Raw genomic sequence first — 110,955 nt, forward strand, 5'->3', positions numbered from 1 at the left:
GGCCGACCAAGGACGCATGCAGGGCTCTGAAACGCCGGTTTGCGCCTCTGCATAGCAACCTCGCGAGAGTTCGTCGGTGCGGACAATTCGCCATTTCCGGGCTTAGGACTGTCCATCATGAACTTTAAGCTAGGTCACAGCGCACCACGGTCAACCATCAGCTCCTAATGATCCTGCAGGCAGCCTTCGGCCAGACGAAAGGGCCATTGTAGTGCCCGCTCTTCGTAGCGAAGCTGATCGTTCCTTGTTCGGTGATGCATTCCCGCCGAGATTAGAATTCGTCGTACTGTTTCGCGAAAAGTACGACGTCAATTTGCTAAGCTGATGCAAAGCATGGTGATCCCGACAGGAATGTAGAGCGGCTGTTGGCTGACTGGCTTGACGAACCTCTGTCCAAGTTTGGCAATGATCCTACCTTGGTAACGGCACGGCACGAGAAACTGACCAAGGAAAACGGTGCCTACATCGCCAATGGGTGCATGCGAACGCTGCGGGCTGTTTACAACCATGCTCGCAAAGCCGCTCGCTCGTTGCCTGCGGACAACCCGGTATCAGCCATAGACTGGAATGCCGAACACCGGCGCAACTCCGCGCTTGGCCTGTCGGATCTGGAAGGGTGGTTCAGCCAGCTCGCTGCTTTGAAGAACCCCGTCCGGCGGGAGTTCCATCTGTTCATGCTGCTATCAGGTCATCGTCCTGAAGCAATCAGGAAGGCACGGGTAGAGCATGTCGATTTTCGCGCGCGTGTCCTGCACATACCCAGACCCAAGGGCGGTGAAATCAAGGCGTTCGACATACCGCTGTCGAACGCCATGATCCGCTGTCTGGTTCGAGTGATGCGCATCGGCGCGCCCTCTATGCAGATCAATCGCGTGACTGGCTCTTCCCGGCCGACAGCGGAAGCGGCCACATGGTCGAGCACAAAGAGAAGCGCGACGATCTGTCGAAATGGGGCAATGACCTGCGGCAGACTTTCCGCACAATCGCGCAGGCCGTAGGCGTTGCGGAGTTGGATGTTCACCTTTTGATGAACCACTCGATCCCGGGCGTCAACGCAGGCTACATCACGCGCAATAAGCTGCTGAGCGACCACCTGCGCCAGCAGCAGGAGGCCGTCTCACGACGGATACTCGAGGCCGGGCGTTCACGGCAAAACGAACCGCAGCGCCGCACTTCTGCCTGGCCCGAGCTCCCGGCCAGGCGCATCCTTGATGGGCTGATGAGCGGTATGGACTAGTGGCTGCACAGTCGCCACATTCCACCGGACATAGCGCGGGATAATGGCTGCTTCGCGCCCCTAAAGCGGACGTTAGCCGTCCGAAACGAGTAGTCCGATAGCGGGCACTCGGATAGATGTAAGCTTCCTTCTTCCCCGTCAAAAGAAGCAGGGGCCTGGTTATCGACCCGCTTCGTCAGGCTCCAAGATTGAAGCGGTCTATCCCAAAATCATCGAGTGGCGTTTCGCAACGGCCGGTCGTCATGAGTTCGGCCATGGCGTCGCCCACGCCCGGGCCGAGCTGGAAGCCGTGCCCGCAGAAGCCGAAGGCGTGGAACAGGCCTGGCGTCGTCGCCGAGCGTCCCATGACCGGCAGCATGTCCCGCACATAACCCTCGCAGCCGGACCAGGTGCGGATGACCGCGACCCGCGCGATCGCCGGCAGCAGCCGCGCGACCGCACGCAGTTGCTGCGGAAGGCGCATGGGATCGGCCGTCGCATGGCCCGGCTCCAGGTCCACCTCCACCCTTTCGGCCGCGCCGCCGAACACGATGTTGCCCCGCTCGACCTGACGCAGATAGGCGCCATGGTCCTTGTCGCGGGTCCAGATGCCAACCACCGGCAGGATCCGATGCGGCAGCGGCTCGGTCACCCCCATCTGCGGGCCGCGGGCGTCGAGCGGAACCTCTTCGCCGAACTGCGCGGCGATGCGCGCGCCCCAGGCTCCGGCGGTATTGAGCAAGCACTCGGCGGCGAACCTGCCCTTTGAAGTGGCGACAAGGAAACCGGCGTCCGTCCGCTCGATCCGTTCGACCCTGGCGTCCTCGACGATCGCCGCGCCAAGCTTGCGGGCAGCTTCGGCGAAGGCCGGCGCGATCAGCCGCGGATTGCCGCTGCCATCTTGCGGCGAGAACGACGCCGCGATCGCCTCGGGACCGAGCCCGGGAAAGCGTGCACGGATTTCACGCGGCCCGAGTTCCTGGAGTTCAAGTCCGCAAGGTCGCGCCGCCTCGGCGTAGGCCCGCATGTCGGTGAGACCGCCTTCATCGAAGATCAGCCGGATATGACCGGTGGCGCGGAATTCCACGTCGCGCCCAAGCATTTTTTCGATCTCGCCCCACAGCCTGAGCGAGCGGTGAGCCAGCGGGAGCTGGGACAGATGACGTCCGGTGCGCCGGATGTTGCCGAAGGAGGCGACGGTTGCCCCGGTGCCGATCCGATTGCGCTCGATCAGCGTCACGCGTACGCCACGCCCGGCGAGGAAATAGGCCGAAGCCGTCCCCATCAGTCCGCCGCCCAGCACGATCACGTCCATCGTCATTCCTTGTGCAGGGTGGGTGATCCTTGAACGCCGATCTTGTCCGCGTCGCTGCATTGCGTCAAAGATGGGTTTGGATAGCAGCCATAAGCTTGACCTATGGAGTGGCAATGCGGGCGCGTCAGCTCGAGGTATTCATCGCCGTCATGCGCGCGGGCACCGTGACCGCCGCGGCGCGGATGCTGAACATTTCCCAGCCTGCGCTCAGCCAGATTCTGCTTCACACAGAGGACGAACTCGGTTTCGCCTTGTTCGAGCGGGTGAAGGGTCGGCTACGCCCGACTCCGGAGGCCCTGGAGATTTTCCCCGATGCCGAGAGGCTGTCGGCAGGGCTCGACGGGCTGCGCCGCAAGACCACGGATCTGCGATTGGGGCGCGCCGGGCTGGTGAGGGTTGCTGCGTCTCCGCCGCCCGCCATGGCGATATTGCCGCGCGCGTTCACGAAATTCCGGGCGCAGCATCCCAATATATTGTTGCGTTCCCACAGCGCGCCGATCGCGGCGATCATCGACATGCTGCGCACGGGTGATGCCAGCGTCGGCGTGGCCATGGACGACCGCCTGCCTCCCGATATCGAGGCGGAAGTGATCGGCAGCGTCGGCTTCTCATGCTTGCTGCCCGCCGGGCATGCATTGGGTGGGAAAACCGAGGTGACGCTCGCCGATCTCGTCGGCGAAGAATTGATATCCTATCGCGGGAACACGCGTCCCGCCGACGAACTGGCCCATGCAGCCCGCGCGCAGGGCGTCACGCTTTCGCCGTCGCTCGAGATCGACATATCCATCTCCGCGGTCGGCTTTGTCCAGGCCGGTCTGGGTATCGGGCTCGTCGACGCCCTGCTGCCGTGGCACCAGTTTGCCGGGCTTGCCGTCAGGCCGCTCTCGGCAGGACCGGAATTCCCAATCGCGCTGCTTACTTCGCGCGCACGAGCCCTTTCGTTGGCCGACGAGCTGATGCGCGATGAAATCCGCGCGGCCTGTTCCGTTGTCTTGAGCCAGCGAGACCCAAGGGCATAAGCAAAACTTATATCCGTGCTCGTCATACGTCTTGGACCCTGGCCATCCTGTCGTGTCAGCTTTGGTTGGCAGACAGGAAGGGACGCATCATGGATGATGCCATCGCGATGGACGAGGCGCGCAACGAAGCCGGCTGGAAGGTCGGCGTCGATATCGGCGGGACATTCATCGATTTCTGCGCGCTTGAATCCCGTTCCGGTCGTGTCGCCTCGCTGAAAGTGCTGACGACGCCGCAAGACCCGGGCGCCGAGCTGATGACGGGCCTCACCCTTCTGGCTGAGCGCGAAGGCTTTGATCCCAGGCACATGACGCGCTTCGTGCACGGCACGACCGTCGGCATCAACACGGTCATCCAACGCAAGGGCGCGCCGCTCGCGCTGTTCACCAATGCCGGCTTCGAGGATGTGATCGAGCTCGCGCGGCTGCGAATGCCGGACATGTATTCGCTGTTCTGCTCGCGGCCGGACCCGCTGATCTCGCGCGACATGGTCTTCGGCATTCCGGCTCGCATGCGCGCCGACGGGAGCGAATCCCAGGCACCGGATCTGGCGGCGGTGGAGAGGGCGGTGGCCGTGGCGAAAGCGAACGGAGCGCAGGGGATCATCGTGGCCTTCCTCCATTCCTGGCGCAACGCCGCGCAGGAGGCTTCCGTGAAAGCGGCGATCACCCGCCTTGCGCCCGACCTCTTCGTCTTTTGCTCGGCCGAGGTCTGGCCGGTCATCCGCGAATACGAGCGCAGCTCGACCGCCATTCTCAACGGCTATGTCCATCCGCGCGTCGCGGGCTATCTGACGGCGCTGGAGGAGCGGCTGAAGGGTCTCGGCGCGCCAGCCCGCCCCATGCTGACCAAGTCGAACGGCGGGCTGATGAACGCTGCCGAAGGCAAGCACGCCTGCGTGAACATGCTGCTGTCGGGAACGGCCTCCGGCGTCATCGGCGCCTCGTGGCTGGCGCGTCAGGCAGGCGAAGACAAGGTTCTTACCCTCGACATCGGCGGCACCTCGGCGGACTTCGCGCTCATCATCGGTGGCGAGCCGCAGTTCGGCACAGGCGAACTGATCGGCGAATTCCCGCTCCATATCCCTTCCGTATCGGTGAGCTCGATCGGTGTCGGCGGCGGCTCGATCGCCAGTGTCGATGCGCAGGGGGTGCTGCGGGTCGGACCGGAATCGGCCGGTTCGACGCCAGGACCGGCATGCTACGGCCGTGGCGGCGAGAGGCCGACGGTGACGGACGCCATGGTGGTGTGCGGATGGCTCGGCCACAGCGAGATGGCCTATGGCCAGTTGCGGATCGATACCGGCCTGGCGCATCGTGCCGTCGGCGAGCTTGCCGCCCGGCTCGGCCGCCCCATTGAGCAGGCTGCGCAGGCGATCCTCGACATCGCTGTGTCGGAAATGTTCGTAGAGGTCGAGAAGCTCGCCTCGCGCGCCGGCGTGGACTTGCGCGATTTCACGCTGATGCCGTTCGGCGGCGGAGGGCCGATGCTCGGCACCTTCCTTGCCCGCGAACTCGGGATGAAGCGCGTCATGGCGCCGCGCCGGCCAGGCGTGGTGTCGGCGCTGGGCGGGCTGGTGGCGGACCTGCGCGGCGACTTCATCCGCACCATCTTCAGCCCACTGTCGGCCGTGTCGCTTGCCGGAATTCGCGAGGCTTTCGAGGCGCTGGCGCGTGAGGGGCGCGACTGGCTTGCGGCGCAGGGGCACGATGCGGCGGCGGAGCTCAGTCTCACCTGCGACATGCGCTATGTCGGGCAGAGCTATGAGATCGAGGTCATCCTTCTGCCGGAATGGCTGGCGGACGGCAATGTCGCCGCCATCGCGCAGGCCTTCCACCTCACCCATGAGCGGCTCTACGATTTCCACGACCCGGAGGGCGAGATCGAGCTTGTGAATGCCCGGCTGTCGGCCATAGGCGCCGGGCCGAAACTTTCCCTCCCGGAGATCGACGAGATCGATGCTCCGGCCATTCCGGCGCGCCGGCTCCCGGTCTACACGGGCGTGAGCGTCGAGACCGTCGACCTCCATGACCGGCAAGCCCTGGTGCCGGGCAGCACGTTCCACGGGCCTGCCGTGGTCGTTCAGGAAGACACCACCTTCGCCATTCCCGCGGGAGCGCAGGCACGGGTCGATCGCCATCTCAACCTTTTGCTGACCTTCGCGGAGTGACGCCATGTTTGACCGGACAAACCTTCAGGTTTTGGCGAACCATGCCCGCGCGGCCGCCGAGAACATGGCCCACACGTTGCACCGCACCGCGCACTCCGCCTTCGTCAAGGAGACGCAGGACTTTACCGTGATGCTGATGGACCGTTCCGGCGCGACCTTCGCCGTGCCGATGGAACTCGGCGCCACCTGGTATCCGGGGTTGTCCTATCACCGCGCGATCGCGATGGTCGGCGACTACCGGCCGGGAGATGTTGCCTTCACCAACGATCCCTATTCCGGCCACGTCGCCACGCACGCACCCGACACGCATCTGTGGAAGCCGGTCTTCGTCGACGACGAGATCGTCGCCTGGACCGGCGGGCATATCCACAACACCGACATGGGTGGCGCAGTGCCGGCTTCGCTCAGCCGGGCGCTGACCGAAATCCACCAGGAAGGCATCCGCTTTCCGCCCATGAAGCTGGTGAGAGGGGGCGTCTTCGACGAGACGATCCTGCGGATCATGAGCACCAACGTGCGCAAGCCCGACCTCAACATCGGCGACATCAAGGCGCTGGTCGGGGCGCTCAACACCGGCGAGCGCAAGATCCAGGCAATGGTGAGAAAGTTCGGCAAGGCCGGCTTCATCGAAGGTGTTTCAGCGCTTCTCGACCAAGCGGAAGCGCAGGCGCGCGACGTGCTGCGCTCCATGCCCGACGGCACATGGGAATTCTGCGACTATGCCGACGAGGATTCGGTCGAGGCCAATCCGTGCCGGCTGAAGCTGACGCTGACGATCAGGGGCGACGAGGCGGTACTCGACTTCACCGGCTCCGATCCGCAGCTCGGCTCCTCGCTCAACGTGCCTTCGGGCGGCGACCCGCGACACACCATGCTGCTGGTTGGCGTCTACTACGTGCTCTACACGCTCAACCCGAAGCTCCTGCTCAACACTGGCCTGACCCGGCCGTTTACCTGCATCGCGCCTTGGGGCTCGGTGCTGAACCCGGTCCACCCCGCCGCCGTGGGCATGCGCTCACTCACCTGCGCCCGGCTGCGGTCGGTCATCTTCGGCGCCTTCTCGCAAGCAGTGCCCGAGCGCCTGCCTGCGGCCCCGGCCGGCAACAACTGCATCGTCAACGTCATGACCACGGACGAGCGCACCTACCGGACCGTCATCACGGCGGTGAACCCGGTGGTCGGCGGCGGCGGGGCGATGCCGCATCGCGACGGCACCAACGGATCGGGCGCCGATGCCGCCTATCTCAAGAACACGCCGATCGAGATCACCGAGACCGAGACCCCGGTCGAATTCGTGAAATACGGGCTCGCCAGGGACAGTGGCGGGGCAGGGCGTTGGCGCGGCGGGCTGGCAACCGAGATGGCCTTCCGCGTCTTCGCCCCCGATTCCAGGATCACGGCGCGTAACCGGGACCGCAGCTTCTTCCGTCCCTGGGGCGTGCTGGGGGGCAAGGCGGCCGGCTTGTCGGATATGATCGTCAATCCGGGGACCGAGCACGAGCGGCGGCTGGGCAACATCGACACGGCGGTGCTGCAGCCCGGCGACGTGCTCGAGATCCGCTCCGCCGGAGGCGGCGGGCGCGGCGATCCGCATCAACGCGAGCCCTGGCGGGTCGCGCAGGATGTGCGGCGCGGCTATCTCTCGCCGACAGCTGCCGAACGCGACTACGGCGTCGTCATCCGCGACGGTGCGGCCGACGAGCAGGCGACGGAGCAGCTACGCGCAACCAATGAGCCATCGGCCGGCCATTTCGATTTCGGCCCGGAGCGCGAAGGCTACGAAGCACAATGGACGCTGGCGGCCTACGACCGGCTCCACGCTGTCCTGGATGCCTTGCCCATCCACTGGCGGTTCTTCACCAAGACGGAAATCTTCCGCCGCATGAAGGGGCGCTCCGGGCCGGAAGGTGTCCAGGCGGCGTTCGATGCCGTTTGCGAACGCTTCCCCGAACTGCCGCTTCCTCGCCCCGTGCGAGAGGCCGCGGAATGATCATCGCTGGCCGCTTCGTCCGGCTGGCCGAGTTCGACCGCGCAGAGGTGCATTTCTATCTCGACGGGCAGATGTGCAGAGCTTTGGCGGGCGACACTGTGCTGACCGCCATGCTGGCGTCAGGGCACGCATTGCGAATGTCCGAGTTCGGACCAGAACCGCGCGCCGGTTTCTGCTTGATGGGAGCCTGCCAGGATTGCTGGGTCTGGCAAGAGAAAGGACCGCGCCTGCGGGCATGCTCGACCTCTATCACTGACGCCGTGCGGCTGCGCACGACGCCGCCTGAGAGCTGGCCGTGAGCGAGACCTTATCGCCACGGGTCGTGATCGTCGGTGCCGGTCCCGCCGGCATAAGGGCGGCCGCGGCGCTCGTCGAGGTCGGACTCCATCCAGTGGTGATCGACGAAGGCAATCGCGCCGGCGGCCAGATCTATCGTCGCCCGCCGGTCGGGTTCGTCCGCACGCCGGAGCAGATCTATGGGTCGGAGGCGGCGAAGGCACGCGCGCTGCATGCGCTCTTCGACCGGCTGGCGGCGGGCGGGCGACTCACCCATTGCGCCAGCAGCTCGGTCATGGCCGTGCAAGAGGGGCGGCTGCACGTGTTGGGGGAGGGCGGCGTGCAGCTAGTCAGCTATGACCGTCTGATCCTTGCAACCGGCGCATCCGACCGTGTCGCGCCGGTTCCGGGCTGGCAGAGCGCCGGCGTCTACAGCCTTGGCGCGGCGCAGATCGCGCTCAAGGCGCAGGGCGTGGCGCTGGGACGGCGGATCGTGCTGATCGGATCGGGGCCTTTGCTGACACTGGTCGGTGCCCAACTCGTCAAAGCCGGAGCAGATCTGGCAGCGATGCTCGACACCTCACCTTGGCATCAGCAAATGCGAGGGCTTTGGGAACTTGCCGCCCGGCCGCTCGTCACGCTGCGCGGTCTGGCAATGCGGGCAAGGCTCGGCGGTCGCTATCATGCGGGCGTTGCGCTCGAACGTATCGAGGCCGACGGCCAAGGTGTCACGGCGATGTGTTGGCGCGACGCCGGCGGAAGGCAGCACCTCACTCCATGCGACATGATAGGCGTGGGCTGGCACCTGCGGGCGGAGACGCATCTGGCCGACCTTGTCGGATGCGCTTTCACCTACGACGAGCAGTGGCGGCAATGGCTGCCGAAGATCGACCGGATGGGGCGGGCCGGCAACGGCGTCTATCTTGCGGGCGATGGAGTTCGCCTCCTCGGGGCTGACGGGGCGGAGATCGCCGGGCGCCTTGCGGCGGCGGCGTGCCTTTCCGACCTCGGCCGCCCAGCGCCGTCCGTCAGTGTCGACCTGCGTAGGCTCGCGCGGCTCGAGCGCTTTGCCCGCGGTCTGGCGCGTGCCTTTCCCTGGCCGTCCGAGATGGTGAGCACACTTCCCGACGACGCGATCGTCTGCCGCTGCGAGAACGTGACTGCCGGAGCCGTACGCCAGAGTGCGGGTTTCGGCGGCGGCGAGGCCAACCGGGTGAAGTCGCTGTCGCGCGTCGGCATGGGCCGCTGCCAGGGGCGCTATTGCCAGTTGGCCGCAGTTGAACTTGTGGCGGGGCAGGCCGGTTGCACGCCCGACGCGGTCGGCCGGTTTCGTGGGCAGGCTCCTGTGCGGCCTGCGCCTATCGGCGCCTTTCTCCGGGAAGGCTGATGCGGTCCCGGAGGCTGGATGTCGGCACGGATCAGGTCTTAGAAATCGGCGACCTTCCCCCAGGCCGAAGCGTCGAAGCGCTGGGGATCGTAGGACTTCGGATCGACGATCGGTTTGGAGCCAGTCACCAGATCGGCGACAAGGTGTCCGGCGCCGGGTCCGATGCCGAAGCCGTGTCCCGAAAACCCGGCAGCCAGGAAGAAACCCGGAACGGTATCGATCCCGCCGATGGCAGGCACGCCGTCCGGCGTGCTGTCGATGTAGCCGGCCCAGGCCGCGCTGATCCTGGTCTGGCGCAGTGCCGGCAGAAGTTCGAGCGCCCGGGCATGGGTCAGGTGGATGGTCGCCTCGTCCGGGGCCGGATCAAGGATGCGCATCCGCTCCATCGGCGTCGGCTGGTCGAGCCGCCAGTGCCGGAGCGTTTCGTGGCCCGAGCGCATGCCCTGCAGGCCGCCCGGCGCGAGACTTCGCCAGCGCTTGAGGAACATGGGCAGGAACCGCGAGGAGAAGCGCATCTGTTGCGGCGTCACATCCACGCGGCCGCGTCCGCTTATGGCGAGCGTGTAGCCGCCGTCGCCACGGCGCGTGGCCGAAATCCTTGCCGTGTGCAACGCATCCGGAAGGCCCTCCGCGCCCGGCGAGACGGACAGGATGGAGGAGCGGATCGAAGCCTGCGGAAAGCGGAACCCGAACTGATGGCAAAACGAGGAGGCCCAGGCGCCGCCGGCCAGCACCGCCATCTTCGTCAGGATCGTTCCGCTTTCCGTAACAACAGCGCTCAGACGCCCGCCCTCGGTCTCGATGCCGCGCGCCGCGCAATTCTGGTGCACGCTGCCGCCGAGCCTGAGGATGGCCCGGGCGACCGCGGGCGCGGCCCGCGACGGATCGGCGGTGCCGTCGGTCGGCGAGAAGACGCCGCCTTTCCAGGTCCGGCCCGTGGCACGGCCACGCTCGCTGGCTTCGGCGCCTTCAAGCATGTGCGTGGTGACGCCGGCCGTTCTGGCGAAGTCACGCCAGCGCGCCCAGCCGGCCAGTTCCGCCTCGTCATTGCTGAGATAGAGCAGGCCGCAGCGGCGAAAGCCGGTTTCCTCGCCGGTTTCCGCCGCAAAGCGCTCCCACAGATCGAGGCTTCGAGTCGCCATCGGCAGCTCGCGGGCGTCGCGGTTCTGCTGCCGGCACCATCCCCAGTTCCTGGAGGATTGTTCGGCGCCGATGCGTCCCTTTTCGACAAGCGCGACGTTCATACCGCGCCTGGCCAGATAGTAGGCGGCGAAGACACCGACGATGCCGCCGCCGATCACCACCGCGTCCGCGGATTGTGGCAGTTCGTCCGACGTCTCGATGTGCTGCAGCGGCGCGCGCATGGTCCTCTCTCTGCCTAAGGCTCCAATCTAGCGGGTTGCGCAGGCAGCCGCTGCCGCAGTTGAGGCCGACGCAGAATTTTATTCCGGAACCTCGGTCGAAATCGGGAGCCGCTGCGTTTCAAGTGGATCGGCTCGGATGGACAGACCGGCAGGTCGTGGTACTGTCGATGCTCATTGGCAAGACGGCATTTTGTGCTGTGGCGTGCTTTCTCTGGAGATGGTCGTGAAACTGGATCGGATCGACATCAAGATTCTCTACGAACTGCAGAAGAACGGCCGCGTCACCAACGTCGAATTGGCCCAACTGGTGCATCTGTCGCCCAGCCCCTGCCTAATGCGGGTCAAGAAGCTCCAATCGGAGGGTTACATCGAAGGCTATTCCGCCCAAGTCAACATCGGCAAGCTCGGCCCGACGCTGACCGTGTTCACCGAAATCACCTTGAAAAACCACCGCCAGGTGGACTTCGCCCGATTTCTCGCCGTCGTGGAGAAGATCGACCAGGTCATCGAGTGCCACCTTGTGTCGGGCGGCTACGATTATTTGATGAAATTCGTGACCGCCGGCATAGCCGAGTACCAAACCATCATGGAGCGGTTGACCGACATGGATATCGGCATCGACAAGTATTTCAGCTTCGTGGTGCTGAAGTCTCCCATCGTCAAGGCGCACATGCCGCTGCCCAGCCTGTTTCCGAGGTAGTCAGCGATTGCCGCGCCGCGCTTGGCGCCTGCAGTCCGCTACCAGGTGTCCAGCCGCAAGATCGGGTGCAGTGCTTTCAATTCGGCTTGCATCTCGGCGATCATCCACGCGCGAATATCGGAGACGACAGGTCGTACCGGCCTTGAGCGCGGTGCAATCAGCTGATGGACCCGGCCCGTCTTGATCTGTCTGTCCGAGGCCGGAACAAGGGTTCCCTGAAGCAACGCCCTTGAAACGTTGCTGAGCCAGCCGAGCGCCACGCCTTCCCCGTTCATCGCGGCTTGAAGCACGACCGCGTAGTCCGAGAATTCGAGCCACTTTGCCTTGCTGGTCTTGCGGTCCGCCACACTGCCCCAGGCGTCCAGCCACTGCTCCTTGGCGTCGGTCAGGTGAAGCAAGGCATGACCTTCCCCGGTTCCGGCATGGATCAGCCGGCCGTGGGCCGACAAATAGGATGGGCTGCATACCGGAACGATGATTTCCGGCGAGAATGCCCAGTGGTGATGGTGGGTGTCGTCGTCGGCCAGGATTCTCGTGGCAAGGTCGACGTTCTCGGCTGGTCCTCGCAGAACGCCCGCGATCAGTTCGAACCTCAGGTCGACGTCGGGAAACCTCGTGTTGAAAGCCCCTAACCTGGGAACGAACCAATAGGTTGCCAGAGAACTCGAAAGAGAAAGGGTGACGACGGGCTTTGCAGCGCTGTTCTGCTTGATCCTCCGGATCACCTCCGCGATGCCGTCAAATCCCTCCCGGACCGCCGAATAGAGTGCACGTCCGTCCGGGGTCGTGATCAACCCCGCTGGACCCCGCGTGAAAAGAGGAACACCAAAATCGGCCTCGAGTTGCGCAATGCTGCGGCTGATCGATGGTTGGGTGACGTTGAACTCGCGCGCCGCGGCCGTGAAGCTACCCGACCGGACAGCGGCTTCGAAGACAAGCAGTCCGCGCGCGGAGGGAACGAGTTTTGCGAAACCAGCCATACGCCCAGCGTATAGCTACCCCAACAATTTACAAGCTTTCTAGGACCCCGGAAATGGCAAACTATAACCCTCATGAATGGGGCGGAGCAGGACGTGAAGGCAGCGGCATCTCAAACAGGCAGCACATCCAGCGATCCTCTGCTTCAGCCGTTTCGGCTCAAGGGTCTGACGCTGCGCAACCGTGTCGTCAGCACCAGCCATGCCTCGATGCTGGACGATGGCGGCCTGCCGCTCGAGCGCTACCAGCGCTATCATGAGGAGAAAGCGCGCGGCGGGCTGGCGATGACCATGGTGGGCGGCTCGGCCATGACGTCGCCCGATTCGAGCTGGGGCGGCGGTCAACTGGACCTTTCGACCGACCGCATCGTGCCTCATCTCCAGTCGCTGTCGCAGCGGGTGCATCGCCATGGCGCTGCCGTCATGTGCCAGGTCTCACACCTTGGCCGGCGCGCCACCGCCTATGCCGGGAACTGGCTGCCGCCGGTGGCGCCGTCACGCGTTCGCGAGACGCGAAACCGGAATTTTCCAAAGGAGATGGACGCAGCCGACATCGATAGGATCATCAAGGATTACGCCAGTGCCGCAAGGCGCTGCGTGGACGGCGGTCTGGATGGCGTCGAAACCGTCACCGGCGGTCATCTGATCGGTCAATTCCTATCGTTCAGAACGAACAGACGCACGGATGGTTTTGGCGGCTCGCTGGAAAACCGCGCGCGCTTCGGCCTGATGGTTCACGAGGCGATCCGCCGCGCGGTGGGCAACGATTTCGCCATCGGCATCCGGTTCGTGATCGACGAGGCGGTCGAGGATGGGTCGGATTTCGAGGAATGCCTTGCCTTCGCCAGGCTGTTCGAACGGGAAGGCCACATCGACTTCTTCAATTGCATCTTTGGCCGCATGGACACCGACCTGTCGCTGGCTGAGCAGAACATGCCCGGCATGTTCAGCCAGAGCGCGCCGTTTTTGCCGCTGGTCGGGCAGTTCAAACGGGAAACCAGGCTGCCCGTGATGCACGCCGCGGGCATTCGGGACATAGCCACGGCGCGGCATGCCATCCGCGAAAACCTTGTCGATCTGGTCGGCATGACCCGGGCGCATATTGCCGACCCCCATATCGTCAACAAGGTGATGCGCGGAGAAGAAGAACGCATTCGCCCGTGTGTCGGCGCGTCCTACTGCCTGTACAAGAAGGTGCAGTGCATTCACAATCCGGCCAGCGGCCATGAAACGATCATCAGCCATATCATCGTGCGGGCTGAAACGCCGAAACGGGTGGTCGTGGTCGGCGGAGGTCCGGGTGGGATGGAAGCGGCAAGGGTTGCCGCCGAGCGTGGCCACAGAGTGAGGCTGCTCGAAGCCGGAGCGAGGCTTGGTGGGCAAGTGCTCGTCGCGGCCTCGGCGTCCGATCGCAAGGATCTCATCGGCATAGTCGACTGGCGCGTCGACGAACTCGCGCGGCTTGGCGTGGAAGTCTGTCTCAACATCTATGCGGACGCAGAGATCGTCCTCGCCGACCAACCGGATGCGGTCATCGTTGCCACCGGCGGCGTTCCCGATATGGAACGGCTGGAGGGCACTGAGCATTGCGACAACGTCTGGGACGTCCTGACCGGGGCCGTGCCGGCGAAGGACGATGTGCTGATCTACGATGAGACTGGGCGCCAGGCCGCGGTTTCCTGCGCCTTGCATCTTGCCCGTCCGGGGCGCGTGGTCAGCTTGGCCATAGCGGATGACACGCTGGCGATCGAGACGCCCTATCCGGACCGGGTGAGTTTTCGCAAACGCGCCGCGCAACGCGGCATCCGGATCGTCAGCGATGTACGCCTGGTCAAGGCGGCGCGCCAGGGCAACGGCATCGCCGCCACGTTCCGGCATGAGCTCACCGGTGTCGAAACGGAAATGATGGCAGCCCAACTCATTGTAGAGCGCGGCACGGCACCCATGGAGGATATCTACCAGGAATTGCGGGCGCGCTCAGCCAATAACGGCGTCACCGACATAGCACTGATGACAGGAACGGAAACGAAGCGGGACAATGGTCCCCAGGCTGCCGGATCGTTCGTCCTGCACCGCATTGGAGACGCAGTTGCCAGCCGGGACATCTACTCGTCGATCTATGAGGCCTATCGGCTCGGCTCGCAATTGTAGACAGGGTGAAAGCCGACCGGGGCAGGCTGATTCCCCTGACAGGAAGCACGTTAGCCGATGAAACTCGATCGGGTCGACATCAAGATTCTGTATGAGCTGCAGAAGAACGGCCGCATCACAAATGTGGAACTGGCGGAGCGGGTCAATCTCTCCCCCAGTCCATGCCTGATGCGGGTAAAGAAGCTGCATGCCGAAGGCTATATCGTGCGTTATTCGGCGCAGATCGACATCGCAAAGCTGGGGCGGACGCTCACCGTCTTCACGGAAATCACGCTCAAGAACCATCGTCAGATCGACTTCGCGCGTTTCCTTGCCGCCGTCGACAAGATCGATGCGGCCGTCGAATGCCACCGCGTTTCCGCCCGTTACGACTATCTGATGAAATTCGTGGCGGCCGGCATCGGCGAGTATCAGGAGATCATGGAGCGGCTGAGCGACATGGATATCGGCATCGACAAGTATTTCAGCTTCGTGGTGCTGAAGTCTCCCATCGTCAAGGCGCACATGCCGCTGCCCAGCCTGTTTCCCTTGTAGTCAGCGATGGCCATACTGGCTGACGAGCTCGGGATCTCGGACGAGGCCGTCGAGCCACGTCGGATCGAGCTTCGGCACGGAGGAGAACAGCAGCTTGGAATAAGGGTGGGTGGGTGCCTGCAACCTGTCGGGCGTGATGTGCTCCACGCGCTGCCCATTATACATGACCACGATCTCGTCGCAGATCGCTTCGACGACCGAGAGGTCGTGGCTGATGAAAATGTAGGAAAGGCCCAACTCGCGCTGCAGCTCCTTGAGCAGTTCGATCACGGCCGCTGCCACCACCGTGTCGAGCGCCGAGGTGATTTCGTCGCAGATGATGAGCTTGGGGTCGGCCGCCAAGGCGCGCGCGAAGTTCACGCGCTGCTTCTGGCCGCCCGAGAGCTCCGACGGGCGGCGGTAGCGCAGTGTCCTGGGCAGGCGAACCATGTCGAGCAGTTCGTCGACGCGCTTCGAGCGCGCCTGTCTGTCGAGCCGGTGATAGAAGGCAAGCGGGCGGGCTATGATGTCCTCCACCGGCTTGGCTGGATTGAGCGCGGTATCGGCATATTGGAACACGATCTGCATCTCGCGCAGCTGGTCCTGGCTGCGTTTCTTGGCGGTGCGCTCCAGCTCCTTGCCGTCGAAGACGATGTCGCCGGCCGCCGCCGGATGGATGCCGGCGATGACGCGCGCCAGCGTCGATTTTCCGCAGCCGGATTCACCGATGACGCCGAGATTGCGTCCCTTCTCGACGACCAGACTGACGGAATTGACGGCGCGGATAAGCGGCAGTCCGTCGGCCCGCACCGCGCCATAGCCGGCGGTCACATTGTCGATGCGCAGCAGCGGCTTCGTCCCGGCATCCGCGTCCGCATGCGCTTGCCGGGGTTTCGGCTCGAAGGCAGCCAGCAGTTCGCGCGTATAGGGGTGCTGGGCAGCCGAAAGTATCTGAGCCGTGGTGCCGGTCTCCTGCACTTCACCGCTCTTCAGCACAACAATGCGGTCGGCGATCTGGGCGACCACGGCGAGGTCGTGGGAAACGTAGACACCTGCTATCCCGCCCGCCCGCATGACCGACTTGAATGCCTTCAGCACGTCGATCTGTGTCGTCACGTCGAGTGCAGTCGTCGGCTCGTCGAAGATCATCAGCTTGGGATCGCCGATGAGCGCCATGGCCGCCGACAGCCGCTGCAATTGCCCGCCCGAAACCTGGTGTGGATAACGCGCGCCGATCTCTTCCGGATCCGGCAGCGACAAAGCCCGGAACAGCTCGACCGCTCGCTTTCGCGCCTGCTCGGGCGGCATCAGCCCGTGGATGCGCGTAACCTCGATCACCTGCTCCATGATGGTGGACGAGGGGTTGAAGGAGGCGGCGGCACTTTGCGGCACATAGGCAATGTCGGTGCCGCGCAACCTTGCGCGTTGCTTTTCAGAAAGCGCCGCCATGTTCTTGCCGTTGACATTGATCTCGCCGCCGGTAATCCGGCAGCCAGGCCGCGCATAGCCCATCAGCGAGAGCGCGATGGTCGTCTTGCCGGAACCGCTCTCGCCGATCAGGGCGACGATCTCGCCATCGGCGATGTCGAGGCTGACGCCCTTGATGATTTCGACGATACGTCCGGCGTCGGTCCTCGCCTCGATCTTCAGGTTCCTGACTTCGACGAGATTGCTCATGCGTCCCTGTCCCTGATTTTCTGCGGCAGGTTGTCGATCAGCAGGTTGACGCTGATGGTGAGGCTGGCGATCGCCAGCGAGGGAACGATGACGGCGGGAGCTGCGAAGGGCAGGCCGCCGATGTTCTCGCGCACCAGCGCGCCCCAGTCGGCGAGCGGCGGCTGCAGGCCGAGCCCGAGGAAGGACAGGCCGGAGAGCAGGAGCACGATGAAGACGAAGCGCAGGCCGAAGTCGGCCAGCACCGGGCGGATGATGTTGGGCAGGATCTCGGAGCCGATGAGATAGGCGGTGCTTTCGCCGCGGACGCGGGCGACGGTCATGAAGTCCATGCTGTTGATGTTGACAGCGAGCGCTCGCGCGAAACGGTAGGCGCCGGGTATATAAATGACGGCGAGCGTCAGGATCAGCGCCGGGATCGACGAGCCGACGGCGGCAACGACGACAAGGCCGAACAGCTTGCTGGGGATGGAGTTCATGGCGTCGAGGAAGCGGCTGAGGCAACTGTCGAGCCAGCCGCCGGTGACGGCCGCGATCATCCCCAGCACCACGCCGGAAAAGCAGGCGATGGCGACGGCGGCGAGCGATATGCCGACGGTATAGCGCGCGCCCATCAGCACCCGCGAGAGCATGTCGCGCCCCAGATAGTCCGAGCCGAGCCACAAGCCCTGACGCATCGGACCGAAATAATCGTCGTCGACGATGTCGCCGATCGAATGGGGAATGATATAGGGCGCGAAGATGGCGATCAGCGTCCACGTCAGAATGACCAGCGCGGCCATGACGCCCACGAGATTGTAGCTGTGGCCCACGAAGGACCGTGGGAAAGCTGCTACGCGCGCCATCGTCACCTGAGCCTCGGGTTGGACATGATGGCGATGATGTCGGCGACGGTGATGAGCAAGAGATAGCCAAGGCAGAAGATCATCGCACAGCTCTGGATCAGCGGCAGGTCGCGGGTCGCGACAGCATCGACCATCAGCTTGGCGATGCCTGGATAGTTGAAGATCGTCTCCACGATGATGACGCCGCCGACCAGATAGGACAAAGACAGCGCAACCGCGTTGACGATCGGCCCGAGCGCATTGGGAAGTGCGTGCTTGAGCACCATGCGGCCGCGTGAGGCGCCTTTGAGAAGCGCCATCTCGACATAAGGCGTGGAGAGCGTTTCGATCACCGCGGCGCGGGTCATGCGGATCATCTGGGCGGAGATGACGAAGGTGAGCGTGATCACGGGCATCGCATAGATGCGCACGAGGTCGGTCAGCGTATGCGCCTCATTGACCGAGGACAGCGCCGGCAGCCATTTGAGATAGACAGCGAAGAGCAGGACCGCGAGCGTCGCGACCATGAATTCCGGCACGGAGATGACGCCGATCGAAAGAACGGTGACGGTGCGATCGTAGAGGGAGCCGCGCAACATCGCGGCGGTGATGCCGAGCGTCAGCGCCAGCGGCACCGAGAGCAGCGTGGTGATGCCGGCGAGCTCCAGGGTGTTGACGAAGCGCCCGCCGATCAGCGCCGCGACCGGCATCTCATTGGCATAGGAGGTGCCGAGGTCACCATGGAGCAGGCCGAGAAGCCAGCGCAGGAAGCGCAGGATTGCCGGATCGTTGAGATGCATGGCCTCGCGCAGGCCGGCGACGGCTTCCGGGGTCGCCGCCTGGCCAAGCAGGATCGACGCGGTGTCGCCGGGCAGCATGCTGGTGGCGAAAAAAACGGCGAACAGGACGATCAGAAGCGTGACGACCGCGATCGCCAGCCGCTTCAACACGAGGTTTAGAACCCCAGACGTCATGGAAGCGCTCCTGCGGTTGCGTTCGGCCAAGCCATGTTGGCGCAATAAGGTGCCAGGGACCAGCGGTCCCTGGCAGGCGCCTCTCAGGCTTCGAGCCAGAGATATTCCGCCATTGCGTAGCCCATCATGCCACCGAGCGGGTTCGCTTCCAAACCCTTCACCTTGCTGGAGAGGGCATCCACGTTGGAAATGTAGGCCGGGATGATGGTGCCGGCCTCCTCGGAGATCATGGCCTGCATCTGGCCGTAGATTTCCTTGCGCTTGGCCTGGTCGAGCGAGCCGCGCGCCTCGATCATCAGCTTGTCGAACTTCTCCGACTTGTACTGGCTTTCGTTCCAAGGCGCGTTGGAGGCGTAGAGGAGCGAGAACAGGATGTCCGGCGTCGGGCGTGGATTGATGTTGCCGAAATGGACAGGCGCCTTGAGCCAGTAATTGTCCCAGTAGCCGTCGGACGGGACACGCTGCACGTCGAGCTTCATGCCGATATCGGCGCCGGCGGCCTGGATGATCACCGCCATGTCGATCGACGAGGTCGCGGCATCGGAGGCGACGACGGGGATGGATTGACCGAGCAGGCCCGACTTCTGGAAGTGGAACTTGGCCTTGTCCGGGTCGAAGGCCTTCGGCTTGAGGTCGGCATTGTGGAAGATGTTCGCCGGCGAGACGGGCTGGTCGTTGCCGACTTCGCCAAGGCCGCGCAACGCCGATTTGACGATCTGCTCGCGATTGACGAGGTATTTCATGCCGGCCACGAAGTCGGCCTTGTTGCCGGGATCCATGTCGAGCCGGATGTTGAGGTCGGTGTAGTTGCCCGAGGTCGTCTTCGACAGTTCGAAGCCCTGCTGGCCGCCGATAAGCTTCATCGCGCGCGGATTGATCGAGGCGGCGAAGTTGATGTCGCCGGAAAGCAGGGCGTTGACGCGGGCGCTGTCGTCGCTGATGGCGATGAATTCGAACGAGTCGAGATAGGGCTGGCCTGATTTCCAGTAGTTCTTGTTCTTGGTGACGACCGACCGCACGCCCGGCTCGAACGTTTGCAGCACGAAGGCGCCGGTGCCGTTGCCTTTGGAGAAGTCGGTGGTGCCATCGGCGACGATCATGAAGTGATGCAACGCCAGGATGGTCGGGAGGTCGGCATTCGGATCGGCGAGCGTGATTTCCACGGTCGACTTGTCGACCGCCTTGAAGCCGGTCATCTGCGCGGCGATCTTCGCGACCTTGGAACCGACCGCCGGATCGAGATGGCGCTTCATCGAGAAGACGACGTCGTCGGCGGTGAGGGCCTTGCCGTCATGGAAGGTGACGCCCTTGCGCAGCTTCACCGTCCAGGTCTTGGCGTCCTTGCTGTCGAAGCTTTCGGCCAGCTCCATCTGCGTGACACCATCCTTGTCGAGGAACGTCAGGCGGTTGTAGAGCGAACAGCAGCGGACATAGTCGGTCGACAGCGACGCCTTTGCCGGATCGAGCGTGTCGGCGGTCGAGGACGACCAGCCGGCAGCCTTGAAGCTGCCGCCGGAAACCGGCGTGGCGGCGACGGCATTGGTGGCGCGGCCAAGCACCATGCTGCCCGCGGCAACCGCGGCGCCGCCGGCCAGCAGCATCTTGAGGAGTTCGCGGCGGCTCGCGCCCCGCCGAATGGCATTTTCGACCATGGCATCGTCTGCACTGGTCCAGTTCGTGATCTTGTCGGTCATATCATTCCCCTTTCTGTTTGTTTTCCGGCTTGCTCGTCTTGACGCGGCTTTCCGGGCTTGGGCTCAGGTTCGTTCCTTCAGACTTTCCCGCACAGCGGCGGCAAGGGCCGCCATTGAATTGAAGTGGTAGTCCGGCGTGGTGAAGCGCTCGGGCTCGATCGTGCCGCCATAGCCCTTCTGGGCATGCCGGCGCTCGATCCAGCAATTGGTCATGCCAAGCGCCCGGGATATGCCGATATCGTGGTACTGGCTTTGCGCGACGTGCAGGATGTCGTCCTTGCTGTCGCCCCTTGAGGCGACGAAATCGAAGACCTTCTGGAAGAAGGCCGGGTCCGGTTTCTCTGTGCCTGTATCGTCGGCTGTAAATGTGGCGAAGAACGGCGAACCAAGCTGCTTCTCGAAATGATCGAGCGCCCAGCGCCGGGCATTGGTCATGGCAATCAGCCGGTGCGATTTCGCAAGCTCGGCCAATGCCTCCGCGCTGTCGGGGAAGCCTTGCCAGGCGCTGGCGGAGTCGCGCAGGCGGATGCCGTATTTCTCCTCGGCCGGCAGGCCGAGCCGTGGCGCGATGACCATGTAGACACGTAGGAGATCGTCGGGAAACAGGCCTGCATCGGGCATGTAGCGGGCTTGCCGGTAAAGGCTCAGCGCCTCCTCGCCATCGAGCGAAACGCCGGCCTCGGCGGCAATCCCGGCCAGGCAAGTCGTGATGCCGCCTTCGAAGTCGATCAGCGTGCCGACCACATCGAAGGTCATGTATTTGAATTCGCTAAAGCCCCTGGCCAAGACTGGGTCTCCTCTGCGCGCGGCCGAATTGCATGTGTTGAACAGAACAAAATTCCGTGCTGTCCGGGGCGTAGGCCCTTTTCGAAGGCCCCGAAATCCGGGCTTTCTGGCCTTGTCTTATGAGCAGTCTGGCACTTCCCCCGCGCTGGATTCGCCGAAAAGGCGCGAGGGGGCGGCACAAAATTGCGAAATCGTCTCCCCGGCGCTATTTCGAAACACATGGTATTCGTCCGCCGTCATGCCAGGGCCTGCCGGACGTCGGGATCGTCCAGTGTCTGGTCGAGCGTCCGGCGCGTGCGCTCGATGATCGCGTCGATGTCGCTGTCGGTGCAGCAGAGCGGCGGTGCATAGCCGACAACCCCATGCGCAAAGGCACGGATGATCAGGCCGTTGTCCCACGCCCTGTCGAAGACACGCCGCGCCGGCATGGCCGACGCCGGAAGCGGTGTCTTCTTCTGTTTGTCGACCACCAGTTCGACGGCGGCAAGCATACCGCGACCGCGTACATCGCCGACCAGCGGATGATCCCTCAGGCCCTCCAGGCCCGCCATCAGGCGAGCGCCGGCCTTGATGCCATTCTCCAACAGGCCGTCTTCGTAGAGCTTCAACACTTCGAGCGCGACGGCGGCGCTGACGGGGTGGGCGGAATAGGTGTAGCCGTGGCCGACCGCCGAGGCGCCCGCGCCATCGGCGATGACGTCGTAGACATGATCGGCCATGAACACGGCGCCCATGGGAACATAGCCCGAGGTCAGCCCCTTCGCGGCCGTCATGAAATCGGGAACGATGTCCTCATCGGTGCAGGCGAACAAGGGTCCCGTGCGGCCGAAACCGGTGATCACCTCGTCGGCGATGAACAGGATGCCGTACTCCCGGCAGAGCTCGCGCATCGCCTTGATCCAACCTTTCGGTGGCACGATGACGCCGCCCGAACCCTGGATCGGCTCGGCATAGAAGGCAGCGACCCGCTCCGGTCCGATCGCCTCGATCTTGGCCTTCAGCGCGGCGCGCGATGCGGCGATGATCGCGTTGCCGTCCTCGCCGACCGGGTTGCGATAGGGATAGGGGGACGGGATCTTGTGTTGCCATTCGAAGGGAATGCCAAAACCGGCGTGAAAGGCGGGCAGGGCGGTCAGGCCGGCGCCGACCACCGATGATCCGTGATAGCCCTGCTCGATGGAAATGAACTGGTCGCGCTTCGGCTCGCCCCTGGCATTCCAGTAGTAGCGGACGAAACGGATCGTGCTGTCGACCGCGTCCGACCCGCCAAGCGTGAAAAAGACGTGGTTGAGATCGCCTGGCGTGCGCTCGGCCAGCTCCGAGGCGAGCCGGATGGCCGGCTCCGAGCCGAGGTCGAAATAGGCGGTGGCGTAGGGAAGCTCGCGCATCTGCCGGGCCGCCGCCTCGACGATGCTGTCATGGCCGTAGCCGGCATTGACGCACCACAGCCCCGCGAAGCCGTCGAGAAGTTGCCGGCCGGACGCATCGGTCACGGTCGCCCCCTTCGCCGATTTCAAGACGTGCACGCCTTGCGCCTCATGACCACGGTATGAAGAGACCGGGTGGATGAGATGGGCGCGGTCGAGTTCGATCAGGGAATTGGCGAGCATTCTATCCTCCGGACTAGCCCAGCGCCTGGTTGGCGAGGGCGTAAACTTTCGCTCTGGCCTGTTCCATGTTCGTCTTGGGTGGACGGTCCATGGCCACGCCGCCGCCGACATGGGCGAGGCCGATTTCCTCGAGCCAGCCGGCGATGCCGGTCCCGCTGCCGGTATCGACGCGCAGGAAGGCGCCGTGATGCGGCGCGGCGAAGAAGCCGATCAGAGCCTTGGCCTCGTCGGTACTTCCCGCGATGACCGGACCAATCACCTCGCCGCGTCCGAACGGGCGGATCGCGGCATACGCCTCGATGGCGCCGTTGCGGCGGATGACCGCGAATTGGCCGCGCTCCGCCAGCGCATCGATCAGTGTTTCACGGTCGGCGCCATAGGCGTCGCGGTCCAGCGCCTTGATTTCCGGGAGATCGGCGATGCCCGCAGCTTCCACGCCGCCGGGCGCACTAAGTCTGGCAACGCTGCCCTGATGTTGCCGGATCGTACCGGACGGCACGAAGCCGAGCTTTTCATAGAGAGGCATGCCGTCCGCTGTCGCGACGAGCCGCAACGGACGGTCGCCGGCAAGTGCGAAGGCCTGATCCATCAGCCGGCGCCCAAGCCCCTTGCCCCGCACATTCCTGTCGACGATCACCATGTTAATCATGGCGCAATCCGCGCCGTAGGGCGTTACCAGGATGGTTCCGGTGACGCGGCCCTGCTCGTCGAGCGCGACCGCGCCGTTCGAGAGCTGCAGCGCCATCTGCCAGTCCTGCGCACGATGCGGCCAATTCTCCTGGCGAGAAAGCATTACGGCGCCCTCGATATGGTCCGGCCCGAAGGTCTGGAGTTCGATCTCGCCCTGCTGCATGAGGCATCCTTCCGTCTAGTGCCCAAGTCTCGGCCATCGGCGCGCCGCAGATCATCTGAAGGCATTGGCTTCGGCGGTATCTTTCGCCGTAGCACAAGCGGTGCGCCGCATCTTGTGCTGGCATCGTCCGCGGCGGATGCGTTTCACGCCGATCGCGGCGCCGCAATCGGTAATCCAGATGCTACAGCGTGCCAAACCGGATGGCGGATACGGAACTTTCTGCTTTCGGAAGGGCGATTTCGGTCAGGTGGGTCGTCACCGGCCGTCCTATGATGAAATACATCCCAGCGCGGATGTGCTTCCACCGGAGATCGACGGACATGGCTACCTTCAGGCCCAAATACATCACCTTCGACTGCTACGGCACGTTGACCTTTTTCCAGATGGCGGAAGCGGCGCGCGATCTCTATGGCAGCCGGCTCGATGAGCCGCGCATGCAGGAGTTCATCAAGAACTTCGCGGCGTATCGGCTCGACGAGATCATGGGCGACTGGAAGCCCTATGCCGACGTCGTCCACAATGCGCTCGAGCGCACCTGCAAGCGCAACGGCGTCGCCTTCAGCGCCGACGATGCCAGAGTGGTCTATGAGCGTGTCCCGACCTGGGGGCCGCACGCCGACGTTCCGGCCGGCCTGGCGAAGGTCGCCAAGGAAATTCCGCTGGTCATCCTGTCCAATGCGATGGATGCGCAGATCATGTCCAATGTCGAAAAGCTCGGTGCGCCGTTCCATGCCGTCTACACGGCCGAGCAGGCGCAGGCTTACAAGCCCCGCTTCCAAGCCTTCGAATACATGTTCGACAGGCTGGGTTGCGGCCCCGAGGATATCCTCCACTGCTCGTCGTCTTTCCGCTACGATCTGATGTCGGCACACGATCTCGGCATCAAGAACAAGGTATGGGTCAATCGTGGCCACGAACCCGCCAACCCGTACTATGGCTATGTCGAAATATCGGACATTTCGGGTCTTGCAGGCGTGGTCGGTCTTTAGAAACAGGCGGATTGCCAATGAAGTTCGTCTCCTACTGGCACGACACGGCCCCGGTCTTTTCCGGCGGGGCGCAAGGCCCGGTCGAGGGGCATTACGATGCCGCCATCATAGGCGGCGGCTTCACCGGTCTCGCCGCCGCGCGCCAACTGGCGAAGGCCGGCGCCAAGGTCGTCGTCCTGGAGGCGGAACGTGTGGGCTGGGGCGCATCCGGCCGCAATGGCGGGCACCTCAACAATGGCCTCGCCCACGGCTATCTCTCCGCCAAGGCGGAGCTCGGCAAGGAGCGAGCAATCGCGCTTTATCGCGCTCTGGACGCCTCCGTCGACACCATAGAGGCTCTGGTTGCGGAGGAAGGCATCGACTGCAACTTCCGACGCGCCGGCAAGCTGAAGCTCGCCTCCAAGCCGCAGCATTTTGCGTCAATCGCCCGCAATTTCGAAGGCCTTCATGCCGAGGTGGATCCCGATACCGCGCTGCTGTCGGCGGCGGATCTCAAGTCCGAGATCGGTTCACCTTTCCACGGCGCGATGCTGTCGAAGAAGAGCGCCATGATGCATATGGGCCGCTATGTGGCGGGTCTCGCCACTTCAGCCGCCCGCCACGGCGCCGTAATCCACGAGAACGCGGCGGTCACCGACCGCAAGCAGGTCGGCGGCAGGCATGAGCTGACCACCTCGCGTGGCCGGATCAGCGCCGACAATGTGCTGGTGGCGACCGGCGCCTACACGACGCCTGATTTCGGCTATTTCCGCCGCCGGATCATCTCCGTCGGCAGCTTCATCATCGCCACGCGGCCGTTGAACGACGCCGAGATCGCCGCCATCATGCCGGGCAACCGGACATGCGTGACCTCGATGAACATCGGCAATTATTTCCGGCTGTCGCCGGATAACCGGCTGATCTTCGGCGGCCGCGCACGCTTTTCGGCGACATCGGACCAGCGCTCCGATGCCAAGAGCGGAGAGATATTGCGGGCAGGCCTCGCGGCGATCTTTCCGCAGCTCGCCAAGGTCGAGATCGACTATTGCTGGGGCGGGCTAGTCGACATGACCAAGGACCGCTTTCCGCGGGCCGGTTACCATGACGGTGTCTGGTTCGCGATGGGCTATTCCGGCCACGGCGCACAGCTTTCCACCCATCTCGGCATGATCCTGGCCGATGCCATGCTCGGCCGCGAGGACCGCAATCCGATGAAGGGGCTCGAATGGCCTGCTATTCCCGGCTATTCCGGCAAGCCCTGGTTCCTGCCGATGGTCGGCCTCTACTACAAGGCGCTCGACCGGATGAGATAGGCAGTAGGGCGGTGTCTCCCAATTCCCTACTGCCTATTACCTACTGCCTATTCCCATGTGGAACGTTTTCATCTCGAGATATTCCTCGATGCCGGCCTGCGCACCCTCGCGGCCGAGGCCGGACAGCTTGACACCGCCGAAGGGGGCGACCTCGATCGAGACCGAGCCGGTGTTGAGACCCACCATGCCAAACTCCAGCGCCTCGCCGACACGCCAGGCGCGTTTCAAATTCTCGGTGTAGAAGTAGGAGGCAAGCCCATAGGGCGTGCCGTTGGCCAGCGTGATCGCTTCCTCTTCCGTCTCGAACCGGAAAAGCGGTGCGACCGGACCGAACGTTTCCTCACCGGCAAGCTGCATGTCTTTCGTGGCGCCGGTCAGCACCAGCGGCGCGACATATTGAGGACCGTCCGGCAGCGCCGGCTTCTCGGTGATGATCGCAGCACCCTTAGCGAGCGCGTCCTCGACATGGCGGTTGATCTTTTCGACCGCCGCCATGTTGATCATCGGCCCGATGGCGACGCCGGGCTGCGTGCCCGGCCCCACCGTCATGGCGTTGACGCGAGCAGAAAGCTTCGTGGCGAAGGTCTCATAGACACCGGCCTGGACGAGGATGCGGTTGGCGCAGACGCAGGTCTGGCCGCCATTGCGGAACTTGGAGACCAGCGCACCCTCGATGGCGAGATCGAGATCGGCGTCGTCGAAGACGATGAAGGGTGCGTTGCCGCCGAGTTCGAGGCTGAGCCGTTTCACGCTGTCGGCCGCCCCGCGCATCAGCAGCGAACCGACACGTGTCGAGCCGGTGAAGGAGATCTTGCGGACGGCCTCGTTCGCCATGATCTCGTTGCCGATTTCTGTCGGCATGCCGGTGACGATGTTGATAACACCGGCGGGGATGCCGGCGCGCTCCGCCAGCACACCGAGCGCCAGCGCCGAATAGGGGGTGAACTCGGACGGCTTGATCACCACCGTGCAGCCGGCGGCCAGTGCCGGCGCGACCTTGCGGGTGATCATCGCATTGGGAAAATTCCACGGCGTGATGATGCCGCACACGCCTACCGGTTCCTTCAGCACGATGATGCGCCGGTCGGACGTGGGCGAGGGGATGGTGTGGCCATTGATGCGGCGCGCTTCCTCGGCGAACCATTTGACGAAGGAAGCGCCGTAGCGGATCTCGCCCTTGGCCTCGTCCAGCGGCTTGCCCTGTTCGGTGGTCAGTATCAGCGCAAGATCGTCCAGATGAGCCAGCATCAGGCCGTGCCAGGCTTCCAGCAGGGCGCCGCGCTCGGCGTTGGTCTTCTTCTTCCAATTCGCATAGGCGGACGCGGCGGCCTCTATAGCCGCACGCGTTTCCGAACCGGCCATATCAGGGACCGTGCCGATCGCTGCCTGGGTTGCGGGATCGATGACATCGACCGTCCCACCGGAGCCTGCAGCGACCCACTTGCCGCCAATCAGGCCGGCTTCGCGAAGGAGATTTTTATCTTTCAGGTTTTTCATCGAAAACGACCTTGCAATCAGGTGAGTGCCGCCACGACAGCGGCGGTGATGGCTTCCGTCCGGTCCTTGCCGGGAATGGTGCCTATGCCTCTGGCGGTTGCGGCTTCGACCGCCTTCATGACGCGTCCGGATGCATCTTTCTCGCCGAGATGATCGAGCATCATGGCGCCTGACCAGATGGTGGCGATCGGGTTGGCGATGCCCAGATGCGCGATGTCGGGCGCCGAGCCGTGCACCGGCTCGAACATGGATGGCGCCGACCGGTCGGGATTGATGTTGGCCGAGGCGGCGTAACCGAGCCCGCCCTGGATCGCCGCGCCGATGTCGGTGAGGATATCGCCGAATAGGTTGGAGGCGACGACCACGTCGAGGCTCTCCGGCGCCATGATCATGCGCGCGGCGAGCGCATCGACATGATAGCTGGTCACGGCGACGTCAGAGTACTCCGCAGCCAGCTTTCGCGTGATCTCGTCCCAGAACACCATCGAATATTTCTGCGCATTGGACTTGGTGACGGAGGCCAGCTTGCCCTGACGCGACCGCGCCTGCTCGAAGCCGAAGCGCAGGATGCGCTCGACGCCGGCACGGGTGAAGATCGAGGTCTCGACAGCGACCTCATCCAGCGTGCCTTGATGCACGCGCCCGCCGGCGCCGGAATATTCGCCCTCGGTGTTCTCACGGATGCACAATATGTCGAAACCTTCCGCCCGCAGCGGGCCGGTGACGCCCGGCAGCAAGCGATGCGGCCGGATGTTGGCGTACTGCACGAATGCCTTGCGGATCGGCAGCAGCAGGCCGTGCAGCGAAACGGAATCCGGCACCTCCGCCGGCCAACCGACGGCGCCGAGCAGGATGGCGTCGAAGCCGCGCAAGATCTCGATGCCGTCGTCGGGCATCATGCGGCCGGTATCCTTGTAGAATTTGCAGGACCAGGGGAATTCGGTGCCCACCAGGGCAAAGCCGAAGTTTTCGGCCACCGTTTCCAGCACCGTCCAGGCGGCGGCGGTCACGTCGCTGCCGATGCCGTCACCGGGGATCAGGGCGATCGAATAGGACTTCATCGGCATCTCTCTAGAGGCTGATCAGGACGCTCTTGGTCCTGCGGTTTGCGAGATAGGCCTCGCGGCCGAGATCCTTGCCGATGCCGGAGCGCTTGTAGCCGCCGGTCGGCAGGATATGGTCGCGCGAGCGGCTGTAGCGGTTGACCCAGACTGTGCCCGCCTCAAGCTTGCGCGCAAAGCGGATGGTGCGGGATAGGTCTGAGGTGAACAGGCCGGAAGCCAGTCCGTAGGTTGGATGGCTGGACAGCGCCAGCGCCTCTTCCTCGGTCTCGAAGGTCTGGATGGTCAGGACCGGGCCGAAGATTTCCTCGACGATCGCCGGACTGGCCTGGTCGACATCGGCGATCAATGTCGGCTGGTAGAAATAGCCTGCGCTGTCCATGACGATGCCACCGGTCAGGCATTCGCCCCCCGCAGCGACGGCGGCCCGCACGATGCTGTCGACACGCGCCCGCTGCCGCTCCGAGATAACAGGCGAATACTGCGTCGCCGCGTCCCAGGTTGGGCCGGGCCGCACCGCCTTCATCTTCTCTAGGATGGCGGCCGTCAGCCTGTCGGCCACGCACCTCTCGACGATCAAGCGCGTGCCGGCGACGCAGGCCTGGCCGGCATTGAAGGTGACGCTGCTGGCGATGGCCGTCGCCGCCTTCTCCAGATCGGTATCGGCAAAGACGATCTGCGGGCTCTTGCCGCCGAGTTCCAGCGTCATCGGTTTGACGCCGGTGCGGGCCACGTTCTCCATGATTGCCGATCCGGCGCGGGTCGAGCCGGTGAAGCTAATCTTGGCGATCTCGGCATGGCCGGTCAGCGCCGTGCCGGTCGTCGGACCGTCTCCAAGCACGACGTTTATGAGCCCTGCCGGCAGGCCCGCTTTAACGGCGAGCTGTGCCATATAGACTGCCGAAAAGGGCGTCATTTCCGATGGCTTCAGCACCACCGCATTGCCGGCGGCCAATGCCGGACCAAGCTTCCATCCGGCCATCGAGATGGGAAAATTCCAGGGTGTGATCGCGCCGACCACGCCATAGGGCTCGCTCATGATCATGCCGAGAGTGGCGTCGTCGGTCGGCACGAGCTCGCCGCCTTCCTTGTCGGCGAATTCGGCAAAGAAGCGAATCTGCTCGGCGGTGATGGCGATGTCGCCGGCAACGAGCTGGCCAACGGGCCGGGTGGAGCACAGCGCCTCGATCCTGGCCAGCGTTTCGGCTTCCGCCTCAATCAGGTCGGCCCAGGCCTGGAGGGCCTTCGTCCGTTCGCGTGGCCGAACGCCGCCCCAGTTGCTCGCCTTCAGCGCCGCTTTGGCGCTTTCCACGGCACGGTCGACCATATCGCCGCCGGCCACCGGGCAGGCGGCATATGCCTTGCCGTCCGACGGTCGGCGCATCTCGATCGCATCCTCGGCCGCGATCAGCTCGCCGCCGATGAAATGGCCGACGGGAAGGGAGACGGTATCCGGGTCGAAGCTCAGGCCCATGGGCGCCTACTCTCAGTTGTTCCGGAGAAGCCTAGCGCGAGCACGCGCGCAGCATGCACCGTTCGACGATCGGTCGCGGATGATTGTTGTGTGCCGGCGATGACAGACGGCAAAATCTGTTGCGGAGGCCGGCGCCTCCGCGCACCCGTTACCCTACGGCTACGTAGATCTTGCGCACCGTTTCGATGGTCTTCCAAACCCCGGTGAAGCCAGGCTTCATCACGAAGCTGTCGCCGGCGCGGTAGGTCACCGGCTTGCCGCCGTCGGGCGTGATTTCGATCACGCCCGAGAGGATGTGGCAGAACTCGAAAGTCTCGCCCTTGATCGAGCGCGTTTCCCCAGGCGTCGCCTCCCAGACGCCGGTATGGACGAGGTCGTCCTTGGCGACATCCTGCGCCCAGGTCTTGAAGCCAGGGTTGCCGGAAATCAGCCGTTCGGGCAGCGCCCCGGATTCACGCGGCTGGAAAGCAGGGCTGGTATCGACGGTCTTGAGCAGGGACAAGGGATGGCCTTTCATGTTGGAAGATCTTGGTTTGATGCATGTCGTTGTCCCAGAACCGCTGCACACTTCCGGGCGACATGCACTTAGTAGCCGCGCGACCGGTCGACGAGCCCGATGGGTTCAAGACCGGCGCGGTAACGCTTGATATTCTCGACAAGGGCCTGCGCGGCGCTGGCGGGCTGGGTGACGCTGGCGACATGCGGGGTCAAAACGACCTTCGGATGCGACCAGAACGGATGGCCCGTCGGGAGGGGTTCGGGATCGGTGACGTCGATCATCGCCGCCGAAATGTGGCCGCTGTTGAGCGCGGCGACAAGCGCTTCATTATCGAGCTGCGGCCCCCGGCCGGTGTGGACCAGCGCCGCGCCCTTGGGCACTTTCGCAAACAGCTCTGCATCGAGGAAACCGCGCGTCTCCTCGGTCAGCGGCAGCAGGCAGATCAAAATGTCGCTGGCCGCGAGCATCTCGTTCAGACCGGGCTCGCCATGATGACAGGTCACGCCCTCGATCCGCCGCGGCGAGCGGCTCCATCCAGCAAGCGGGAAGCCGAAGGGCTTCAGTCGGTCGAGGACGGCTTGGCCAAGCTGCCCGAGGCCGAGCACGCCAACCCGGCGCGACCCGGCCTGTAGCTGCGCGATATCTGCCCATTCGCCGGCGCGCTGCTGCGCCAGATATTCAGGCAGGTTGCGGTGGAGCGCGAGTACGGCAAGCGTCACATATTCCTGCATCATGCGCACGATGCCGTCCTCGATCATGCGCACGATCTTCACGTTCGCAGGCACCGCATCGAAGCGAAACTGGTCGACGCCGGCGCCGATGGAAAACAGGATTTCCAGATTGCTGTAGCGGCCGAGATTATCCGGCACGGTCCAGCTGATCAGGTAACGCACCGCGTCGGGATCGACCGTTGCGGCATCCATTGTGAAGGGGATGTCCGGCAGGTCTCTCGCGAACGCATCGGCGAAGATCGCCCCGCGGCGCGCATCGGAATTGAACAGGAATGTCATTCCGGCTACCCCTTCAAGTCGCGCAACGGGCGCCCAGCGCCTCGATCAATCGCTGGCAGGCGGCGAGTTCGTCGGTGAAAATGTACTCATCCGGCTTATGGGCGCGGTCGATGTCGCCGGGGCCGCAGATGATCGCATCGAACCCGGCGGCTTGGTAAAGTCCGGCCTCCGTGCCGTAGCTGACGGCGGCGAGCGGCGCTTCGCCGGTCAGTTCGCCCAGTAGTGCCGCAAGCGCCGCATCCTGAGGCAGCGACAGCGCCGGATAAGCGCTCATTGGCGTCCACTCGATACGAAAGCCGTCGGCCGCGAGGGCCTCTGCCCGCGCCTTGACCGGCGCGAGCAGGCTTGCCGGGTCGGCACCAGGTATGGCGCGTGCCTCCAGGTCCAAAGTGCAGGTGGCGGGGATGATGTTGACCTGATGTCCGCCTGCCACAACGCCCGCCTGCAGCGAGGAGTAGGGCGGCTCGAAGGCGGCGTCGAACGGACCGTGTGTCAGCCGCTCGGCTTCGCTCACGACTGCGCTCAGCGCACAGGCCATGGCATGGATGGCGTTGAGCCCGAGATCGGGCCTCGAGGAATGGCCGGAGCGCCCGTTGATGATCACGCGGGCGGCCGCCTTGCCCTTGTGGCCGCGCACGGCGCGCATGCTGCTCGGCTCGCCGACGATGACGCCGAGCGGCTTGGCGCAAAATTCGGGAAGGCGGGCGATCAAATGCGGCACGCCGCGGCATCCCACCTCCTCGTCATAGGAGAAGGCGAGGTGGATTGGCCTGGCAAGGCGCAGTCCCGCCAGCGTGGGCACGGCCGCGAGTGCCGCGGCAAGAAACCCCTTCATGTCCGTGGTGCCGCGTCCGTAGAGCCGTTCGCCCTCTTTGCGCAATGCGAAAGGGTTCGAACTCCATTGCGGCTCGTTGGCGGGAACGACGTCCATATGGCCGGACAGGATGTAGCCCGGGACATTGGCGGGGCCGATCGTCGCGAAAAGATTGGAACGGTCGCCTTCCGGCCCTGGAAGCACGGTGACCTGGGTTCCGTGTTCCGCAAGATAAGTCTCGATCCAGCCGGCGATATCGCCATTCGGCCTGCCGGCGACCGATGGAAAGGCGACGAGACGATCGAGGATGTCGAAGACGTCCATTCCAGCCCTCAAAGCGTTTCGGGTTCGCCGGAATCGGTGCCGTCGACCATATGCTGTCAGATTTCCAAAGAGGATGTGCGCGTTCTTTCGCGATTGCGTGCCGAAAGCTGAAATGTTTCAGTTGAATCTTGCGTTACCGCGCGGCTTTCGAGCAAATCGTATCGGTCTGCTCGTTTAGCGTTGGCGGGCAGAGGGTGGCCATCAGTGCGTGGCGCTCGGGTGCGGAAATCTTGCAGGGGCATGGAATTGAAGCCGTCCGGAAGCTTGAAAATCGATACCTTCTCGATGCGGATCGGCGACATCGAAGACGTCGAACTGGACCGCTTGCACGCGCTCTCGCTCTCCGTGGGATGGCCGCATCGCGCCGAAGACTGGCAATTCCTGCGCCAATCGGGAGGGGGGTTGGTGGCGCTCGATGAGATCGGCCGGGTTCTCGGTTCGGCCATGTGGTTCGCACATGGTACGGATTTCGCGACCGTGGGCATGGTCATCACCTCGCCACGACTCCAGACGCTGGGGGCGGGGCAATGGCTGATGAAGCGGGTCTTCGACAAGGTCTCCGGCCGCGACCTGCGTCTCAATGCAACGCGCGCGGCAAGACGGCTCTATCTCTCGCTCGATTTCCAGTCGGAGAAGACCGTTTATCAATGCCAAGGCATTGCGCGATTGCAGACGATTGCCAGGCTGGCAGATACTCGAGGCGATTTCCGGACTTTGGACGCTAGCGATATTCCCGCAGCGATCGCGCTCGACGCGGCAGGATTTGGCGTGAAGCGGGCGGAGCTCATCGAAAAGCTTTTCACGCACTCGGCCGGCTATGGTCTTTTCAAGGGTGACAAGCTGAACGCTTTCGCGCTCTGTCGGCCCTTCGGGCGGGGCCATGTCGTGGGGCCGGTCGTGGCGGAAAGCGACGCGGACGCCGTGGCGGTCGTCCGGCCGCACGTGGCCCACCATTCGGGGTCATTCCTGCGCATCGACACCCACATGGACAATGGCGAGTTCGCCGCCTTTCTGTCGCACAGCGGAATGCCGGTTTTCGACACGGTGCTCACCATGTCGATGGGCAAACGCCTCGCCGATTTTGCCCTCGGCGGCTCGGCTATGCCGAAGACCTATGCCTTAGCAAGCCAAACCCTCGGGTAGTTGGCTTCAGTCGCGACATGGTACCGGCCTGGTCGGCCCTGGATTGGGGTAGGCAAAGGTGGTCCGCATGCCGTCCAATTCCCACCTCGGCCAGCCGGAAAGCAGCCCGTCCTCCCGCGATCTCGGCCGGAGAAACAGATGTTGCCCTGCCCCGAAAGCGGTCGCGGTCACAGGCGCTCCGATCCTTGCGGCTCAATACCTTCGAGCAAGCCGCCGCTCGAAAAGACCAAAGCCGACAGTGATCAATGCCGCCAACAGGAAATATCCTAGCGCAGCTGCGATCAGAGGCTCGTAGACGCGGAAAGTCTGCGCGCGAACAAGGTTGGCTGCACCCATCAGTTCGAAGACCGTGATCGTCGACGCCAATGCGGTCCCCTTCAAGAGCAGGATGTTCTGACCGCCGATTGCCGGCAGGGCCAACCTGAAGGCCTGCGGGAGAAGGACGGAAATCATGATCCGTGTTTTGGACAGGCCAAGCGATTGGCCGGCCTCACGCTGTCCATCTGGAATGGCCTGTATCGCCCCTCTCCATATCTCGCCGCAGTAGGCCGTCGTATTCAAGGAAAGGGTAAAAAACGCATAGAACTCGGCGCCCCGCAGAAGGGGCCAGAGCGGGCTGAAGCGAATCGAAGGGATACCAGAGAGAATCTGACCGACGCCAAAGTAGCAGAGATAGAGCTGGACCAGGAGCGGCGTGCCCCGGAATGCCAAGATAAACGCTACCGCTGGATACCGCAGCCATCTCCTGTTGGAGAGCCGGGCCAGGGCAACCGGGATGGCAAGCAGATTGCCGACCACCGCGCAGCCGACGAACAGGACTATGGTAACCTGGACGCCTGCCAGAAGTTGATGGGCAAGATACACTCCAAATTCAGTCATACTAACCTCGCCTCCGGCCGCGAACAGTGGCCGTCTCGAGGGCATGAAAAAGCATCGCTGACACGCCCGACATCGCAAGGAATACGAACGCGATCGCGCAATAGAACATGAAGTAGTCGCGTGTAGCACCCGCGGCCATCTTGCCGGCAAGAACGAGCTCGGTGAACCCGATCAGGCTGACCAGCGAGCTTTCCTTCAGAACGACCAGCCACAGATTGCCAAGTCCCGGCAAAGCCAGGGGAACCATCTGCGGCACAGTCACCAGGAAGAACGTCTGGCGCCGTGTCAAACCGAGTGCATACGCTGCCTCGATCTGACCTCGTGGTATGGCGATGATCGCACCGCGCAGGACCTCGGTGCTGTAACCGCCTTGGACGATCCCAAGCGACAAGGTCGCCGCGACAAATCCATTGAGCTGGAATTCGGACGTCAGTCCAGCCAGACTCACAGCCCAGCGCAACGCGTCTGTCGCGCTGTAGTAGACGAGGAATATGATGAGAATGTCCGGGACGGACCGGATGATTGTCGTGTAGGCGACAGCCGCAGAGACCGCCACGCGGTTCTTTGAAATCTTGGCAACCGCCCCGGTCAGACCAAGGGTTAGGCCCACGACATAGGCGCTGATCGAAATGCCGAGGCTCAGGCAAGCGCCGCGAAGCAGTTCGTCGCCCCACCCCTGGTCTCCGAAGCCGAGCAGGGTTGCCCAGGACATGATCGGGTTCATACAGCTTGTTCCAGTTCAATGAAGATGGTGCCGGCCACCTCGTGGCGGTCGGCACCAGGCCTGGAACAGACGATCAATCCCCATAGATATTGAAGTCGAAATAGCGCTTGGTGATCGTGTCGTACTCGCCGCTGGCGCGCACTGCTTTGAGTGCCGCATTGAGGCGGTCTCTCAGAGCGGTGTCTTCCTTGCGCAGGCCAGCGCCGTCACCATATCCAAACGTCTTCTCATGCGGCAGCGTCACCTTGATTTCATACGCTTGGCCTTCCGGCTTCTTCAGGAAATCCTGGATCTGGATACCCGCCGCCGCCATGAGATCCACGCGGCCCGCCTGCATGTCGGCGATCTCGTCGTCGAGTGTCGGATAGATCTTCACTTCGGCAACGCCGTTGAACTTCTCCTGCATGTAGGTCGCCTGCAGGCTGGCACTTTGTGCCGCAACCGCAATCCCCTTGAATGTCTCCGGCTTGGCTACGTCGAACTGCCTTGTATCAGCCTTGGCGCCGACAAGCACGTTGGGCGAATAGTAGTACTTGTCGGTGAAGTCGATCACTTCCTTGCGCTTGTCGGTGATCGACATTGAGCTCCAGATGACGTCGAACTTCTTGGCCAACAGCGCGGGAATGATGCCGTCCCAGGCAATATCGACGATCTCGCACTTGGCCTTCATTTCCTTGCAAACGGCGTTCATCAGATCGATTTCCCAACCTTGCCAGGTGCCGCTGGCATCCTTGACGGAGAAAGGCGCGTATGGCTCAGCAGCGACACCGAAGCGGATAACGTCGTCGGCCGCTGACGATGGGTAAGTGGCGCCAAAGACCGCCACGATCAATGACAAGGCGAGTGCGAGCTTTTTCATGATTGTTCCCCTTTTCTGTTTCTGTGGATTTTTATGTTCCGCGATGATGGACCCGGTCGCCCCAGACCCGATCTTTCGGTGTGTCGGATGGGATCGATATCCGGATCGATGCCGACGGCCAGCTCGCGGCCCTGAGCGTCGTGGACCAGTTCAGATGTCGGCGATGCGAACTTGGCCATTGCGCTCAGTCGGCCTTCTCTCAGGGCGGTGTATGAAAACGCTAACAGGTCAAATGGTCTCGATCTAATGCCCCTTGCCACGCGGTTCATCACCAATAGTTATGACAGCGAGGCTCGATCACCTGGCCAACTGCGCTTGTTACGCTGAATTGGCCCGCCTATGTCGCCACCGTTGATCGCGACTATGAGTTTTCAGCGATAGTCCCGCTTCCAAGGGAATAGGCTCGCGGGTGTCCACCAGATTTCCTATGTGGCATCGTCGACTGGTTGTCTGACATCGCCGTCCGCCATGCTGTCGGTCCCGCCAATCCTCGCTTAGGTCGTCATATGAATATGAATAGCAGCCCTTTCGGGTCGATCGACGAGATGAGCGGTAAGATCGCTGCCGGTTTGTCGCCCGTGGAAATTATGGAGGGCTGTCTTGAGCGCATCCGGGAGATGAACGAACACATCCGGGCGATGATCTTCGTGAACGAAGCTGACGCTCTTGAGGCTGCCCTTCAGGCAACACGCGAAATCAGATCCGGTCACGCGCGCGGTCCGCTGCATGGCGTGCCAATTGCGGTCAAAGACGTGCTCGACGTAAAGCATTGGCCGACAACGGCTGGCTCCCGTCTGTTCGAGAACCACATCGCGCAGAAGACAGCGGTTTGCGTTGCCAACCTTCAGGCGGCTGGCGCCATCATCATCGGCAAGACGAACCTGCACGAACTGTGCGTCGGCGGACATGACAACCCCTGGTACGGCAAGGTCGCCAACCCGCTCGATCCAGACCGTGGAACGGGTGGCACAAGCAGCGGATCGGCTGCGGCCGTCGCAGCCGGATTTTGCTTGGCCGCGGTCGGCACGGACAGCGGCGGTTCAAACCGATCTCCGGCTGCGGCAACCGGCTTGTTCGGTTATAAGCCGACCAATGGCCTGATCGCCATGCAGGGCGTCATGAGCATAGCGCCTTCGCTGGACTGCGTCGGCGTTCTTGCACGCTCGGTCAGGGATGTTCGCCTGGTGACCGAGGCGCTTGCCGGAAAACGGCTCACCCCGTCAGCGAGCGGGCCCAAGAACAGCAAATCGAGATCAAGCATCACTGTCGGCATCTGTCCCGAACTGATTGGCGCTCCCATCGACAAGGCCGTGGATATTGCGTTGGCAGCCATGCTCGATCGTCCCGAGGTGCACAGGATCGAGATCGCCTTCGACGATAGGGAGGCGTTCGTCGCTGCCGGACTGACAATCTTGCAATGCGAGTTCGCGAGAACCTACCGCGATGCAATCGAGCGGAAGCCCGATCTGGTCGGCGATGCGGTTCGCTCCTTCCTGCAAGACGGCACTCGCATCAGTGCGGACGCCTATGCCGGCGCCATCGAAATCCGCAACGATGTGCGAAGCCGGTTTCTGGAGAAAATGGCGGGCGTGGACGCTCTCGCCATTCCAACGGCGCCTGGCGCGGCGCCGTGCCTGTCCGACGAACTGACAGAGGTGAATGGTGAGATGGTGCCGTGGGGAATGGCTGGCGGCCGCTTCCGGCGCTGGGCAAATATGCTCGGGATGCCAACGTTGGCCATTCCTGTGTTGGTTCCCGACGGCCTTCCGGTTTCGGTGCAGCTTGCCGCACATCCGGGGCAGGATTCCGATTTGCTCGATCTCGCCGAAATGCTGACAAGCAACTGAGGCCAGTTCCGCAAAGCGCTGAAAGTTGATAACCTGCAGGAATAAACTTCCTTCGCGGGGCTCTTGGAACATTGGCACCTTCCCATTAGTCTTGCCTGACAGCTCGCTGTTTCGGCACAGCGTCTAGCTGCGTGGCAAGGTGAGCGGCAATGAATCTCGGCGACAAGGACACCCTCCCAAAGGAGGCGGAGTTTACGCCTCGCGAGATCGAGGTCTTCGCCTCGGTCATGCTGCATGGAACAACCACCAAGGCGGCCGATGCGCTCGATATTACGCAGCCCGCTGTCAGCAAGATGCTTCAGCAACTCAGCGAGAAGGCGGATTTCCAGCTGTTTAGGAAAAGCCGCCAGCGGCTGATCCCTACGCCTGAAGCACACATGCTCTATGCCGAGGTGAAGCGCGTTTTCGAGTCCGCGCGCGGCATCTCGCGGGCTGCGCGCGAGATCCGCGAATTGCGCAGCGGCAGGCTCAACATCTGCGCGCTCCCGGCTTTCGGTTCCACGCTGCTGCCCTCCATCATCACGAGCTTTTCAAAACAGCATCCGTCCGTGTCGATTTCCCTGGATATACGCAGCTCCGCCACCGTGGTGCAGCGGGCGAGCCGCAATCAGCTCGACATCGGGATAGGCGTCACGGCATCGGATGAAAACTCCTCGATCGTCAGGCGTGCGCTGACAGCAACTCCACCTGTGTGTGTCATGCCGGCGGGCCACAGTTTGGCCGAGCTCGAAGTCGTTCGGGCAGAAGATCTTGACGGTCTCGACTTCATCTCGATGGGGTCAGCCGATCCAATGCGCCAACAGCTCGATGCACTCTGCGAAGAACGCGGGGTGGGACGTCTGCTGAAAGTAGAGGCCAGCCTGTCCAGTGCCTGCATTGCCCTGGTCGCGTCCGGCGCTGGCGTGAGCATCGTCGACAGGCTTTCCGCCTGGATGGCACGCGACCTGCCAATCGAGATCAGGGATTTCCGGCCGCATCTTGATCTTAATCTCAGCGTCTACCGGCCTTGGGGCGTCATCGCATCGTCAGCGGCGGACGCTTTCACGGAGCATCTCATTCAGACGACGCGAAGCTTCATGAACGGCGTGGAGGCAGGAATCACGGCTCTCGGTCCTCGCAGCCAAGCAGACAAGATTGTAGCCATTCAACGCTGAAAGCCTCTAGCGGAGCGGCAGGCTTTCGAAGAGGCGGTCGATATCTGCTTCGTCATTGTAGACATGCGGCGACACCCGCATTTTCGAGCCGCGCAGCGTGACGTGCACGTCAGCACGTTTGAGCTCCTGTGCCGCGTTCGGCGCGAGACGATCGCCTATGTCGAGGATCGAGATATGCGGTGTCGGGTATCGCAGACGGGCAACCGGCAGCCCTCTGCTTTCCGCCTGCGACCAGACGCGTTCATTAAGGTGACGGAGGCGTCCAAACACGCTCTCGACGGTCCATCCACGGATGAGCTTCATTGCGGCGATGGCTATGGGCAGGACCGCGAAATCGGAGCGTTCCCCCATGTCGAACCGCCGCGCGCCCGGAAGAAAGTCGGGCACGGCAACCTTATAGAAATCGGATTTATCTCCGCCCACCCTGTTCCATGAATGATGTTCGAGCGTGCGCCCCGCTTCGTGCCAACGCCGGTCGGCATAGAGGAATGCGAGCCGATATGGACCGAGCAGAAACTTGTAGGTGGCGAAGACGAGAAAATCCGGCCGAACGCGACGGACATCAAACGGCACCGCGCCAACCCACTGGGTTCCGTCGACGACCAGCCTGGCGCCTGCCGCACGAGCAGCGACCGCGACTGTCTCAAGGTCGATCGCCATGCCCTCGAACCAGTGCACCAGCGTTCCCGCGACGACGGCGATGGGACGACTTGAATTGACGATCGCCGATACGATGGCGCTGGTCCAGTCACCGTCAGCCGGTTGCGGGACAATTTCGACGTGAGCGCCGGACCGCTGCGCGAGGTCGTACCAGACGTATCGGTGCGAGGTGTGTTCGTTCTCCATCAAAAGGATGACTGATCCTGCCGCAACCGGAACGTTGGCGGCTGCGATCGCCATGCCGTAGCTGGTCGCGGCCACGATGGCGATGTCGTCGGTGTCCGCGCCAACCATTGTGGCGGCGAGCATCCGCGCCTCTTCCACCTCGTCGTAGTAGGACGCAATGGTCATTTTCCAGGGCTCGGCTTTCACCCTGACACCAGCCTCGCCGGCGGCGACCGCGGCAATCGGGATCGGCGACATATAGGCCGCGTCCAGATAGGTCGTGTCGCGGGGGATGGAAAAGAGATCTCGCTGGCAGTCGAGCATGTTCTCACAACCTGAAATCAATTGAGGTGCCAAGACCGGCATCAAGGGCGCGGGTGTAGATAAGATTGGCGAGTTCGATGTCTTGCGCCGGAACGCCGAGAGACCGGAAGAGCGTGATGTCACCGTCGTCGGCGCGGCCGGGCTTGGCGCCCGCCAGCACTTCGCCGACCTCGCCACGAATATGTTCGACGCCGATCACGCCGCTTTCAATCGCCTCGACCAGTTCACCTGCGGCTGCAAGCGCCATGGGCAGGTAATCCACCCAGATCCGCGACCTGCGCACGCATTCGAGGTCGAGTTCCCGGCAGGAGGCAACGCTCGCGCCGACGGCATTGATGTGGACGCCAAGCTGCAACCACTGGCCGAATAGCACAGGCGTCTGGGAAGAAGTCGTGGTGCAGATGATGTCGGCTTCGCGAACGGGTTCGCCAGCATGACGATGCGCCTGCGCCCTGAAGCCAGAAGCGGCAAGGTCTTCGGCGAAGCGCTCGGCTTTTACAAAGTCGCGACCCCAGACATGGATCGCGCAGATCGGCCGTACCTCAGCGATGGCAGCGATGTGCCGGCGCGCCTGCTCGCCGTATCCCAACACGGTCAATTTCGAGCTCTCGGGTCGCGAAAGGACCCTGGTGGCGACAGCGCTGGCTGCCGCAGTGCGCCAAGCCGTCAGTTCTCCCCCATCGATCAAGGCTACAGGCCGTCCGTGCTCCTTGTCGAACAGGAACACACCGCCGCGGTGAGACGCGAGCCCGTGTGTAAAATTGTCGGGAAACACGGACAACACCTTCGCCCCAAACAGCGGGCGGTCATCCAGCGCAGCATACATAAGCGACAGGCAACTGCCCGCCGCACCTGGCAGGTCGAGCGTACGCCTGATCTGCTGACGAGCCATGCCATTCGATGTCTTACGCAGCGCCGCCTCGGTCGTCTCGAGCACCAGGGAAAGGGTCAAAATCTCCCGGATCGCGTTCTTGTCGATCAGGAGGAATTGCGGCTCCCCGTTCACCTTGCAGTCTCTGCCATTCAATGACCCCTGACGCGCCGATCTACGCCAAGCGTAACATTGCTCGCGGCTACCGTTGCGCTCGAATTTGATAACTTCGAACGTGCAGTTACCCGCGCGGGATCATACGCCGATAGACGCACCGCACCGGTTCATAACTTTTGGCCACAAACGGCAGCGGCCAGATCAATTGACGGTCGTTGGCGCTCATTGCACTGTTTTTGGGCAACTCAGGTTGTTGGGCGGATCGCAACCGAGATTAAAACCAAAATTCAGAGGTCGAACGAGCTGGAATATCGCCATGAGTGTTGCTTCGAATAACCCTCTGTAGTGCTTCGGATCGATGTTCCCATAGCTCAATCCAATTTCGCGCGTCGCTGAGATTTAATCAGCAGCTGACGTAACCACACAATAATTTGTTGGAGCTTTCTACATGCGCATTGTCGTCATCGGTTCCGGTATCGTCGGCAGCTCTGCCGCCTATGAATGCGCCAAGGCGGGAGCGGACGTCATCGTGCTGGAGGCTGGAAGGATAGCTGGGGGCACGTCGGCGGTAAGCTTTGCCTGGACAAATGCGACGACCAAGCGGCCCCGGCCGTATTTCGATCTGAACGTCTCAGGAATGCGCGCCCATCTTGAACTCAGGCGTGACTTTGGTGTTGCCCCCTGGTTCACCCAGACCGGCAGTTTCGATTGGCGAACGGTGCCGGAATCCATGGACGACTATTTCGAGAACTTTCGGCAGATGAAGGAATGGGGCTACGGCGTCGAGTGGATCGACAAGAAGCGTGTCGCCGAGATGGAGCCCGATGTCGACGTCTCCGCCTTCGGCGATTGTCCGATCTCCTACTATCCGGAAGAAGGTTGGGTCGATCCGGTCCTCTACTCGGCCTGGCTTTTGCGGGCGGCGAAGGAGCGCTGGGGAGCACAGGTCAAGGTCAGTTCACGCGTGACCGAGATCGAAACTGAAGGCGGTCGTGTCCAGGCAGTTCGCACGGCGAACGGAGAGCGATACGCTGCGGATGCGGTCGTGAACTGCACCGGCGGCTGGTCTAGTGAGAGGCTCGGCGACGCCCAGGGTATTCCGCTGTCCTCGACGATCGGCGTGCTGGCCTTCACCCCGCCGGTGGCGTTGACGCTCCGGAGCCAGTTGCATGCCGACGATCTGGATCTCCGCCCCGATGGTGCGGGCCGTATCATGATTCACAAAGTCTCGGTGGATATGACGTTCAAGAAGCCGGAGACGCTCAGCCCCGCCGGCGACGAGGCGGCGACGCTCCTGGAGGCAGCGAGCAAGGTCCTGCCTTCGCTCCGCGATGCAGGTGTGGAAGCCATTCGCACGACCGTCAGGCCGTTCCCGGAGGATGGCTATACCTGTGCCGGCGCCATGCCAGACATCGTCGGCCACTACATGGCCGTAACGCACAGTGGTGTGACCATCGCCCCGCAGTTGGGCAAGGTGGTCGCCGACGAAGTCGTGCGCGGCAAGATCCATGACGAGATGGAGACGTTTCGTCCGCAACGCTTCTTCCAAGTCCACGCTCAGCGATCCGCTGTTGCGCATGTTTGATCTTTTGACCAAAGCACAAGGCCCTGCGTCATGACGAAAATCGAAAGATTCGACAAGAACGAGCGGCTTAGCCGGGTCGTCGTTCACAACGGTATCGTCTATCTTTCGGGGCTCACCGCCGGTGACAAGAAAACCGATGTATCCGGCCAGACAAAGCAAATATTGGAAAAGGCGGATAGCCTTCTGCAGAGGGTCGGCGTCGACAGGTCGAAGCTGCTGTTCGCGCAGATCTGGCTGAGGGACGTCGAGGACTTCGACGCGATGAATAAGGCCTGGGTTAACTGGCTCGACGGCGCGGAGGCGCCGGCGCGCGCCACGGTTGGGGCGAGCTTCGCGCTGCCCGAGATCCGCGTCGAAATTCAGTTTACTGCAGCGGTCTGACTCGCTGCACGCTAGAAACGTGATCGGGAACACCCGATGATCTACCTCAATTTTAGGCATCGTAGTGCTCCGCTCCACGCCGAATTTGGCCGCTTCATCCTTCGCATATGTGCCAAAAGTCTGCAGGTCTACGAAATTCGCCGTACTAATTCCGCTGGTTCTTCCCCAAATAAGGACGGCGAAATGCCATCTAAGTAGCTGATTTTGTTGGTGATCCCGACAGGAATCGAACCTGTGACCTACAGATTAGGAATCCGTACCAACCACAGCGTTTGCGCGGTTTTCAGCCATTTTGTTGCGTTTTTGTTGCAGATAGGGGGCCAAGCAGCGCAGCTTCAGCCGCCGCCATAGCCGCTGCATCGTCGGTGGCGGGGAACAGATGTCCGTAGGTGTCCATAGTTAGGGCGAGGGTCGAGTGGCCCAGCACGTCCTGCACTTCCTTCGGGTTCATGCCCCTGCCGTCCCGCGCCTTGGAATTGATCGACCAGCTAGCGAAGAAATGGCGCAGCGCGTGAAGCCCCTCGTACTTCGCAACCGTGATAAATTGCTGCTTGCCGTTCTCGTCAAGCTTTGGCATGCGCCCTGTCGTTCGCAGCACCTTCTGCTTAGTGAGTCCGGCAGCGATCTGCGGCTCCCAAAGGCCTCGACGCACAATGTTCTCATGCCGCTGCACGGTTCCATTTAGCGTGGGAAAGACAAGTCCAAGCTCACCCTTCGGGCAGCGCGTTTTCCATTCGGTGAGTGTGTTGGCGACATAATCAAACATCGGGATTTCCCGCTCACCAGCTTCCGACTTTGGTCGGCCCATATCGTTGTTGGCGTCGGCGCGTTGAGTGACGTGTATTTTTCGGTGCTTGAAATCAACATCGACCCAGCGCAGGCCGCGCAACTCACTTGCCCGCATGCCCGTGAAAATGGCGGTGATGATCAATTCCCGGTAGGCGGCATTCGGCTTACCAAGTTCAACCAGTATGCTTTGGACTTCCGCTAGGCTGGGGATATCAACGCCGACCTTAAGCTTGGCCTTTCGGCGAGCAGCGTGCCGCGCCTCCTTGCCCTTGCGACGCTGCGACATTTCACGCACCGCATTGCGCACGGAATGTCCGCGTTCCTGGGCCTCGGAAATAATGCCGCTCAGACTTGTGCGGATGGACTTAATCATCGCATCCGAGCGGCCTGCCTCCTTGAGCCTGTCCATGAAGTTGCGCACTTCTGGAATGCCGATACGCGAGATTTTGTCGTTGCCGATGAACGGAACAATATGCAAGCGAACGTGCTGCTCGTATTGATCGTAGGTTTTTGTCTCCAGCTCGTTCTTCGCCCGCTTTAGCCAATACTCCCCCGCTTTTTCGACTGTGATGTCAGCGGACAGGGGGACGTGCGAATTGTTCCGCACCTCCACCCCCGTCTGATCGCGGAATGCCACGGCGTCCTTGCGGCGGGTAAACTGTCGAACCTGCCGGTGGCCGGTCTGGTCGGTGTAGTCAACTAGATAGGCTTCCGACGTGCCCTTCTTGGTGGTCCACGTACGCTTACGGATACTCATGTGCTTTGCTCCTGTCTGGAGCAACAATGTTGCATAAAATCTGTTGGTCAGCAACGAAGCTACAGAGTTCGAACTATGAACTGATCACGAAGGGATAGCGTGTCTGGGTCGTTGGTGTGCACAAAACGAGTAAGAGGTCGTTTCCATGTGAAGCGACTGAACACATCTCCCTTGGAATTCAGTATTTCGAGAAACCCTCCACGGACTCGCCATCTCTTCTCGTTGTCGTTGCCGCCTTCTCCAATGGTGCCATCCTCTTGAAACACCACGACCTTCTTTCCCTGCTCTGATTGAGGGAGGTAGTGAAGAACCCATTTTCCGCGCATAAGAAGCCTCTGAACCCAGGCGTCACGCTCTCCAAGAAATGTGGTGTGATGTTTTTTTACCGCGTTCAATAAATAGGCAGAAATCATGCTGAGCAATGCAGCTGCAATCGTCCATAACAACGTCTGTACAATTGGGCTGAACTCTACGAGATGCCCGAAGCCGCTTTTGATTGCCGGTATGTACGTCCATGCGAACCCAACGAGCGATAAAAAAGCGAAAAACAAACTGGCAAAAAAGTCAAATTTTAGAGCCTTTGACTGCCGAGCCGAACTTTCCTTTGACAGCCAGTGAATGCAAAAATTGTAGATGTGATACGCAACTATCGCTGCGAGAACGTGAGGAATTTTGTCGGCACTTGAAAGTGAGAATGGCAATATCGATTCTGCTGAATCACTTTTCTGTTCAACGCCGACGAAGACACTCAAGGCCAATAAGCCGGTGAAAATCGCAAGGTTCCGGCGCGATTTTGTGTATTCGGATTCTGATTCCATCTTTCGTCCCCCACGCTGGAAATTAGCGGATACTCCAGACCGTTGAAAGTGCTTGTTTTCGGCCAAAGCCGCCCCAAGTATGCCGGGGCGTTAACCACCGCGCTGAACGCCCCTGTTTGCCAACGAACTTTTGGACTAGAAATAGCGTGCAGGGCTTCGCAGCCCACGGGCCTCGGCATCACGTCCCGCGCCGATCTCCGGAGCAACGCAACGGACAATCTCAATGGAGATACCGTTGTCATGACTACTCTAAAAACACTTGAAGACCGCGCCCGCCGCCAGCTTGCTCAAATGGGCTACCGCCTCAACAAGACGCCAAGCCGGTCGTGGCTCCGCGCCTACTATGGCCCCGGCTACATGATCCTCGACGGCAACACCGTGATATCAGGATGCATCGGTCGCGAGTATTCCGACACGCTGGAAAGGGTGGAGGAGTTCATTGCGATGCGCGGCCAAAGCCCTCGACTGTAGCGCGACAAGCACGCGCGCCGCTCCAAGTGTGCGGGCGGCGCCGCGAGCTGCCTTGGCACCTAAGTTTTAAACTCGGCTAGGTCATTGTCTGAAACGATGACCGGGCCTGATTCTGATTGACTGCCCCACGAGACAGCATCGTCAGTCACAGGCGAAGCATCAGCATAGAGAAGATGCTCAAAGTCAGACTGCGAGGGGACTCTATGCTCGCCGATCATCTTGATGACTGCGTTACGAAGAATAATCCAGCTATCAAGCATGACAGTTTCGTGCACTTCCTGAGTGGTGTGCGCGGCGGCTGAGCGACCGTTGTAAAGTTTCAGGACTCGCTTATACGTCGCGAGACGTTTGGGCCCCCGTGGTTCGAGGTAAGCGGCGATATTTGCAGCTACTCTGTGGCGCAATTCGCCCGCTGAGGGTGCGAAAAGCTGCTCAAGGGCACCCCAGATTGTTAGGACAGATTGAGAGATACGTGCGCGGGCACGGCATGAATCACAAGCGAGCAGCGCTGTTAACAGCCGAGGATTTGTCCTCGCCAATTCGGCTGACGAGTGCCATTTGTCCCTCAACCATTCGAGTTCGACGAGTGGTATTTCATCGGGGCGTTCGTCACTTTTGGAAAAATATCCCGCTTGGACCTCCAACGGTCTGATCGTAGGTTCGACGTCACTTAGAGGTGCCTCCGAAAAGGGCATATCGATCGTGACTGGTGCGCTGATATAGGGTGCGAAACCCAAACGGAGCAGGGCGACGATCCAAGCTGCCGTTTCCACTGCAGTCAAATTACCGGGCTTTCGGGCGTCGGAAATTCGTAGTTCTATCGTGATATCAAAGGAGAAACCTCCCCTAGCTGCCCGCCAAGGTCCAGGATGGGGCTCGCCCTTCTGGGCAGGTGCAAACGCCATCAGGCACGGCGACATAAAGTGTGCGTATGTTCGGTACATCCAAACACCGTGACCGAGATCGAACTGTTCGACCGGAAGGGTGCCGCCTGCGATGCCTACATGGTGAACGGCGCTATCCATTCGGCTTCCCATTTCTAGTCGCGACCCGAAAAGGTAGATGACAACTACCAGTCGCTCTACCATATAGGAATGATATCCTATGCCTGTTTTTGTCCATCAACGGACGTCAGACAGGAGTACATCAAAATGCGTAAGAGCAAAATTGAAGTCAAAGCCGGGACCCCCGTCGCCATTCGGCAGACCAAAAAGGCCCAGGTGCTTGAAATGCTGAATGGCGGTGCCGTCAGCGTCGTGGAAATTGCAGAGAAGCTGTCGATCAGCAAGCAGGCGGCTTACTCGCTGATCGGCGATGTGAAGCGCGGGGGTGCCGCTATCGGCGGCGTCATGAAAGACGGGGCAATGCGCTACAGCGTTGCGTCGCCAAAGCGCGCAAAGGCCAAGCCCCTCGCTTTTGGCAAGGGTGCTGTTGTCAGTGTTGCCGTTTCAAACCCGACTGAAGCTGACTGAAGGCACTACCTGCGGGGGCGGCGGGCTTGCCGCGATATGCTGCCCCCTCGTCGCTTTGCATGAACTGCTGGACGACGCTATCAACCTGAGCGAGTCCAAGACTCGTCCGGGCGAGCACGGCATAGGTGCCGTCATCAGACGTCTTCTCTGCTTCGAACTGATTTGTTTTCTTCAGTATCGCCATCGCACCATCAACCAGCCCATTGTGCGCGCCAGCTTTGGCGAACGACAGACGGAGGGTCTCATCGACGGCATTGTCCCGCATCTGCTGCTTCACAGCCGCCAGTTTCGCTGGACCCTCGACTTTGATTTTCTCAAGCTGCGCATTGAGCGACGCAAGCTCAGCCTCACCATCCCGAATAACGTCCGCGATGCGGGTAGACAGTTCGAAGCCCTTGGTGGGATCGTCTTCTTCAAGATAGGCGGCGCGATAATTTTCCGGGATCGCGTCTAGGCGATCTGCGGCAATGCGTCGCGGTAGGCACAGCGGATTAGGTTGGTCGTGCACCGGGACGTAATAGTTGTTGATGTGGCTTTCACGGATCATGTTCAAATCTCCTTTTGTTGATGTGCCGCCAGTGCGCTTTCACGCTTCGAGCGCGCGGCCTTGGCGGCAGATGCGAATTTGCCAAATCTGCCTTCGCCAACTTGCTTGACGAGCTTGACGAACGCCCCGCCGCCAACGTCCGCCGCCGCGCGCATCTTCCGCAGACGCTCAAGGCGGGCCATCTCGGCGGGGAAGTGCTTCTGTTGGTAGCGGTGCCGGAGTGAGGCAAGCTCAGCAGCCTTCATCCGCGTCAGCAGTCCAGGGGCGCGCAGCACGGACCCGATCAGCGTCATGTCGCCAGCTTCCAACGCCGCACTGAGGGCTTCGGAGCGTTGGTCGGGCGTCATGTCCTTTAGTGCAGAGCGGATTTCAGGGTCCAGCGGGGATGCGCCCTCGGGAGCGAACGTCGCCTTTTCGATTGAAGCAATTGTGACGTCCACCTTCGCCTGAGCAGCGACCAAGCGCGCAGCAACGCGTTCCCCCGTCTTTTGCGCGGCGGTAGCTAGCTGGATAACCGCTGCCTCGGGCGTCTGCGACCCATCCCCGTACACAGCCTCAGCGAGAGCGACCAGCGCGTGGGCCTCCTCCCGCGCTATTCGCATCGCCCCTGACAGCGCCAAGTGCTCAGGCTCGGGCTCCGCCTTGACGTTACCAATCTGCCTCGGGGCGTGGTGGTCGATTGCCCTCTCATCGATCGAGGGGCTGACGTGCAGTTGTTGTTCCAAATCGGCAACGGTTGCCATCGTGTCTTCTCCTACACTTTTCGATTTTCAAGGATGAGCAAGGCGTAGCTGGCGCGAGATACACCCGCCTGAATCTCGACAAATCCGCCGCTTGCCAATTGCTTGGAGCGGGGCGCCAGCATGATGCGCGCGACGTGCTCTTCGCGCTCTATGGACTGGAAAAACCCTTTGAGACCGTTGATCGTCACCGGCTCGCCGATCTCGAAGACAGGGGTTTCCACCGCGATCAGCACTTCGGAATCCTTCTGGACGCCGGTGAAACTGCCATCGGAGTTTTTGCGGATCAGCTTCGCGTCCTGCCCGCCGCTGGGGTTGCCAACAAAGCCCAGGACGCACCAGCGCAGCCCTGATCCCGCCACGACGATATCGCCAATCGCTACGGTCATCAGATTGCCCCCTCTGTGAGCGTCGTCATCTCTGCCATCTCAAAGCTCATCGGCTTCCTGCGGTGCACGAGCAGGGACGCTTGCCACCGCCACAGGGCGGTGAACGACTGGTCCTGCATACGGAGGAACACGAAGAGCGGCGTAGCGCTGTGCACCTCGACCCGCTCGCCCTCGACTATGAACCGTTGGCCCTTCTCGAAGGCGGGGCCGGTGCGCCAGCCCATGTAAACGTCATCCTCGGATTGCAGCGTGGCAACGAGATCGATGTCCCCGTCTGAGTTCGTTTCATCACGGATCATGAAGACGTGTCTGCCCTCGCCGAGACAGGTGAACCAGCCCTCGGGGACGACATTGGCGACGACCCACGTCTTGCCGGAATTGCCTTTGACGTAATCACCGATGCGCATGTTCATCGCCTCGAATAGTCGATCTCGTGAATTGGACGATCACGGTAGGCGGCGTCAGTGGACGAAGGACCGACGCCCCGGCCAGAAGCTCGCTCCATCAGCGTGTAAAGTTCCTGAGCGTTGCTTTCCGATAGGGCATGCAGTCCCACCTCGGTTGCCGTGTGGCTCAGCATGTTGAAGCGTTGCTGTTCCGAGGGGGTAAGCTTGCTCATGTCCAGGACTGGCGCTGTGTCAGGTGGGGGAGCGACGCGGTTGAGGCCCAGCGTCTCAAGAACCCTTCGCAGGGTGTTGAGCGTCGTTTGATAGCCCAGCAGGTCAGCTATGTTGACGTTTTGCTCCGTCGCAAACTGAAGTTCCCATTTCTCGAGAATGATGGTCGTAGTGGCGGCAGCCCTTATCAAAGCGAACTGGCTCTGCGTGACGTGCTTCGGTCCGCCGAGGTCCTGAACGTGATTGGCCACGAGGTCGTGCAGCCGCCGCGCCCACCGTGTGCGTCCATCGACGCCCGGCAGAAGCTCCTTGCCTTTGGTGACACGGCTCTGGAAGTGCCTGCTTCGAGGGACTGGATAATTGCTTGTCATAGGTTAAGCGCTTGCTTGAGGAAGGGCTTCGACAGGTTTGTTTTGTTCAAATTGGCGTAGTTGCAGCGTAGGGTGGCCTGCAACATGCATGCAACATGAACTATTTTGCAGAATGTTTTGAATCGCTTATCGAAGTACTACGGATATAAAAACTGTAGGTCGGAGCTTGCTATCGCGCCCAGCATAGATCGAGGGGCGCACGCGCAAATAAATGTGGCCATCTCCTCGGAATTCGTCATCACCCGACTTTTTCCAGGGGGCTGCACACAAGAGGATTTTTGTTCACCGGGGCATACCCAGGCATTTACAGATCCAGCACGCGGAAATTGTTGTTTGGGAAACTGCAAAATCGCAAACGGTTCGGGTAAATGCCCCCGGATGCCCCGGTCAATGTCTGTGTCCTTCTTGGTGAAAGACATCCCTGCCAGCAGCAATATCCTCCATATTCTGCTTCTCCTGCACCGCCCTAGTGCGTCGCTCCACGGCAGAAGTCGTCAGCCTCACGCCCTTGTAGACAGGCGTCCGTTCACTACCCGCTTCGCCCGCCGACAGCCCCGGTACAGCGGAACGCAAATTGCGTCCAAACCAACTCTTGTTTCCGGGCTTGTCGATGCTGGCACGTGTGCACCATGCCTCCCACTCGCCAAACATCTCATCCGTGCTGACTTCAAATCCCGGCCCAACCTCGCAGCAATCCTTGACGAACGCGCGGACGGGCGACGACAGCGCCTCCATCTCATCCACCACCGCTTCGCTTCGGGACGGCTGGATGAAGTGTCCACGCTGGCGCAGACGCTCATAGCCCTCCATCGCCCAATTCAGGATGCCCGCCATTTCGAGCTTGAGCTTGTCGAACAGCCCTCTGTCCTCTTCGCCGAGGAAGCTCACCTCCATCATCAAGACAAGGAAGCGGCTGGCTAGGGCGCCCGCACCATCGGAAAAAGCTGGCACCTCGTTCGTCAGGATCATGATGCGAGTGTTCAGCCTGCCAATCCACGCCTCCTTGAACTTGCGGTTGACAGTGAGGGTGTCCTCGCCGGAGATGGAGAGCAAACGCTCAGCCACCGTGGACTTGTCCGTCCTCGCGCCAATCCGCATGTCAGGCACGATGGCAAGGGGCTTTGGTATGAGCGATTCAAGCCCGAACGTTTCACCAAGCCCTGATGCAGTTGGCCCGGCGACGGAATCGCGTCCCAGCAGTTGCGTCAGGACGCGGGCAATAGTGCCTTTGCCCGAGCGGCGCGGCCCTACTATGAGCAGAATTTTCTGCTGCGACGTGTCCGGCAGCAGCGTGTAGCCAAACCACTCCTGCAGCGCGTCTATCGCTTCCTGATCATCGACAAACACCTGTTTCAGGAATGCCAGCCACCTACTGGGTGCAGGGGCGTCGGGATCGTATGACACTTCCGATGAGCTGGTGTTGAAGAAGCTGGCTGTTGGTTGCCACATCTCGCCACTCGGGACGTGAAGCAGACCGTTCTTCACTGCCATAAATTCTGACGCTGGTTTGTCTGGATCAGCGTCCATCCATGCAGGTGCTGATATGTCGTTGGGCAGGCGGGCGGCAGCGCGCAGTGCCTTGGTTACGTCAGCCACGCGGGCTGAGTTTGGTTTGAATGGTGCTAGCCCCTCTTTGCCCGGTTGAAAGGCGAGGGCGAGGAAGTCCCATGCGGCCGCCTCGATCTGCTCGTCGTCGGCAATGGCATAGTGCGAGCCGTTCCACACCCAGAAGGTGCTGCGGTGGCGCTGTAGCGTGCGCAGCCCCTTGTCGTCGGTGTAGCGCGCTAGCACCATGCTCTTCGCGCTACGCATCGGGTCTGTGGGATCTAGTATTAGACGGGGCGTGATGGGGCGCCCCTTGCCAGCCGTCAGCCCAGATCGAATGGTCGGGCCAGATTCCTTCCGAGCGAGGCCACATTCATCCGCTGCCGCTTCAAGCCGTCTCCGTGCGTCCTCTTCATCAATGTAGCCGTTCGCGACGAGCCCTCCTATGGTGAAGGCCGCTTTGTTCAATGTGTCATTGCGCTTCTTACTGCCATCTGGCGTCGCAGCCACTTTGGCGCACTCGCTCGCCACCAACTGCATCGCTGCGCCAGTGTCATCGTCTGCCGAGCCCACAGCTTGCAGGATGGGTAAGGGAGGCGGATCACCCCTGAACTGCTTTGCGGGGTATGTCTCGACAAGCCATGTCTTGTATATGCGGACAAGCTGCGGCTCGCCTTTCTGGTGGTAGAAGCCAGGCAGACGCATGACACGTGGCAAGTCCTTCACCACCTCGTCGCCATCAAACTTTTCGATAAGCTTGCGCTGGGCGGCGGGGAACTCGTCAAGCGTCATCCCCTCGACGCGCCAGTATGCGTGCCATTTGCCCTCGGACGTTGTTACCACCACCTGCGGCGGGCAAACGTCGTTCAGCACTGGGTCAAGTGGCGCGCCATCGAGATCGACAAAGACAGCGCGGACACGGACTATGTCGTCCGTATCTCGCCCTTCGCCATTTGTCTCGTTGATGGTTACGAAGACACCTGCACCCAGTTTGTTGAGCTTAATCAGCTCGGCCGCGCACGTGCGGAGAGAACCGTGCAGCACCCGCACCAGCTTCGGGTCCTTCTTCAGACTGTCGTCGATAGTTTGGAAGGTGAAGGTTGTCGCGTCCGGGTCGATAATATTCAGAAAACGCTCAGTCTCATCGATGTCCACGGGAAGTGGTTGTTGTGTCATTGCCCTACCCAATAAAATCTATTGCAACTCAAGGTTGAAGTAGGGTAGGGTTTTGCGAGCATTGCCCAAGCTCGGGACGTGCTTTCAGATGTTCACGATTCTCCAGAACGCCGGCCTTCATCCCCGAGGCCGGCGTTTGCTTTTTGATAGACGATGCTCCGCGCGATGCGCGTGGCGTTGATGGCGTCCAGCGCTGACAGGCCATAGGCGCTGCGCAAGCGCGGGATGAGGGGCCGTTCCAAGGTGTGCCAATTGTCAGCAAGCCATTTGGCGGCTGTCTGCACCGTGGCAGATGACGGGGTATCGCCCATGTCACGCTGCCTCCGTTCCGAGGAACAGGTCGTGCAGCTTTTGGCGGGCGACGCACCAACGCCCAGCGAGCTTGCGCGCGCCAGGGATAGAACCGCTTTCCAGAAGGTAGAAAGCCTTCCGCTCGTCGCAGTTGAGGACGTTGGCGATAGCCTTCGCACCCCAGATGATTTCAAGGTCGGTATTTGCCATGTGTCGGTACTCCGAAAATGAGCACTGACGTTTCGGGCTGGGAGACAGTCAGCGCTCGGGGGTTGAGCGCGGCCTAGCCGAAGCGGACCGTAGATGACTGTCTGGGCGCCCAAAAGGATGAGCGTGGGGCAAGTATAGCGGCCAGCGTAATTATCGCAAGTGCGCGCAAGTGCGCGAAAGTTCCCGGTAATACGGTCCTAAGCGGTGTTGCATGATTTGTTGCATGTAAGCGCAGCTAGCACGTGCAAAACCCCGGTAATGCGCGGTAGTAGCCGGTAGGCGTGCAACATAAAATCATCAGATTCTTAGAGCCACCGAATCTCTGCAAAGCCTTGCGCTGTAAGGGATTGCGGATGGTGATCCCGACAGGAATCGAACCTGTGACCTACAGATTAGGAATCTGCCGCTCTATCCTACTGAGCTACGGGACCACGCGGCCAGACACATAGCCGCTTCGGATCGTTTCGCCAAGAGGCCGGCCGAAGGCAATTCGGCCGGCTTTGCGCTGCCGCTGTCAGGCGGCCAGCGCGGTTTCAGCCAGTTTCACCCAGTAGCTCATGCCGTGCGGGATGACCTCGTCATTGAAATCGTAGGCCGGGTGGTGCAGACCGGCGGTGTCGCCATTGCCGATGAAGATGAAGGCGCCGGGGCGGGCTTCGAGCATGTAGGAGAAATCCTCGCCGCCCATCACCGGCTGGATGCCGCGGTGGACATGGGCGTCGCCGGCGACACTCATCGCGACGTCACCGGCAAACACCGTCTCTTCCGCGTGGTTGAAGGTCACGGGATAATTCGCCTGGTAGTCGACCTCGATCCTGGCCCCGAACGCGGTCGCCAGCCCGTCGCAAATGCTGCGGATGCGCTCTTCGGACTTCTTGGCGATTTCTTTTCGCAAGGTGCGCACGGTGCCGGCGATTTCGGCGGTTTCGGGAATGATGTTGTAGGCATCGCCGGCGTGGAACTTGGTCACCGACACCACCACGGCCTCGACCGGATCGGTGCTGCGCGAGGCGATCGTCTGCAAGGCGCCGACCAATTGGCTGGTGATGACGATCGGGTCGATCGTGCCGTGCGGCATCGCCGCGTGGCCGCCCTTGCCGCGCACGGTGATGGTGAATTCGGCGGTCGCCGCCATGATCGGGCCCGGGCGAATGGCGAACTGTCCGACAGGCAGGCCCGGCATGTTGTGCATGCCGAACACCCTGGAGATGTCGAAACGCTCCATCATGCCGTCCTTGACCATCTCGTTGCCGCCGCCGCCGCCCTCTTCGGCCGGCTGGAAGATCACCGCCACCGAACCGGTGAAGTTGCGCGTCTCGGCGAGGTATTTGGCCGCACCCAGCAGCATCGCCGTGTGGCCGTCATGGCCGCAGGCATGCATCTTGCCGGGGATGGTCGAGGCGTAGGGCTTTCCTGATATCTCGTTGAGCGGCAGCGCGTCCATGTCGGCGCGCAGGCCGATGGTGGGACCTTCGCCCTGGCGGCCGCGGATGATGCCGACGACGCCGGTCTTGCCGAGCCCGGTGACCACGTCGTCGCAGCCGAAGGCCTTCAACTTCTCGGTGACGAAGGCGGCGGTCTTGAAGACGTCGAAGTTCAGTTCTGGCGTCTGGTGCAGATGCTGGCGCCAGCCGGCAACTTCGTCCTGCATTTCGGCGGCACGGTTCAGGATTGGCATGATGGTTCCATCTCGCTGTTGGGACGGCGGGTGTTGGCCGCTGCCTTGCAATTGTGATCGCCAGGCACTTTGCCATCTTGGCGTCACATAGAGTAAATAGCACCGCAACAATGGGGTCCGGTTTTTGAGGGTCGGACCATATGCTGGCGATCGCGTAACGAAATCTTACGGAGCCAGGGGCGACTACGGCAAGAGGCGATTTCGGATTTGATCATGCGGTACAGGCATTTCCTCAAACTATTCTCGGCTGGCACAATCGCGCTGTCGGTTGTGGCCGGGCCGGCGCTGGCCAATCCGGTGGTCGTGTTCGACCTCGGCAGCGGCAAGATCCTGCAGCATCAGGATGCGTTCAAGCGCTGGTATCCGGCATCGCTGAGCAAGCTGATGACCGCTTACGTCACCTTTCGGGCGATCGCGGCCGGCGAGGTACAGCTCGATTCGCCGATCAAGGTGACCAAACACTCCGCCGCCGAGCCGCCAAGCAAGATGGGCTTCAAGCCGGGCTCGGTGATGCGGCTCGACAATGCGCTGAAGATGATGCTGGTCAAATCGGCCAACGACATTGCCATGGCTGTCGGCGAAAATGTCGGCGGTTCGCAGGCGGCCTTTGCCGACCGGATGAACGCCGAGGCGACCCGGCTCGGCATGAACGGCACGCATTTCGTCAATCCGAACGGGCTCTATTCGCCGGATCAGTACACGACGGCGCGCGACCTCGCCGTGCTGGTGATGGCGATCCGCCGCGAATTTCCGCAATATGTGCCGTGGTTCTCGATCGAGGGCCTTGCCGTCGGCAAGAAGGCGATCCCCAACTACAATCTCTTGATCGGCCGCTATCCCGGCGCCGATGGCATGAAGACCGGTTTTGTCTGCCCTTCCGGCTTCAACATGATCGGTTCGGCGACGCGCAACGGGCGCACGCTGGTCGCGGTTGTGCTTGGCGAGAAGTCGGCGGTCACCCGCGCCGAGACGGCGGCAAAACTGCTCGATCAGGGGTTCGACACGCCTGTCGCCGGCTCGGCCACCGTCACCACGCTGGCGCCCTATGGCGACACGGTCTCACCCAACGACATGCAGGACGAGGTCTGCAAGAAGAAGACGCCGCAGGAGCAGTCCGAGGCGCCGCCGGCCGCCGCCAAGAACGTGCCGAAATCACCCTACCAGGGAAAGCTCGACCATGTGCCGACGCTGGTTGCCGTCGGCCTTGGCGGCGCCACCGGTCCGGCGCCGAAGGCCATCCTCGACCAGGGCGCGCAGGAATTTGCCGATGTGCCGATCCCGAGCTGGCGGCCCGACAGGCCGGCACCGGCCGGCACCGGCCCGAAGATTGCCGGCTCCGCCGCGCAGGGCGACCAGCCGGTCAAGGTTGCGAACTAGCCAATGGGCAGCGGCTTCCCGATCCCAGTCTCGGTGCTGACCGGCTTCCTCGGCGCCGGCAAGACGACGCTGCTCAACCGGCTGCTCAAGGATCCGGCGCTGGCCGACACCGCGGTGATCATCAACGAGTTCGGCGAGGTGGCGATCGACCATTTGCTGGTCGAGCAGTCTTCCGACGGCATCATCCAGCTGTCGGACGGCTGTCTGTGCTGCACGGTGCGCGGCGAACTGGTCGATACGCTGGCCGACCTGGTCGACCGGCTGCAGACCGGCCGCCTTGCCCGGCTCGCCCGCGTCATCGTCGAAACCACCGGCCTTGCCGACCCGGCGCCGGTGCTGCAGTCGATCATGGCGCATCCGGCGCTGATCCAGGCCTTCCGGCTCGACGGCGTCATCACGCTGGTCGATGCCGTCAACGGCAACGCCACGCTCGATGCCCATGTCGAGGCGGTCAAGCAGGTTGCCGTCGCCGACCGCATCGTGCTCAGCAAAGCCGATCTGGCCACCGACCCCAATGAGCTGGAAATGCTGCGGGCGCGCCTGCGGCAGATCAATCCGGGCGCCGAACTGCTCGATGCCGGCGACACGGAGACAGGCGTGGCGGCGCTGTTTGATTGCGGCCTCTACAACCCGGCAACCAAATCCGCCGATGTGCGGCGCTGGCTTGGCGAGGAAGCGGCGCACGATCATCACCATCATGCTGGTCATGATCACGAGCATGGCCATGACCACGGCCATCGTCACGATCAGCGCGTGCGCTCCTATTCGCTGGTGCATGACGGCCCGGTGCCGTTTTCGGCGATCGAGATGTTCCTCGACCTGCTGCGTTCGACCCATGGCGAGCGCCTGCTGCGCATGAAGGGCGTCATCGAGCTCAGGGAAGACCCGTCGCGGCCGCTGGTGATCCATGGCGTGCAGAAGATCCTGCATCCGCCGGTGCAATTGCCGTCCTGGCCGGATGGCCAGCGTGGCACGCGGCTGGTGCTGATCACGCTCGACATGCCGGGAGATTATATCCGCAGGCTGTTCGCCGCCTTCACCGACCGGCCGTCGGTTGACACGCCCGACCGCGCGGCGCTGGAAAACAATCCGCTGGCGATCGCCGGGCGGTAGCTCCCAACGATTACGGCGCGCCGCGCTCGACCAGGAAGCGATGGCCGCCGGAGACCGCGGCCGTTTCAATCAACTGGTGGCCGCTCTCGGAGCAGAATGCCGGAATGTCGATGACGGCGAGCGGGTCGGTGGTCTCCAACCAGAGCCGACTGCCCGGTTGCATCCCCGCGAGGCGCTTCTTGGCCTTGAGCACGGGCAAGGGGCAGTTCAGCCCCTTGAGGTCATAAATAGCGGCGCGATCAGCCACGGGCGATATCAACCGCCGAACATGCCGAGCAGCTTGTTCTTCAGCTTCGTCACGCGGCTTTCGTCGGCACTCGCCGCTTGCGTTTCAGCCATTGGCGCCGCTTCCGAAGGGGCCGCGATGGTCGCGGTGGCGACTGGGGCCTCCTTGGCGGCCTTCTCGGCCTCCTTTTCGGCCAGAGCCTGGGCCTTGGCGGCTTCCTTGGCTTGCTTGGCCGCCTCAATGGCAGCCAGCCTCTGCTCCTCGGCCTTCTGCTTGGCAGCTTTTTCGGCATCAAGAGCCGCCATCTTGCGGCCGGCGGGCGAATCGATGCGGCCCATGCGTGCCGTCTCGGTGACCGAGCCGTCATTGTTGAGCGACGGCGGATCGATCGGTACGCGTTCGCCGCGTGCGCGGCGCTTGGACCAGTCGGAGACGATGCTGGCTTCCTTGATACCGGCGATGGTCGGCTTGGGCGCCGGCACGCTGGCCTTGACCGCGCCGCTGAACGCCGCGTCATAGGTGCTCATGTAGGAATTGTAGGCGCTCTTCAGCGAATCAGGCTGCGTCGTCGCCGGGCAGGCGCCAGTCGGATCGAATGTCTGACCGTCGGCGGCTACCTGGTTGAAGACATAACGCTTCTCGCAGACATCGACCTTCGGCGGCACCTTGGTGATTTCGAAATTGTCGTAGCCGACCTTGAGCATCTTCCAGAAGTCGTAATTCGGGTCGTTGCGGTAGCGCGCCATGTTGGCGGCGGTCATGCGGAACGGAAACGCCTGGATCTGGAACTCGGTCTGGCCGCCTTGGAAGGCATCGCGGCCGAAGGCATAGATCTGCTCGATCTGCGCATCGGTCATCGAATAGCAGCCCGACGACGAACAGGCGCCGTGCACCATCAAATTGGAGCCGGTGCGGCCGTTGGCGCGGTCATAGGCGTTGGGATAGCCGATGTTGAAGGACAGATGGTAGTTCGAGCGCGGATTCATCTGCGCCGGGCGCACCGTGTAGAAGCCTTCCGGCGCCTGGCGGTCGCCTTCGGTGTATTTCGGCCCGAGCTTGCCCGACCATTTGCAGATGTCGTAGCTGGCGACCATGTCATAGCGGCCGTTGGTCTTGGCCTTCCAGATCTCGAGCTTGCCTTCTTCCTTGAAGATGCGGGCCATCACCGACGAGGTGCGGACCATGCCCTTGGCCCTCATGTCGGCGAGGATCTTGTCGGGCAGCGGCTTGTTGGCCTCCGGGGCAAAATCCTTCATCGACGAATTGTTGCAGCCGGCAACGCCGAGGGCAGCGATCAGGATTCCGGTGCGGGCAAGCTTGACAAACATGGCTACGGATATCGTCTTTTCTCTGGCGCCAGGACGTTTCCTGCCCCGGCTGCTACACTGCGCATCGACGGACCCTAAGCCCGTTAACCCTAATAAATTCCTTACCGCAAGTGCCGACGCATCCCCCTGCGGCAGTCTCATTGAGCCGAATGCAGCGGCATTTTTGTGGCAAAAATGCTCCGCTCCGCCACATTGTTGCGGCCAAGGGTGCCTGTGGTCAGAGACTGCGGCCCATGGCCAGGTATTTTTCGCGGCGCTGTTCGCGGAAATCGGTGTTGGCGCCGGCGAAGTCCTTCATCGTCCTGGCGATGAGGTCTCCGGTCGCGGCGATCACGGTTTCGGCGCCGCGATGCGCACCGCCGAGCGGCTCGGGGATGATGGCATCGATGATCTTCAGTTCCAGAAGATCCTGCGCGGTGATCTTCATGTTGGTCGCCGCGTCCCTCGATCGTGTCGTGTCGCGCCACAGGATCGAGGCGGCACCTTCCGGCGAAATCACCGAATAGATGGCGTGTTCGAGCATGTAGACGCGGTTGGCGGTGGCGATGGCAATGGCGCCGCCCGAACCGCCTTCGCCGATGACCACCGAGATCGACGGTACTTTCAGGCCGAGACAGGTCGAGGTTGAACGGGCGATAGCCTCCGCCTGGCCGCGCTCCTCGGCGTTGACTCCGGGATAGGCGCCGGCCGTGTCGACCAGCGTCAGGAGCGGGATCTTGAAGCGGTCGGCCAGTTCCATCAGCCGTACCGCCTTGCGGTAGCCCTCCGGCCGAACCGAGCCGAAATTGTGCTTCAGGCGGCTGGCTGTGTCGGAACCTTTTTCCTGGCCGATGATGGCAATGGGTTCGCCGCGGAAACGGGCGAAACCGCCGACGATCGCCTGGTCCTCACCGAAATTGCGGTCGCCGGCCAGCGGCGTGAAATCGGTGAACAGGCCCTTGATGTAGTCGACGCAATGCGGCCTGTCGGGATGGCGCGCCACCTGCACCTTCTGCCAAGGCGTCAGCGCCTTGTAGGCATCGCGCAATGCGTCGCGGGAGCGCTTCTCGAGACGGTTGATCTCGTCGCCGACATCGACCGCCTCGCCATTCTCGGCAAGCTTCTTCAGCTCGAGGATCTTGCCCTCGAGGTCCTGCACCGGCTTTTCGAAATCGAGGTAATTATACATGCGTGAGCGGACCGATACGTCGGAAGGCAGTGGCTGACGGAACCCTTGAATCCAAGGCTCCGGGCGGTGAAATGTCGTCCTCACATAGCGATATGAGGCCTAGTCGGCAAGCGGATGATGATCGTTGACCAGCCGCACCAGCCGCTCTTCCAGCACATGGGTGTAAATCTGTGTCGTCGATATGTCGGCATGGCCAAGCAATTGCTGCACGGCCCGCAGATCGGCGCCGTTCTGCAGGAGATGGCTGGCGAAAGCATGGCGCAGCACGTGCGGCGAGATCTTCGCCGAGGCAATGCCGGCCCTTGCCGCCAGCCCTTTCAGGTCACGCGCGAAGACCTGGCGCGAGAGATAGCCGCTGTCGGAGGCGGCCGGAAACAGGAACGGACTGTCGGCGAAGGCTGGCACCTTGGCGCGGGCGGCAAGCCAGGTCTTCATCGCCGCGCGTGCCTTGGCGGAGAGCGGCACCATGCGCTCCTTGTCGCCCTTGCCGCGCACCATGAAGAAGCGGTCGTCGCGTTGCGCCACCGTCACCGGCAAGCCGACCAGCTCGGAAACGCGCAGGCCGGTGGCGTAAAGCACCTCGACCAGCGCATGCAGGCGCAGTGATGCCAGGCTGTCCCCATCGCCCGACGAGACATCGCCGGCTTCAATTGCTGCACGGTCGATCAGCCGGCCGGTGTCGGCCTCGCTCATCGTCTTGGGCAGCGGGCGGCCCTTTTTCGGGCTGTCCAGCGTGCCGGTCGGGTCATCGCCGCGCAGGCCTTCGGCGTAGAGGAATTTGAAGAACTGGCGGATCGCCGACAGTTTGCGCGCCTGCGACGTGGCGGCAAAGCCGCGGGCGGCAATGTCGTCGAGATAGGCGCGGATATCGGCGGCGGCGGCACCGGCCAGCCCGCCATCGATCGCGCCGGAAGCGTCCTCGAGGTCGCGGCGGTAGGAGGAAAGCGTGTTTTCGGCCGCGCCCCGCTCGGCGCTCATCATTTCCAGAAAGGCTTCGATGCGGGCCGCGCTGTTCATTCAGCTTTTCTTGGGATTGAGCTTTTCCGGAGGGATGCGCACGCTCATTTCCCCCTTCTTTGGCTCGACGAACATCACCAGTGCAAACATCGTACCATAGGCAATGCCAGCCAGAATCGCTGTTACCACGACAAAGCGAAACAGTGTCGGCATCAATTTTCGCCCGTCTTCTTGTTCTGCGTTTCCAAACCCTGTCCCCTTATGGGACGCCAATCCGGCCAATTCAAGGAAGAAGCTGGGGCCTGTTAGCAACTTCTGATGCAGACCCTGCCGGTCCATATCGGGTTCAAGGCACTTGCCACGCTTGACGCAAACGGGCTTTTCATGTCGATACGCCGGCAAAGAGGGCCTTCGAAACATCCGATGAACGCGCTGCCAGCAAATCCTCCAGACGAGAACCACGCCGCGTTGCTCGGCAGGCTGGGCAGCCGTTCCGTCGTCTTCGTCGGATTGATGGGCGCCGGCAAGACGGCGATCGGCCGCAAGGTGGCGACGATGCTGGCGCTGCCCTTCATAGACAGCGACCAGGAGATCGAAAGCGTCTCGCGCATGACCGTTCCGGAACTGTTCGAGCGCTACGGCGAGACCGAATTCAGGGCGCTGGAGCAGCGCGTCATCCTGCGCGTGCTGGAAAACGGGCCGCAGGTGCTGTCGACCGGCGGCGGCGCCTTCATGAATGCGCAGACGCGCGAGGCGATTGCAGCGCAGGGCGTCTCGGTGTGGCTGAAGGCCGAACTCGACCTTCTGATGGATCGCGTCGCCAAGAAACAGAACCGGCCGCTCCTGAAAAGCGCCGACCCGCGCGCCGTGCTGGAGCGGCTGATGGGCGAGCGCTATCCGGTCTACGCGACATCGGACGTCACAGTGCCGACCCGCGACGACCGCAAGGAAGTCATCGCGACCGAGGTGGTGGACGCGCTGTGCCGGCATTTCGGCATTGATCAGGCGGCTGCGACGGGCGAGGTGGAACAGTGAGCATCGAGGCACCCGTTGTCGTCGAAGTCGGCCTTGGCGACCGGACCTACGACATTCTGATCGGCCCGGGATTGTTGGCCCGCGCGGGTGCGGAGATTGCGCGCCGGCTGCCGGGCACACGCGCCGCGGTCGTCACCGACGCCAATGTCGCTGCAGCGCATCTCGGTGCGCTGAAGGCCAGCCTCGAAACGGGTGGCATCCAGCCCGCCATCATCACACTGCCGGCCGGCGAGAAGACCAAGAGTTTTGCCCATCTCGAAGAGGTGGTCGACGGTGTGCTGGCTGCGAAACTGGAGCGCGGCGACATCGTCATCGCCTTCGGCGGCGGCGTTATTGGCGACCTTGCCGGCTTTGCCGCCGGCATCGTGCGGCGCGGCATGAATTTCGTGCAGATTCCGACCTCGCTGCTGGCGCAGGTCGATTCCTCGGTCGGCGGCAAGACCGGCATCAACAGCCCACGCGGCAAGAACCTTGTCGGCGTCTTCCATCAGCCGAAACTGGTGTTGGCCGACACAGGGGTGCTCGACACGCTGCCGATCCGGGAATTCCGCGCCGGCTATGCCGAGCTCGCCAAATACGGGCTCATCGACCGGCCGGAATTTTTCGCCTGGCTGGAAAAGAATTGGGTTCAGGTTTTTGCCGGCGGGCCGGAGAGGGCGCAGGCGATTGCCGAAGCCTGCCGCGCCAAGGCCGACGTGGTTGCGCGTGACGAGTTCGAGACCGGCGACCGCGCGCTGCTCAATCTCGGCCACACATTCGGCCACGCGCTGGAAGCCGCCACCCAATATGACGGAAGCCGCCTCGTCCATGGCGAAGGGGTCGCCATCGGCATGGCGCTGGCCTACCGGTTCTCGTCGCGGCTCAATCTGGCCAGCCCCGACGATGCCGCGCGCGTCGAGGCGCATCTGCGCGCCGTCGGCCTGCCCTGGCGAATAGCCGACATCCCGGGCGATCTGCCTGACGCCGAGGCGCTGCTTGCCTTTATCACCCAGGACAAGAAGGTGTCGCGCGGCGCGCTGACCTTCATCCTGACGCGCGGCATCGGCCAGGCTTTCATTGCCAAGGATGTTCCGGCATCGGAAGTGCTGTCGTTTCTGAGGGAGAACCACCCAAAGGAAAGCGACCGGAGATGAACGAGCCCGGCTGGATCGTCGTCGCCGTCCTTGCCATCCTCATCGTGCTGCTCGTTACCGTGCGCACGCGCCTGCTTGCCATGTTCGGGTACGAGCTTTCGCGCATCGAGCCGCAGCGCTCCAGCCAGGACGAATTGCGCGGCGCGGTCGACGATTTCCGCCGCGATGGCCAGGTGGTGCGCGAGGATCGCGACCGCGTCGGCGGCCTGTTCGATCTCGCCGAACTCGAAGTCTCCGACATCATGGTCCACCGCACCAACATGCGCTCGGTCAATGCCGACAATGCGCCGGAAGCGGTGGTGCGCGAGATTTTGCAAAGCCCGCACACCCGCATGCCGCTGTGGAAAGGTTCGCTCGACAACATCGTCGGCGTGCTGCATGCAAAGGATCTGCTGCGCGCCTTGAACGAAGTCGGCAACGATTTCTCCAGGATCGACGTGATGAAGATCGCTTCGAAACCCTGGTTCGTGCCCGACACCACGACCTTGCAGGAACAGCTCAACGCCTTCCTTCGCCGCAAGGCGCATTTCGCCGTCGTCGTCGACGAATATGGCGAGGTCGAAGGGCTGGTGACGCTGGAGGACATTATCGAGGAGATCGTCGGCGAGATCGCCGACGAGCACGATGTCGACATACAGGGCGTCAAGCAGGAGGCCGACGGCTCCGTGGTCGTCGACGGTACGGTGCCGATCCGTGACCTCAACCGGGCTCTCGACTGGAACCTGCCGGATGAGGAGGCAACCACCATTGCCGGCCTCGTCATCCACGAGACGCAATCGATCCCCGAGGAGAAGCAGGCTTTTACGTTCCACGGCAAGCGCTTCATCGTCATGAAACGCGACAAGAACCGGATCGCAAGGCTGAGGATCAGGCCAGCCGGCGACGCCTGATGTGCGCCGGGAGACCGGGTGCCGTCATCCCGCGATCTGGCTCGTCGAGCGTTCGTGGATCGTCGCGCCGGTCTCGGCATCCATGGCCGCCAGGCTGACTTCATAACCCCAAAGCCTGCGGATGTGACGAAGCGTGGCGTCGCGGCTGGCATCCTCGAGAAGGATGCCGTCATTGACCTTGTGCTGCAGCCGCAAATGGCGGTCGCCGAGCAGATCGACATCCACCACCTGAATGTCCGGCCGGTTCGCGCCGAGATCATAACTGTTGGCGAGCGCGGCGCGTATCTTGGCGTAGCCGCGCTCATCGTGGATGGACGCGACCAGGCAATGCGGCTGGTCGGCAGCGTCGCCGAGCACAAAAAACCGCCATTTCCGGATCAAGGCCGGGCTGAGGTACTGGCGGATGAAGGATTCGTCGCGATGCTCGGCCCAGGCGTCCAGCAGGACCTCGCGCCAGTTGCCCTGGCCGGCCATGTCGGGGAACCAATCGCGGTCCTCGGCCGTGGGTTCGGTCGAGATGCGCTGAATGTCCTGCATCATGTCGAGGCCGAGAGCATAGGGGTTGATGCCTGAAAAACGCGGATCGTCGAAGGCCGGCTGGAAGACCACGTTGGAATGATTGCGCAGGATTTCGAGCATGGCGCCTTCGCTGATCTGGCCGCGGTCGAACAGCATGTTCATCAGCGTATAGTGCACGAAAGTGGCACAACCTTCGTTCATCACCTGTGTCTGCCGTTGCGGGTAAAAATATTGCGCGATGACACGAACGATCCTGATGATCTCGCGCTGCCAGGGCTCCAGGACTGGGCTGTTCTTTTCCAGGAAATAGAGCAGGTTTTCCTCGGGCAGATTGAGCGATTTCTTCCACTCTGGGTCCTGGCCCTTGTCGTTGGCCGCTTGCTGCGAGGCCGGCAGCGTACGCCACAAGTCGTTGTAGGAGCGTTCCTCGTATTCGAGACGCTCGCGAATTCCTTCGCGTTGCCGTTCCGACGACAACCTCGGCGGCCGGTGATAGCGGAACACGCCCTGATCCATCAGCGCGTGGGCGGAATCGAGAACAGCCTCGACGGCGGCGAGGCCGTGCCGCTCCTCGCAGCGGACTATGTAGCCCTTGGCGAAGTCCAGGTAGCTGAGGATCGCACCCGCATCCGTCCACTGTTTGAACAGCTGATTGTTCTTGAAGAAATGATTGTGCCCGAGCGCTGCGTGGGCCGTCACCAGGGCCTGCAGGGCCATGGTGTTTTCCTCCATTAGATAGACGATGCAGGGATTGGAATTGATGACCAGTTCATAGGCAAGCCCCCGCCCGCCCTTGCGATAGAGCAGATCCTGGTGGAGGAAATGTTTGCCGAAAGACCAGTGACGGTACATCAATGGCATGCCGATGGACGAATAGGCGTCGAGCATCTGCTGCGACGAGATGATCTCCATCTGAACGGGATAGGTGTCCAGATGAAGCTCTTCGACCGCAAGTGCCTCGATAGCGTCATAGGTCCGCGACAATGTTTTGAAATCCCAGTCGGACCCTGAAAAAAGCAGGCTGGATTTGCTCGCTTGTCTGGCCATCGGGAACCTCATGCCCTCTTGAGGGCGGCCGGCTGCCTGCCAAAGAGCTGGCGAAAAACCGGATAGATATCGGCGGGTGTGGCGATGCGGCTCATCTGGAAGTTCGGCCATTTCTGGTCGATGGAGTTGTAGGCACGCCACAGCGATGTCCCGTTTTCTGTCGAGCCGAAAATATGGGCTTCACGCTCGTCGATGATCTCGACATAGGCAAAATACTGGCACAGCCGCATGAGCTCGCCATTGAGCAGCGAAATGCATCGCTCCGAATCGCCGGCGAAATTGTCGCCGTCCGAGGCCTGGGCGGCATAGATGTTCCAGTCATGGGCCGGGTAGCGGCTGGTGATAATACGGTGCATTTCCTCCAGCGCGGTGGAAACGACGGTGCCGCCGCTTTGGGTGTTGTAGAAAAATGTTTCCTCGTCGACCTCCTGAGCCAGGTGCGTGTGGCGGATGAAGACAATCTCGATGCGGTCGTAGCGCCGTTTCAAGAACAGGTGCAGCAAGACGAAGAAGCGCTTGGCCAGATCCTTCTCGCGCTCGCCCATGGACCCGGACACGTCCATAAGACAGAACATGACGGCATTGGCGTTCGGCACCGGCCGGGAATCGAAGCGGTTGAAGCGGATGTCGACCGGATCGACATAGGCAATCCGGCGGCGGCGGCGTTCCAGCCGGTCGAGTTCTTCGCGCAATGCCGCAATACGCTGGCGCGCGTCGGCGCTGGATGGCGTCGACTCGAGCGAGGCGATTTCCTCGAGGATCGCATCCAGTTCGACCTGCTTGGGGCGCCTCAGCGCAATGCGGCGGCCGTGGCTGTTGCGCATCGTGCGGCCAACATTGATGTTGGTCGGCGAACCTGTGGCGGCGAAGCCGGCTCTGCGCGGCTTGAAGGCAAGGATCTCCTTGAGGTTGAGCTTGACCATGTCCGGGAGCTCGAGATCCTCGAAGAAAAGATCGAGCACTTCCTCGCGCGACAGCACGAAACGAAAGTCGTCTTCAGATGCCTTGTTTCCCGGCGACGATGCCCCCCCGCCGCCCCCGCCGGGCTTGGGGATCAGGTCTCCAGCGGAGAAATGCCTGTTGCCCGGCAAGATGTGCTGGCGCCTGCCGCTGTCGCGGGCGTTGTTGAAGCTCGGCTCGCTTGTGCCTCTTTCGGGCATGCGCACGGCATGCTCGGAATCCGCGTCGGCGATCCTGCCGGTGCGGATCTGATCGCGTATGCTGCGTTTCAATTCCTCGCGCGCGCGTCGCAGGAAGCGCTGGCGATTGCCGAGGCTTTTGTCTTTCGGGTTCAGGCGGCGGTCGATGAAGATCGGCATGGAACCATCCGGGTTCTCTAACCCGCCCTGTTCACCCGCATGTACCAGTCCACAAGGCGACGCACCTGCCGCTCGGTGTAGCCGCGCTCGACCATCCGCTGCACGAATTCATTGTGCCGCTTTTCCGTGACACTGTCCTGCTTGGAGCCGAAACTGATCACCGGCAGGAGGTCCTCGACCTGGCCGAACATGCGTTTTTCGATGACTTCCCGCAGCTTTTCGTAACTTGTCCACGCCGGGTTGCGGCCATGGTTTCTTGCACGGGCGCGCAGGGTGAATTTCACCACCTCATTGCGGAAGTCCTTGGGATTGGCGATGCCGGCCGGTTTTTCGACCTGTGAAAGCTCGTTGTCCAAAACCTCGCGGTTGAGGATCTGGCCTGTGTCGGGATCCTTGTAGTCCTGGTCTTCGATCCAAGCGTCGGCATAGGCGATGTAGCGGTCGAAAAGGTTCTGGCCGTACTCGCTGTAGGATTCCAGATAGGCTTTCTGGATCTCATGGCCGATGAATTCGGCATACCGCGCGGCCAGCTCGGACTTGATGAACTCCAGATAGGCGGCTTCCGTCTCCTTCGGAAACTGTTCGCGCTTGATTGCCTCCTCCAGGATGTACATGAGATGCACGGGGTCGGCGGCCACCTCTTCGGTGTCGTAGTTGAAGGTCTGCGACAGGATCTTGAAGGCAAAGCGCGTGCTGACGCCTGCCATGCCCTCATCTACGCCGGCGGCGTCCCGATATTCCTGAACCGACTTTGCCTTGGGGTCGACTTCCTTGAGGTTCTCGCCATCATAGGCGCGCATCTTGGTGTAGAGCGGCGAATTGTCGTGCTCGGCCAAGCGGGTCGAGACGGTAAACCGGCTGAGGATGTCCAGCACCTCTGGAGCGCAGGGACTGGCGGCCAATTCGCTCTCCCGCAGCAGTTTCTCGTAGATCTGCCGCTCTTCGGTTATCCGCAGGCAATACGGCACCTTGACGACGAGGATGCGATCGAGAAAAGCCTCATTGTTCTTGTTGTTCTTGAACTGCAGCCATTCCGACTCGTTGGAATGGGCCACGATGATCCCCTGGTAGGGAAAGGCGCCGAAATTTTCGGTGCCGTTGTAGCTGCCTTCCTGGGTGGCCGTCAGCAGCGGATGCAGGACCTTGATAGGCGCCTTGAACATTTCGACGAATTCAAGCAGGCCCTGGGTGGTCCGGTTCAGTCCGCCGCTATAGGAATAGGCGTCCGGATCGGACTGGCTGAAGTTTTCCAATTGCCGGATGTCCACCTTGCCGACCAGGGCCGAGACGTCCTGATTGTTCTCGTCGCCGGGCTCGGTCTTGGCGATGCCGATCTGGCGCAGTCGCGACGGCATCAGCTTGACGACGCTGAACTTGGAAATGTCGCCGGAAAGTTCGTCGAGGCGCTTGGCCGCCCAGGGCGAAATGAGCCCGTTCAAGCGGCGCCGGGCAATGCCGTATTTATCCTCCAGCAGGTCGCCCATGCGATCGGGATGGAAAAGGCCAAGCGGCGATTCGAAAACCGGGCTGACCTGGTTGCCGACCTTCAGCGTGTAGATCGGGCGCTGTTCCATCAACTTCTTCAGCCGCTCGGCAAGGGAGGATTTGCCGCCGCCCACCGGGCCGAGCAAATAGAGGATTTGCTTGCGCTCCTCGAGCCCCTGGGACGCATAGCGAAAATAGCCGGCGATGCGCTCGATTGTATCCTCCATGCCGTAGAAATCGGCGAAGGAGGGGTACACTTTCAGGGTCCGGTTGGAGAAAATGCGGCCGAGCCGCTCATCCTTGCTGGTGTCGACCAGGTTCGGCTCGCCGATCGCCTCGACCATCCGTTCAGGCGCCGAGGCATACATCGACTTGTCCTCGCGGCAGGCAAGGAGATATTGCTGGATGCTGATCTCTTCCTGCGCCGCGTTGGTGTAAATTTCCGAAAAGAGATCGAAGACGTCAGACTGGTTCTCTCGCATGATGCTTTTGCCCTCGGAGCCGCTGTGGCTTCCATTCGGCTCGTCTCGCATTCAACTGCCGGGGGGCACCGTTTGTTCCCTTCATGTGAAGAGGTGGCCGCGATCTTAAGGATTGAGGCTACTCCGCGAGACCAAAGCGCTCGTTGCGGAGCCGTATTCAGCGCGGGTAGCGGGTGTGTTGCGAACCCCTGACTGGACGGCTGGGGCGGCCGCGTGCAGTCTTGCCTTGCCAGGAGACAATGATGATCGATCGACGAAGCCTGATCATGGCCTCCATGGCGGCGATGCTGCCGTTGGAAGCGTCGGCCGCGTGGAAAACACGCCGGCCCACGCCAGAAACCTTCGACTACGGGCCGGCCAAGCTCGACATCTACGCGCCCGATGGTGCAATCGGCCTGCCGGTCGTGTTTTTCGTTCATGGCGGCACCTGGCAGTTTGGCAAACGCAGTCAGGTGGACGCCAAACCGGCCTTCCTGCTCGCCAACGGCTTCTGCTTCGTCTCCATCGATTACCGCATGCTGCCGCAGGCCAATGTCGCCACCCAGGCTGGTGACGTCGAAAAGGCCTATGCTTACATCAGGGCCAACATCGCCCGGCATGGCGGCGATCCCAACCGCATCGTCGGCATGGGCCATTCGGCCGGCTGCCATCTGGTTGCGCTGACCGGCATGCGCGGCGGATTGCCGGGCATAGCCGCGCTCATCCTCGACGACACCAGGGCCTATGATCTTGCAGCACTTGCCAAGAATGGCGGTATGGTCCGGGCCTATGCCCGCGTCTTTTCCGATCCCGCGCAATGGGCGGCACTTTCGCCGGCCAGCTATGTCGACGGCCGCAAGCACCCGCCGACTTTCATCGCCTATTCGCGGGCATCGGGCCGGAGCGAGGACTCCAAGGCCTTTGCCGAGCGCCTGCGCTCGACGGGCACCAAGGTTACGCTGTTCGACGGCAGCGCCTATACGCATATGTCGATCAATCGCGATTTCGGCGAGGACGGCGACGCGTTGACCGCGGCCGCGCTGGCATTCCTGAAATCGACGGTTGGCTGATCTTTACGGCACTGGATTAGATCAAAAGTAGCGGCAGGACATTGCTGCGGGTGCTCGCGGGTGCAACTGCTCTGCGATCTTGAGCGGGAGGGAATTGCATGAACGGCGCCGATGTCCTGTGTGACGTGCTTCTGGCCAATGATGTGACGGTCTGCTTCGCCAATCCCGGCACCTCCGAAATGCACTTCGTTGCAGCGCTTGACCGCAAGCCGAAAATGCGTTGCGTGCTCGGGCTGTTCGAAGGCGTGGTGACGGGTGCCGCCGATGGCTATGCGCGGATGACCGATCGGCCGGCCGCGACGCTGCTGCATACCGGTCCCGGCCTGGCCAATGGGCTGGCCAACATGCACAATGCCCGGCGTGCCTTCAGCCCGATGATCAACATCGTCGGCGACCACGCCTCTTACCATCTGCCGCTCGATGCCCCACTCACCAGCGATATCGAGAGCCTTGCGGCGCCGATGTCCAACTGGGTCGGCCGCGTCAAGGGTCCGGCCGATGTCGTGCCGGCAGCTGAAGCGGCCTTTCGCGCCTCGCTGACACCACCCGGCGTCGCGACCCTGATCCTGCCGGCGGATGCCGCCTGGGGCGAAGTCGACGCCGTTTTGCCCGGCAAGGTGACGTTGGCGCCGACGCCGGCCGTCGATATGGACGCGGTACGCAAGATCGCCGCGGCGATCCGTGCCGCTCCGGGGCGGGCCGGCATGATCGTTCGCGGAAAGGCCGCGCGCGCCGATGCGCTTGCCATCGCCGGGCAGATCTCGGCGGGCAGCGACGTCCGGCTGTTCGGCGAGGTTCTGATCGCACGGATGCAACGCGGGCGCGGGCGTGCCGCGCCGACCCGCATCCCCTATCCGGTCGATGCGGCGATGGCTGTGCTGAGCGACGTCGATGTTCTGATCCTGGTCGGCGCAAAGGAGCCGGTTGCCTTCTTCGCCTATCCGGGAAAACCGGGACGGCTTGTCCGGGAAGGCTGCGAGGTGCTGACATTGGCCGCCCATGGCGACGATCTGCATGCGGCGCTGGAGGCGCTTCGCGACGAACTTGGCATCAAGCCGTCGCAACACAAGGTGCTGGCGGCCGCTTTTCCCGACGAGGCAACGCCGAACGGCAAGCTGACGGAAGATGCCGTCGCACTTTCGGTGGCGCGCAAACTGCCGGCCGATGCGATCGTCTGCGATGAAGCGGTCACCTCGGCCAGGCGTTTCTTCGCGCTGTCGGCCTTTGCCGCGCCGCACGACTACATGATGGGCACGGGCGGATCGATCGGTGGCGGCATCCCGATGGCGACCGGGGCGGCAATTGCCTGTCCCGACCGCAAGGTGGTCAATCTCGAAGCCGACGGCAGCGGCATGTACACGGTGCAGGGACTGTGGACGCAGGCGCGGGAAAAGCTCGACGTGGTGACGATCGTGTTTTCCAACCGAACCTATGCGATCCTGCATGGCGAGATGAAGAATGTCGGCGTCAGCGCCATCGGCGAGAACGCCAGGCGCATGCTCGACCTCGACCATCCCTCGCTCGACTGGGTATCGCTGGCCAAAGGCATGGGCGTGGAGGCGGCTCGCGCCGATACGTGCGAGCGCTTCGACACGTTGCTGGACAGTGCGCTGTCACGGCGCGGGCCGTTCCTCATCGAAGCGGTGCTCTGAGCGCGGGGAAGCGACCTACCAGCGGGTCTTTTCGCCGGGAGCCGCGGGTTCGATCGCCAGCGCGTGCACACCGGCCTTCAGTTCGTCGGCAAGCAGTTCGTTGACGGCGCGGTGACGGTCGATGCGGCTCATGCCGGCAAAGGCGGAAGCGACGACGCGGACGCGAAAATGCGTCTCGCCGGTGCCGTCGTAAGTGCCGTGATGGTCGGAGCCGTGATGGTGGTGGCCGGCATGGAGATGGCTCTCGTTGATGATAACCAGCCTGTCCGGCGAAAATGCCTTGTTGAGCTTGTCTTCCATGGTCGCCTGTATGGACATCGCCATCTCCCTTCACCACATATCGTTGGCGTCTCGGCCTGGAAACCGAAAATCGGTTTCGCGAGGGGCCGCCGCCGCGCAACAAAATCCGCCATTCGCCTGCTTTATGCCGCGATTCAGCGGTTAGGGCGATGATCGCGAAAATGTCAATTCTTGTTTCGCATCTGCGAACGCCCCATAAATGGGTAAGATGAAGCCGTACCCCAAATATTTCGAGAAGATTCGCGTCCGCCCCGACAAGGACGCGGAGCTGAAGTCGCACTCGCCGATCTGCCAGTGGGACGGCTGCAAGGAAGCGGGCACCCATCGTGCGCCGGTCGGGCGCATGAAGGAGGGTGAGTATTTCCACTTCTGCTTCGATCATGTGCGCGAGTACAACAAGGGCTTCAACTACTTTTCCGGCGTACCGGACACCGAGGTCGCGCGCTTCCAGAAGGAAGCCATGACCGGGCACCGGCCGACCTGGAAGATGGGCGCCAACGGGGCCTCGACCCGGTCGTCGCCCGATATGGCCCAGATGCGTTCCGGCCGCGCCGGCTACTATAACCGCATGCGCGACCCGTTCGACCTGTTCAAGGGACCCAAGGATCCGCGCGAGGCGCGCGAGCGCAAGGCCAAGCCGCTTGAGGCCAAGGCGCTGGAAACGCTTGGTCTTGATACAAAGGCGACTGGCAAGGAGATCAAGGCGCGCTATAAGGAACTGGTGAAACTACACCATCCGGATGCGAATGGTGGCGACAGAGGTTCGGAAGACCGGTTCCGCGATGTGCTGCAAGCCTATCGCGTGCTCAAACAGGCGGGCCTGTGCTGAGCGACCATACGGTTCGTGTCGTTTTCCAACTTTCATAAGGTTGGAAAAGGCTTTAAGACCGCCCCCGGACAAAATCGATTGCCGGCGAAATCAGACGTTTCGCCCGTGGAGACGTTGAGAGATATGAACAAGGTCGATCGCGACATCGCCAACCTGCCCGACACGACGGTGTCGGTGAAGGAGAAATTCGGCTTCGAATCCAAGATGGTGGTGCCGGCCTATTCGGTGACATCGGAGCATGTGCCCGACATCGACCCGGACTATCTGTTCGACAAGAACACGACGATGGCGATCCTTGCGGGCTTTGCCTACAACCGCCGCGTCATGGTGTCGGGCTATCACGGTACCGGCAAGTCGACCCATATCGAACAGGTCGCCGCCCGCCTCAACTGGCCCTGCGTGCGCGTCAACCTCGACAGCCATGTCAGCCGTATCGATCTCGTCGGCAAGGACGCGATCGTGGTCAAGGACGGGTTGCAGATCACCGAATTCCGCGACGGCATCCTGCCCTGGGCCTACCAGCACAATGTCGCGCTGTGCTTCGACGAGTATGATGCCGGCCGTCCGGATGTGATGTTCGTCATCCAGCGCGTGCTGGAATCGTCAGGCCGGCTGACGCTGCTCGACCAGAGCCGGGTTATCCGCCCGCATCCGGCCTTCCGGTTGTTCTCGACCGCCAACACGGTCGGCCTGGGCGACACCACCGGCCTCTATCACGGCACCCAGCAGATCAACCAGGCCCAGATGGACCGCTGGTCGATCGTCACCACGCTGAATTATTTGCCGCACGACAATGAAGTCGCCATCGTGCTGGCCAAGGCCAAGCACTATCGCGACGGCAAGGGCAAGGACATCGTCAACAAGATGGTGCGCGTCGCTGACATGACGCGCTCGGCCTTCATCAACGGCGATCTGTCGACCGTGATGAGCCCGCGCACGGTGATCACCTGGGCAGAGAATGCCGAGATATTCGGCAATATCGGCATGGCGTTCCGGCTGACCTTCCTCAACAAGTGCGACGAACTGGAGCGCTCGGTGGTGGCCGAGTTCTACCAGCGCGCCTTCGGCGAGGATTTGCCCGAGAGCGCCGCCAACGTGGTGCTGGGCTAAGACCGCTCCATGGGAACGACCCACCGGACGTTCCTATGGAGTCTTGTATTCCTCTGCTTTGGTCTCAGTCAGGCAGCCATGGCCCAGAACCAACCACTCAAACCTGGGCAGACTTGGACGTATCACGGCGCGACACCAGTATCCTCGCGTGTGATCATAGGCGCTGTCGATTATCTGGAAGGCGAAAGTCAGCCGATCGTATCGATCTCAGTCTCTGACGCGCCGATACCTAATGACGGAAAGCAGCTGCAAACAATCCCTCACCTCCCTGTAGCGGCTGAAGTACTGAGAGAAAGTCTGGTTGAACTTGAGGGTGTTCGTCCAATTCCCGACGGGTTTGACCACGGATACAGTCATTGGAGACAGGCATATGACAGTGGGAAAGGCGGCTATTTTACGATCTCGGTCGAAGAGATTATCGGCCTCCTGCGCACTCAGCTTGGCCAGCGGCCAGCGGTACAATAGAGATAGATGATGGCGGGTCCGGGCGACAACACGCGCAACAAGTCGAAGACGGGCTCTGAAGCCGACAGCTTCAAGCGTGCCGTCACCGTCTGCATGCGCGCCATTGCCGGCGACAAGGAACTGGAAGTCGGTTTCGCCAAGGACCGGCCGGCGCTCGCCGGCAGCCGCGCGCGCTTGCCGGAGCTGCCCAAGAAGGCATCGAAGACCGATATCGCGATCACCCGCGGCCTCGGCGATTCCATGGCGCTGAAGCGCGCCTGCCATGATGTGCGCATCCACACCAAGCTGGCGCCGGAAGGCAAGGCGGCCCGCGCCATCTATGACGCGGTCGAGCAGGCTCGCGTCGAGGCGATAGGCTCACGCGCCATGCAGGGCGTCGCCGACAATATCGGCTCGATGCTGGAGGACAAATACGCCAAGGCCAACCTCGTCGACATCAAGGACAAGGCCGACGCGCCGATCGAGGAAGCTCTTGCCCTGATGGTGCGCGAGAAGCTGACCGGCCGTCCGATCCCGAAAAGCGGCGAGCGGCTGGTCGAACTTTGGCGCCCCTGGGTCGAGGAGAAGGCCAAGGCCGACCTCGACGGGTTGTCGGCCAAGCTCGGCGACCAGCAGGCGTTCGCCCGGGTCGTGCGAGAGATGCTCGCTTCCATGGAGATGGCCGAGGAACTCGGCGACGACCAGGAGACGGAAGATTCCGAGGACAATGACGACAACCAGCCGCAAGGCGAGGAGCAGAGCGAGGAGGGCGGCGAAGAGGATTCCGGCTCCGAGCAGTCGCAGTCCGAGGATGCCGAAGCTTCGGCCGATGACGAGCAGTCGGCCGAGACGGAAGCCTCCGACGCCACCGCCGACGATCTGTCCGACGATGACGACGCCGATGCCGAAACACCCGGCGAAGCGCGCCGCAACGACAATCCCTTCACCAATCTGCCGAAAGAGATCGACTACAAGGTCTTCACCACCGCTTTCGACGAGACGGTCGGCGCCGAGGAACTGTGCGAAGAAGAAGAGCTCGACCGGCTGCGCGCCTTCCTCGACAAGCAGCTCGCCAACCTGTCCGGCGTCGTCGGGCGGCTGGCCAACCGCCTGCAGCGCCGGCTGATGGCGCAGCAGAACCGCTCCTGGGACTTCGACCTGGAAGAGGGCTATCTCGACCCGGCACGGCTGGTGCGGGTCGTCATCGATCCGATGCAGCCGCTGTCGTTCAAGCAGGAGCGCGACACCAAGTTCCGCGACACGGTGGTGACGCTGGTGCTCGACAATTCCGGCTCGATGCGCGGCCGGCCGATCACGGTCGCCGCCACCTGCGCCGACATATTGGCGCGCACGCTGGAGCGCTGCGGCGTCTCGGTCGAGATCCTCGGCTTCACCACGCGGGCGTGGAAGGGCGGGCAGGCGCGCGAGAAATGGCTGAAGGACGGCAAGCCGCCGAATCCTGGCCGGCTCAACGATCTGCGCCACATCATCTACAAATCGGCCGACCATCCGTGGCGGCGGGCACGGCGCAATCTCGGCCTGATGATGCGCGAAGGCCTGCTCAAGGAAAATATCGACGGCGAGGCGCTGCTGTGGGCGCATAACCGGCTGATCGCCCGGCCCGAGCAGCGCAAGATCCTGATGATGATCTCGGACGGCGCGCCGGTCGACGATTCGACGCTGTCGGTCAATCCGGGCAATTATCTCGAACGCCATCTGCGCGCCGTCATCGAGCTGATCGAGACGCGTTCGCCGGTGGAACTCTTGGCCATCGGCATCGGCCACGATGTCACGCGCTACTACCGCCGCGCCGTCACCATTGTCGATGCCGAGGAGCTGGCTGGCGCCATGACCGAGCAGCTGGCTTCGCTGTTTGCCGAGGAAAGCGCGAAGGATACGCGGCGCGGCGGTGGTATGCGGCGCGCCGGATGATCTCCAGGCGCGGCGGCTTTCAGCAGACGCTTTTCGCCGCCATCGCCCTGCTTTCCGGTGTGGCTTCGGCGGCAGCCGGTTCGCCCGACTCTGGTTCTGTCGAACCGGTCGAAATCTCGGCCCGCCCGATCACCGAATTTCACATTGGCCGTGCCGACAAGCAATTCGGCCCTTTCGAATTCGTCGGCGGGCTGGAGATGACCTCGCCGACACGCGATTTCGGCGCGCTGTCGGCCTTCCGCTTCCTGAAGGCCGGCGGTGACTTCATCGGCGTTGCCGACACCGGCTTCTGGTTCTTCGGCACGGTGGTCCGCGACGCGGAAAAGCGGCCCTCCGGCATCCAGAATTTCCGCATGCAGCAGATGGTCGACGAGACCGGCCGGCCGATCGACAGGAAATGGGAGGTCGATGCGGAAGGCCTCGCGGTCAAGGACGGCATTGCCACCGTCGGCTTCGAGCGCAGCCACCGCGTCGCCCAGTTCAAGATCGACGCCAACGACATGAAGGCGCCGTTCAAGCCGCTGGATTTCGTCGTTCCGGCCCAGGAGCTGCGCCAGAATCGCGGCTTCGAGACCGTCACCCACGCCAATGCCAACGGTCAGCATGAGGGCGGCCTGGTCGTGGTCTCCGAAAAGAGCCTCGACAAGGCCGGCAACATCTATGCCGCCCTCATCGAGGGGCCGCACAAGGGCGTCTTTACTGTCAAGCGCAACGGCGATTTCGACATCACCGACGGCGCCTTCCTGCCGGATGGCGATCTGCTGCTTCTGGAGCGCAGTTTCTCGATGGCGAGGGGCGTCAAGATGCGGCTGCGGCGCATCTATGGCGAAAGCGTCGAGAAGGGCGCGGTCGCCGACGGGCCGGTGCTGCTGGAGGCCGACATGGGCTACCAGATCGACAATATGGAAGGGCTCGACGTCTGGACCCGCGACGACGGCGCGCTGATGGTGTCGCTGATCTCCGACGACAACCACTCGATCCTGCAGCGCAACCTCTATCTGGAATTCATCCTGCACCAGGATTGAGCCCGCCGGCTTTACGTCTTGGTGGCGATCCAGATGATATGGCGCGCGCCGCGCTTGCCGTTGGCGCGCGTACTGACCTCTTCGACCCCGAAGCCTGCCTGCTTCAGCCGCTGCGTGAAGCCGATGTCGGGGCCTTGCGACCACACCGCCAGCACGCCGCCCGACTTGAGGGCGCTGCGTGCGGCTGCGAGGCCCTGCAGGCTGTAGAGCGCGTCGTTGGATTTGTGGACGATGCCTTCCGGGCCGTTGTCGACATCGAGCAGGATGGCGTCCCAGGCCGCGGGCTGCGAGCGTATCAGCTGCCCGACATCGGTCTCCTGGATGGTGACGCGCGGATCGTCGAGACAGCCGCCAAAGATTTCGGCCATCGGACCGTGCGCCCAGGCGACAACGGCCGGCACCAGTTCAGCGATGACGATTCCGGCATCATTGGCCAATTCTGCAAGCGCGGCGCGCAAGGTAAAACCCATGCCAAGCCCACCGATCAGGATTGTTGGCTGGCTATGGCCGGCAATCCGCCCGCAGGAGAGTTTTGCCAGCGCTTCCTCGGAACCGCTGAGGCGGCTGTTCATGAGCTCGTTGGTGCCCAGCATGATCGAGAATTCGGTGCCGCGCCGCTTGAGGCGAAGTTCTTGTCCGCCGTCTGGGGTCTTCGCTGAATCGAGCTGGATCCACGGGATCATGATCTTTGTCCGACCATGATCTTTTCCGAAAACTGGGTCCCACTTTTCGGGATCATGGTTTAAGCCGCAACCGCGGGCTGGCTCCAGCGGGCGGCGAGCAGCCGATAGGGGATGAGTGCGACGACGGCGATGATCAGTTTCACCGAGAGATCACCAAGCGCCCAGGAGATCCAGCGCATCGCCTCGACATGGAAGACGCCCATCAAGGGTGCGTTTTCCAACGCAAAGCCGTCGTTTGGTCCGGCGAAGGCAAAGGCAGCCGAGAAAGCGACGGTGAAGAACACGGCGGTGTCGAACACCGACCCGACCAGCGTGCCGATGATCGGCGCCCGCCACCAGCTCTGCCGGCGCAGCCGGTTGAACACGGTGACATCGAGCAGTTGCGCGGAAAGGAACGCCGCTCCGGACGCGGCCGCGATACGCACCAGCCGGTCGGCGGCGGTCTCGAATTCGATCAGGCCGTGACGGAACAGGAAGGGCGGGACAAGGATCGAGCAGATCACCGCCGTCATGAAGCCGACAAGGACGATCCGGCGCGCCACAGTGGGTCCGTAGCGGCGGTTGGCGAGGTCGGTGACCAGGAACGAGAAGGGATAGGTGAAGGCCCCCCAAGTCAGAAGGTCGGCCAGCGAGAGGCCCCCGATCTGGCCCTGCATCGGGAATTGCACGAGAATGTTCGATGCCACGACGACAAGCGCCATGGCGGCCACGAAGGGCAAATACCGCGAGAAGGAAATCATTTTTTTATCCTGGGTAATGGAACCAGCCAAGCATCATGCCCATGCGGGCGATGCTCGCCTTCGTATGTGGGCACCGGATTGCCAAAACCTTGCGGCTTCGATCCGATGCTCCAAGGCCAACAAGATGTTGGCCAGGGCGGTCGTCCCCCGCCTTTGAACTGTTTAAGCGGCAGCCTGCTCGGCGGTCTTCTTGGCGATCTGCTTCTTCAGCAGACGGGCGCGCTGCGACAATTCCTTGACGTCGGCCTTGGCCAGGAAGGCGTCGAGACCGCCGCGATGTTCGACCGAACGCAGTGCGTTGGCCGAGATGCGCAGGCGCACATTCTGGTTCAGCGCTTCCGAAATCAGCGTTACATTGACGAGGTTCGGCAGGAAGCGACGCTTGGTCTTGTTGTTGGCGTGGCTCACATTGTTGCCGGACATGACTGCCTTGGCAGTGAGTTCGCAGGTGCGGGACATTGTTCTAACCTTCAGTTCTCGGGGTCTGCCAAACACTCAAGCCCACGCCGGGTGGCGCGCGGTTCTGGTCAGGCGGCCTTATGGAAAAAGTTGGCGTTCCATAGTTGCATTTCGCCGAGGCGTCAAGCTCCTGCATTGCCCACGGCGCGCCCGGCATTTTCATATTAAGGCCGGAATTCATCCTATAAGCGGTCTCATAGGGACATGCCAGACCGGAGTTGCCCGCCTCCGGCCGAAAATCAAGGACCCGATCCCGCCATGCTTCGTTCGTCACATGCCTTTGCCGCCATGCTTGCCGCAGCCTTGCCGTCCGCCGCGTCTGCTGCCTCGCCGCAGTCGTTCAAGGGCGAGTATACGGTGTCGTTCCTTGGACTTTCGATAGCGAAATCAACGTTTTCCAGCCGTTATGAGAACGGCGCCTACGCGATCGAAGGCAGCGTCAGCGCGGCAGGGTTGGCAAAACTGTTCGACGACACGCGTGGCACGATCTCGTCCAAAGGCACGATTGCGGGCAAGAGGATGGTGCCGCAGGCATTCCGCGCCGATTACACCTCCGGCAAGAAGGCATCGGTGGTCGACATCCGCTTTGCCAATGGCAGGGTCACCTCGACGCAGGTCGTCCCGGCGCCGGGCAAGCGCGACCCCAAGAGTTGGGTGCCGCTCGGTGCCGGCGACCTGGCATCGGTGCTCGATCCGATGGCTGCCACCGTCATCTATGCCGACAGCCTCGACCAGGTCTGCGGCCGCACAGTAAAGTTCTACGACGGCGAGATGCGCGCCGATCTGACGCTGACCTACGCTTCGAAGGGCACGATCTCGGTGCCGGGCTACAAGGGCGACACGGTTACCTGCCGGATGGGCTTCGAGCCGGTGGCTGGCTATCGCAAGGGCCGCAAGGCGCTCAACTATCTCAAGAACAAAAGCCGCATGATGGTGACGTTTGCACCGCTCGGCCAAACCGGCGTATATGCGCCGATCCATGCCACGGTGGGCACGCAGATCGGCACCTTGACCATCAGCGCCGGACGTTTCGAAGCGGTACAATAGCCAGGCGCAGAATTGGCGCGCCACTGGAGACAGAATGGGGCGCGCAACACTGATCGGCTTTTCGGCGGTCGCCATGTGGGCGCTGCTCGCACTGCTCACCGATGCGTCGGGCCAGGTGCCGCCGTTCCTCTTGTCGGCGATCACCTTCTCGATCGGCACCGGTGTCGGGCTGGTCGCGCGGCTGTTCATGCCGGCACCCGACAAGAGCCAGAGGATACCGCCGCAGGTGTGGCTGATCGGCATTGCCGGGCTGTTCGGCTACCACTTCTTCTATTTCACAGCGTTGCGCAATGCGCCGGCTGTGGAGGCGAGCCTGATCGCCTATCTGTGGCCTTTGCTGATCGTGCTCGGCTCGGCGCTGATGCCGGGCGAAAAACTGGCCTGGAACCATGTCGTCGGCGCGCTGCTCGGCCTTGCCGGCACCGTGCTGATCGTCACCAAGGGCGGGGGCCTCGCCTTCGACGCCCGTTACGCCTTCGGCTATGCGATGGCCGCCGTTTGTGCCGTGCTGTGGTCGTCCTATTCGCTGTTGTCGCGGCGCTTCCCGTCGGTGCCGACCAGCATCGTCACCTGGTTCTGCGCAGCGACCGCGGTGTTGTCGCTCGCCTGCCACCTGGCGCTGGAACAGACGGTTCTGCCTGACGGTGCCGGCCAGTGGCTGGCCGTGCTCGGCCTTGGCCTGATGCCGGTGGGTGCTGCCTTCTATGCCTGGGACATCGGCGTCAAGCGCGGCAATATCCAGGTGCTGGGTGCTGCAAGCTACGCCGCACCGCTGTTGTCGACGCTGGTGCTGATCGCGGCCGGCGTCGCCGAGCCGTCGCTGCGCATCCTCGCCGCCTGCGTGCTCATCACCGGCGGGGCCGCACTTGCAGCGAAGTCGCTGTTTCTGCGCAAACCGGCGGCTGAGAGCGGAGCCAGGGCATCCCAAAGCGGAGCCGGGGCATGACGATGCCGTTTGCCGGCGGCATCGACGCAAATGCCAATGCGACACTGATCTTTTCGCTGGCGGCGGCGGTGATCTACGCCTTTACGCTTGGCACGCCACCAACGCTCGCCCGCTCGGCGGCAAAGACGCTCGCCGTGGCGATGCTTGCCGTGCTGGCCGGGCTGCAGGGCGGCCCGCTGCTGCTCGCCGCCGCGCTCGCCCTCAGCGCCGTTGGCGACGCATTCCTGTCGCGCGACGGTGAAAAGGCCTTCCTCGGCGGGCTGGCCAGTTTTCTTATCGCCCACATCGTCTATGTCGCGCTGTTCCTGCGCAGCGGTGGCGGGTTGGGGGTGCTTGGCGCCGAGTCGTGGCGCGGAGCGATCGCGCTCGCCATGGCGGTGTTTGCGGCCGTCATGCTGGCGGCGCTGTGGCGGCGCGTCGGTCCCGGCCTGCGTATCCCGATCGCCGTCTATGTCGCTGCGATCCTGGCAATGGGTATCTCGGCGCTGACCACCAGCAACGTCTCCGTGATCGGCGGCGCGCTGTTGTTCATGGCATCCGACGGGCTGCTCGCCACGGAGAAATTCCTGGTGGCCGCCATCTCGCCGCACCGCGCCTGGATGCGCTTCGCCGTCTGGGCGCTGTACTACGCCGCCCAACTCGCGATCACGCTTGGGTCCCTGCTATATCCGGGCTCTTATTGAGCTACGGTTGTTTCGGCTGCCAGCCGGGTGCTGCCAGTTCGAAGGCGGCAAACTCGAAGCCCGGCGCGACGGTGCAGCCGACCAGCGTCCATTCGCCGAGGCTGCGCGCCGATTGCCACCGGCCCGCCGGCACGACGATCTGCGGCCGCTCACCGGCTGCGAGATCGATTCCAAGCACCTGCTCCACAACGGTGCTGCCTTCTTCCCACATTGCCAGTGCCAGCGGGGCTCCGGCATGGAAATGCCAGACCTCGGCGGCGTCCTTGACCCGGTGCCAGGCCGAAACCTGATGCTCCTCAAGCAGGAAATAAATGGCGGTCGAATGGCCGCGCGCGCCGCCAGTGCCATCGCGAAAGGTCTCGGCATACCAGCCGCCTTCCGGATGCGGCTTCAGCCCGAGCGTCGCGATGATTTCGGCGGAGCTGGTCACGGCGTCGACGATATCACGGGCTCTAGAAGTTGTCCTTGCGCTTGCGGATTTCGGCAAAGACCTCGGCGTCGGAAGCCTTCTCCAGCCCAAGATGCTTGCGGATCGCCGGATCGTGCCAGCGCAGGAAGGGATTGGTCGACAGTTCCTCGCCGATCGTCGTCGGCAGCGTCGGCTTGTTCTCGGCGCGCAGCTTTTCGATCCTGGCGGCGCGTTCCTTCAATGCTGAATTGGACGGGTCGACGGTCAGCGCGAAACGGGCGTTGGAGAGCGTGTATTCGTGGCCGCAATAGATGGCCGTTTCAGCTGGAAGTGCAGCCAGCTTCTTAAGCGAATCATACATTACCGGCGGCTTGCATTCGAACAGCCGCCCACAACCCAGCGCAAACAGCGTGTCGGCGGTGAACGCCACGCTCGAGGCCGGCAAATAATAGGAAACGTGGCCGGCAGTGTGGCCGGGGGTGGCGATGACTTCGATCCTTTCATCGCCAAGATGGAGAACCGAGCCGTCTTCGACGGTCTCGTCGATGCCGGGGATCTTGGCCTTTTCGGCCTCCGGGCCGACGATGCGCAGCTTGAAGCGCTCCTTGAGCGCCAGATTGGCCTCAACGTGATCCATGTGATGATGTGTGGTCAGGATCATCGTCGGCGTCCAGCCGGTGCGCTTTATCGCGGCCAATATTGGCGCTTCCTCGGGCGCATCGATGATCGCGGTCTGGCCGCTTTTGGGGTCATGAACCAGCACGCCGAAATTGTCGCTGCGGCACATGAACTGTTCGATTTCGACCGGCATCATATCTCTCCGTTATGGCCGCAGACATAGGGCGCTTGCGGGTCGATGTCATCCCGGATGTCGAATGACATTCCCGGAATGTCGGGTCGTCGCGGCCTTTTGTTGAAACCTGGCGACATCACGGCTACATCCCTGCCATGCATTCCGACATCGTCGATCTTCGCTCGTTCTATTCGACAACGCTCGGCCGGTTCGCCGAGCGTTCGATCACCATGGCGTTGTCGTCGATATGGGCGGCCGTTCCCAACGAGCGGCTGGTTGGTCTGGGCTACACCTTGCCGTGGCTGGAGCGGTTCGGCAGCGACGCCGAGCGGGTCTTCGCCTTCATGCCGGCAACGCAAGGCGCGGTGGTGTGGCCGGCGACGGGGCCGACGGCGACGGCACTGGTCTTCGACGAGGAACTGCCGCTGGTCGATTCCTGCATCGACCGCATGCTGCTCGTCCATTCGCTCGAACATGTCGAGAACCCGCGTGAGACGCTGAACGAGATCTGGCGCGTGCTGTCGCCGGCCGGCCGGGTGGTCATCGTCGTGCCCAACCGGCGCGGTGTCTGGGCGCGCTTCGAGCACACCCCATTCGGCAACGGCCGGCCCTTTTCGCGCGGCCAGCTTACGGAACTGCTGCGCGAGGCCAATTTCACGCCCGCCGCGTGGTCCGATGCGCTGTTCTTTCCGCCATCGCGGCGCCGTTTCATGATGCGCTTCCACAATGTACTGGAGCGCGCCGGCCGGCGGCTGTGGCCGATCTTTTCCGGGGTCATCGTGGTCGAGGCGCAGAAGCGGCTCTATCAAGGCGTGCCGGTGGCGCAGCGCGCATCGCGCCGCGTCTTTGTGCCGGTGCTGTCGCCGCATGGCGCCACCCGGCTTGGCCGTCACAAAGCGGATGCCAAGCCCTTGGCTGCGCGGGTGACGGCTTCGTGATCGCGGCAAGCGTGCCTGACGTCGTTTCCCTGCCTATCTGTCGCAAGCAGACCGACAGCCCATCCGGCAGCCCATACGAACGCCTGTCAAGTTTCTCCATCCGGTTGCAGCACTGACGCAAGGACCTCGGCCATGGCTGATCAACCGGACAATGCCGCCGTCGTTCAGCCGGTTGCCGTGGCGGTCGAGGCCAGCAGCCTGCACGATCAGGTGATGACGATCCGGCGGGCGCTTGCGGGATCGCCGGTTCGCAGATGGTTGCTGTGGACATCGGTCGGCATCATGGCCGTGATCATCGCAACGTCGATCGGCCAGGTTCTGCTCAACCGCTGGAACCAGCCTTTCTACGATGCGCTTGCCCGCCGCGACATGGCGGCCTTTTTGCACCAGCTCCTCGTCTTCGCGGCCATAGCCGGGGGACTTCTGGTGCTCAATATCGGCCAGACCTGGCTCAACCAGATGATCAGGCTCAAGCTGCGCGAGGCGCTGACGCTGGATCTGATCGATCAATGGATGCGGCCGGCGCGCGCCTTCCGGCTGGCCAATGCCGGCGCCATCGGCGTCAATCCCGACCAGCGCATGCAGCAGGACGCCGCGCATCTGTCCGATCTGTCAACCGATCTCGGCGTCGGCCTGCTGCAGTCGTGCATCCTGCTCGTGTCCTTCGTCGGCGTGCTGTGGGAGCTGTCCTCGGGCTTCGTGTTCCACATCGGCGGGACCTCGCTGGCCATACCGGGCTACATGGTCTGGGCCGCCATCCTTTACGCCGGCATCGCCTCCTGGCTGAGTTGGCTGGTGGGGCGGCCGCTCATCCGCCTGAACAGCGACCGCTATACACGCGAAGCCGAGCTGCGCTCCTCGATGGTGCGCGTCAACGAGAATGTCGATGCCATTGCGTTGTATCATGGCGAGGCCGACGCCAGGCGGCGGCTCGAACTCGATCTCGGCACGGTGCTGGGCGCCATGCGGCGCATCTACACCGCCCAGATCAACCTGTCCTGGGTGACCGACACCTATGGCTGGATCACCGTCGTGGCGCCCATACTGGTTGCTTCGCCCGTCTATTTCTCAGGTGATATCAGCTTTGGCGGGCTGATGATGGCGGTCGGCGCATTCAACCAGGTCCACTCCTCCTTGCGCTGGTTCATTAACAACATCGGCAGCATTGCCGATTGGCGCGCCACGCTGATGCGCGTGGCCGATTTCCGCATCGCGCTCGATGAAACCGATGCGCTGCACGACACCGAAAAGCGCATCGCCTTCGGCCAAAACGTCAGTGGCAGCCTGACTTTCGAGAAGCTCGAAGTAGCCTCGCCGGAGGGCTGCACCAGGCTCGCCGACCCGCATGTCGAAATCCGCCCCGGCGAGCGCGTCATGATCACCGGCGATCCCGGTGCGGGCAAGACGCTGTTCTTTCGTGCCATTGCCGGCCTGTGGCCATGGGGAAGCGGCCGGATCGGCCTGCCGGCGGGAGAAACCCCCATATTCGTGCCGCGCGTGCCCTATTTTCCGGTCGGCACATTGCGCGAAGTCCTCGATCACCCGAACGGCCCCGCGCCGGCGGACGATGCCGACATTTCGGCGGTGCTGGCCGAGGTCGGTCTGGGACGGCTATCCTCATCGCTCGACCGCGCCGGGCGTTGGGACCATGAGTTGGGCGATGACGAACAGCGCTCGCTGGCCTTCGCCAGGCTCGCGTTGCGGCAGCCGAAATGGGTGATCATCGACGAGGCGCTGGATGCGTTCGACGGCCTATCGCTAAGACGCGTGCTGTCGATGCTCGAGAAGCGTTTGCCGGCGACAGCGATCCTCAACATCGGGCGCGGCCAGCACAACAACCACTTCTTCCCGCGCGCGTTGACGATCGTCAAGGATTCCGGTGCGCCAGCGCTGAAGCCCGCCCGCGTCAGAGCCGGCGCGATCGAACCGCCGCCAGTCGCCGCCCGCCGCAAGAAATGAGCTGATATCAGGACGGGGAAGCAAAGCTTTATTTTGCCGTGATCGCGAGGGAAGCTCTTCGGGAGAACAACCTGGCGACGGCCATGCTTGATGCTCTGCGCCTGCTTGCCTGTCTTGCCTGCGCCCAGGCTGCTCCCGCCGCCTCGCCGCGGGATGCGCTCGCCGTCGACGTCGAGCTGGTGCTGGCAGTCGACATCTCGCTGTCGATGGACGAGAAGGAGTTCGCGCTGCAGCGCGCCGGTTATGTCGAGGCGCTGCGGCATCCCGACTTCATCAAGGCTGTCCGCGCCGGCGCCACGGGCCGCATAGCGCTGACCTATTTCGAGTGGGCCGGCACGGTGCGCGACGATGCGGTCATCGGCTGGCAGATCATCGATAGTGCCGAGAGCGCCAACAGCTTTGCCGACGAGGTCGCGGCGCGCCCGTTCCGCAGCTTTCGCGGCACTTCGATTTCCGGCGCGCTGGCCTTCGGTGCCGAGCTTTTCGACCGCACGTCTTTCCAGGGCGAACGTAGCGTCATCGACATTTCGGGCGACGGACCGAACAATATCGGACCGCCAGTCACCGCGACGCGTGATGCGGCAACTGCCAAAGGCATCGTCGTCAACGGCCTGCCGATCCTGATCAGCCCGTCGCCCACCTTCAGCCATCTCGACCAGTATTACGCGCAATGCGTGACCGGCGGGCCCGGTTCCTTCGTGCTGCCCATCTATGCCGCCGCGGAGTTTTCGACAGCCATCCGGCGCAAGCTGATCCTCGAAGTGAGCGGCATTCGGGACAAGGCGAGAATCACCCCCGTCGACGCGGCCAAGCCGATAGACTGCCTGCAGGGCGAACGGGACAGGCGGTTTTTATCGGATCCGTATTTTCCCGAACTTGACCGCTGAGCTCTCGATAGTGCGGTTCACGCAATCCGGAGGGAAAACCGTTCCACGATTTTCCTGGAGTTGCTCTGGGTTCAGGCGAGCCGGGCGCCACATTGGTTGCGAAACTCGTTGGAGAGATCGCGGCGCCAGCGTCGGCCATGGACATAGCCTTGCATCAATTCCGGCAGCGAGTAGCCAAGCGCTTTCGACGAACGGTTGGCCATATAGCCCTGGAATGCCTCCGGTATCCTGCCTCGCAGGATATCGGCGATGAGCTGCCGCGAGATCATGTAAGGCGGAATGTGCGGGTAGGCGTGGGCAATATGAGGATGTTTGCCCATCAGGTTCGCATAGGCCTCGACATAGCCGTCACGGCGGCCGGAAATCGAGTTCTCCGAATTGTATTTCGTCCAGTCGAGGTCCCCGGACAGTTGCGCACCGAAGCGCCGGGCAAGGCGCAGCAGCAATTCGCGATCCTGCATGCGGGTGATGTCGCTGTCGTAGCCGCCGATGGCCAGCAAGGCTTCACGGCGAGCAGTGATCGCGGAGCCGGCGATGAAGATGGTCTGCCCAACCAGCGTCCGCTCAAGCATTGCGGGGCTCACGAATGCCTCGGGGTTGGCGCAGTTTGTGGTGCGATTGCCCTTCAGGGACACGAACGAACTGATCAGCACTTGCAGTGCAGGATTTTCATCGAACCAGGTCAGGGTTCGTTCAAGCCGGTGCGGCATGTAGATGTCGTCGGAATCGAGGAACGTCACCAACGGTGCCCGCGCCCGCTCGATGCCGGCATTCCTGGCGGCGTTGGCGCCTCGCCATTTCGCCCCGACATAGATCAGCCGCGGGTCCTGGATGCGGGCCAGCGCCGCTTCGGTCCCATCGGTCGAACCATCGTCGACGACAATGTGCTCAAACCTCGACATGCTCTGGGAGAATACGCTTTCCACGGCGCGCAACACTGTTTCGCGTCGGTTGTGGGTCGGCGTAATGACCGTGATGAGAGGTACTGGATCGATCCCGGCCATGTCTGTCAGCTGTTTCCTGCGCAGGGTTGCGCGTCTGTCCAGGACTTTTCGATTTTCAGAACGGTCGAATGGATTGGACTTCCCTTTCTCTACACCACATCACAGTCGGCGCGACGCTATAAAAAACGACTGCCCCTGTCACCCACCGTGCCGGTACTCGATCCAGGCGAGACAACGAATCCCCGCTCTTAGCGTTCCAATTGCAACAGCACCGCCGCACATAGCATTACGAATCACCATGGAAGCAACCCATCATGACAGATAGCATACATCCCATTACCTCAGACGTAATCGCTTAGCGCTCGGCCTTTGGTCAGATTGCCCATGCAGAGGCCGGCAACTCGGCTTCGATGACAAGGGAGTTCAGTCATGGCCGCTTACGCCGTCGCCCATATGCGCCAAGCCACAATGGGTCCGCAGATCGTCGAATATCTGCATAGGATAGATGCCACGCTGGAACCTTTCGGCGGCCGTTTTCTGGTCCATGGCGGCGATGTGGAGGTGATCGAGAACGACTGGCCTGGCCATCTGATCATCATAGAATTTCCCGACAGGCAGCATGTGCATGGCTGGTACAATTCGCCGGCCTACCAAGCGATACTGGCGCTGCGCACGGACAATTCGGAGGCCGATGTGGTGTTCGTCGACGGCGTCGAACATCCGCACAAGGCCACGGATGTTCTGGAGCAATCGCCGGATCAAGGATCAATTGGACGCTGAACTGCGGTTCAAGGAATGGCGGTACAGCGTCTAGCTATGCCCAACATAGTCTGGCACCGTTTCGATTTTGTCGCGAACCATGCCAGTTGCGAAACTGAACTGGCCCCAAAACGCCAAACCATAAAATGCCTGACCGACAATCAGAGAAAAGGGAACCTGCCAAAGCGGCATCCCGGTTTCCCGGGCATGGCCTACGATCCGTCGTGTCGTGCGCCATGACATGGTGAGCCACCGGCTGAAGGACTTGACTATCCGTCGCGTGCGGCTCGGCGAATTGAGCGCAACGAACTTCCGGTCGGCGTCGCGACCTGTAACCAGGGCGCGCCAGTAAAAGAACCGCCAGCCCCGCGGCGAATAGTGATAAACGCGTGCGTTGACATTATGAATTTTGTGGCCCTCCCGCAGCAGTTCGCGCATCAGCAAAGTGCAGGAAACCTTGAAGCCGTTATGTTTTGGAAAAGGATGGCTGAGGATCCACTCGCGTCGAAACGCTACATTGTTGGCGTTGATCGCTCGCTTCGAGGCAAATCGCCCGTCTCCACGGGCCATCGGGAAAAACCAGATCAACGCAAAGGTTCTTGAAAAGAAGTCGTCGTATGAAAGGTATGTATATCCGTTTGCGCAGATAACTTCAGAGTTTTCAAAGGGTTCAAGCAGTCCTGATAGCCATCCTGGTTCCGCGACCACGTCGGAATCCAGAAAGATGACGATATCTCCGTCCGATGCCAGCATACCGTTGTTCTTCAGGTCGTAATATCGGCCGCCAGGGAAAGCTGTGAAGACGAGTTCGGCAACCTGACCGAGCTGCGGGGCCTCATTCGAAATCTCACGACGCAACGCCTCTTTGTCCGACTCTGCTCCACCGTGAGAGATGACGATCCTTGGTCGCGCTGAACCGGTTGCTGAAACCGATGAGATTTCCCGAGCCAAGGCCTTCATCCCAACGCCGATCTCGTCCCAGTCGATGGACCTGGCGTTTTCCATTTCCACAACGAGTGAGTAAGTTGCGCGTTCTTCGACCATTTTTTGCCCCCCCGAGCCGTCAGTGTGGCTATAGCCGCACTAGCCCGCTGTCAAACAGTCGACGCCAATTCACACTGGTTCGCGATCGTCATACAGGGCGACTTTGCTCGGCGCCAAACACACTGTTGCTTGGCGAGTCGGGTCTTTGATCGGTGCGGAAATTACCGTTTCAGCAAGAACACTGCCTGCTGGCCGAAGAAGTTCCAGAACCACCACGGCATCGACAGGCCGATCTTCTGGCCGGCGGCGTCGAGGGCGGTTGCCTTCTCGACTGTCGCGCCGAGTTCGTCGCACAGATTGACGAAATCGCGGATGGTGCAGAAGTGGATGTTGGGCGTATCGTACCAGGAATAGGGCAGGTCCTTGGTCACCGGCATGCGGCCGTTGAGGAACAGCGACAGGCGCACACGCCAATGGCCGAAATTGGGGAAGGAGACGATGGCGCGGTTGCCGATCCTGAGCAGTTCGTCGAGCACCAGCTTCGGGTTGCGGGTGGCCTGCAGCGTCTGCGACAGGACGACGAAGTCAAAGCCCTTGTCGGGATAGAATTCGAGATCCTTGTCGGCATCGCCCTGGATGACCGAGAGGCCGCGCGCCACACATTCGTTGACGCCGCGCTGCGACAGCTCAAGTCCGCGGCCGTCGACCTGCTTGGTGTCCTGCAGCAGCTCGAGCAGCGAGCCGTCGCCCGAGCCGACATCGAGCACGCGCGACTGTGGCGGGATGAGGTTGGCGACGACTTCGAGGTCGACGCGCTGGTCGCGATTGACGCTCATGGCTTCGCCTCCCGCCTGGCGCGTGATCCCGATCGGAAAAGCCTGCAATTTTTCGAGATCATGCGCTCAGCCCTCTCGCCCGGGCCGCCGAGCCGATGAAGCCGTTTATCGCGGCAAACAGTTCCGGCTCGTCGAGCAGGAATGCGTCGTGGCCTCGGTCGGTCTCGATCTCGACGAAGGATACCGATGCGCCGGCGGCGTTGAGCGCATGCACGATCGAGCGGCTCTCCTCGGTCGGGAACAGCCAATCCGAAGTGAACGACACTAGGCAGAAGCGGGTTTTCGTGCCGGCGAAGGCATCGGCCAACCGGCCGCCATGGTCTGCGGCGAGGTCGAAATAGTCCATCGACCGCGTCATGTAGAGGTAGGAATTGGCGTCGAAGCGATCGACGAAGGTCATGCCCTGGTGCCGAAGATAGCTTTCGATCTGGAAGTCGGCGTCGAAGCCGAAGGTCAGCGCTTCGCGATCCTGCAGATTGCGGCCGAACTTGCGGTGCAGGGCGGCTTCCGACAGGTAAGTGATGTGGGCGGCCATGCGCGCTACCGCCAGGCCCTTTTCCGGGCGTTTGCCGTGCTCGAAATATTTGCCGCCATGCCAGTCCGGATCGGCCATGACAGCCTGCCGGCCAACCTCATGAAAGGCGATGTTCTGCGAGGAATGGCGCGCGCCGGTGGCGATCGGCAGTGCCGAGAAGACGCGCTCCGGATAGCTCGACGCCCATTCCAGCACCTGCATGCCGCCCATCGAGCCGCCCAGCACGCAGAATAGTTTCTCGATGCCGAAATGGTCGATCAGCATCTGCTGTGCCCGCACCATGTCGCGGATGGTGATGATCGGCAGGTCAAGCCCATAGGGCTTGCCGGTGGCGGGATTGGTCGAGGCCGGGCCGGTGGAGCCAAGGCAACCGCCGATGACGTTGGAGCAGATGACGAAGAAACGATTGGTGTCGATGATCTTGCCGGGGCCGATCAGCACTTCCCACCAGCCAGGCTTGCCGGTCACCGGATTGGTGCTGGCGACGTGCTGGTCTCCGGTCAGCGCATGGCAGACGAGGATGGCGTTGGAGCGGGCATCGTTCAGCGTGCCATAGGTCTGGTAGGCGATCTGGAACGGTGACAGCAGCGTGCCGGCGTCCAGCTTGAGCGGCTTGTCGGATCCAAAACGCAAAACCGGGCTCGACGGTTGGTCGACCTCGTTGTTGGTTTTGCGGGCACGCAGAACGGCCATGACATCCATCTCACACTTTGAGCCCACGCATCGCGCTCGTCGAAAGTCGATGCCGATACGGGTGTCCGGCCGGCGCGGACAACAAAAAACCGGCATTGCGGTCGCAAAGCCGGTTACAGGATGCAAACGGCCCTTTAGCAAGTTGTTTAACGTGGCTGCAAGCCGACCGGCCAAATCACCACGGAAGTTCACTCCCCTTCTAGGGCTGTGGCGCGCCGGCGTCAACGGCCTGCCTTGGGCGGGAGGCTGTCGCCTCTCGACATTGCAGGCCACGGCTTGTATTTCCGCTGCGGCTTCCCTCAGGAAGCGTTCTCGACGGATTTTGCGACATGAGCCAGACACCGGACCAGGCACGTCCAACCCCGCGCGCGGGCATCATGGACATAGACGCCTATGTGCCGGGCAAGAGCACGGCGCCTGCCGGCGTCGCCAAGGTCCACAAGCTGTCCTCCAACGAGAACCCGCTCGGGCCCTCGCCGAAGGCGATCGAAGCCGCGCGCGAGATTGCCGGAAAGCTTGACGTCTATCCCGACGGCACCGCCAGGCGGCTGCGCGAAGCGATCGCCGAGGTGCATGGCCTCAACCCGCAGAACATCATCTGCTCCAACGGCTCCGACGAGATCCTCGGCCTGCTGGCGCAGACCTATCTGGCGCCCGGCGACGAGGCCGTCATCACCGAGCACGCCTTCATGGTCTACAAGATCTACATCCAGTCGGCGGGCGCCGTTCCGGTGACGATCAAGGAAACAGACGAGCGCGCCGATATCGACGCCATCCTGGCCGCCGTCACGCCGCGTACCAAGATCGTGTTCCTCGCCAATCCCAACAATCCGACCGGCACCTATGTGCCGTTCCAGGAGGTGCGCCGGCTGCATGCCGGTCTGCCCAGGCACGTGCTTCTGGTGCTCGACGCGGCCTATGCCGAATATGTTCGCCGCAACGACTATGAGGCCGGCATCGAACTGGTCGGCAGCGCAGAGAACGTGGTGATGACCCGGACCTTCTCCAAGATCGGCCTTGGCGGGGCGCGGATCGGCTGGATGTACGGGCCGATGCACATTGTCGACGCCATCAACCGCGTGCGCGGCCCCTTCAACGTCAATGCGACGGCGATCGAGGCCGGCATCGCCGCCATTCGCGATCGCGCCCATGTCGAGCGCAGCGTGGCGCACAACGAGACCTGGCTGGCCTGGCTGAGTGAGGAATTCACAAAGCTTGGGTTGCGGGTGACGCCCAGCGTCGGCAATTTCATCCTCATTCATTTTCCCGAGGACCAGAAACATTCGGCAGCGGCGGCGGACGACTATCTGACGGCGCGCGGCTATATATTGCGGCGCGTTTCGGGCTATGGCTTTCCCAACGCGCTGCGCATGACCGTCGGTACCGAAGAGGCCAATCGCGGCGTTGTCGCCGCTCTCACGACATTCCTGAAAAGCTAGAAACCATGACATCACCGATGTTTGAAAAGATCGCGCTGGTCGGCATCGGCCTGATCGGCTCGTCGCTGGCCCGCGTCATCCGCCGCGAGGGCCTCGCCCGCCACGTATCCATCTCGACCCGCAGTGCGGCGACGCTGGAACGGGCCGAGGAGCTTGGGCTGGGCGATAGCTATAGCACCGATGCGAGAGAAGCTGTCCGCGATGCCGACCTGGTCATCATTTCGGTGCCGGTCGGCTCGTCCGGCACGGTTGCCGAGGAAATCGCGCCGGCGCTGAAGCCGGGCGCGATCCTCACCGATGTCGGCTCGACCAAGGCGTCTGTCATTGCGCAAATGCAGCCTTATGTGCCTGAAGGTGTCCATTTCATTCCCGGCCACCCGCTGGCGGGCACAGAAAAATCCGGCCCCGACGCCGGTTTCGCCGACCTGTTCGACAATCGCTGGTGCATCTTCACGCCGCTGCCCGACACCGACCCGGACGCGTTGGAGAGGCTGTCGGAGTTCTGGCGGCGCTGCGGCGCCAACATCGACACGATGGATCCCCAGCATCACGATATGACGCTGGCCATCGTCTCGCATCTGCCGCACATCATCGCCTACAACATCGTCGGCACCGCCGATGATCTGCAGTCGGTGACCAAATCCGAAGTGATCAAATATTCGGCTTCCGGCTTCCGCGACTTCACCCGCCTTGCCGCCTCCGACCCGACCATGTGGCGGGATGTCTGCCTGCACAACAAGGACGCCATCCTCGAAATGCTGGCGCGGTTCTCGGAAGATCTGGCCTCGCTGCAGCGCGCAATCCGCTGGGGCGACGGCGAAAAACTCTTCGACCTGTTCACCCGCACCCGCGCCGTGCGCCGCTCGATCATCGAAGCCGGCCAGGACATCGACGTTCCCGATTTCGGCCGTCAGGCGGTCGAGCACCCCGCGAAGGGCTAGGTCTGTCTCAGGCAGGCCAGGTCTGCGCAACCATGGCCAGCGTCTCGGCTCGGTTCGGCGCGCCAAGTCTGCCGCCGAAGCGCAGGCATTTGAGCGCCGCGGCCGCACTGGCAAACCGCAAAGCCTGCTCGACCGGCATGGCTTCCGCCAGCCCGACGGCGAAGGCGCCGTGAAAGACATCGCCGGCGGCGAGCGTGTCGACCGCCTTGATTTTCGGCGCCGCGACATGGCGCACGCAGCCAGCGCGACGGTCGTGCCACCAACTGCCCGCCGCGCCGCCTGTCACTGCGACAAAAGCGTCGCTGCGGCTGGCGAGATCGGCGCAAGCCGTTTCCGGATCGAGCGCCTGGCCGCAGACGATGCGCGCTGCCGGCTCCGAAGCGATGATGTGCGTAGCGAGCGGCAACAACTGCTCAAGGACCTCCAGCGGCGCGGTGTCGGCATCGAGGATCGCCGGACGGCCGATGGCGCGCGCCGCCTTCAGGGCGAGTGCCGCCGCACCCGGCCAGCGGACATCGACCAGAACGGCATCGAATGCCATGAGGTCGGCGACCGGCAGGACGTCGGGATCGGCCTGGGCAAGCCTGTCATAGAACGGCACGATGATGCGCTCGCCATGCGCGTCGACCAGGATCGAGGCCAGCGCCGAGCGGGCACCTCTGACGCGCCGCACGAAGGTGCAATCGACGCCTTCGGCCTCTATGCCGGCGATGAGCTGGTCGGCGACGGCATCGTCGCCGGCACTCGCCCACAGCGATACCTCGGCGCCCAGGCGATGGGCGGCGCAGGCGGCGCTGGTGGCCATGCCCGAGGCGATCTGGACGCCGTCGGAGGCCATGAACTTGCCCTGATGCATGGGCAGCGTCTCGACGTGCAGGATGGTGTCCAGCGTCAAAGCGCCAACGCTCAGCAGCTTCACGGGTTTTGCCATGGCTGAGCTATTCGACCGGCTTGATCTTGCCCAGCGGAATGAAGCCGAGCGAGGCCTTGCCCCTGACCACCTTCAGCGGCATGGACGGTTCGTTGCCGAGCACCGCCAGGGCAGAAAAACCCTGCTCGATCTGGCTTTTCTGCTCGGGTATGGCGGTGCCGAGGATGGCCGCCACCGCCTTCGGGTCCTTCAACCTGATCATCAGGTCGGCGTTGACCAGGCCCTCGGCATCGACCGAGAGCGGTCCCGAAACGGTGATGCGCGCCGTCCCCGACGACAGGTCAAGGTTGCGGATTTCGATCGCCTGGCCACGAAGGCTCTTCACCCGCGTGCCGATCAGTGCGACGCCGTTCTTCAATGTCACGTCGCCGCTGGCATCGAGCGCCGGAAGCACGCGCCCTCCAATTGCGTCGGGGTCGACCTCGAGATCGCCGAAACTGCCGAGATAGTCGATATCCTCGCCGTTGGGCTGCAACTGACCTGATGCCTTGCCGGCACTGAACAGTTGCACCGGATCGGTATCGTCGGCCGGATCGGTCTGGCCGGAAAGGCCCTCTGCCTCCAGCGAAATCCGCCGCGGCAGCGGCCACCACAATTTGAAATTGGCCTGCAGATTGTCCCAGTCGATCCACAGCGGCACCATGTCCGGCACGGAGGTCCTGAGCGGGCCGCGCAGATTGGCAACCGGCGACAGAGGCTGGATGATCTGGGCGGCTGCGTTGAAACTGCCGGCCGAGGCCGCAATGTTCTTGGCATCGTCCTCATAGGCGAGGTTGTCGCAGGAGACGGTAAAGCTCAAGGGATAGCCGCTGACCTGGAGATTGGCGCAGCCGGCCTGGACGCCATTCTTGTTGAGCGTGGCAACCGCCTTGTCGGCCTCGCTCCTGACGCGGTCAGCCAGATAGAACCAGCCGCCGCTGTAGAGGGCGAACAGCACGACGATGAATGCTGCAAGCCAGATCAGGCGGCGACGTTTGTTCGGCTGGCGTTCGTCACTTGACGTCATGCTTTGGCTCTCGTTAACGCATGGGTATTGCGGACGGGTAGTCGATTCCGCCAGGTGGACAGACGAATAGTTAGACGGGACGGGCGGAAAAAACACCGGTCCGGGTGCGGTGTTGGCATCTTTTGCAATCAGGCGCGGCGATATGGGCGATTTTTGGGTGTTTGGCTATGGCTCGCTGATCTGGCGGCCGGGATTCGCGCATGTCGAAACACAGCGTGCCCGCCTGCATGGCTACCGGCGCTCGCTCTGCGTCTATTCCTTCGTGCATCGCGGCACGCGCGAGCGGCCGGGGCTGGTGCTCGGCCTCGATCGTGGCGGGTCCTGCGTCGGCCTCGCATTCCGCGTCCCCGGCGACTTGCGCGACGAGGTTATGGCCTATCTGCGCGAGCGCGAGCTGGTCACCAATGTCTATCTGGAGCGTCTGCTCAAGGTTCGCCTCGACGGCGGCGGTGCGGTCGACGCGGTGGTTTACATTGTCGACCGCCAGCACGAGCAATATGCCGGAGCGCTCGACGCTGCAGATGCGGCGGCCGTGGTGCGCGGTGCGGTCGGCCAGTCCGGCAACAACGAGGACTATGTGCTGAGCACGCTGGAGCATCTCGAGGCGCTGGGCATTCGCGATCATTGGCTGGAAGAGGTGGCGCTGCAGGTCGCGCCTTTGTGAAGCTGGCTCTGCGGAAAAAGGCCGCCAGGCCTTTGACCTCGTTCAGGCAAGACCTAGGTTAGGCTCCAACCCTCAGCCCGCGGGCGCCATTTGCCCGCCCAATCATCCCGGAGATCCGCCTTGCAGAAACGTCGTCTCGGTCGCACCGACTTGTCCATCGCGCCGCTGGTTCTGGGCGGCAACGTCTTCGGCTGGACTGCCGACGAGAAAACCTCGTTCGACCTGCTCGACCGCTTCGTCGGCGCCGGCCTCAACGCCATCGATACGGCGGACGCCTATTCGCGCTGGGTTCCAGGCCACAAGGGCGGCGAATCGGAAACCATCATCGGTAAATGGATGAAAGACCGTGGCAATCGCGACAAGGTCGTGGTGATCACCAAGGTCGGTTCGGATATGGGACAGGGGCACAAGGACCTGTCCGCCGCCTACATCGAAAAGGCCGTCGACGCATCGTTGAAGCGGCTGCAGACCGAATTCATCGATCTCTATCTGTCGCATTGGCCGGATCCTGCGACGCCCTATGAGGAAACGCTTGGCGCCTACGAGAAGCTGCTCGCCAAGGGCAAGATTCGCTATGCCGGGTGCTCTAACCTCGACGCCGGCCAGTTGCGTGCGGCACTCGATGTGGCGAGCCTGCGCAGTCTGCCGCGCTACGAGGTGCTGCAGCCGGAATACAATCTTTACGATCGCTCATCCTTTGACGGGCCGTTGCGCGATCTGTGCGTGGCCGAGGACATCGGCGTCATCACCTATTTCAGCCTGGCCAAAGGTTTCCTCAGCGGCAAATACCGCAGCGAGGCCGATCTCGGCCAAAGCCCGCGTGGCGGCGGCGTGAAGGACTATCTCAATGCGCGCGGCATGCGCATCCTTGCGGCACTCGACGCGGTGTCATCAAGGCATTCGGCCAAGCAGGCGGAAGTCGCGCTTGCCTGGGTGATCGCTCGGCCGGGCGTCACCGCGCCGATCGCCAGCGCCACCAAGCCCGAGCAGATGGACAGCCTGATCAAGGCGGCGTCGCTGAAGCTGAGCGCCGCCGACATGGCCGAACTCGACAAAGCGAGCGACTGAAGTTTCGGCGGCCGCTCCTCGCACGAACGTCCAAGACGACCCTCTTGTCTTGCCATAGCCTCCTTCGCACGGGGCAAGACAGAGGGTGAGATGACTGAGCCGCTTCTTTTGCAGCCGGATCTTTGGCGCCAGTTGTGCGCGCTCGTGCTTGCCTCCGCCGTCATCATGGGCAGCCCGGGGCCGGCAACGATAAGCGTCACCGCCGTTGGTGCCGCCTTCGGTTTGCGCCATTCCCTGGGCTATGCCTGGGGAATCATCCTGGGCACGATCGCCGTGCTTTTGGTTGTCGCGACCGGGGTCATGGCAGTGCTCACCTCGATGCCGAAGCTGGCGCCGTTGCTGGCTTTGGCCTCCGCGGCCTACATCCTCTATCTCGCCTTCAAGATCGCTACGGCGCCGCCGCTGGCGGCGCACGCCGCCGAGGCTTCGCGTCCCACATGGCTGGCTGGATTTCTTCTCGCGGTCGCCAATCCAAAGGCCTATGTGGCGATCGCCGCCGTGTTCGCCGGTGCTTCGTCCAAACAGGGCGCCACTGAGCCTGGTCTATGGCTGAAGCTGACGGTTCTCGCCCTGATGATCGTTGCCATCCACGCTCTGTGGCTTGTCGCGGGGGCTGGGTTCGCGCGCTTCCTGCGCCGGCCGGCGGCCTCGCGGATCATCAACCTGGTCTTTGCCGTGACGCTGGTGTTGACCACCGCGCTGGCGGTGTTCGGCTGAGAACTGCCGGCCGGAGACTTCCGGTTCAGACTTTGGTTCTTGCGGCGTTGTCCAGCTCTTGCAGCCTTTTCGCCGCTGTCGGCGGCAAGGCAGGCGGGTTCGGGCCGCGCGCCGCATCAATCAGGAACTGGTCGCAGGCAGCTTCGGTCTCGCCGATCAGCCGGGCCATGAATTCGTCCTTGCTCAGTCCCGGTGGGATCGGCGGCAGGAAACGCGCCTTGATGGTGCCGGGATAGCGCAGGAATTTGCGGCGCGGCCAATAGAGGCCGGCGACATGGGCAACCGGCACCACCGGAACACCAAGCTGCGTGTAGATTTCGACGATGCCGTATTTGTAGGCCGGTTCGTCGCCCGGCGCGCGTCTTGTCCCTTCGGGGTAGATGATGAGCTGGCGAGGGTTGCGCGCCATCTCTTCCTTGGTCGCGGCGACCACGGCCTTCAGTGCTTTCGAACGGCTGCCGCGATGAACCGGGATCATGCGCATCTTCATGATGTACCAGCCGAAGAACGGGATCCAGGTCAGCTCGCGCTTGAGGATGTAGAGCGGGTCCTGAAGGAAGGGGAAGAAGGCGATCGCGTCCCAGAACGACTGGTGCTTTGGTGCCAGGATGAAGGAGCCTTCGGGCAGGTTTTCCCGGCCGGTGATCTCGTTCTTCGTTCCGGCGATCTTTTCGTAAAGCCACATCGAGGTGCGCGACCAGAATTTCGGCACGAACCAGGCGCGGTGCCGGGGCGACAGGAAATAGTAGGGGGTCCAGAGGATCATCTGGACGATCAGGTTGACGTAGAAGACGAAATTGAACGTCAGCGATCTGATGTAGAGCATTGGGGGAGCCCGGTGAGGAGGTGAGCGTTGGTTACACCAAGCGCGGGAAAAAAGGAAATGGCCGCAGGGCGCTTTGGGTGGCGACGAAGAACGGCCACCGATGGGTTGGCCTGGTTCCGCTACATCAGCCGCGCCAGCCGCGCCTTCAGGCGCGGAGCGGCAAAATCGAGGAAGGCGCGCAGCTTGACCGGCAGCAGGCCATGGCCCGCATGCACCAGGCTTACCGGCCATGGCGCCGGCTCGAATTCCTGCAGCAGGACGCGCAGCGCGCCGGACCGCAGCGCGGCTTCGATCTGGTAGGAAAGCACACGCGTCAGCCCGACGCCGGCAATCGCGGCATCGATGGCCGCTTCGGCGGTGTTGACCTGAAGCCGCGAGCGGACCCGAACCGGGATTTCGGCCTTGCCCTTGATGAAGCTCCAACTGGCGGCGGAGGCGAGCCCCTCGAAGGTGATGCAATCGTGTGTTTCCAGATCCTCCGGGGTCGTTGGCGTGCCGTGTTCGGCCAGATAGGCCGGGCTGGCGCAGACGACGCGGCGGATCGCGCCGACGCCGATGGCGACCAGGCTCGAATCGGGCAATCGGCCGATGCGGATGGCGAGATCGAAATGGTCCTCGACCAGCTGGGTTATGCGATCGGCCAATGTCAGGCGGATGTCCACGTCGGGATAGGCGGCGAGAAAGCCGGTGACGACCGGCAGCACGTGCAGGCGGCCAAAGACGACCGGCGCGGTGATGGCCAGTTCGCCGGTCGGAACACTGTATTCGCCGGCGGCCGTGCGTTCGGCCTCGCCGACGTCGTCCAGGATGCGGCGGCAGGCGGCAAGATAGGCCTGGCCGGCATCGGTCGGTGTCAGCCGTCGCGTCGAACGATTCAGGAGGCGTGTGTTCAGATGGCGCTCGAGATCGGAAATCTTGCGGCTGACCGTCGCCAGCGGAATGCCGAAACGGCGGCTGGCCGCGGAAAGGCTGCCGGCCTCGACCGCGGCGACGAAGAGCGACATGGCCTCGAGACGATCCATAGCTTCTTCCGAAAAATGGAAGGACAAGTTACGAATATGCCACCTGCCTTTGAATGATGGAAGGCTTATATTCCGGTCTGTCGGCCCTGCCTGCAGCATGGCCTCGCACAGGAGTTGCCATGTCCGAAGCCCGCCCGCCGCTGCCGCCGTTTACCGCCGAGACCGCAGCGCAGAAGGCGCGCATGGCCGAGGATGCCTGGAATTCACGCGATCCAGCGCGGGTCGCGCTCGCCTATACAAAGGACAGCCGCTGGCGCAACCGCGCCGAATTCCTGCAAGGCCGCGACGCCATCCAGGCCTTCCTGACGCGCAAATGGAGCCGCGAGCTCGACTACCGGCTGATCAAGGAGGTCTGGGCCTTCCACGGCAACCGCATCGCCGTGCGTTTCGCCTACGAATGGCGCGACGACAGCGGTTCATGGTTCCGCAGCTACGGCAACGAGAACTGGGAATTCGACGAACAGGGGCTGATGCGTCTGCGCATCGCCAGCATCAACGACCTGCCGATCGGCGAGGCCGATCGTAAGTATCACTGGCCGCTCGGCCGGCGGCCGGACGACCACCCGACATTGTCGGAGCTCGGGCTTTAGCATCTTGCCGCAAGGAAGCTTTCGATGAACGCACATGCTTTCACCAGCGACGTCGCCTTCACGCCGACCGTCAAGGCGATCCAGGCCCGCAAGGGCTCACGTCAGTCCTATGCCCGCGTCGAGGAGCGTGGCGGCTGGCAGGCCGGCATCACCTCGGACCTTGCCGCCTTCATCGAAATGCAGACCAGCGTCTTCCTGTCGACGGCCAATGGCGATGGCCAGCCCTACATCCAGCATCGCGGCGGGCCGGCCGGCTTCCTCAAGGTGCTGGACGAACACACGATCGGCTTCGCGGATTTTGCCGGCAACCGGCAGTTCATCACGCAGGGCAATCTGGCCGACAACCCGCAGGCCTTCCTGTTCCTCATCGACTATATGCACCGCCAGCGCATCAAGCTCTGGGGCACCGCGCGCGTCGTCGAGAACGATGCCGATCTGATGGCGAAGCTGATGCCGCAGGATTACAAGGCGCGCCCCGAGCAGGTCATCCTGTTCACGGTCTCGGCCTGGGATGCCAATTGCCCGCAGCATATCCCGCAACGGTTCGAGGCGGCCGACGTAGCGGCCGCACTCGGCGAGCGAGATAAGCGGATCGAACGCCTCGAACAGGAGATCGCACGGCTCAAGGGGAATTCAGGCGCGGCCGCCGGGAACTAGGTTCAGCCGCCGGCCGCGGTTTCGGCCAGCGCGATGCCGTTGGGCGTCGGCTTGACCGGCACGATGCCGCGCGCCAGCGCCAGCAGGTATTTGTTGTATTCGGTGAACAGCACGCGCAACGCCCGCGGTTTGGTCAGCCAGCCGCCATTGTCGAGGTTGGAATTGACCACCGGATAGGGCTCGAGCTTGGCGCCGTGCAGCAGCCGGCCCATCTCAAGCAGGCTGCGCGGCATATGATAATTGTTGGTGACGAGGATCACCGTGCCATAGGCGTGGCTCTCCACCCATTTGGCGCTTTCCTCGGCATTGCCGATCGTGTCGAGCGCAGCGCGGTCGATGTCGACGCAACAGGAGAACAGATTCTTGTCGCCGCCGGTTGCCGCCTGCAGCTGGCGACGGCTGGCCGAAGGATGCACGCCGCTGATCAGCAGCCGTTCGCCCTTGCCGGACGCCAGCAGATCCATCGCGGCATCGAGGCGGGACTGGCCGCCGGTCAAGACAATGATCGCGTCTGCCCTGGCCGGATTGGCGGGCGTCGTCAGGTGACTGACCTTGTTGGCGAACCAACCGAAACCGCCGGCAAACAAAGTTGCGAGGATGAGGACGGAGAGGGCGGACAGGCGCAACGTGGCTCTTAGACGGCTCACAGCGCGGCGGTCATGCGAACGTGCAACCACCACTGGCATCTGCCCAGCCGTACCGGTCGAATCCCGCGCGTCCATCACCATATGGTTAATCCTGAAATGCGGCCTTGGGTAGGTAAAAGACGCACTTTGCGTTACGCGAATTCTCTATTCGTGATCACCCTGTTTATCCATGTCGTTGTCCCAAAACCGGTTCTCACTTTGGACGACATGAATTAGCCTGCATCCGGTTGGCGGACATCGATGTCGCTGAGATAGGCAACGACGGTGGCGTGCGAGGTTGCCGCCGTCAGTCCGCCGATCACCAGCACCATCAAGACGACACCGAGATAGCCTGCCGAACCGATGGCAAAATTGCCGAACAGGGCGGTCGCCTGGTCGGCCTGCGGCGTCGCCATGTTGCGCGACGACCACCAGGAAAAGACGATGAACACGAGCACTGCGGCGGCACCGCCGGCCGCCGCTCCCTTCATGCCGGTGACCAGGAAATGCCGGCGGAATTCGCGCGCGATAAAGCGTGCCTCGGCGCCGACGAAATGCAGGACTTCGATGATGTGACCGTTGCCGGCCATGGCGCCGCGCGTCGCGAACACCACGGTCAGCACCGTCGCCGACAGCATCAGCGCCAGCACGGCGATGCCGATGGTCACCGTGGTGCGGGCCATCGCCACCAGCCGGTCGACCCAGGTGCGGTGATCGTCGAGCGATGCGCTCGGCAGTTTCGGGGTGATCGCGGCGCGTATGGCGGCGAAATCGGGCGGGCTGTTCTCGTCGATGGTGACGATGATCAGTCGCGGCACCGGCAATTCGTCGATGTTGAGGCCCGAGCCCAGCCAGGGCTCAAGGAGCCGCGCGGTCGCCTCGCGGTCGATGATCCGGGTCGCCTTGACGCCGGGGAATTCGCCGGCGATCTGGGAGGCCTGGGTAAGGGCCGCTTCCATGTCGAGGCCCTCGACCGGCTTGATCTGGATCGTTGCCTCGCGTGAAATCTGGTTTTCCCAGACGGACGCTGTGTCGCGCACCAGCGTCACCGCGCCGAAAGTCAGGCAGGACAGGAAGGTCATGATGGCGATGACCAGCACCAGCGCCCGGCCGGCGATGTTCTGCGCCGGCACGATCGGCGCCATCCTGCGCTGGGCGCGCGGCTTTGCTTCGGTCGCCTCGGCGTCCTGCTCCCTTTCCACAAAATGTTCGGCGGACAGTTCAGTCATAGATATCCAGCCTTCCCCCGGCCAGGATCATGCGGCGCGCGTCGACCTGTTCCATCAGGCCGAGGTCGTGGGTGGCGATCACCACGGCGGTGCCGAGACGGTTGAGTTCGATGAACAGCCGCAGCAGGCGTCGCGCCAGCGGCGGATCGACATTGCCGGTCGGTTCGTCGGCGAGCAGGATTTCCGGCTGCTCGATCAGCGCCCGCGCGATCGCGGCGCGCTGCTTCTCGCCACCGGACAGAACCGGCGGCAGCACATGCATGCGTTCGCCCAGCCCGACCCACTTCAACAGCTCGGTGACATCGGTGCGGTAGCTCGCCTCCTCGCGCCCGCGCACGCGCAGCGGCAGCGCGACGTTCTCATAGGTGGTCATGTGGTCGAGCAGCCGAAAATCCTGGAACACCACGCCGATCCGGCGTCTGAGATGCGGCAGCTCGGTGCGGGAAATGCGGGAGCGATCCTTGCCGAAGATGGTGATCAGCCCGCGCGTCGGCTTCAGCGACATGAACAGCAGGCGCAGCAAGGTCGTCTTGCCGGCGCCCGAAGGCCCGCTGAGGAACTGGAAGGAGCGCTCCGGAATGTGCAGGGAGATGTCGCGGAGGATTTCCGGACCCATGCCATAGCGGAGGCCGACATTTTCGAAGCGAATCAATTTCGACGACCTGAAATTCGGCACGGCAGTGAGCCGGCCTGTTCTGGGTAAAGACCATCGGCCGGCATGGTTAACCGGCGGTTAATTCCTAGGCTCTTTCGACTCGTCACGAGGGCTCCGGTGGGGAAGCGTTAACCATTTGTGTTTACGCAAAAGAAACGAAAAGCGAACACGTGCTGCAATGCTGGGGCCATGATGGCTGACGATCGAACCGCGCGCCCGGTTTCCGGCGAAATCATGACCGATCCGGCGGCAATTGCCGCGGCGGACCGGTTCATGCGCGGTTCGGCCGCCGACATCATCGATGCCGATTACGTGGTGATGCCGCGCCCTGCACCTGCCGTGGAAAGCGTTTCGCCGCTGCCGCGTGCGATCGTCATGCCACCCATCGAGGGCATGGACATGCTGCGCAAGCCCGAAGCCCCGCCGGAGCGGCCGCCAGCCTCGCGCGGCGGGCCGATCTTCTGGATCGCCGGCATCGGCGCTGCCTTGGCCGCCTTCTGGGTTTCGGGCGGGCACGCGCTGGTGCGCCAGGTGCCGTTCCTGTCCAGCGCGCAAGCGTCGGCGCTCAGCATTTCGGGCGTCACGTCACGCGTCGATGCTTCCGGACCGAACCCTGCGCTGTTCGTCGATGGCGAGGCCGCCAATGACGGCGCCAAACCGGCGCAGCTGCCGCCGCTTGAAATCCGGGTGACCGGCAATGACGGGCACATCACCCGCTATACGTTGGGGACATCCGGCCGTTCGCTGGCCTCTGGCGAAAGATTCGGCTTTGCCAGCCGGCTCGACGTGCCTAGAAACGGTGTAAGAACTGTATCGGTCACCTTCGCCGAATAGCGTGTGCTGATATTCAGGTGAGACTGGCCGAAAACGGCGGTTTCCTGCGCTTCCGGTGCTCACGTACTTCAGTACGCTCCGCTCCGGTTCTCGGAAACCACCGTTTTCGACTCAGCCTGACCTGAATCTCAACACATGCTGGGCGTGAACGCGTTTAGGCAAGAAAATCAGCGGGGCGAAAAATGCCAATTGTACGCGGCAAGGACATCGAAGTTCTGTTTTCTGCATCGGCGATCGCGCGGCGCAATCTCGAACTCGCCAAGGAGATTGCCGGACACGACTACCATGACCTCCTGGTGATTTCGGTGCTGAAGGGGTCGTTCATCTTCGCCGCAGATCTCATCCGCGCCATGCACGATGTCGGCCTGTCGCCGGAGGTGGAATTCATCTTCATCTCCAGCTATGGCGCCGGCACCAGCAGCGGTGAGGTGAGGGTGCTGCGCGACATCGACAATGAGGTCGCTGGCCGCGACGTGCTGCTGATCGACGACATTCTCGAATCGGGCAAGACGCTGAGCTTCACCCGGGAGCTGATGCTGTCGCGGGGCGCCAAGAGCTGTTCGATCGCCGTGCTGCTCGACAAGCGCATGCGCCGCCAGACCGAACTCAATGCCGATTATGTCGGCTTCGACTGCCCCGACTATTTCGTCGTCGGCTACGGCATGGATGTAGCCCATGCCTTTCGCGAGTTGCCCTTTGTCGGTGTCGTCAAAGGGAATGCCTGAGCGGCATCAAAAAGGTTTGCTGATCCTCAGCGCTTTCAGGAAAAGTCAACTTTTGGCGGCCAAATATGCCGGCCATGGCAAAGCTTCTGATCGTCGAGGACGATGAGTCCGTCCGCACCCTGGCCGCCCGCGCGCTTGAACGCGCCGGGCACACAATCGATATCGCGGCGGATGGCGCGCAGGGGCTTGCGCTGATCCAGGCCGCGCGTGGCGGATATGATCTCGTCGTCTCCGATATCCGCATGCCGGAGATGGACGGCATCGAGATGGCGATAGCGGCGGCAGCATTGTTTCCCGCCATCAAGATCGTGCTGATGACCGGCTATGCCGACCAGCGCGAGCGCGCCGAGGAATTGAACGGCATCATCCTCGATGTCGTGCAGAAGCCCTTCACGCTGGCTGAAATCCGCTCGCGTGTCGAACGGGCGCTGATCTGCTTCGCCTGATCAGGCTGGGTCGGCGGCAGCGAGCACAGGTGGAGTACTCTTGCGCCGTTCGGTGCTGAGCGCCAGCAGGCCGGCGCCGATGATCAAGGCGGCACCGATCACGGTCGTCGACCGCGGCACCTCGGCGAAGAACAGGAAACCCCACAGCGGCGACCACAGGATGCCGGTATATTCGAAGGTGGCAACGCGGTTGGCCGGCGCCATCCGGTAAGCCTGCGACAGCAGGATCATGCCGGCGGAGGCGACGAAACCGCAGGCGGCCATCTTGAGAAAATCCGGCAGCGTCGGCCAAAGCCATGGCCGTACCAGGAATTCCAGGCTGGGGTGGACGGCGTGGGTTATGCCGGCAAGGTGAAACGCGCCGGCAACCACGGCGGCGCCAACCAGATAGGCGCCGTTCTGATAGAAGGCCATCACGGTGGACGATTCGGTGTCGCCGATCTTGCGGGCCATCAGCTGCGAAAAACCATAGAGCGCCGCCGAGCCCAGCGACAGCAGCGCTGCCCAGTCGAACAGCCCTGCGCCGGGGCGCAGCATCACGAGGACGCCGAACAAGCCGATCAGCACGGTTGCCAGTGTCTGCCAGGAGACGCGCTCGCCAAGGTAGGGCCCGGCCAGCACCATGATGAACAGCGGCGCCATGAAATAAAGCGCCACCGCATCGGCAAGCGGCAAGGCGGCGATGGCCAGATAGTACATCGTATAGGAGGTGAACTGGATGAAGGCGCGCACCGTCAGCATGCCGGATCGCTTCGACAGGATCGCCCGCAAGCCAACATCAGCATGGACCAAAACGATGAGGATCGGCAGAGCGACGATCGAGCGGATCGCCATCACCTCGGTCACTGGATAACCGCTCGACACGGCTTTGACGAGCGGATCCTGCAGCGAAAAGACCAGCACGCCGAGGCACAGGCTCAGGATGCCGCCCACCATCCGATTTTGCATCTGCATCCAGGCTCCTGCGCGTACGATCCGAAGCTGCCGCCTGCGGGGTAAAAAGAACCCGCCACCGTTTCGGGCAGCGGGCACGAGTGAGGACTCTTGATTGGTCCGCGGCTGATTTCGCAGCCGCATATCCAATGGGTGAGGCGACTATCATCCGCCGTTTGACATGTTGCAAACGAATTGGAATGATGCCAGCAATCAAATTCTCTTATGGCGGATTTCATGCGGCCGACCCTCGACAGCGACCTCCTGCGCACCTTCGTGGCGATTGCCGAGACCGGCAATTTCACCAAGGCGGCGGAGCAGGCCGGCCGCACCCAATCCGCGGTGTCGATGCAGATGAAGAAGCTCGAAGATCTGATCGGCGCCAGCCTGTTCGAGCGCGGTTCGCGCGGCGTCGCGTTGACGCGGCGCGGCGGCGAACTCATCGTCAACGCCCGCCGCATCGTCTCGCTGCTCGACGAGACGTCGGCATCGATGGCGGCAGCGCCGCTTGGCGGGCCGGTGCGCATCGGCATTCCGGAGGAATATGGCCACGCCATCCTGTCGCGCGCGCTCGGCGCTTTCTCGAAGCGTCATACGCAGGTCGAGGTCACCGTGCGCTATGCCCATTCCGGGGCACAGATGGCGGCGCTCGCTGCCGGCGAGCTCGATCTGTGCGTGGTGTTCGAATGGCAGGATCCCGCCGGCGGCGAAGTGCTGATGCACGACCCGACCGTGTGGGTGACATCGTCCCTGCATCACATGCATGAGGAACAGCCGGTGCCGATCGCGCTCTACAACCGGGCCGGCTGGTGCAAGGACTTCGCTATCAAATCGTTGGAGCAGCGCGATCTTGCCTATCGTGTCGCCTATACCAGCGACACCACCGGCGGCCTCAAGCTCGCCGTCACCTCCGGGCTGGCGATCGCGCCGATCTCGCGCAGCAACATTCCGGACGGCTGTCGTGAACTGACCACGGCGGACGGATTCGGCGCCATCGATTCCTCGAACGTGGTGATGCACCGCAACCCGAACGCGTCAGGCGAGGCGATCGACGGCATGCAGGATGCGATCCGCGAAGCCTTCGTCAACAGGCTCAGTCAGCCGGCGGCATCCTCGTAGAAATGCAGCCTGTTGCCGAACGGATCGGCGACCGATACCTCGCGGGTCTTCCAAGGCGTCTCTTCCACGCCTGGCCTGGCGAAGCGGTAGTTTTTGCCGATCAGCTCGCCATGAAGAGCCGTGATGTCCTCGACCTCGATGCGCACGGCGATGCCGGGTGCACCGTCGCCATGATGTTCGCTGAGATGCAGGACGCAGCCGTCGCGGCCGATCGCCATGTAGAGCGGCGCGTCGTCGGCGAAGCGATGTTCCCACTGCACCTTGAAGTCGAGGAAGTCGACATAGAATTCACGCGCCTTGGCAATGTCGAAGATGCGCAGGATGGGTGTGACGGCGCCAAGTCTGGGCATGGTGGTGCAACCGTGCGAGAGGGTTTTCAGGTGGGATGGACGGGGGCGGCAATCCCTTTGTTTTTTCGCAATTCCGGACGGAAAACCGCTTCACATATTTCCTGGAATTGCTCTATTTCAGCTCGAGCAGCCGTTCCAGATAGCTGCGTTCGATGTCAGGGCTGAGCGCATTGCCGAGCCGCTTGCGGATCGCTTCCAGAATCTGGCGGGCGCGCTGGACGTCGATCTCGTCGGGCACCTTCACCGAATCGCCGAAATCGGGACCCTGGCTGGCGCGGGGCCGGCCGAGCGGATCGCGATCGGCGTTCTGCTGGCGGCCGCCTTCCTCGCCGCCACCCTGGTCGCCCTGCATGGCCTGCATCTGCTTCATCATGTCCTTGGCGCCCTTGCGCAGCGCTTCCAGCGCCCGGCCCTGATGGCCGACGGCCGCATCGCCTTCGCCCTCGCCGAGTGCCTGTTCGGCATTGCCCATGGACTTGCCGGCCTCGCCAAATCCTTCATTGGGCTCCATACCCATGCCTTCGAGGCCCTTCTTCAGCTGTTCGAGGTCGCTCTGCAACTGGCCCTGGCCCTGCTGCAGCTGTTTCAGCGCATCGGCGAATTCCTGGGGCGTCATCGGCTTTTGCCGGGCGAGCGGATCGCGGTCTTCGCCGACGCCGGGTCTGTCCTCATCCTGGCCGCCTTCGCCGAGCTGCTCGTCACGGTTCTGCCCGCGCTGGCGCTCGCCGCGCTGCATCTGATCCATGCGGAAGGTGTCGTTCATCATCTCCTGCTGACGGCGCAGGATCTCGCCCAGCTTGTCCATCTGCTGGCGCATCTCGCTGTCCTGCTGACCGCCTTGCTGCTGACGGCCGGCCTGCAGATTGTTCATCATGTCCTGCAGTTGCGACAGCAATTGCTGGGCCTTGTCGCGATCACCGGACTTCGCCAGGTTCTCGATCTGGTCCATCATGCGATCGATGTCGCTCTGGCGCAGTTCCTGGCCATTCTGCTGCATCTGCGGGGCGTTGGGATTTTGCTTGGCGCGCTCCGCGAATTCCTGCAGGAACTGGTTCATCGCCTCGCGCAGTTCCTTCATCGCCTTTTCGATTTCAGCGTCGCTGGCGCCATTCTTGATGGCGTCCTGCAGCGCCTGTTGCGCCTGGCGCAGCCGCTTTTCGGCGGCCGAAAGATTGCCTTCCTCGATGCCGAGCGCGATTTCCCAGAGATAGGAGACCTCGCTGCGCAATTGATCGTCGCTGTCGGCCATCTTCAGCCGGGTGCGGGCGCTCATGATGGCGAGGTAGTGGGACATGTTGTCGAAGGTGTCTTCCGGCCGCAGCGTGATGGCGTCCATCAGGTCGAGCACGCGCGGCTTGGCGTTGGCGTCGAGCGCCAGCAGGCGGCGCTGTTCGATCACGGCGCGTGCCAGCGGATTGGCGAAGGGCCGCTCCGGCATCAGCAGCGTCTTGGTTTCGCTCGATGCGGTGTGCCCGGCATCGTCGGTGGCGACCAGCGTCAGCTTGATGCCGCTGCCGGCCCAGACATGCTCGGTCAGGTCCTTCGAGGTCCTGGCGGCGTTCGACTTGCCGCCGCGGCGCGGCAGCGCCAGCGGCATTTCAGGTGCACCGTACAGTGGACGCGCATTCGGCGCCTGCGGATCGGCGAGCGCGAACACCGCCTTGGCGGTGGCGGCGCCATAGTCGTCGTCGATCTGGTAGTTGAGCTCGAAGGCGCCGTTGGCGGCGCGCTTGGGCTCGCCGACGAAGCGGATCTGCGGCGGCTTGTCCGATACGACCGCGAAGGCCCAGCGGCCGAGCTGGTCCTCGCCCGACGTCAGCGTCAGCGTGCCGTCGCCGGTCAGCTTGCTGGTGAACTGGCGCACCTTGGACGGCGTAGCCGGGCTTGCAGCCGGCTTGGCGGCGGCCTGCGGCGCAGCCGGGTCGATGGCGCGGGAATTGCCATTCTTGTCGGCGTAGCCGAGCGTTTCCTCGCCTGAGCCGCCCGTCACGCGCAGCGAAACGTCACTGCCTTCGGGAACCGTAAAGGTCGGGATGGCCTGGTTGGCGTCGGCGGTCAGGAAGATCGGCGGCTTGCCGGTGTAGGACGGCGGCGTCACCCAGGCGTCGATGCGCGGCGGCACGATATCGCGCGCGCCATGGGCATTGAACCCGTCGCTGATCCTGCCGCCCGTCGGTCCGAAGGAGAAGGCGAAGGCGGTAACGAGCAAAAGTGCCGCCACCGCGCGCAGGGCCCAAGGGTCGCGCTCCGGCACGCGCGTCCGCGGCAGGTCGGCGCCGAGGTTGTCGAGCTTTCCGGCCATGCGCTTCTGGTGTTCGCGCCATAGCGCCTGCGAGAAGCTGCTTTCCCGGCCGCTTGGCCGGTCGGTCTGCACCAGCACCGGGCTGTGCAACAGTTGATTGGCTGCCTCGATGCGGCGGTCGATTTCGCC

General features: G+C 62.7%; 109 protein-coding genes, 1 tRNA gene and 1 riboswitch (1 of these 111 cut by a window edge). Of the genes, 48 read left to right on the plus strand and 62 right to left on the minus strand.

All coding sequences use genetic code 11. The features are described from left to right. The first annotated feature begins 365 nt into the window (after window positions 1-365). Both AC0NIL_RS07585 and AC0NIL_RS07590 read left to right on the plus strand, forming a co-directional pair. Window positions 366-998 carry a hypothetical protein gene (locus AC0NIL_RS07585; protein WP_473572668.1) on the plus strand — a complete coding sequence of 211 codons (633 nt, stop codon included), beginning with the start codon at window positions 366-368 and terminating at the stop codon, window positions 996-998. 29 nt (window positions 999-1,027) lie between these two features. Beyond that, window positions 1,028-1,237: a hypothetical protein gene (locus AC0NIL_RS07590; protein ID WP_473572667.1), complete on the plus strand. Its 210-nt coding sequence runs from the start codon at window positions 1,028-1,030 to the stop codon at window positions 1,235-1,237. A 175-nt stretch (window positions 1,238-1,412) separates the two neighbouring features. On the opposite strand, the gene AC0NIL_RS07595 is transcribed toward AC0NIL_RS07590, so the two are convergent. Then, window positions 1,413-2,531 carry an NAD(P)/FAD-dependent oxidoreductase gene (locus AC0NIL_RS07595; RefSeq protein WP_473572666.1) on the minus strand — a complete coding sequence of 373 codons (1,119 nt, stop codon included), beginning with the start codon at window positions 2,529-2,531 and terminating at the stop codon, window positions 1,413-1,415. Window positions 2,532-2,644: 113 nt separating this feature from the next. Between AC0NIL_RS07595 and AC0NIL_RS07600 the strand changes: the two genes are divergently transcribed. From AC0NIL_RS07600 to AC0NIL_RS07620, 5 genes are all read left to right on the plus strand, one after another. Beyond that, window positions 2,645-3,550, plus strand: a complete 906-nt coding sequence (locus tag AC0NIL_RS07600; RefSeq protein WP_275954297.1) for a LysR family transcriptional regulator — start codon at window positions 2,645-2,647, stop codon at window positions 3,548-3,550. A gap of 89 nt (window positions 3,551-3,639) precedes the next feature. Then, a complete protein-coding gene (locus AC0NIL_RS07605; protein ID WP_473572665.1) occupies window positions 3,640-5,718 on the plus strand; it encodes a hydantoinase/oxoprolinase family protein in 2,079 nt (692 codons plus the stop codon). Window positions 5,719-5,722: 4 nt separating this feature from the next. Next, complete coding sequence (locus AC0NIL_RS07610; protein WP_473572664.1) at window positions 5,723-7,708, plus strand: hydantoinase B/oxoprolinase family protein; 1,986 nt, start codon at window positions 5,723-5,725, stop codon at window positions 7,706-7,708. Then, window positions 7,705-8,007, plus strand: coding sequence for a (2Fe-2S)-binding protein (locus tag AC0NIL_RS07615; RefSeq protein ID WP_473572663.1), 303 nt, complete (start codon window positions 7,705-7,707; stop codon window positions 8,005-8,007). The genes AC0NIL_RS07610 and AC0NIL_RS07615 overlap by 4 nt, the downstream gene beginning before the upstream one ends. Next, on the plus strand, window positions 8,004-9,371 hold the full coding sequence (locus tag AC0NIL_RS07620) for an FAD/NAD(P)-dependent oxidoreductase (protein WP_473572662.1): 1,368 nt from the start codon (window positions 8,004-8,006) through the stop codon (window positions 9,369-9,371). Before AC0NIL_RS07615 ends, AC0NIL_RS07620 begins: the two co-directional genes overlap by 4 nt. A 38-nt stretch (window positions 9,372-9,409) precedes the next feature. Here AC0NIL_RS07620 and AC0NIL_RS07625 read toward each other — a convergent pair whose 3' ends face one another. Beyond that, entirely contained in the window at window positions 9,410-10,735 is a 1,326-nt protein-coding gene (locus tag AC0NIL_RS07625) for an NAD(P)/FAD-dependent oxidoreductase (protein ID WP_473572661.1), read from the minus strand. Between the two features lie 223 nt (window positions 10,736-10,958). Between AC0NIL_RS07625 and AC0NIL_RS07630 the strand changes: the two genes are divergently transcribed. Further along, entirely contained in the window at window positions 10,959-11,435 is a 477-nt protein-coding gene (locus AC0NIL_RS07630) for an Lrp/AsnC family transcriptional regulator (protein WP_473572660.1), read from the plus strand. Window positions 11,436-11,473: 38 nt separating this feature from the next. On the opposite strand, the gene AC0NIL_RS07635 is transcribed toward AC0NIL_RS07630, so the two are convergent. After that, window positions 11,474-12,415, minus strand: coding sequence for a LysR substrate-binding domain-containing protein (locus AC0NIL_RS07635; RefSeq protein WP_473572659.1), 942 nt, complete (start codon window positions 12,413-12,415; stop codon window positions 11,474-11,476). Between the two features lie 72 nt (window positions 12,416-12,487). On the opposite strand from AC0NIL_RS07635, the gene AC0NIL_RS07640 reads away from it, so the two are divergent. Both AC0NIL_RS07640 and AC0NIL_RS07645 read left to right on the plus strand, forming a co-directional pair. Beyond that, entirely contained in the window at window positions 12,488-14,563 is a 2,076-nt protein-coding gene (locus AC0NIL_RS07640; protein ID WP_275954289.1) for an NADH:flavin oxidoreductase, read from the plus strand. 57 nt (window positions 14,564-14,620) lie between these two features. Then, window positions 14,621-15,097: an Lrp/AsnC family transcriptional regulator gene (locus AC0NIL_RS07645; protein WP_275954288.1), complete on the plus strand. Its 477-nt coding sequence runs from the start codon at window positions 14,621-14,623 to the stop codon at window positions 15,095-15,097. Here AC0NIL_RS07645 and AC0NIL_RS07650 read toward each other — a convergent pair whose 3' ends face one another. From AC0NIL_RS07650 to AC0NIL_RS07680, 7 genes are all read right to left on the minus strand, one after another. Then, window positions 15,098-16,753, minus strand: coding sequence for an ABC transporter ATP-binding protein (locus AC0NIL_RS07650; protein ID WP_473572658.1), 1,656 nt, complete (start codon window positions 16,751-16,753; stop codon window positions 15,098-15,100). Next, window positions 16,750-17,595 (minus strand): ABC transporter permease, encoded by an 846-nt coding sequence (locus AC0NIL_RS07655; RefSeq protein WP_275954286.1) that lies wholly within the window; start codon window positions 17,593-17,595, stop codon window positions 16,750-16,752. The genes AC0NIL_RS07650 and AC0NIL_RS07655 overlap by 4 nt, the downstream gene beginning before the upstream one ends. 2 nt (window positions 17,596-17,597) lie before the next feature. After that, the gene (locus AC0NIL_RS07660) at window positions 17,598-18,548 is read right to left on the minus strand and encodes an ABC transporter permease (protein WP_275954285.1); all 951 of its coding nucleotides are present in this window, start codon (window positions 18,546-18,548) and stop codon (window positions 17,598-17,600) included. Window positions 18,549-18,631: 83 nt separating this feature from the next. Beyond that, complete coding sequence (locus AC0NIL_RS07665; protein WP_275954284.1) at window positions 18,632-20,242, minus strand: ABC transporter substrate-binding protein; 1,611 nt, start codon at window positions 20,240-20,242, stop codon at window positions 18,632-18,634. A gap of 63 nt (window positions 20,243-20,305) precedes the next feature. Then, on the minus strand, window positions 20,306-20,998 hold the full coding sequence (locus AC0NIL_RS07670) for an HAD-IA family hydrolase (RefSeq protein ID WP_473572672.1): 693 nt from the start codon (window positions 20,996-20,998) through the stop codon (window positions 20,306-20,308). A 266-nt stretch (window positions 20,999-21,264) separates the two neighbouring features. Next, window positions 21,265-22,638: an aminotransferase class III-fold pyridoxal phosphate-dependent enzyme gene (locus AC0NIL_RS07675; protein WP_473572657.1), complete on the minus strand. Its 1,374-nt coding sequence runs from the start codon at window positions 22,636-22,638 to the stop codon at window positions 21,265-21,267. 13 nt (window positions 22,639-22,651) lie between these two features. Beyond that, entirely contained in the window at window positions 22,652-23,491 is an 840-nt protein-coding gene (locus AC0NIL_RS07680) for a GNAT family N-acetyltransferase (RefSeq protein ID WP_473572656.1), read from the minus strand. 320 nt (window positions 23,492-23,811) lie between these two features. Between AC0NIL_RS07680 and AC0NIL_RS07685 the strand changes: the two genes are divergently transcribed. Both AC0NIL_RS07685 and AC0NIL_RS07690 read left to right on the plus strand, forming a co-directional pair. After that, window positions 23,812-24,480, plus strand: coding sequence for a haloacid dehalogenase type II (locus tag AC0NIL_RS07685; protein ID WP_275954280.1), 669 nt, complete (start codon window positions 23,812-23,814; stop codon window positions 24,478-24,480). Window positions 24,481-24,497: 17 nt separating this feature from the next. Beyond that, window positions 24,498-25,772 carry an NAD(P)/FAD-dependent oxidoreductase gene (locus AC0NIL_RS07690; RefSeq protein ID WP_275954279.1) on the plus strand — a complete coding sequence of 425 codons (1,275 nt, stop codon included), beginning with the start codon at window positions 24,498-24,500 and terminating at the stop codon, window positions 25,770-25,772. Between the two features lie 36 nt (window positions 25,773-25,808). On the opposite strand, the gene AC0NIL_RS07695 is transcribed toward AC0NIL_RS07690, so the two are convergent. The 6 genes from AC0NIL_RS07695 to argE form a co-directional block, all read right to left on the minus strand. Then, a complete protein-coding gene (locus AC0NIL_RS07695; RefSeq protein ID WP_275954278.1) occupies window positions 25,809-27,269 on the minus strand; it encodes an NAD-dependent succinate-semialdehyde dehydrogenase in 1,461 nt (486 codons plus the stop codon). A 17-nt stretch (window positions 27,270-27,286) separates the two neighbouring features. After that, window positions 27,287-28,330, minus strand: a complete 1,044-nt coding sequence (locus tag AC0NIL_RS07700; protein ID WP_275954277.1) for a tartrate dehydrogenase — start codon at window positions 28,328-28,330, stop codon at window positions 27,287-27,289. A gap of 10 nt (window positions 28,331-28,340) precedes the next feature. Further along, the gene (locus AC0NIL_RS07705) at window positions 28,341-29,804 is read right to left on the minus strand and encodes an aldehyde dehydrogenase family protein (RefSeq protein WP_275954276.1); all 1,464 of its coding nucleotides are present in this window, start codon (window positions 29,802-29,804) and stop codon (window positions 28,341-28,343) included. A 148-nt stretch (window positions 29,805-29,952) separates the two neighbouring features. Continuing rightward, window positions 29,953-30,306 carry a cupin domain-containing protein gene (locus AC0NIL_RS07710; RefSeq protein ID WP_275954419.1) on the minus strand — a complete coding sequence of 118 codons (354 nt, stop codon included), beginning with the start codon at window positions 30,304-30,306 and terminating at the stop codon, window positions 29,953-29,955. 83 nt (window positions 30,307-30,389) lie between these two features. Next, on the minus strand, window positions 30,390-31,313 hold the full coding sequence (locus tag AC0NIL_RS07715; protein ID WP_473572655.1) for a 2-hydroxyacid dehydrogenase: 924 nt from the start codon (window positions 31,311-31,313) through the stop codon (window positions 30,390-30,392). A gap of 13 nt (window positions 31,314-31,326) precedes the next feature. Beyond that, window positions 31,327-32,451, minus strand: coding sequence for an acetylornithine deacetylase (argE, locus tag AC0NIL_RS07720; protein WP_275954274.1), 1,125 nt, complete (start codon window positions 32,449-32,451; stop codon window positions 31,327-31,329). A 240-nt stretch (window positions 32,452-32,691) separates the two neighbouring features. Between argE and AC0NIL_RS07725 the strand changes: the two genes are divergently transcribed. Further along, a complete protein-coding gene (locus AC0NIL_RS07725) occupies window positions 32,692-33,594 on the plus strand; it encodes a GNAT family N-acetyltransferase (protein WP_275954273.1) in 903 nt (300 codons plus the stop codon). A 192-nt stretch (window positions 33,595-33,786) separates the two neighbouring features. Here AC0NIL_RS07725 and AC0NIL_RS07730 read toward each other — a convergent pair whose 3' ends face one another. The 3 genes from AC0NIL_RS07730 to AC0NIL_RS07740 all read right to left on the minus strand — a co-directional run bounded on the left by AC0NIL_RS07730 (window position 33,787) and on the right by AC0NIL_RS07740 (window position 36,056). Next, the gene (locus AC0NIL_RS07730; protein WP_275954272.1) at window positions 33,787-34,473 is read right to left on the minus strand and encodes an ABC transporter permease; all 687 of its coding nucleotides are present in this window, start codon (window positions 34,471-34,473) and stop codon (window positions 33,787-33,789) included. Between the two features lies 1 nt (window position 34,474). Further along, window positions 34,475-35,197, minus strand: coding sequence for an ABC transporter permease (locus AC0NIL_RS07735; protein ID WP_275954271.1), 723 nt, complete (start codon window positions 35,195-35,197; stop codon window positions 34,475-34,477). A gap of 73 nt (window positions 35,198-35,270) precedes the next feature. Beyond that, window positions 35,271-36,056, minus strand: a complete 786-nt coding sequence (locus tag AC0NIL_RS07740; protein WP_473572654.1) for a transporter substrate-binding domain-containing protein — start codon at window positions 36,054-36,056, stop codon at window positions 35,271-35,273. A 446-nt stretch (window positions 36,057-36,502) separates the two neighbouring features. Here AC0NIL_RS07740 and AC0NIL_RS07745 point away from each other — a divergent pair, with 446 nt between their 5' ends. Then, entirely contained in the window at window positions 36,503-37,903 is a 1,401-nt protein-coding gene (locus AC0NIL_RS07745; RefSeq protein WP_275954268.1) for an amidase, read from the plus strand. Window positions 37,904-38,052: 149 nt separating this feature from the next. Then, window positions 38,053-39,057, plus strand: a complete 1,005-nt coding sequence (locus AC0NIL_RS07750; RefSeq protein WP_275954267.1) for a LysR family transcriptional regulator — start codon at window positions 38,053-38,055, stop codon at window positions 39,055-39,057. Between the two features lie 6 nt (window positions 39,058-39,063). On the opposite strand, the gene AC0NIL_RS07755 is transcribed toward AC0NIL_RS07750, so the two are convergent. Both AC0NIL_RS07755 and AC0NIL_RS07760 read right to left on the minus strand, forming a co-directional pair. After that, window positions 39,064-40,206 (minus strand): aminotransferase class V-fold PLP-dependent enzyme, encoded by a 1,143-nt coding sequence (locus AC0NIL_RS07755; protein WP_275954418.1) that lies wholly within the window; start codon window positions 40,204-40,206, stop codon window positions 39,064-39,066. A 4-nt stretch (window positions 40,207-40,210) separates the two neighbouring features. Continuing rightward, window positions 40,211-41,212 carry an ornithine cyclodeaminase family protein gene (locus AC0NIL_RS07760; RefSeq protein ID WP_275954265.1) on the minus strand — a complete coding sequence of 334 codons (1,002 nt, stop codon included), beginning with the start codon at window positions 41,210-41,212 and terminating at the stop codon, window positions 40,211-40,213. Between the two features lie 430 nt (window positions 41,213-41,642). Between AC0NIL_RS07760 and AC0NIL_RS07765 the strand changes: the two genes are divergently transcribed. Continuing rightward, window positions 41,643-42,779, plus strand: coding sequence for an NAD(P)/FAD-dependent oxidoreductase (locus AC0NIL_RS07765; RefSeq protein ID WP_275954264.1), 1,137 nt, complete (start codon window positions 41,643-41,645; stop codon window positions 42,777-42,779). Window positions 42,780-42,809: 30 nt separating this feature from the next. Continuing rightward, window positions 42,810-43,160, plus strand: coding sequence for a RidA family protein (locus AC0NIL_RS07770; protein WP_275954263.1), 351 nt, complete (start codon window positions 42,810-42,812; stop codon window positions 43,158-43,160). A 283-nt stretch (window positions 43,161-43,443) separates the two neighbouring features. On the opposite strand, the gene AC0NIL_RS07775 is transcribed toward AC0NIL_RS07770, so the two are convergent. Together AC0NIL_RS07775 and AC0NIL_RS07780 are read right to left on the minus strand one after the other, a co-directional pair. Continuing rightward, window positions 43,444-44,706: a tyrosine-type recombinase/integrase gene (locus tag AC0NIL_RS07775; RefSeq protein WP_473572653.1), complete on the minus strand. Its 1,263-nt coding sequence runs from the start codon at window positions 44,704-44,706 to the stop codon at window positions 43,444-43,446. Window positions 44,707-44,765: 59 nt separating this feature from the next. Next, on the minus strand, window positions 44,766-45,524 hold the full coding sequence (locus AC0NIL_RS07780) for a hypothetical protein (RefSeq protein WP_473572652.1): 759 nt from the start codon (window positions 45,522-45,524) through the stop codon (window positions 44,766-44,768). A 240-nt stretch (window positions 45,525-45,764) separates the two neighbouring features. Between AC0NIL_RS07780 and AC0NIL_RS07785 the strand changes: the two genes are divergently transcribed. Continuing rightward, window positions 45,765-45,995, plus strand: coding sequence for a hypothetical protein (locus AC0NIL_RS07785; RefSeq protein WP_473572651.1), 231 nt, complete (start codon window positions 45,765-45,767; stop codon window positions 45,993-45,995). A gap of 59 nt (window positions 45,996-46,054) precedes the next feature. On the opposite strand, the gene AC0NIL_RS07790 is transcribed toward AC0NIL_RS07785, so the two are convergent. After that, on the minus strand, window positions 46,055-47,020 hold the full coding sequence (locus AC0NIL_RS07790) for a hypothetical protein (RefSeq protein ID WP_473572650.1): 966 nt from the start codon (window positions 47,018-47,020) through the stop codon (window positions 46,055-46,057). Window positions 47,021-47,146: 126 nt separating this feature from the next. Between AC0NIL_RS07790 and AC0NIL_RS07795 the strand changes: the two genes are divergently transcribed. Continuing rightward, entirely contained in the window at window positions 47,147-47,467 is a 321-nt protein-coding gene (locus AC0NIL_RS07795; RefSeq protein WP_473572649.1) for a hypothetical protein, read from the plus strand. On the opposite strand, the gene AC0NIL_RS07800 is transcribed toward AC0NIL_RS07795, so the two are convergent. From AC0NIL_RS07800 to AC0NIL_RS07845, 10 genes are all read right to left on the minus strand, one after another. Beyond that, window positions 47,430-48,014, minus strand: a complete 585-nt coding sequence (locus tag AC0NIL_RS07800; RefSeq protein WP_473572648.1) for a hypothetical protein — start codon at window positions 48,012-48,014, stop codon at window positions 47,430-47,432. The two genes, AC0NIL_RS07795 and AC0NIL_RS07800, sit on opposite strands and share 38 nt — an antisense overlap. A 2-nt stretch (window positions 48,015-48,016) precedes the next feature. Continuing rightward, window positions 48,017-48,757: a hypothetical protein gene (locus AC0NIL_RS07805; RefSeq protein WP_473572647.1), complete on the minus strand. Its 741-nt coding sequence runs from the start codon at window positions 48,755-48,757 to the stop codon at window positions 48,017-48,019. A gap of 11 nt (window positions 48,758-48,768) precedes the next feature. Beyond that, the gene (locus tag AC0NIL_RS07810) at window positions 48,769-49,143 is read right to left on the minus strand and encodes a hypothetical protein (RefSeq protein ID WP_473572646.1); all 375 of its coding nucleotides are present in this window, start codon (window positions 49,141-49,143) and stop codon (window positions 48,769-48,771) included. Continuing rightward, entirely contained in the window at window positions 49,143-49,550 is a 408-nt protein-coding gene (locus AC0NIL_RS07815) for a hypothetical protein (RefSeq protein WP_473572645.1), read from the minus strand. Before AC0NIL_RS07815 ends, AC0NIL_RS07810 begins: the two co-directional genes overlap by 1 nt. A 2-nt stretch (window positions 49,551-49,552) precedes the next feature. Then, complete coding sequence (locus tag AC0NIL_RS07820) at window positions 49,553-50,131, minus strand: hypothetical protein (RefSeq protein WP_473572644.1); 579 nt, start codon at window positions 50,129-50,131, stop codon at window positions 49,553-49,555. A 387-nt stretch (window positions 50,132-50,518) separates the two neighbouring features. Continuing rightward, window positions 50,519-52,852: a phage/plasmid primase, P4 family gene (locus AC0NIL_RS07825; RefSeq protein WP_473572643.1), complete on the minus strand. Its 2,334-nt coding sequence runs from the start codon at window positions 52,850-52,852 to the stop codon at window positions 50,519-50,521. Window positions 52,853-52,944: 92 nt separating this feature from the next. After that, complete coding sequence (locus AC0NIL_RS07830) at window positions 52,945-53,163, minus strand: hypothetical protein (protein ID WP_473572642.1); 219 nt, start codon at window positions 53,161-53,163, stop codon at window positions 52,945-52,947. Between the two features lies 1 nt (window position 53,164). Further along, window positions 53,165-53,353, minus strand: a complete 189-nt coding sequence (locus AC0NIL_RS07835; protein ID WP_473572641.1) for a DNA-binding protein — start codon at window positions 53,351-53,353, stop codon at window positions 53,165-53,167. A gap of 354 nt (window positions 53,354-53,707) precedes the next feature. Then, window positions 53,708-53,784: transfer RNA gene (locus AC0NIL_RS07840), tRNA-Arg, on the minus strand. Between the two features lie 83 nt (window positions 53,785-53,867). After that, entirely contained in the window at window positions 53,868-55,031 is a 1,164-nt protein-coding gene (locus AC0NIL_RS07845; RefSeq protein WP_063169116.1) for a M20 aminoacylase family protein, read from the minus strand. A gap of 213 nt (window positions 55,032-55,244) precedes the next feature. On the opposite strand from AC0NIL_RS07845, the gene AC0NIL_RS07850 reads away from it, so the two are divergent. Then, window positions 55,245-56,408: a D-alanyl-D-alanine carboxypeptidase family protein gene (locus tag AC0NIL_RS07850; RefSeq protein WP_275954262.1), complete on the plus strand. Its 1,164-nt coding sequence runs from the start codon at window positions 55,245-55,247 to the stop codon at window positions 56,406-56,408. A gap of 3 nt (window positions 56,409-56,411) precedes the next feature. Further along, a complete protein-coding gene (locus tag AC0NIL_RS07855) occupies window positions 56,412-57,521 on the plus strand; it encodes a CobW family GTP-binding protein (protein WP_275954261.1) in 1,110 nt (369 codons plus the stop codon). Between the two features lie 10 nt (window positions 57,522-57,531). On the opposite strand, the gene AC0NIL_RS07860 is transcribed toward AC0NIL_RS07855, so the two are convergent. The 5 genes from AC0NIL_RS07860 to AC0NIL_RS07880 all read right to left on the minus strand — a co-directional run bounded on the left by AC0NIL_RS07860 (window position 57,532) and on the right by AC0NIL_RS07880 (window position 61,413). Continuing rightward, window positions 57,532-57,768, minus strand: coding sequence for a sulfurtransferase TusA family protein (locus tag AC0NIL_RS07860; RefSeq protein WP_024503732.1), 237 nt, complete (start codon window positions 57,766-57,768; stop codon window positions 57,532-57,534). 8 nt (window positions 57,769-57,776) lie between these two features. Beyond that, entirely contained in the window at window positions 57,777-59,075 is a 1,299-nt protein-coding gene (locus AC0NIL_RS07865; protein ID WP_013529353.1) for a L,D-transpeptidase family protein, read from the minus strand. Window positions 59,076-59,292: 217 nt separating this feature from the next. After that, window positions 59,293-60,243, minus strand: coding sequence for an acetyl-CoA carboxylase carboxyltransferase subunit alpha (locus tag AC0NIL_RS07870; protein ID WP_275954260.1), 951 nt, complete (start codon window positions 60,241-60,243; stop codon window positions 59,293-59,295). A 99-nt stretch (window positions 60,244-60,342) separates the two neighbouring features. After that, complete coding sequence (locus AC0NIL_RS07875) at window positions 60,343-61,260, minus strand: site-specific tyrosine recombinase XerD (RefSeq protein ID WP_013529355.1); 918 nt, start codon at window positions 61,258-61,260, stop codon at window positions 60,343-60,345. Beyond that, on the minus strand, window positions 61,261-61,413 hold the full coding sequence (locus AC0NIL_RS07880) for a hypothetical protein (protein WP_013529356.1): 153 nt from the start codon (window positions 61,411-61,413) through the stop codon (window positions 61,261-61,263). A gap of 210 nt (window positions 61,414-61,623) precedes the next feature. Here AC0NIL_RS07880 and AC0NIL_RS07885 point away from each other — a divergent pair, with 210 nt between their 5' ends. The 3 genes from AC0NIL_RS07885 to AC0NIL_RS07895 are packed head-to-tail and all read left to right on the plus strand — an operon-like array spanning window position 61,624 to window position 64,258. Then, entirely contained in the window at window positions 61,624-62,235 is a 612-nt protein-coding gene (locus tag AC0NIL_RS07885; RefSeq protein ID WP_024503735.1) for a shikimate kinase, read from the plus strand. Next, on the plus strand, window positions 62,232-63,368 hold the full coding sequence (gene aroB / locus AC0NIL_RS07890) for a 3-dehydroquinate synthase (RefSeq protein ID WP_275954259.1): 1,137 nt from the start codon (window positions 62,232-62,234) through the stop codon (window positions 63,366-63,368). Before AC0NIL_RS07885 ends, aroB begins: the two co-directional genes overlap by 4 nt. Next, window positions 63,365-64,258, plus strand: a complete 894-nt coding sequence (locus AC0NIL_RS07895; protein ID WP_064993085.1) for an HlyC/CorC family transporter — start codon at window positions 63,365-63,367, stop codon at window positions 64,256-64,258. The genes aroB and AC0NIL_RS07895 overlap by 4 nt, the downstream gene beginning before the upstream one ends. Before the next feature lie 24 nt (window positions 64,259-64,282). Here the strand turns inward: AC0NIL_RS07895 and AC0NIL_RS07900 are convergent, their stop codons facing one another. The 3 genes from AC0NIL_RS07900 to AC0NIL_RS07910 are packed head-to-tail and all read right to left on the minus strand — an operon-like array spanning window position 64,283 to window position 69,110. Continuing rightward, window positions 64,283-65,824 (minus strand): SpoVR family protein, encoded by a 1,542-nt coding sequence (locus AC0NIL_RS07900; protein ID WP_275954258.1) that lies wholly within the window; start codon window positions 65,822-65,824, stop codon window positions 64,283-64,285. 8 nt (window positions 65,825-65,832) lie between these two features. Then, window positions 65,833-67,143, minus strand: coding sequence for a YeaH/YhbH family protein (locus AC0NIL_RS07905; protein WP_024503738.1), 1,311 nt, complete (start codon window positions 67,141-67,143; stop codon window positions 65,833-65,835). Between the two features lie 17 nt (window positions 67,144-67,160). Further along, window positions 67,161-69,110, minus strand: coding sequence for a PrkA family serine protein kinase (locus AC0NIL_RS07910; protein WP_013529362.1), 1,950 nt, complete (start codon window positions 69,108-69,110; stop codon window positions 67,161-67,163). A gap of 242 nt (window positions 69,111-69,352) precedes the next feature. Between AC0NIL_RS07910 and AC0NIL_RS07915 the strand changes: the two genes are divergently transcribed. After that, window positions 69,353-70,159 carry an alpha/beta hydrolase gene (locus AC0NIL_RS07915; protein WP_013529363.1) on the plus strand — a complete coding sequence of 269 codons (807 nt, stop codon included), beginning with the start codon at window positions 69,353-69,355 and terminating at the stop codon, window positions 70,157-70,159. A gap of 98 nt (window positions 70,160-70,257) precedes the next feature. Next, entirely contained in the window at window positions 70,258-71,811 is a 1,554-nt protein-coding gene (locus tag AC0NIL_RS07920) for an acetolactate synthase large subunit (protein ID WP_473540812.1), read from the plus strand. 15 nt (window positions 71,812-71,826) lie between these two features. Here AC0NIL_RS07920 and AC0NIL_RS07925 read toward each other — a convergent pair whose 3' ends face one another. Further along, complete coding sequence (locus tag AC0NIL_RS07925) at window positions 71,827-72,129, minus strand: BolA family protein (protein WP_013529365.1); 303 nt, start codon at window positions 72,127-72,129, stop codon at window positions 71,827-71,829. A 181-nt stretch (window positions 72,130-72,310) separates the two neighbouring features. Here AC0NIL_RS07925 and AC0NIL_RS07930 point away from each other — a divergent pair, with 181 nt between their 5' ends. The 4 genes from AC0NIL_RS07930 to AC0NIL_RS07945 all read left to right on the plus strand — a co-directional run bounded on the left by AC0NIL_RS07930 (window position 72,311) and on the right by AC0NIL_RS07945 (window position 77,451). Continuing rightward, complete coding sequence (locus AC0NIL_RS07930; protein ID WP_013529366.1) at window positions 72,311-72,940, plus strand: J domain-containing protein; 630 nt, start codon at window positions 72,311-72,313, stop codon at window positions 72,938-72,940. 123 nt (window positions 72,941-73,063) lie between these two features. Then, window positions 73,064-74,050, plus strand: coding sequence for a cobaltochelatase subunit CobS (cobS, locus tag AC0NIL_RS07935; protein ID WP_013529367.1), 987 nt, complete (start codon window positions 73,064-73,066; stop codon window positions 74,048-74,050). Between the two features lie 474 nt (window positions 74,051-74,524). Continuing rightward, window positions 74,525-76,426, plus strand: coding sequence for a cobaltochelatase subunit CobT (gene cobT / locus AC0NIL_RS07940; protein WP_063169108.1), 1,902 nt, complete (start codon window positions 74,525-74,527; stop codon window positions 76,424-76,426). Next, complete coding sequence (locus AC0NIL_RS07945) at window positions 76,423-77,451, plus strand: esterase-like activity of phytase family protein (RefSeq protein ID WP_473572640.1); 1,029 nt, start codon at window positions 76,423-76,425, stop codon at window positions 77,449-77,451. Before cobT ends, AC0NIL_RS07945 begins: the two co-directional genes overlap by 4 nt. An 11-nt stretch (window positions 77,452-77,462) precedes the next feature. Here AC0NIL_RS07945 and AC0NIL_RS07950 read toward each other — a convergent pair whose 3' ends face one another. The 3 genes from AC0NIL_RS07950 to rpmB all read right to left on the minus strand — a co-directional run bounded on the left by AC0NIL_RS07950 (window position 77,463) and on the right by rpmB (window position 79,333). Beyond that, entirely contained in the window at window positions 77,463-78,134 is a 672-nt protein-coding gene (locus tag AC0NIL_RS07950) for a spermidine synthase (protein ID WP_473572639.1), read from the minus strand. Between the two features lie 59 nt (window positions 78,135-78,193). Then, window positions 78,194-78,874: a queuosine precursor transporter gene (locus tag AC0NIL_RS07955; RefSeq protein WP_473572638.1), complete on the minus strand. Its 681-nt coding sequence runs from the start codon at window positions 78,872-78,874 to the stop codon at window positions 78,194-78,196. A gap of 162 nt (window positions 78,875-79,036) precedes the next feature. Continuing rightward, the gene (gene rpmB / locus AC0NIL_RS07960) at window positions 79,037-79,333 is read right to left on the minus strand and encodes a 50S ribosomal protein L28 (protein ID WP_013529373.1); all 297 of its coding nucleotides are present in this window, start codon (window positions 79,331-79,333) and stop codon (window positions 79,037-79,039) included. A 258-nt stretch (window positions 79,334-79,591) separates the two neighbouring features. Here rpmB and AC0NIL_RS07965 point away from each other — a divergent pair, with 258 nt between their 5' ends. Genes AC0NIL_RS07965 through AC0NIL_RS07975 form a run of 3 tightly spaced genes read left to right on the plus strand, consistent with a single transcriptional unit; the run spans window position 79,592 to window position 82,009 of the window. Continuing rightward, on the plus strand, window positions 79,592-80,380 hold the full coding sequence (locus AC0NIL_RS07965; RefSeq protein WP_473572637.1) for a DUF3108 domain-containing protein: 789 nt from the start codon (window positions 79,592-79,594) through the stop codon (window positions 80,378-80,380). A 34-nt stretch (window positions 80,381-80,414) separates the two neighbouring features. Next, complete coding sequence (gene yddG, locus AC0NIL_RS07970; protein WP_024503744.1) at window positions 80,415-81,326, plus strand: aromatic amino acid exporter YddG; 912 nt, start codon at window positions 80,415-80,417, stop codon at window positions 81,324-81,326. Next, window positions 81,323-82,009, plus strand: a complete 687-nt coding sequence (locus AC0NIL_RS07975; protein ID WP_473572636.1) for a lysoplasmalogenase — start codon at window positions 81,323-81,325, stop codon at window positions 82,007-82,009. Before yddG ends, AC0NIL_RS07975 begins: the two co-directional genes overlap by 4 nt. A gap of 1 nt (window position 82,010) precedes the next feature. Here AC0NIL_RS07975 and AC0NIL_RS07980 read toward each other — a convergent pair whose 3' ends face one another. After that, entirely contained in the window at window positions 82,011-82,439 is a 429-nt protein-coding gene (locus tag AC0NIL_RS07980) for a cupin domain-containing protein (protein WP_024503746.1), read from the minus strand. A gap of 22 nt (window positions 82,440-82,461) precedes the next feature. After that, window positions 82,462-83,229 carry a hydroxyacylglutathione hydrolase gene (gene gloB / locus AC0NIL_RS07985; protein ID WP_013529378.1) on the minus strand — a complete coding sequence of 256 codons (768 nt, stop codon included), beginning with the start codon at window positions 83,227-83,229 and terminating at the stop codon, window positions 82,462-82,464. Window positions 83,230-83,366: 137 nt separating this feature from the next. On the opposite strand from gloB, the gene AC0NIL_RS07990 reads away from it, so the two are divergent. From AC0NIL_RS07990 to AC0NIL_RS08000, 3 genes are all read left to right on the plus strand, one after another. Then, window positions 83,367-84,149 (plus strand): class I SAM-dependent methyltransferase, encoded by a 783-nt coding sequence (locus AC0NIL_RS07990; protein ID WP_013529379.1) that lies wholly within the window; start codon window positions 83,367-83,369, stop codon window positions 84,147-84,149. 132 nt (window positions 84,150-84,281) lie between these two features. Next, on the plus strand, window positions 84,282-86,108 hold the full coding sequence (locus AC0NIL_RS07995) for an ABC transporter ATP-binding protein/permease (RefSeq protein WP_473572635.1): 1,827 nt from the start codon (window positions 84,282-84,284) through the stop codon (window positions 86,106-86,108). Between the two features lie 83 nt (window positions 86,109-86,191). Further along, window positions 86,192-86,995 (plus strand): DUF1194 domain-containing protein, encoded by an 804-nt coding sequence (locus AC0NIL_RS08000; protein WP_063169101.1) that lies wholly within the window; start codon window positions 86,192-86,194, stop codon window positions 86,993-86,995. A 71-nt stretch (window positions 86,996-87,066) separates the two neighbouring features. Here the strand turns inward: AC0NIL_RS08000 and AC0NIL_RS08005 are convergent, their stop codons facing one another. Continuing rightward, on the minus strand, window positions 87,067-87,999 hold the full coding sequence (locus AC0NIL_RS08005; protein ID WP_473572634.1) for a glycosyltransferase family 2 protein: 933 nt from the start codon (window positions 87,997-87,999) through the stop codon (window positions 87,067-87,069). Between the two features lie 369 nt (window positions 88,000-88,368). Between AC0NIL_RS08005 and AC0NIL_RS08010 the strand changes: the two genes are divergently transcribed. Continuing rightward, window positions 88,369-88,719 (plus strand): DUF1330 domain-containing protein, encoded by a 351-nt coding sequence (locus AC0NIL_RS08010; RefSeq protein WP_013529383.1) that lies wholly within the window; start codon window positions 88,369-88,371, stop codon window positions 88,717-88,719. A 30-nt stretch (window positions 88,720-88,749) separates the two neighbouring features. Here the strand turns inward: AC0NIL_RS08010 and AC0NIL_RS08015 are convergent, their stop codons facing one another. From AC0NIL_RS08015 to metX, 3 genes are all read right to left on the minus strand, one after another. Continuing rightward, window positions 88,750-89,742, minus strand: a complete 993-nt coding sequence (locus AC0NIL_RS08015) for a glycosyltransferase family 2 protein (RefSeq protein WP_027162913.1) — start codon at window positions 89,740-89,742, stop codon at window positions 88,750-88,752. Between the two features lie 161 nt (window positions 89,743-89,903). Next, window positions 89,904-90,518, minus strand: a complete 615-nt coding sequence (metW, locus tag AC0NIL_RS08020) for a methionine biosynthesis protein MetW (RefSeq protein WP_013529385.1) — start codon at window positions 90,516-90,518, stop codon at window positions 89,904-89,906. 58 nt (window positions 90,519-90,576) lie between these two features. Continuing rightward, a complete protein-coding gene (metX, locus tag AC0NIL_RS08025) occupies window positions 90,577-91,746 on the minus strand; it encodes a homoserine O-acetyltransferase MetX (RefSeq protein ID WP_013529386.1) in 1,170 nt (389 codons plus the stop codon). 114 nt (window positions 91,747-91,860) lie between these two features. Next, window positions 91,861-91,938, minus strand: a riboswitch (SAM riboswitch). 137 nt (window positions 91,939-92,075) lie between these two features. Here metX and hisC point away from each other — a divergent pair. Together hisC and AC0NIL_RS08035 are read left to right on the plus strand one after the other, a co-directional pair. After that, entirely contained in the window at window positions 92,076-93,185 is a 1,110-nt protein-coding gene (gene hisC, locus AC0NIL_RS08030) for a histidinol-phosphate transaminase (RefSeq protein WP_063173159.1), read from the plus strand. 5 nt (window positions 93,186-93,190) lie between these two features. Then, on the plus strand, window positions 93,191-94,126 hold the full coding sequence (locus tag AC0NIL_RS08035; protein ID WP_473572633.1) for a prephenate/arogenate dehydrogenase family protein: 936 nt from the start codon (window positions 93,191-93,193) through the stop codon (window positions 94,124-94,126). Between the two features lie 7 nt (window positions 94,127-94,133). Here AC0NIL_RS08035 and AC0NIL_RS08040 read toward each other — a convergent pair whose 3' ends face one another. After that, entirely contained in the window at window positions 94,134-95,057 is a 924-nt protein-coding gene (locus AC0NIL_RS08040) for a sugar kinase (RefSeq protein ID WP_063173158.1), read from the minus strand. A 7-nt stretch (window positions 95,058-95,064) separates the two neighbouring features. Beyond that, window positions 95,065-96,063, minus strand: a complete 999-nt coding sequence (locus AC0NIL_RS08045; protein ID WP_063173157.1) for a DUF2125 domain-containing protein — start codon at window positions 96,061-96,063, stop codon at window positions 95,065-95,067. A gap of 142 nt (window positions 96,064-96,205) precedes the next feature. Between AC0NIL_RS08045 and AC0NIL_RS08050 the strand changes: the two genes are divergently transcribed. From AC0NIL_RS08050 to AC0NIL_RS08060, 3 genes are all read left to right on the plus strand, one after another. Continuing rightward, entirely contained in the window at window positions 96,206-96,727 is a 522-nt protein-coding gene (locus AC0NIL_RS08050; RefSeq protein ID WP_473572632.1) for a gamma-glutamylcyclotransferase, read from the plus strand. A 120-nt stretch (window positions 96,728-96,847) separates the two neighbouring features. After that, the gene (locus AC0NIL_RS08055) at window positions 96,848-97,795 is read left to right on the plus strand and encodes an aldo/keto reductase (RefSeq protein WP_013529392.1); all 948 of its coding nucleotides are present in this window, start codon (window positions 96,848-96,850) and stop codon (window positions 97,793-97,795) included. Window positions 97,796-97,885: 90 nt separating this feature from the next. Then, window positions 97,886-98,512, plus strand: coding sequence for a LysE family translocator (locus AC0NIL_RS08060; RefSeq protein WP_473572631.1), 627 nt, complete (start codon window positions 97,886-97,888; stop codon window positions 98,510-98,512). A 25-nt stretch (window positions 98,513-98,537) separates the two neighbouring features. Here AC0NIL_RS08060 and AC0NIL_RS08065 read toward each other — a convergent pair whose 3' ends face one another. Then, window positions 98,538-99,338: a lysophospholipid acyltransferase family protein gene (locus AC0NIL_RS08065; protein ID WP_024503759.1), complete on the minus strand. Its 801-nt coding sequence runs from the start codon at window positions 99,336-99,338 to the stop codon at window positions 98,538-98,540. Between the two features lie 119 nt (window positions 99,339-99,457). Then, the gene (locus AC0NIL_RS08070; RefSeq protein WP_013529395.1) at window positions 99,458-100,360 is read right to left on the minus strand and encodes a LysR family transcriptional regulator; all 903 of its coding nucleotides are present in this window, start codon (window positions 100,358-100,360) and stop codon (window positions 99,458-99,460) included. A gap of 119 nt (window positions 100,361-100,479) precedes the next feature. On the opposite strand from AC0NIL_RS08070, the gene AC0NIL_RS08075 reads away from it, so the two are divergent. After that, window positions 100,480-100,950: a nuclear transport factor 2 family protein gene (locus AC0NIL_RS08075; RefSeq protein ID WP_224620164.1), complete on the plus strand. Its 471-nt coding sequence runs from the start codon at window positions 100,480-100,482 to the stop codon at window positions 100,948-100,950. Window positions 100,951-100,974: 24 nt separating this feature from the next. Then, the gene (locus AC0NIL_RS08080) at window positions 100,975-101,607 is read left to right on the plus strand and encodes a pyridoxamine 5'-phosphate oxidase family protein (protein ID WP_473572630.1); all 633 of its coding nucleotides are present in this window, start codon (window positions 100,975-100,977) and stop codon (window positions 101,605-101,607) included. Between the two features lie 2 nt (window positions 101,608-101,609). Here AC0NIL_RS08080 and AC0NIL_RS08085 read toward each other — a convergent pair whose 3' ends face one another. The 3 genes from AC0NIL_RS08085 to ftsE all read right to left on the minus strand — a co-directional run bounded on the left by AC0NIL_RS08085 (window position 101,610) and on the right by ftsE (window position 104,114). Beyond that, a complete protein-coding gene (locus AC0NIL_RS08085; protein ID WP_013529398.1) occupies window positions 101,610-102,335 on the minus strand; it encodes a YdcF family protein in 726 nt (241 codons plus the stop codon). A 131-nt stretch (window positions 102,336-102,466) separates the two neighbouring features. Further along, window positions 102,467-103,462 carry a cell division protein FtsX gene (locus AC0NIL_RS08090; RefSeq protein WP_473572629.1) on the minus strand — a complete coding sequence of 332 codons (996 nt, stop codon included), beginning with the start codon at window positions 103,460-103,462 and terminating at the stop codon, window positions 102,467-102,469. Then, window positions 103,455-104,114 carry a cell division ATP-binding protein FtsE gene (ftsE, locus tag AC0NIL_RS08095; RefSeq protein WP_010911739.1) on the minus strand — a complete coding sequence of 220 codons (660 nt, stop codon included), beginning with the start codon at window positions 104,112-104,114 and terminating at the stop codon, window positions 103,455-103,457. Before ftsE ends, AC0NIL_RS08090 begins: the two co-directional genes overlap by 8 nt. A gap of 192 nt (window positions 104,115-104,306) precedes the next feature. Here ftsE and AC0NIL_RS08100 point away from each other — a divergent pair, with 192 nt between their 5' ends. The 3 genes from AC0NIL_RS08100 to AC0NIL_RS08110 all read left to right on the plus strand — a co-directional run bounded on the left by AC0NIL_RS08100 (window position 104,307) and on the right by AC0NIL_RS08110 (window position 106,122). Further along, window positions 104,307-104,951: a hypothetical protein gene (locus AC0NIL_RS08100; protein WP_013529400.1), complete on the plus strand. Its 645-nt coding sequence runs from the start codon at window positions 104,307-104,309 to the stop codon at window positions 104,949-104,951. 182 nt (window positions 104,952-105,133) lie between these two features. Then, complete coding sequence (gene hpt, locus AC0NIL_RS08105) at window positions 105,134-105,676, plus strand: hypoxanthine phosphoribosyltransferase (protein WP_473572628.1); 543 nt, start codon at window positions 105,134-105,136, stop codon at window positions 105,674-105,676. Between the two features lie 74 nt (window positions 105,677-105,750). Continuing rightward, on the plus strand, window positions 105,751-106,122 hold the full coding sequence (locus AC0NIL_RS08110; protein ID WP_024503765.1) for a response regulator: 372 nt from the start codon (window positions 105,751-105,753) through the stop codon (window positions 106,120-106,122). Here AC0NIL_RS08110 and AC0NIL_RS08115 read toward each other — a convergent pair whose 3' ends face one another. Further along, the gene (locus tag AC0NIL_RS08115) at window positions 106,123-107,070 is read right to left on the minus strand and encodes a DMT family transporter (RefSeq protein ID WP_063173806.1); all 948 of its coding nucleotides are present in this window, start codon (window positions 107,068-107,070) and stop codon (window positions 106,123-106,125) included. Between the two features lie 222 nt (window positions 107,071-107,292). On the opposite strand from AC0NIL_RS08115, the gene AC0NIL_RS08120 reads away from it, so the two are divergent. Next, window positions 107,293-108,174: a LysR family transcriptional regulator gene (locus tag AC0NIL_RS08120; RefSeq protein ID WP_024503767.1), complete on the plus strand. Its 882-nt coding sequence runs from the start codon at window positions 107,293-107,295 to the stop codon at window positions 108,172-108,174. Here the strand turns inward: AC0NIL_RS08120 and AC0NIL_RS08125 are convergent. Then, window positions 108,153-108,524 (minus strand): glyoxalase superfamily protein, encoded by a 372-nt coding sequence (locus AC0NIL_RS08125; protein ID WP_473572627.1) that lies wholly within the window; start codon window positions 108,522-108,524, stop codon window positions 108,153-108,155. The genes AC0NIL_RS08120 and AC0NIL_RS08125 overlap by 22 nt on opposite strands. 112 nt (window positions 108,525-108,636) lie before the next feature. Next, window positions 108,637-110,955, minus strand: partial view of a TIGR02302 family protein gene (locus AC0NIL_RS08130; protein WP_473572626.1) — the 3' portion only. 270 nt of this gene lie beyond the right edge of the window; the window shows 2,319 of its 2,589 coding nt (coding positions 271-2,589); its start codon lies beyond the right edge, outside the window — the gene reads right to left on this strand; the stop codon is at window positions 108,637-108,639.

The sequence above is a fragment of the Mesorhizobium sp. WSM1343 genome, assembly GCF_055901535.1.

Excerpts from the sequence above, each read along its gene's own strand:
- AC0NIL_RS07850 (WP_275954262.1), top strand. The coding sequence starts at position 55,245 with ATGCGGTACAGGCATTTCCTCAAACTATTCTCGGCTGGCACAATCGCG.
- AC0NIL_RS08045 (WP_063173157.1), bottom strand. The coding sequence starts at position 96,063 with ATGACGTCAAGTGACGAACGCCAGCCGAACAAACGTCGCCGCCTGATC.
- AC0NIL_RS08035 (WP_473572633.1), top strand. The coding sequence starts at position 93,191 with ATGACATCACCGATGTTTGAAAAGATCGCGCTGGTCGGCATCGGCCTG.
- AC0NIL_RS08125 (WP_473572627.1), bottom strand. The coding sequence starts at position 108,524 with ATGCCCAGACTTGGCGCCGTCACACCCATCCTGCGCATCTTCGACATT.
- rpmB (WP_013529373.1), bottom strand. The coding sequence starts at position 79,333 with ATGTCCCGCACCTGCGAACTCACTGCCAAGGCAGTCATGTCCGGCAAC.
- AC0NIL_RS07645 (WP_275954288.1), top strand. The coding sequence starts at position 14,621 with ATGAAACTCGATCGGGTCGACATCAAGATTCTGTATGAGCTGCAGAAG.
- hpt (WP_473572628.1), top strand. The coding sequence starts at position 105,134 with ATGCCAATTGTACGCGGCAAGGACATCGAAGTTCTGTTTTCTGCATCG.
- AC0NIL_RS08010 (WP_013529383.1), top strand. The coding sequence starts at position 88,369 with ATGGCCGCTTACGCCGTCGCCCATATGCGCCAAGCCACAATGGGTCCG.
- gloB (WP_013529378.1), bottom strand. The coding sequence starts at position 83,229 with ATGCCGGTCGAAATCGAACAGTTCATGTGCCGCAGCGACAATTTCGGC.
- AC0NIL_RS07965 (WP_473572637.1), top strand. The coding sequence starts at position 79,592 with ATGCTTCGTTCGTCACATGCCTTTGCCGCCATGCTTGCCGCAGCCTTG.
- AC0NIL_RS07780 (WP_473572652.1), bottom strand. The coding sequence starts at position 45,524 with ATGGAATCAGAATCCGAATACACAAAATCGCGCCGGAACCTTGCGATT.
- argE (WP_275954274.1), bottom strand. The coding sequence starts at position 32,451 with ATGGACGTCTTCGACATCCTCGATCGTCTCGTCGCCTTTCCATCGGTC.
- AC0NIL_RS07825 (WP_473572643.1), bottom strand. The coding sequence starts at position 52,852 with ATGACACAACAACCACTTCCCGTGGACATCGATGAGACTGAGCGTTTT.
- AC0NIL_RS07995 (WP_473572635.1), top strand. The coding sequence starts at position 84,282 with ATGGCTGATCAACCGGACAATGCCGCCGTCGTTCAGCCGGTTGCCGTG.
- yddG (WP_024503744.1), top strand. The coding sequence starts at position 80,415 with ATGGGGCGCGCAACACTGATCGGCTTTTCGGCGGTCGCCATGTGGGCG.
- AC0NIL_RS07855 (WP_275954261.1), top strand. The coding sequence starts at position 56,412 with ATGGGCAGCGGCTTCCCGATCCCAGTCTCGGTGCTGACCGGCTTCCTC.
- AC0NIL_RS07975 (WP_473572636.1), top strand. The coding sequence starts at position 81,323 with ATGACGATGCCGTTTGCCGGCGGCATCGACGCAAATGCCAATGCGACA.
- AC0NIL_RS07730 (WP_275954272.1), bottom strand. The coding sequence starts at position 34,473 with ATGACTGAATTTGGAGTGTATCTTGCCCATCAACTTCTGGCAGGCGTC.
- AC0NIL_RS07685 (WP_275954280.1), top strand. The coding sequence starts at position 23,812 with ATGGCTACCTTCAGGCCCAAATACATCACCTTCGACTGCTACGGCACG.
- AC0NIL_RS07955 (WP_473572638.1), bottom strand. The coding sequence starts at position 78,874 with ATGATTTCCTTCTCGCGGTATTTGCCCTTCGTGGCCGCCATGGCGCTT.
- AC0NIL_RS07725 (WP_275954273.1), top strand. The coding sequence starts at position 32,692 with ATGGAATTGAAGCCGTCCGGAAGCTTGAAAATCGATACCTTCTCGATG.
- AC0NIL_RS08040 (WP_063173158.1), bottom strand. The coding sequence starts at position 95,057 with ATGGCAAAACCCGTGAAGCTGCTGAGCGTTGGCGCTTTGACGCTGGAC.
- AC0NIL_RS07885 (WP_024503735.1), top strand. The coding sequence starts at position 61,624 with ATGAACGCGCTGCCAGCAAATCCTCCAGACGAGAACCACGCCGCGTTG.
- AC0NIL_RS07705 (WP_275954276.1), bottom strand. The coding sequence starts at position 29,804 with ATGGGCCTGAGCTTCGACCCGGATACCGTCTCCCTTCCCGTCGGCCAT.
- AC0NIL_RS07865 (WP_013529353.1), bottom strand. The coding sequence starts at position 59,075 with ATGTTTGTCAAGCTTGCCCGCACCGGAATCCTGATCGCTGCCCTCGGC.
- AC0NIL_RS08065 (WP_024503759.1), bottom strand. The coding sequence starts at position 99,338 with ATGCTCTACATCAGATCGCTGACGTTCAATTTCGTCTTCTACGTCAAC.
- AC0NIL_RS07875 (WP_013529355.1), bottom strand. The coding sequence starts at position 61,260 with ATGAACAGCGCGGCCCGCATCGAAGCCTTTCTGGAAATGATGAGCGCC.
- AC0NIL_RS07845 (WP_063169116.1), bottom strand. The coding sequence starts at position 55,031 with ATGCCAATCCTGAACCGTGCCGCCGAAATGCAGGACGAAGTTGCCGGC.
- hisC (WP_063173159.1), top strand. The coding sequence starts at position 92,076 with ATGAGCCAGACACCGGACCAGGCACGTCCAACCCCGCGCGCGGGCATC.
- AC0NIL_RS07655 (WP_275954286.1), bottom strand. The coding sequence starts at position 17,595 with ATGGCGCGCGTAGCAGCTTTCCCACGGTCCTTCGTGGGCCACAGCTAC.
- AC0NIL_RS07790 (WP_473572650.1), bottom strand. The coding sequence starts at position 47,020 with ATGGATAGCGCCGTTCACCATGTAGGCATCGCAGGCGGCACCCTTCCG.
- AC0NIL_RS08015 (WP_027162913.1), bottom strand. The coding sequence starts at position 89,742 with ATGGTCGAAGAACGCGCAACTTACTCACTCGTTGTGGAAATGGAAAAC.
- AC0NIL_RS07695 (WP_275954278.1), bottom strand. The coding sequence starts at position 27,269 with ATGAAAAACCTGAAAGATAAAAATCTCCTTCGCGAAGCCGGCCTGATT.
- AC0NIL_RS08080 (WP_473572630.1), top strand. The coding sequence starts at position 100,975 with ATGAACGCACATGCTTTCACCAGCGACGTCGCCTTCACGCCGACCGTC.
- AC0NIL_RS07740 (WP_473572654.1), bottom strand. The coding sequence starts at position 36,056 with ATGAAAAAGCTCGCACTCGCCTTGTCATTGATCGTGGCGGTCTTTGGC.
- AC0NIL_RS08000 (WP_063169101.1), top strand. The coding sequence starts at position 86,192 with ATGCTTGATGCTCTGCGCCTGCTTGCCTGTCTTGCCTGCGCCCAGGCT.
- AC0NIL_RS07785 (WP_473572651.1), top strand. The coding sequence starts at position 45,765 with ATGACTACTCTAAAAACACTTGAAGACCGCGCCCGCCGCCAGCTTGCT.
- AC0NIL_RS07635 (WP_473572659.1), bottom strand. The coding sequence starts at position 12,415 with ATGGCTGGTTTCGCAAAACTCGTTCCCTCCGCGCGCGGACTGCTTGTC.
- AC0NIL_RS07680 (WP_473572656.1), bottom strand. The coding sequence starts at position 23,491 with ATGCAGCAGGGCGAGATCGAACTCCAGACCTTCGGGCCGGACCATATC.
- AC0NIL_RS07795 (WP_473572649.1), top strand. The coding sequence starts at position 47,147 with ATGCGTAAGAGCAAAATTGAAGTCAAAGCCGGGACCCCCGTCGCCATT.
- AC0NIL_RS07610 (WP_473572664.1), top strand. The coding sequence starts at position 5,723 with ATGTTTGACCGGACAAACCTTCAGGTTTTGGCGAACCATGCCCGCGCG.
- AC0NIL_RS07900 (WP_275954258.1), bottom strand. The coding sequence starts at position 65,824 with ATGGCCAGACAAGCGAGCAAATCCAGCCTGCTTTTTTCAGGGTCCGAC.
- cobT (WP_063169108.1), top strand. The coding sequence starts at position 74,525 with ATGGCGGGTCCGGGCGACAACACGCGCAACAAGTCGAAGACGGGCTCT.
- metX (WP_013529386.1), bottom strand. The coding sequence starts at position 91,746 with ATGGCCGTTCTGCGTGCCCGCAAAACCAACAACGAGGTCGACCAACCG.
- AC0NIL_RS07615 (WP_473572663.1), top strand. The coding sequence starts at position 7,705 with ATGATCATCGCTGGCCGCTTCGTCCGGCTGGCCGAGTTCGACCGCGCA.
- AC0NIL_RS07915 (WP_013529363.1), top strand. The coding sequence starts at position 69,353 with ATGATCGATCGACGAAGCCTGATCATGGCCTCCATGGCGGCGATGCTG.
- AC0NIL_RS07640 (WP_275954289.1), top strand. The coding sequence starts at position 12,488 with ATGAATGGGGCGGAGCAGGACGTGAAGGCAGCGGCATCTCAAACAGGC.
- AC0NIL_RS08100 (WP_013529400.1), top strand. The coding sequence starts at position 104,307 with ATGATGGCTGACGATCGAACCGCGCGCCCGGTTTCCGGCGAAATCATG.
- AC0NIL_RS07950 (WP_473572639.1), bottom strand. The coding sequence starts at position 78,134 with ATGATCCCGTGGATCCAGCTCGATTCAGCGAAGACCCCAGACGGCGGA.
- AC0NIL_RS07920 (WP_473540812.1), top strand. The coding sequence starts at position 70,258 with ATGAACGGCGCCGATGTCCTGTGTGACGTGCTTCTGGCCAATGATGTG.
- AC0NIL_RS07820 (WP_473572644.1), bottom strand. The coding sequence starts at position 50,131 with ATGACAAGCAATTATCCAGTCCCTCGAAGCAGGCACTTCCAGAGCCGT.
- AC0NIL_RS07605 (WP_473572665.1), top strand. The coding sequence starts at position 3,640 with ATGGATGATGCCATCGCGATGGACGAGGCGCGCAACGAAGCCGGCTGG.
- AC0NIL_RS07700 (WP_275954277.1), bottom strand. The coding sequence starts at position 28,330 with ATGAAGTCCTATTCGATCGCCCTGATCCCCGGTGACGGCATCGGCAGC.
- AC0NIL_RS07590 (WP_473572667.1), top strand. The coding sequence starts at position 1,028 with ATGAACCACTCGATCCCGGGCGTCAACGCAGGCTACATCACGCGCAAT.
- AC0NIL_RS07750 (WP_275954267.1), top strand. The coding sequence starts at position 38,053 with ATGAATCTCGGCGACAAGGACACCCTCCCAAAGGAGGCGGAGTTTACG.
- AC0NIL_RS08005 (WP_473572634.1), bottom strand. The coding sequence starts at position 87,999 with ATGGCCGGGATCGATCCAGTACCTCTCATCACGGTCATTACGCCGACC.
- AC0NIL_RS07835 (WP_473572641.1), bottom strand. The coding sequence starts at position 53,353 with ATGGCAAATACCGACCTTGAAATCATCTGGGGTGCGAAGGCTATCGCC.
- AC0NIL_RS08060 (WP_473572631.1), top strand. The coding sequence starts at position 97,886 with ATGACTGAGCCGCTTCTTTTGCAGCCGGATCTTTGGCGCCAGTTGTGC.
- AC0NIL_RS07690 (WP_275954279.1), top strand. The coding sequence starts at position 24,498 with ATGAAGTTCGTCTCCTACTGGCACGACACGGCCCCGGTCTTTTCCGGC.
- AC0NIL_RS07735 (WP_275954271.1), bottom strand. The coding sequence starts at position 35,197 with ATGAACCCGATCATGTCCTGGGCAACCCTGCTCGGCTTCGGAGACCAG.
- AC0NIL_RS07830 (WP_473572642.1), bottom strand. The coding sequence starts at position 53,163 with ATGGGCGATACCCCGTCATCTGCCACGGTGCAGACAGCCGCCAAATGG.
- AC0NIL_RS07650 (WP_473572658.1), bottom strand. The coding sequence starts at position 16,753 with ATGAGCAATCTCGTCGAAGTCAGGAACCTGAAGATCGAGGCGAGGACC.
- AC0NIL_RS07625 (WP_473572661.1), bottom strand. The coding sequence starts at position 10,735 with ATGCGCGCGCCGCTGCAGCACATCGAGACGTCGGACGAACTGCCACAA.
- AC0NIL_RS08115 (WP_063173806.1), bottom strand. The coding sequence starts at position 107,070 with ATGCAAAATCGGATGGTGGGCGGCATCCTGAGCCTGTGCCTCGGCGTG.
- AC0NIL_RS07930 (WP_013529366.1), top strand. The coding sequence starts at position 72,311 with ATGGGTAAGATGAAGCCGTACCCCAAATATTTCGAGAAGATTCGCGTC.
- AC0NIL_RS07775 (WP_473572653.1), bottom strand. The coding sequence starts at position 44,706 with ATGAGTATCCGTAAGCGTACGTGGACCACCAAGAAGGGCACGTCGGAA.
- AC0NIL_RS07770 (WP_275954263.1), top strand. The coding sequence starts at position 42,810 with ATGACGAAAATCGAAAGATTCGACAAGAACGAGCGGCTTAGCCGGGTC.
- AC0NIL_RS08110 (WP_024503765.1), top strand. The coding sequence starts at position 105,751 with ATGGCAAAGCTTCTGATCGTCGAGGACGATGAGTCCGTCCGCACCCTG.
- AC0NIL_RS07675 (WP_473572657.1), bottom strand. The coding sequence starts at position 22,638 with ATGCTCGCCAATTCCCTGATCGAACTCGACCGCGCCCATCTCATCCAC.
- AC0NIL_RS07945 (WP_473572640.1), top strand. The coding sequence starts at position 76,423 with ATGATCTCCAGGCGCGGCGGCTTTCAGCAGACGCTTTTCGCCGCCATC.
- AC0NIL_RS08120 (WP_024503767.1), top strand. The coding sequence starts at position 107,293 with ATGCGGCCGACCCTCGACAGCGACCTCCTGCGCACCTTCGTGGCGATT.
- AC0NIL_RS07925 (WP_013529365.1), bottom strand. The coding sequence starts at position 72,129 with ATGTCCATACAGGCGACCATGGAAGACAAGCTCAACAAGGCATTTTCG.
- AC0NIL_RS08085 (WP_013529398.1), bottom strand. The coding sequence starts at position 102,335 with ATGGTGATGGACGCGCGGGATTCGACCGGTACGGCTGGGCAGATGCCA.
- AC0NIL_RS07810 (WP_473572646.1), bottom strand. The coding sequence starts at position 49,143 with ATGACCGTAGCGATTGGCGATATCGTCGTGGCGGGATCAGGGCTGCGC.
- AC0NIL_RS07895 (WP_064993085.1), top strand. The coding sequence starts at position 63,365 with ATGAACGAGCCCGGCTGGATCGTCGTCGCCGTCCTTGCCATCCTCATC.
- metW (WP_013529385.1), bottom strand. The coding sequence starts at position 90,518 with ATGAGCGTCAATCGCGACCAGCGCGTCGACCTCGAAGTCGTCGCCAAC.
- AC0NIL_RS07670 (WP_473572672.1), bottom strand. The coding sequence starts at position 20,998 with ATGACCTTCGATGTGGTCGGCACGCTGATCGACTTCGAAGGCGGCATC.
- AC0NIL_RS07880 (WP_013529356.1), bottom strand. The coding sequence starts at position 61,413 with ATGCCGACACTGTTTCGCTTTGTCGTGGTAACAGCGATTCTGGCTGGC.
- cobS (WP_013529367.1), top strand. The coding sequence starts at position 73,064 with ATGAACAAGGTCGATCGCGACATCGCCAACCTGCCCGACACGACGGTG.
- AC0NIL_RS07815 (WP_473572645.1), bottom strand. The coding sequence starts at position 49,550 with ATGCGCATCGGTGATTACGTCAAAGGCAATTCCGGCAAGACGTGGGTC.
- AC0NIL_RS08075 (WP_224620164.1), top strand. The coding sequence starts at position 100,480 with ATGTCCGAAGCCCGCCCGCCGCTGCCGCCGTTTACCGCCGAGACCGCA.
- AC0NIL_RS07755 (WP_275954418.1), bottom strand. The coding sequence starts at position 40,206 with ATGCTCGACTGCCAGCGAGATCTCTTTTCCATCCCCCGCGACACGACC.
- AC0NIL_RS07600 (WP_275954297.1), top strand. The coding sequence starts at position 2,645 with ATGCGGGCGCGTCAGCTCGAGGTATTCATCGCCGTCATGCGCGCGGGC.
- AC0NIL_RS08090 (WP_473572629.1), bottom strand. The coding sequence starts at position 103,462 with ATGACTGAACTGTCCGCCGAACATTTTGTGGAAAGGGAGCAGGACGCC.
- AC0NIL_RS07870 (WP_275954260.1), bottom strand. The coding sequence starts at position 60,243 with ATGTATAATTACCTCGATTTCGAAAAGCCGGTGCAGGACCTCGAGGGC.
- AC0NIL_RS07715 (WP_473572655.1), bottom strand. The coding sequence starts at position 31,313 with ATGACATTCCTGTTCAATTCCGATGCGCGCCGCGGGGCGATCTTCGCC.
- AC0NIL_RS07910 (WP_013529362.1), bottom strand. The coding sequence starts at position 69,110 with ATGCGAGAGAACCAGTCTGACGTCTTCGATCTCTTTTCGGAAATTTAC.
- AC0NIL_RS08070 (WP_013529395.1), bottom strand. The coding sequence starts at position 100,360 with ATGGATCGTCTCGAGGCCATGTCGCTCTTCGTCGCCGCGGTCGAGGCC.
- AC0NIL_RS07765 (WP_275954264.1), top strand. The coding sequence starts at position 41,643 with ATGCGCATTGTCGTCATCGGTTCCGGTATCGTCGGCAGCTCTGCCGCC.
- AC0NIL_RS07665 (WP_275954284.1), bottom strand. The coding sequence starts at position 20,242 with ATGACCGACAAGATCACGAACTGGACCAGTGCAGACGATGCCATGGTC.
- AC0NIL_RS07595 (WP_473572666.1), bottom strand. The coding sequence starts at position 2,531 with ATGGACGTGATCGTGCTGGGCGGCGGACTGATGGGGACGGCTTCGGCC.
- AC0NIL_RS07660 (WP_275954285.1), bottom strand. The coding sequence starts at position 18,548 with ATGACGTCTGGGGTTCTAAACCTCGTGTTGAAGCGGCTGGCGATCGCG.
- AC0NIL_RS07990 (WP_013529379.1), top strand. The coding sequence starts at position 83,367 with ATGCATTCCGACATCGTCGATCTTCGCTCGTTCTATTCGACAACGCTC.
- AC0NIL_RS07800 (WP_473572648.1), bottom strand. The coding sequence starts at position 48,014 with ATGATCCGTGAAAGCCACATCAACAACTATTACGTCCCGGTGCACGAC.
- AC0NIL_RS07905 (WP_024503738.1), bottom strand. The coding sequence starts at position 67,143 with ATGCCGATCTTCATCGACCGCCGCCTGAACCCGAAAGACAAAAGCCTC.
- AC0NIL_RS07805 (WP_473572647.1), bottom strand. The coding sequence starts at position 48,757 with ATGGCAACCGTTGCCGATTTGGAACAACAACTGCACGTCAGCCCCTCG.
- AC0NIL_RS08050 (WP_473572632.1), top strand. The coding sequence starts at position 96,206 with ATGGGCGATTTTTGGGTGTTTGGCTATGGCTCGCTGATCTGGCGGCCG.